87 protein-coding genes, 3 tRNA genes, 2 rRNA genes, 1 pseudogene and 1 riboswitch (1 of these 94 cut by a window edge) are annotated in these 85,000 nt (G+C 64.1%); of the genes and pseudogenes, 55 read left to right on the top strand and 38 right to left on the bottom strand.

All coding sequences use genetic code 11. The features are described 5' to 3' along the window. Positions 1–146: 146 nt before the first annotated feature. The 4 genes from IVA74_RS03250 (at position 147) to IVA74_RS03265 (ending at position 4,190) form a co-directional block, all read left to right on the top strand. Complete coding sequence (locus IVA74_RS03250; RefSeq protein ID WP_247339820.1) at positions 147–686, top strand: hypothetical protein; 540 nt, start codon at positions 147–149, stop codon at positions 684–686. 30 nt (positions 687–716) lie between these two features. Then, the gene (locus IVA74_RS03255) at positions 717–2,117 is read left to right on the top strand and encodes an aspartate ammonia-lyase (RefSeq protein WP_247339821.1); all 1,401 of its coding nucleotides are present in this window, start codon (positions 717–719) and stop codon (positions 2,115–2,117) included. A gap of 149 nt (positions 2,118–2,266) precedes the next feature. Next, the gene (locus tag IVA74_RS03260; protein ID WP_247339822.1) at positions 2,267–3,235 is read left to right on the top strand and encodes a nitronate monooxygenase family protein; all 969 of its coding nucleotides are present in this window, start codon (positions 2,267–2,269) and stop codon (positions 3,233–3,235) included. Between the two features lie 181 nt (positions 3,236–3,416). Next, complete coding sequence (locus IVA74_RS03265; RefSeq protein WP_247339823.1) at positions 3,417–4,190, top strand: thioesterase family protein; 774 nt, start codon at positions 3,417–3,419, stop codon at positions 4,188–4,190. A 366-nt stretch (positions 4,191–4,556) separates the two neighbouring features. On the opposite strand, the gene IVA74_RS03270 is transcribed toward IVA74_RS03265, so the two are convergent. Beyond that, the gene (locus tag IVA74_RS03270; protein ID WP_247339824.1) at positions 4,557–6,119 is read right to left on the bottom strand and encodes an AMP-binding protein; all 1,563 of its coding nucleotides are present in this window, start codon (positions 6,117–6,119) and stop codon (positions 4,557–4,559) included. Between the two features lie 122 nt (positions 6,120–6,241). Between IVA74_RS03270 and IVA74_RS03275 the strand changes: the two genes are divergently transcribed. The 7 genes from IVA74_RS03275 (at position 6,242) to IVA74_RS03305 (ending at position 11,749) form a co-directional block, all read left to right on the top strand. After that, positions 6,242–7,201, top strand: a complete 960-nt coding sequence (locus IVA74_RS03275; protein WP_247339985.1) for a nitronate monooxygenase — start codon at positions 6,242–6,244, stop codon at positions 7,199–7,201. A gap of 157 nt (positions 7,202–7,358) precedes the next feature. After that, complete coding sequence (locus IVA74_RS03280) at positions 7,359–7,607, top strand: hypothetical protein (RefSeq protein ID WP_247339825.1); 249 nt, start codon at positions 7,359–7,361, stop codon at positions 7,605–7,607. A gap of 132 nt (positions 7,608–7,739) precedes the next feature. Continuing rightward, positions 7,740–8,447, top strand: a complete 708-nt coding sequence (locus IVA74_RS03285; protein WP_247339826.1) for a hypothetical protein — start codon at positions 7,740–7,742, stop codon at positions 8,445–8,447. Positions 8,448–8,531: 84 nt separating this feature from the next. Then, positions 8,532–9,245: a hypothetical protein gene (locus IVA74_RS03290; protein WP_247339827.1), complete on the top strand. Its 714-nt coding sequence runs from the start codon at positions 8,532–8,534 to the stop codon at positions 9,243–9,245. 190 nt (positions 9,246–9,435) lie between these two features. Further along, positions 9,436–9,861 (top strand): hypothetical protein, encoded by a 426-nt coding sequence (locus IVA74_RS03295; protein WP_247339828.1) that lies wholly within the window; start codon positions 9,436–9,438, stop codon positions 9,859–9,861. 2 nt (positions 9,862–9,863) lie between these two features. Beyond that, a complete protein-coding gene (locus IVA74_RS03300; protein WP_247339830.1) occupies positions 9,864–11,246 on the top strand; it encodes a hypothetical protein in 1,383 nt (460 codons plus the stop codon). Next, positions 11,177–11,749, top strand: coding sequence for a hypothetical protein (locus tag IVA74_RS03305; RefSeq protein ID WP_247339833.1), 573 nt, complete (start codon positions 11,177–11,179; stop codon positions 11,747–11,749). Before IVA74_RS03300 ends, IVA74_RS03305 begins: the two co-directional genes overlap by 70 nt. Positions 11,750–11,782: 33 nt before the next feature. Here the strand turns inward: IVA74_RS03305 and IVA74_RS03310 are convergent, their stop codons facing one another. Then, on the bottom strand, positions 11,783–12,007 hold the full coding sequence (locus IVA74_RS03310; protein WP_247339837.1) for a cysteine rich repeat-containing protein: 225 nt from the start codon (positions 12,005–12,007) through the stop codon (positions 11,783–11,785). A gap of 235 nt (positions 12,008–12,242) precedes the next feature. Here IVA74_RS03310 and IVA74_RS03315 point away from each other — a divergent pair, with 235 nt between their 5' ends. Beyond that, positions 12,243–12,524 (top strand): hypothetical protein, encoded by a 282-nt coding sequence (locus tag IVA74_RS03315; RefSeq protein ID WP_247339839.1) that lies wholly within the window; start codon positions 12,243–12,245, stop codon positions 12,522–12,524. A gap of 302 nt (positions 12,525–12,826) precedes the next feature. On the opposite strand, the pseudogene IVA74_RS03320 reads toward IVA74_RS03315, so the two are convergent. The 4 genes and pseudogenes from IVA74_RS03320 to IVA74_RS03335 form a co-directional block, all read right to left on the bottom strand. Then, positions 12,827–12,904 (bottom strand): annotated as a pseudogene (locus tag IVA74_RS03320) (DNA-binding response regulator); the annotation flags it as partial. A 122-nt stretch (positions 12,905–13,026) separates the two neighbouring features. Then, positions 13,027–15,753 carry a DUF2235 domain-containing protein gene (locus IVA74_RS03325; RefSeq protein ID WP_247339841.1) on the bottom strand — a complete coding sequence of 909 codons (2,727 nt, stop codon included), beginning with the start codon at positions 15,751–15,753 and terminating at the stop codon, positions 13,027–13,029. A 197-nt stretch (positions 15,754–15,950) separates the two neighbouring features. Then, complete coding sequence (locus IVA74_RS03330; protein ID WP_247339986.1) at positions 15,951–16,199, bottom strand: hypothetical protein; 249 nt, start codon at positions 16,197–16,199, stop codon at positions 15,951–15,953. A gap of 29 nt (positions 16,200–16,228) precedes the next feature. Continuing rightward, positions 16,229–16,471 carry a hypothetical protein gene (locus IVA74_RS03335; RefSeq protein WP_247339843.1) on the bottom strand — a complete coding sequence of 81 codons (243 nt, stop codon included), beginning with the start codon at positions 16,469–16,471 and terminating at the stop codon, positions 16,229–16,231. A 296-nt stretch (positions 16,472–16,767) separates the two neighbouring features. Between IVA74_RS03335 and IVA74_RS03340 the strand changes: the two genes are divergently transcribed. Next, positions 16,768–17,727, top strand: a complete 960-nt coding sequence (locus tag IVA74_RS03340) for a helix-turn-helix transcriptional regulator (protein ID WP_247339845.1) — start codon at positions 16,768–16,770, stop codon at positions 17,725–17,727. Between the two features lie 74 nt (positions 17,728–17,801). On the opposite strand, the gene IVA74_RS03345 is transcribed toward IVA74_RS03340, so the two are convergent. The 3 genes from IVA74_RS03345 to IVA74_RS03355 form a co-directional block, all read right to left on the bottom strand. After that, entirely contained in the window at positions 17,802–18,035 is a 234-nt protein-coding gene (locus IVA74_RS03345; RefSeq protein WP_247339847.1) for a hypothetical protein, read from the bottom strand. A 91-nt stretch (positions 18,036–18,126) separates the two neighbouring features. After that, the gene (locus IVA74_RS03350; RefSeq protein WP_247339849.1) at positions 18,127–18,429 is read right to left on the bottom strand and encodes a hypothetical protein; all 303 of its coding nucleotides are present in this window, start codon (positions 18,427–18,429) and stop codon (positions 18,127–18,129) included. A gap of 186 nt (positions 18,430–18,615) precedes the next feature. Beyond that, a tRNA-Leu gene (locus IVA74_RS03355) sits at positions 18,616–18,700 on the bottom strand. A 155-nt stretch (positions 18,701–18,855) separates the two neighbouring features. Between IVA74_RS03355 and IVA74_RS03360 the strand changes: the two genes are divergently transcribed. Then, entirely contained in the window at positions 18,856–19,395 is a 540-nt protein-coding gene (locus IVA74_RS03360; RefSeq protein WP_247339850.1) for a disulfide bond formation protein B, read from the top strand. Here the strand turns inward: IVA74_RS03360 and IVA74_RS03365 are convergent, their stop codons facing one another. Next, positions 19,396–20,481, bottom strand: a complete 1,086-nt coding sequence (locus tag IVA74_RS03365; protein WP_247339851.1) for an AbrB family transcriptional regulator — start codon at positions 20,479–20,481, stop codon at positions 19,396–19,398. Between the two features lie 99 nt (positions 20,482–20,580). Continuing rightward, complete coding sequence (locus IVA74_RS03370) at positions 20,581–20,862, bottom strand: PsiF family protein (protein ID WP_247339852.1); 282 nt, start codon at positions 20,860–20,862, stop codon at positions 20,581–20,583. 205 nt (positions 20,863–21,067) lie between these two features. Between IVA74_RS03370 and IVA74_RS03375 the strand changes: the two genes are divergently transcribed. Continuing rightward, positions 21,068–21,559, top strand: a complete 492-nt coding sequence (locus tag IVA74_RS03375) for a hypothetical protein (protein ID WP_247339854.1) — start codon at positions 21,068–21,070, stop codon at positions 21,557–21,559. Between the two features lie 47 nt (positions 21,560–21,606). Here IVA74_RS03375 and IVA74_RS03380 read toward each other — a convergent pair whose 3' ends face one another. Continuing rightward, positions 21,607–22,155, bottom strand: coding sequence for a TetR/AcrR family transcriptional regulator (locus IVA74_RS03380; protein WP_247339856.1), 549 nt, complete (start codon positions 22,153–22,155; stop codon positions 21,607–21,609). A 111-nt stretch (positions 22,156–22,266) separates the two neighbouring features. On the opposite strand from IVA74_RS03380, the gene IVA74_RS03385 reads away from it, so the two are divergent. From IVA74_RS03385 to IVA74_RS03395, 3 genes are all read left to right on the top strand, one after another. Then, the gene (locus tag IVA74_RS03385) at positions 22,267–22,695 is read left to right on the top strand and encodes an acyl-CoA thioesterase (RefSeq protein WP_247339858.1); all 429 of its coding nucleotides are present in this window, start codon (positions 22,267–22,269) and stop codon (positions 22,693–22,695) included. A 3-nt stretch (positions 22,696–22,698) separates the two neighbouring features. Further along, on the top strand, positions 22,699–23,175 hold the full coding sequence (locus IVA74_RS03390; RefSeq protein WP_247339861.1) for a PaaI family thioesterase: 477 nt from the start codon (positions 22,699–22,701) through the stop codon (positions 23,173–23,175). Between the two features lie 98 nt (positions 23,176–23,273). After that, complete coding sequence (locus tag IVA74_RS03395; protein ID WP_247339863.1) at positions 23,274–23,933, top strand: DsbA family protein; 660 nt, start codon at positions 23,274–23,276, stop codon at positions 23,931–23,933. Positions 23,934–24,010: 77 nt separating this feature from the next. On the opposite strand, the gene IVA74_RS03400 is transcribed toward IVA74_RS03395, so the two are convergent. Further along, a complete protein-coding gene (locus IVA74_RS03400) occupies positions 24,011–24,217 on the bottom strand; it encodes a hypothetical protein (protein WP_247339865.1) in 207 nt (68 codons plus the stop codon). 131 nt (positions 24,218–24,348) lie between these two features. On the opposite strand from IVA74_RS03400, the gene IVA74_RS03405 reads away from it, so the two are divergent. Both IVA74_RS03405 and IVA74_RS03410 read left to right on the top strand, forming a co-directional pair. Beyond that, on the top strand, positions 24,349–24,663 hold the full coding sequence (locus IVA74_RS03405; protein WP_247339866.1) for a hypothetical protein: 315 nt from the start codon (positions 24,349–24,351) through the stop codon (positions 24,661–24,663). Further along, a complete protein-coding gene (locus IVA74_RS03410) occupies positions 24,647–25,303 on the top strand; it encodes a nucleotidyl transferase AbiEii/AbiGii toxin family protein (RefSeq protein ID WP_247339867.1) in 657 nt (218 codons plus the stop codon). Before IVA74_RS03405 ends, IVA74_RS03410 begins: the two co-directional genes overlap by 17 nt. On the opposite strand, the gene IVA74_RS03415 is transcribed toward IVA74_RS03410, so the two are convergent. Both IVA74_RS03415 and IVA74_RS03420 read right to left on the bottom strand, forming a co-directional pair. Next, a complete protein-coding gene (locus IVA74_RS03415; protein WP_247339868.1) occupies positions 25,298–26,380 on the bottom strand; it encodes a phospholipase in 1,083 nt (360 codons plus the stop codon). The genes IVA74_RS03410 and IVA74_RS03415 overlap by 6 nt on opposite strands. A gap of 28 nt (positions 26,381–26,408) precedes the next feature. Next, entirely contained in the window at positions 26,409–27,380 is a 972-nt protein-coding gene (locus tag IVA74_RS03420; RefSeq protein WP_247339869.1) for a S1C family serine protease, read from the bottom strand. A gap of 284 nt (positions 27,381–27,664) precedes the next feature. On the opposite strand from IVA74_RS03420, the gene IVA74_RS03425 reads away from it, so the two are divergent. From IVA74_RS03425 to IVA74_RS03450, 6 genes are all read left to right on the top strand, one after another. Beyond that, entirely contained in the window at positions 27,665–29,083 is a 1,419-nt protein-coding gene (locus tag IVA74_RS03425; RefSeq protein ID WP_247339870.1) for a M20 family metallopeptidase, read from the top strand. 262 nt (positions 29,084–29,345) lie between these two features. Next, positions 29,346–31,136 (top strand): peptide ABC transporter substrate-binding protein, encoded by a 1,791-nt coding sequence (locus tag IVA74_RS03430; protein ID WP_247339871.1) that lies wholly within the window; start codon positions 29,346–29,348, stop codon positions 31,134–31,136. 30 nt (positions 31,137–31,166) lie between these two features. Further along, complete coding sequence (locus tag IVA74_RS03435) at positions 31,167–32,126, top strand: ABC transporter permease (RefSeq protein ID WP_247339878.1); 960 nt, start codon at positions 31,167–31,169, stop codon at positions 32,124–32,126. Further along, the gene (locus IVA74_RS03440; protein ID WP_247339880.1) at positions 32,092–33,009 is read left to right on the top strand and encodes an ABC transporter permease; all 918 of its coding nucleotides are present in this window, start codon (positions 32,092–32,094) and stop codon (positions 33,007–33,009) included. Before IVA74_RS03435 ends, IVA74_RS03440 begins: the two co-directional genes overlap by 35 nt. Continuing rightward, a complete protein-coding gene (locus IVA74_RS03445) occupies positions 33,009–34,004 on the top strand; it encodes an ABC transporter ATP-binding protein (protein ID WP_247339882.1) in 996 nt (331 codons plus the stop codon). The genes IVA74_RS03440 and IVA74_RS03445 overlap by 1 nt, the downstream gene beginning before the upstream one ends. Continuing rightward, positions 34,001–34,969 carry a dipeptide ABC transporter ATP-binding protein gene (locus tag IVA74_RS03450; RefSeq protein ID WP_247339884.1) on the top strand — a complete coding sequence of 323 codons (969 nt, stop codon included), beginning with the start codon at positions 34,001–34,003 and terminating at the stop codon, positions 34,967–34,969. Before IVA74_RS03445 ends, IVA74_RS03450 begins: the two co-directional genes overlap by 4 nt. 24 nt (positions 34,970–34,993) lie before the next feature. Here IVA74_RS03450 and IVA74_RS03455 read toward each other — a convergent pair whose 3' ends face one another. From IVA74_RS03455 to IVA74_RS03485, 7 genes are all read right to left on the bottom strand, one after another. Then, a complete protein-coding gene (locus IVA74_RS03455; RefSeq protein WP_247339987.1) occupies positions 34,994–35,641 on the bottom strand; it encodes an HAD family phosphatase in 648 nt (215 codons plus the stop codon). A 171-nt stretch (positions 35,642–35,812) separates the two neighbouring features. Further along, positions 35,813–36,034 (bottom strand): dodecin, encoded by a 222-nt coding sequence (locus tag IVA74_RS03460; RefSeq protein WP_247339886.1) that lies wholly within the window; start codon positions 36,032–36,034, stop codon positions 35,813–35,815. A 343-nt stretch (positions 36,035–36,377) separates the two neighbouring features. After that, positions 36,378–36,935, bottom strand: a complete 558-nt coding sequence (locus tag IVA74_RS03465) for an HNH endonuclease (RefSeq protein ID WP_247339888.1) — start codon at positions 36,933–36,935, stop codon at positions 36,378–36,380. A gap of 223 nt (positions 36,936–37,158) precedes the next feature. Further along, complete coding sequence (locus tag IVA74_RS03470) at positions 37,159–38,136, bottom strand: peptidyl-alpha-hydroxyglycine alpha-amidating lyase family protein (RefSeq protein ID WP_247339889.1); 978 nt, start codon at positions 38,134–38,136, stop codon at positions 37,159–37,161. 61 nt (positions 38,137–38,197) lie between these two features. Then, a complete protein-coding gene (locus IVA74_RS03475; RefSeq protein ID WP_247339890.1) occupies positions 38,198–39,967 on the bottom strand; it encodes an NAD(P)/FAD-dependent oxidoreductase in 1,770 nt (589 codons plus the stop codon). A gap of 76 nt (positions 39,968–40,043) precedes the next feature. Further along, positions 40,044–41,129 (bottom strand): DUF2855 family protein, encoded by a 1,086-nt coding sequence (locus IVA74_RS03480; RefSeq protein WP_247339891.1) that lies wholly within the window; start codon positions 41,127–41,129, stop codon positions 40,044–40,046. A 91-nt stretch (positions 41,130–41,220) separates the two neighbouring features. Continuing rightward, positions 41,221–41,868 (bottom strand): DNA-3-methyladenine glycosylase 2 family protein, encoded by a 648-nt coding sequence (locus IVA74_RS03485; protein ID WP_247339893.1) that lies wholly within the window; start codon positions 41,866–41,868, stop codon positions 41,221–41,223. A 112-nt stretch (positions 41,869–41,980) separates the two neighbouring features. Between IVA74_RS03485 and gluQRS the strand changes: the two genes are divergently transcribed. Next, on the top strand, positions 41,981–42,853 hold the full coding sequence (gene gluQRS / locus IVA74_RS03490; RefSeq protein ID WP_247339894.1) for a tRNA glutamyl-Q(34) synthetase GluQRS: 873 nt from the start codon (positions 41,981–41,983) through the stop codon (positions 42,851–42,853). 104 nt (positions 42,854–42,957) lie between these two features. Continuing rightward, positions 42,958–44,253: an ATP-binding protein gene (locus IVA74_RS03495; RefSeq protein ID WP_247339895.1), complete on the top strand. Its 1,296-nt coding sequence runs from the start codon at positions 42,958–42,960 to the stop codon at positions 44,251–44,253. On the opposite strand, the gene IVA74_RS03500 is transcribed toward IVA74_RS03495, so the two are convergent. Then, positions 44,180–45,073 (bottom strand): YihY/virulence factor BrkB family protein, encoded by an 894-nt coding sequence (locus IVA74_RS03500; protein ID WP_247339897.1) that lies wholly within the window; start codon positions 45,071–45,073, stop codon positions 44,180–44,182. The two genes, IVA74_RS03495 and IVA74_RS03500, sit on opposite strands and share 74 nt — an antisense overlap. Before the next feature lie 204 nt (positions 45,074–45,277). On the opposite strand from IVA74_RS03500, the gene IVA74_RS03505 reads away from it, so the two are divergent. From IVA74_RS03505 to IVA74_RS03530, 6 genes are all read left to right on the top strand, one after another. Beyond that, a complete protein-coding gene (locus IVA74_RS03505) occupies positions 45,278–45,472 on the top strand; it encodes a twin transmembrane helix small protein (protein WP_247339988.1) in 195 nt (64 codons plus the stop codon). A gap of 1 nt (position 45,473) precedes the next feature. Beyond that, positions 45,474–46,046, top strand: a complete 573-nt coding sequence (locus tag IVA74_RS03510) for a cob(I)yrinic acid a,c-diamide adenosyltransferase (protein WP_247339901.1) — start codon at positions 45,474–45,476, stop codon at positions 46,044–46,046. Positions 46,047–46,169: 123 nt separating this feature from the next. Beyond that, positions 46,170–46,919 carry an electron transfer flavoprotein subunit beta/FixA family protein gene (locus IVA74_RS03515; protein ID WP_247339903.1) on the top strand — a complete coding sequence of 250 codons (750 nt, stop codon included), beginning with the start codon at positions 46,170–46,172 and terminating at the stop codon, positions 46,917–46,919. Next, positions 46,919–47,869, top strand: coding sequence for an FAD-binding protein (locus IVA74_RS03520; RefSeq protein ID WP_247339904.1), 951 nt, complete (start codon positions 46,919–46,921; stop codon positions 47,867–47,869). The genes IVA74_RS03515 and IVA74_RS03520 overlap by 1 nt, the downstream gene beginning before the upstream one ends. A 209-nt stretch (positions 47,870–48,078) precedes the next feature. After that, positions 48,079–48,960, top strand: a complete 882-nt coding sequence (locus tag IVA74_RS03525) for a 3-hydroxybutyryl-CoA dehydrogenase (RefSeq protein ID WP_247339905.1) — start codon at positions 48,079–48,081, stop codon at positions 48,958–48,960. Positions 48,961–49,180: 220 nt separating this feature from the next. Further along, entirely contained in the window at positions 49,181–49,375 is a 195-nt protein-coding gene (locus IVA74_RS03530) for a hypothetical protein (RefSeq protein WP_247339907.1), read from the top strand. Here the strand turns inward: IVA74_RS03530 and IVA74_RS03535 are convergent. Beyond that, entirely contained in the window at positions 49,372–50,043 is a 672-nt protein-coding gene (locus IVA74_RS03535) for a TlpA disulfide reductase family protein (protein WP_247339989.1), read from the bottom strand. The two genes, IVA74_RS03530 and IVA74_RS03535, sit on opposite strands and share 4 nt — an antisense overlap. Positions 50,044–50,167: 124 nt before the next feature. Between IVA74_RS03535 and argH the strand changes: the two genes are divergently transcribed. The 3 genes from argH to lysA all read left to right on the top strand — a co-directional run bounded on the left by argH (position 50,168) and on the right by lysA (position 53,237). Then, the gene (gene argH, locus IVA74_RS03540) at positions 50,168–51,565 is read left to right on the top strand and encodes an argininosuccinate lyase (protein ID WP_247339909.1); all 1,398 of its coding nucleotides are present in this window, start codon (positions 50,168–50,170) and stop codon (positions 51,563–51,565) included. 92 nt (positions 51,566–51,657) lie between these two features. Continuing rightward, positions 51,658–51,948 (top strand): lipoprotein, encoded by a 291-nt coding sequence (locus IVA74_RS03545; RefSeq protein ID WP_247323420.1) that lies wholly within the window; start codon positions 51,658–51,660, stop codon positions 51,946–51,948. A gap of 23 nt (positions 51,949–51,971) precedes the next feature. Further along, on the top strand, positions 51,972–53,237 hold the full coding sequence (lysA, locus tag IVA74_RS03550) for a diaminopimelate decarboxylase (RefSeq protein WP_247339911.1): 1,266 nt from the start codon (positions 51,972–51,974) through the stop codon (positions 53,235–53,237). Between the two features lie 73 nt (positions 53,238–53,310). Here lysA and IVA74_RS03555 read toward each other — a convergent pair whose 3' ends face one another. Next, entirely contained in the window at positions 53,311–53,829 is a 519-nt protein-coding gene (locus IVA74_RS03555) for an SRPBCC family protein (protein ID WP_247339913.1), read from the bottom strand. A 183-nt stretch (positions 53,830–54,012) separates the two neighbouring features. Between IVA74_RS03555 and IVA74_RS03560 the strand changes: the two genes are divergently transcribed. Together IVA74_RS03560 and IVA74_RS03565 are read left to right on the top strand one after the other, a co-directional pair. Further along, positions 54,013–54,711 carry a helix-turn-helix domain-containing protein gene (locus IVA74_RS03560; RefSeq protein WP_247339915.1) on the top strand — a complete coding sequence of 233 codons (699 nt, stop codon included), beginning with the start codon at positions 54,013–54,015 and terminating at the stop codon, positions 54,709–54,711. 134 nt (positions 54,712–54,845) lie between these two features. Continuing rightward, positions 54,846–55,172, top strand: a complete 327-nt coding sequence (locus IVA74_RS03565; RefSeq protein ID WP_018453248.1) for a DUF1330 domain-containing protein — start codon at positions 54,846–54,848, stop codon at positions 55,170–55,172. Positions 55,173–55,312: 140 nt separating this feature from the next. On the opposite strand, the gene IVA74_RS03570 is transcribed toward IVA74_RS03565, so the two are convergent. Together IVA74_RS03570 and IVA74_RS03575 are read right to left on the bottom strand one after the other, a co-directional pair. Then, positions 55,313–56,212, bottom strand: a complete 900-nt coding sequence (locus tag IVA74_RS03570) for an NAD(P)-dependent oxidoreductase (RefSeq protein WP_247339917.1) — start codon at positions 56,210–56,212, stop codon at positions 55,313–55,315. A gap of 99 nt (positions 56,213–56,311) precedes the next feature. Then, on the bottom strand, positions 56,312–56,695 hold the full coding sequence (locus IVA74_RS03575) for a carboxymuconolactone decarboxylase family protein (protein WP_027514149.1): 384 nt from the start codon (positions 56,693–56,695) through the stop codon (positions 56,312–56,314). A gap of 165 nt (positions 56,696–56,860) precedes the next feature. Between IVA74_RS03575 and IVA74_RS03580 the strand changes: the two genes are divergently transcribed. Further along, positions 56,861–58,810, top strand: coding sequence for a TIGR02302 family protein (locus tag IVA74_RS03580; protein WP_247339919.1), 1,950 nt, complete (start codon positions 56,861–56,863; stop codon positions 58,808–58,810). Further along, positions 58,798–59,952: a DUF4175 family protein gene (locus IVA74_RS03585; protein WP_247339921.1), complete on the top strand. Its 1,155-nt coding sequence runs from the start codon at positions 58,798–58,800 to the stop codon at positions 59,950–59,952. The genes IVA74_RS03580 and IVA74_RS03585 overlap by 13 nt, the downstream gene beginning before the upstream one ends. A gap of 100 nt (positions 59,953–60,052) precedes the next feature. On the opposite strand, the gene IVA74_RS03590 is transcribed toward IVA74_RS03585, so the two are convergent. Together IVA74_RS03590 and IVA74_RS03595 are read right to left on the bottom strand one after the other, a co-directional pair. After that, entirely contained in the window at positions 60,053–60,427 is a 375-nt protein-coding gene (locus IVA74_RS03590) for a response regulator (protein ID WP_211381237.1), read from the bottom strand. Between the two features lie 59 nt (positions 60,428–60,486). Further along, positions 60,487–61,368 (bottom strand): MJ0042-type zinc finger domain-containing protein, encoded by an 882-nt coding sequence (locus tag IVA74_RS03595; RefSeq protein ID WP_247339922.1) that lies wholly within the window; start codon positions 61,366–61,368, stop codon positions 60,487–60,489. A gap of 191 nt (positions 61,369–61,559) precedes the next feature. Between IVA74_RS03595 and ftsE the strand changes: the two genes are divergently transcribed. The 4 genes from ftsE to IVA74_RS03615 all read left to right on the top strand — a co-directional run bounded on the left by ftsE (position 61,560) and on the right by IVA74_RS03615 (position 64,753). After that, the gene (gene ftsE / locus IVA74_RS03600) at positions 61,560–62,219 is read left to right on the top strand and encodes a cell division ATP-binding protein FtsE (protein WP_247339925.1); all 660 of its coding nucleotides are present in this window, start codon (positions 61,560–61,562) and stop codon (positions 62,217–62,219) included. Next, on the top strand, positions 62,212–63,180 hold the full coding sequence (locus IVA74_RS03605) for an ABC transporter permease (protein ID WP_247339926.1): 969 nt from the start codon (positions 62,212–62,214) through the stop codon (positions 63,178–63,180). The genes ftsE and IVA74_RS03605 overlap by 8 nt, the downstream gene beginning before the upstream one ends. 72 nt (positions 63,181–63,252) lie before the next feature. Then, entirely contained in the window at positions 63,253–63,957 is a 705-nt protein-coding gene (locus tag IVA74_RS03610; protein ID WP_247339927.1) for a YdcF family protein, read from the top strand. A 22-nt stretch (positions 63,958–63,979) separates the two neighbouring features. Next, complete coding sequence (locus IVA74_RS03615; protein ID WP_247339929.1) at positions 63,980–64,753, top strand: lysophospholipid acyltransferase family protein; 774 nt, start codon at positions 63,980–63,982, stop codon at positions 64,751–64,753. Here IVA74_RS03615 and IVA74_RS03620 read toward each other — a convergent pair. Beyond that, positions 64,750–65,361 (bottom strand): gamma-glutamylcyclotransferase, encoded by a 612-nt coding sequence (locus IVA74_RS03620; RefSeq protein ID WP_247339932.1) that lies wholly within the window; start codon positions 65,359–65,361, stop codon positions 64,750–64,752. The two genes, IVA74_RS03615 and IVA74_RS03620, sit on opposite strands and share 4 nt — an antisense overlap. A 111-nt stretch (positions 65,362–65,472) precedes the next feature. Here IVA74_RS03620 and IVA74_RS03625 point away from each other — a divergent pair, with 111 nt between their 5' ends. Next, positions 65,473–66,657, top strand: coding sequence for a DUF2125 domain-containing protein (locus IVA74_RS03625; protein ID WP_247339936.1), 1,185 nt, complete (start codon positions 65,473–65,475; stop codon positions 66,655–66,657). A gap of 106 nt (positions 66,658–66,763) precedes the next feature. Here the strand turns inward: IVA74_RS03625 and IVA74_RS03630 are convergent, their stop codons facing one another. Genes IVA74_RS03630 through IVA74_RS03640 form a run of 3 tightly spaced genes read right to left on the bottom strand, consistent with a single transcriptional unit; the run spans position 66,764 to position 69,673 of the window. Next, the gene (locus tag IVA74_RS03630; RefSeq protein ID WP_247339938.1) at positions 66,764–67,699 is read right to left on the bottom strand and encodes a prephenate/arogenate dehydrogenase family protein; all 936 of its coding nucleotides are present in this window, start codon (positions 67,697–67,699) and stop codon (positions 66,764–66,766) included. Continuing rightward, a complete protein-coding gene (hisC, locus tag IVA74_RS03635; RefSeq protein WP_247339941.1) occupies positions 67,696–68,790 on the bottom strand; it encodes a histidinol-phosphate transaminase in 1,095 nt (364 codons plus the stop codon). The genes IVA74_RS03630 and hisC overlap by 4 nt, the downstream gene beginning before the upstream one ends. 34 nt (positions 68,791–68,824) lie before the next feature. After that, entirely contained in the window at positions 68,825–69,673 is an 849-nt protein-coding gene (locus IVA74_RS03640) for a chorismate mutase (RefSeq protein WP_247339951.1), read from the bottom strand. Between the two features lie 201 nt (positions 69,674–69,874). After that, positions 69,875–69,954: riboswitch (SAM riboswitch) on the top strand. A 90-nt stretch (positions 69,955–70,044) separates the two neighbouring features. Here IVA74_RS03640 and IVA74_RS03645 point away from each other — a divergent pair. Together IVA74_RS03645 and metW are read left to right on the top strand one after the other, a co-directional pair. Next, positions 70,045–71,247, top strand: a complete 1,203-nt coding sequence (locus IVA74_RS03645; protein ID WP_247339960.1) for a homoserine O-acetyltransferase — start codon at positions 70,045–70,047, stop codon at positions 71,245–71,247. A gap of 2 nt (positions 71,248–71,249) precedes the next feature. Continuing rightward, positions 71,250–71,912, top strand: a complete 663-nt coding sequence (metW, locus tag IVA74_RS03650; RefSeq protein ID WP_247339962.1) for a methionine biosynthesis protein MetW — start codon at positions 71,250–71,252, stop codon at positions 71,910–71,912. Between the two features lie 108 nt (positions 71,913–72,020). On the opposite strand, the gene IVA74_RS03655 is transcribed toward metW, so the two are convergent. Next, positions 72,021–72,884, bottom strand: coding sequence for an alpha/beta hydrolase (locus tag IVA74_RS03655; protein ID WP_247339964.1), 864 nt, complete (start codon positions 72,882–72,884; stop codon positions 72,021–72,023). A 196-nt stretch (positions 72,885–73,080) separates the two neighbouring features. On the opposite strand from IVA74_RS03655, the gene IVA74_RS03660 reads away from it, so the two are divergent. Beyond that, positions 73,081–73,821, top strand: coding sequence for a TIGR02594 family protein (locus IVA74_RS03660; RefSeq protein ID WP_247339966.1), 741 nt, complete (start codon positions 73,081–73,083; stop codon positions 73,819–73,821). Between the two features lie 120 nt (positions 73,822–73,941). Here IVA74_RS03660 and IVA74_RS03665 read toward each other — a convergent pair whose 3' ends face one another. Further along, on the bottom strand, positions 73,942–74,727 hold the full coding sequence (locus tag IVA74_RS03665; protein WP_247339968.1) for an MOSC domain-containing protein: 786 nt from the start codon (positions 74,725–74,727) through the stop codon (positions 73,942–73,944). 256 nt (positions 74,728–74,983) lie between these two features. Between IVA74_RS03665 and clpB the strand changes: the two genes are divergently transcribed. Further along, positions 74,984–77,635: an ATP-dependent chaperone ClpB gene (gene clpB / locus IVA74_RS03670; protein ID WP_247339970.1), complete on the top strand. Its 2,652-nt coding sequence runs from the start codon at positions 74,984–74,986 to the stop codon at positions 77,633–77,635. Positions 77,636–77,719: 84 nt separating this feature from the next. Here the strand turns inward: clpB and IVA74_RS03675 are convergent, their stop codons facing one another. Then, positions 77,720–78,049, bottom strand: a complete 330-nt coding sequence (locus tag IVA74_RS03675) for a hypothetical protein (RefSeq protein WP_247339971.1) — start codon at positions 78,047–78,049, stop codon at positions 77,720–77,722. Between the two features lie 220 nt (positions 78,050–78,269). Here IVA74_RS03675 and IVA74_RS03680 point away from each other — a divergent pair, with 220 nt between their 5' ends. Continuing rightward, complete coding sequence (locus IVA74_RS03680; protein WP_247339972.1) at positions 78,270–78,680, top strand: hypothetical protein; 411 nt, start codon at positions 78,270–78,272, stop codon at positions 78,678–78,680. 49 nt (positions 78,681–78,729) lie between these two features. Here the strand turns inward: IVA74_RS03680 and IVA74_RS03685 are convergent, their stop codons facing one another. Together IVA74_RS03685 and IVA74_RS03690 are read right to left on the bottom strand one after the other, a co-directional pair. Continuing rightward, positions 78,730–79,092 (bottom strand): SPW repeat protein, encoded by a 363-nt coding sequence (locus IVA74_RS03685; protein ID WP_247339974.1) that lies wholly within the window; start codon positions 79,090–79,092, stop codon positions 78,730–78,732. A gap of 149 nt (positions 79,093–79,241) precedes the next feature. Further along, the gene (locus tag IVA74_RS03690) at positions 79,242–81,299 is read right to left on the bottom strand and encodes a M23 family metallopeptidase (protein WP_247339975.1); all 2,058 of its coding nucleotides are present in this window, start codon (positions 81,297–81,299) and stop codon (positions 79,242–79,244) included. A 979-nt stretch (positions 81,300–82,278) separates the two neighbouring features. Between IVA74_RS03690 and IVA74_RS03695 the strand changes: the two genes are divergently transcribed. The 4 genes from IVA74_RS03695 to IVA74_RS03710 all read left to right on the top strand — a co-directional run. After that, positions 82,279–83,767 (top strand): 16S ribosomal RNA (locus IVA74_RS03695). 192 nt (positions 83,768–83,959) lie between these two features. Continuing rightward, a tRNA-Ile gene (locus IVA74_RS03700) sits at positions 83,960–84,036 on the top strand. A gap of 33 nt (positions 84,037–84,069) precedes the next feature. Beyond that, a tRNA-Ala gene (locus tag IVA74_RS03705) sits at positions 84,070–84,145 on the top strand. Between the two features lie 401 nt (positions 84,146–84,546). Further along, positions 84,547–85,000: ribosomal RNA gene (locus IVA74_RS03710) — 23S ribosomal RNA — on the top strand; it runs 2,419 nt beyond the window's last position. Together the 16S and 23S rRNA genes with 2 tRNA genes alongside form the textbook arrangement of a ribosomal RNA operon.

Genomic DNA, 85,000 nt, shown 5'->3' on the forward strand with positions numbered 1-85,000 from the left:
CATCTTCGCCCATTGGGCGTCAGTCAAAACGAATCGGTCCATCCCAAGCTTGAATCACAACCAAGCCCCGATGAGAATCCTGAATCCCAACAGACCCTAGCCCGAGGCGCTTTGCGGCCGCGCCAGGTTCGGCTACGGTTGCCGTCATGATGCTTCGATCCGGCATTCCGGTCCTGCGACCGGGGACGCTGATATTTGCGGTGCTTTCGCTCCTGCTGGCTGCTGGCGGTACCGGATGGCCGCAATCCGCGCCGCCAGCGCTCGGCTTGCAGGAGCAAGGACCGCAGGCCGCGCCGCCGCCCTCGACATCAGCTCCTTCGTCACCGCCGGCGCGTGAGGACAATCCCGGGCTGATCAACGAAATGGGCAAGCTGTTCGACAAGCTGCCCTCGATCCTGCCGCCGATCAAAAGCCCGAGCGAGACCATCAACGATTTGTCGCGCCTGGCGAAGCCGTCGAGCATGGTGTCGGGACGCGTGGCCTGTCCGGCCTCGTCGAACGGCGCGCCCGACTGCAAGCTCGCCGCCGACAAACTCTGCCAGAGCAAGGGCTACACGGAAGGCAAGAGCCTGAATGCCGATTCCGCGGAGAAATGCTCGGCCAAGGTTCTGATCCCGGGCAGGCAACGCAAGCCGGACGACTGCCGCACTGATACCTTCGTCACCAGCGCGCTGTGCCGGAACTGAGGACGTCGCGCGAGCAAGCAAGGAGCGCCCATGAGCCGTACGGAGCAGGACTTCCTCGGACAGCGTGAGATCGCCGACGACATCTATTACGGCGTCCAGACCATCCGCGGGAAGGAGAACTTCCACATCACCGGCATTCCGATGAACCAGGAGCCTTACTTCGTGAAGGCGCTCGGTTACGTGAAGAAGGCTGCGGCTATGGCCAATCGCGATCTCGGCGCGGTGGACACCAAAGTCGCGGAAGCCATCATCGTGGGCTGCGACCGCGTCATCGCCGGCGACATGATGGACCAGTTCGTCACCGACTTCATCCAGGGCGGCGCCGGCACCTCCACCAACATGAACGCCAACGAGGTGATCGCCAATCTCGCGCTGGAATCGCTCGGCTTTGCCAAGGGCGACTATCAGCATGTCAGCCCCAACGATCACGTCAATTACGGCCAGTCGACCAACGACACCTATCCGACTGCCTTTCGGCTGGCGCTGATCTTGCGCCTCGAGAGCTACATGACCGCGTTACGCCAGCTCCAGGAGGCGTTCTTCGCCAAGGGCCGGGAGTTCGAGCGCGTGCTGAAGATGGGCCGCACACATTTGCAGGACGCGGTGCCGATGTCGCTCGGCGCCGAATTCCGCGGATGGGGCACCACGATGGGCGAGGAGGTCGATCGCATCTCGGAGGCGCGCGCGTTGCTGCGCGAGGTCAATCTCGGCGCCACTGCGATCGGCACCTCCGTCACCGCGGCGCATGGCTATCCAAAACTTGCGGTCCGGCACCTGAGCGCGCTCACCGGCATCGACTTCATCCTCGCCGGCGACCTCGTCGAGGCGACGTCGGATACCGGCGCCTATGTGCAGCTCTCCGGTGTGCTCAAACGCACCGCGAGCAAACTGACAAAAATCTGCAACGACATCCGCTTGCTCGCCTCGGGGCCGCGTGCGGGCTTCAACGAGATCAACCTGCCGCAGCTTCAGCCGGGCTCCTCGATCATGCCCGGCAAGGTCAATCCGGTGATCCCCGAGGTCGTCAACCAGACCAGCTTCCTCGTCATCGGGCTCGACACCACGGTGACGCTCGCAGCGTCCGCCGGCCAGCTCCAGCTCAACGTGATGGAGCCGGTGATCTCGTTCGCGCTGTTCTTCTCGATCCGTACCATGGAGCGCGCGGTCAACAGCCTGCGCGAGAATTGCGTCGTGGGCATCACTGCCAACGAAGAGCACACCCGCAACATGGTGCTCAATTCGCTCGGCATCGTCACCGTGCTGAAGCCGCTGCTCGGCTACAAGCAATGCGCCGAGATCGCGCGCGAGGGCTACAAGAGCGGCAAATCGCTGCACCAGATCGTCGTGGTCGAGCGCAAGCTGCTGACGCAGGAGACATGGGACGAGATGTTCTCATTCGAGCGGCTGATCAATCCGGATCTGATTGCGTGATGTCGTCGTCCCGCAGCGAATTCCGTAGCTTGGAATTGCGGTAACGGCGTCCGCCACGGCGTCAGAACGCAATACTTGACAGTGGAAAGATTGCCTTGTTGGTATGGCCCCCAACTTCCATTTGACCGCCAACAGAGGACCTTCTCGCAATGTCCATGCCTGCCTTGTTCAAGGGACGCCTGTCGATCCCCGTGATCGGTTCGCCGCTCTTCATCATCTCGGTGCCCGATCTTGTGATCGCGCAGTGCAAGGCGGGTGTGGTCGGATCGTTTCCGTCGCTGAACGCGCGGCCGCCGGAACTGCTCGACGAGTGGCTGGCGCGGATCACCGAAGAGCTCGCGGCCTATGACCGCGCCCATCCCGACAAGCCGTCGGCGCCGTTCGCGGTCAACCAGATCGTGCACAAATCGAACAACCGGCTCGATCACGACATGCAGCTCTGCGCCAAGTACAAGGTGCCGATGGTCATTTCGTCGCTCGGTGCTCGCGAAGAGCTCAATCAGGCCGTGCACGGCTGGGGCGGCATCGTCTTCCACGACGTGATCAACCAGAAATTCGCGCACAAGGCGATCGAGAAGGGCGCCGACGGCCTGATCCTGGTCGCGGCCGGCGCCGGCGGCCATGCCGGCACGATCTCGCCGTTGGCTTTCGTTGCCGAGACGCGAAAATGGTTCGACGGCCCGATCGCGCTGTCAGGCGCCATCGGCAACGGCAAGGCGATCCGCGCTGCGCGCATCCTGGGCGCCGACTTTGCCTATATCGGCTCGGCCTTCATTGCCACCAAGGAAGCCAATGCGGTCGAGACGTACAAGGAGATGATCGCGGGCGCGAACGCCGACGACATCGTCTATTCCAACCTCTTCACCGGCGTGCACGGCAACTATCTGAAGCCGTCGATTCTCGCCGCCGGCATGGATCCGGAAAACCTGCCGACCTCCGATCCCTCCAAGATGAACTTCGGCACCGACGCCTCCGGCGAGCGCGCCAAGCCAAAAGCCTGGAAGGAAATCTGGGGTTCGGGCCAGGGTGTCGGCAGCATCGACGGCATCGTGCCCGCCGCCGAAATGATCGCGCGATTCAAGAAGGAATACGACGAAGCGGTCGATCCGCCGTTGTGATCGCTGTGGTGTCCCGGTCCCGGTGCGGCGTCATAAGCGCGTTCACGCGCGTCTTCGACGCGCTATGGTGCCGCGCCGCAGAGCCGGGACCCATCGCCACGACAACTGGCCCCCGGATCAGCAGCGCACCGCAAGAGCGCTACGCTGCGTCCGGGGAACGCCACCCGAGATCGAGTACGACATGACCCCCATTTACCGCGTCGACGGCAACAGCGTCGTCACCAGCCCGGACGCCGCGGGCCCGTGGGACCAGCGTATGCAGCACGGTTCGGCGCCGGCCTCGCTGGTGACATGGGCGGCTGAGCGCATTCCGACGCCTGTAACGATGGACATCGCGCGCGTCACCATCGATCTGATGCGCCCCGTGCCGGTGGCGCCGCTCACGATTGCGACCGAGATCTTGCGCGAGGGCCGCAAGATCCAGCTCTGCGGGGTCAAGCTGCTCGCCGACGGCGTGCAGGTCGTCGGCGCGACCGTGCTCAAGATCAAGCGCCAGGCGCTGGCGCTCCCCGACGACGTCAAGGCGCTGCCGGTCGAATTGCCGTCGCCCGAGGACTCGCTGGTCGAGGACGGTCATGCCGCCACCAGCCCGTTCGTACGTTCGGTCTCGATGCGCGCCGCGCGCGGCCGCTTCGGCCAAGCCGGCGCGGGCGCGATCTGGTTTCGGGTCGACCATCCCCTGATCGCAGGCGAAGCGCTCTCGCAGGCGATGCGCGCCGTGGTCGCCGCCGATTTCTCCAACGGCACCGCCTCGACGCTCGACTTCCGCGCCTGGACCTACATCAACGCCGACCTCACCGTCAGCTTTTCGCGCCAGCCGATCGGCGAATGGATCCTGCTCGACGGCGACTCCTGGATCGGTCCTGACGGCGCCGGGCTTGCGATGTCGCGGCTCGCCGACCGGCAGGGCTATTTCGGCCGCGCGGTGCAAAGCCTGGTGATCGAGAAGCGGTGAGCTTGACGGCGAGCGCCGCGATCGCTCCCTTGGCCGGTTGAACGGCAGGCTTCCGCCGCCGCGGAAGGGATGCCTGGCCGCGAGCCTCCTGTTCGAAGGTCTCTTGTTCGGCGCGGCATCCTGCCTGTTCACACGCCGTAGAAGATCTTGATCTCCCACAGCACCACGATGATGGCCGTGATCAACGTGACCGCGGCCAACGCACTTTCCAGGGAAGCGACTCTCATTTCACACTCCGCTTCCCAGCCCCGCTAGCGGTCTAGTTGATTCCCTGATTCGCGCGCAATTGCGTGGGCATCGCCGGCACTCACTCCGTTGCGCGTTGTGGTGCCGGGGCCACAACGACACCGTAGAATTCCGGGGTGTCTATCCCACCATCCGGTCCCGTCCGCCCCAAAAGCTCGCGCGCAGTACTTTCTTGTCGACCTTGCCGACTCCGGTCATCGGCAGTTGCTTCACGAACTGGATCTGCTTCGGCGCATGCGCCGAGCCCTTTCGCGTCTTCACCAGATTGATCAGCTCATCGGCATCAGGTTTTGCGCCCTCGCGCAGGACGACGACGGCGGTGACGGCTTCGCCCCATTTCTCGTCGGGAATACCGACGACCGCGACCATCGCCACGTCCGCATGCTGCGACAGGACGTCCTCGACCTCGCGTGGAAAGATGTTGAAACCGCCAGAGACGATCATGTCCTTCTTGCGGTCGAGGATGAACATGTAGCCGCGATCGTCCTTGCGCGCGATGTCGCCGGTATGCACCCAGCCGTTCTTCAGCGTTTCGGCGGTGATGTCCGGCCGCTTCCAGTACTCCGCCATGACATGTGGAGCGCGCACGCAGATCTCGCCGGCTTCGCCCGTCTTCACCTCCTGGTCGTTGTCGTCGAGGATCTCGACCTCGCAAGCCGCGATCGGGAAACCGCAGGACAGGAACAGCTCCGGCGTCTTGGGATTGTGATCTGCCTTGCGCAGCACCGAGACGGGATAGCATTCGGTCTGGCCGTAGAGCTGCGAAAACACCGGCCCGATGCGCTCGATCCCTTCGATCAGCCGGCTCGGCGACATCGCGGAGGCGCCATAGAGCACAAGCTCGAGCGAGGAGAGGTCGGTCTTGCCCAGCGCGGGATGATCGAGCAGCACGTAGATCATGGTGGGCACGAACAATGTGAAATTGATCCGCTCGCGCGCGATGGTGGCCAGTACCGCCTCGGGATCAAAACCCTTCAGCATGTGGACGGTGCCGCCGCGCATCAGGGTCGGCAGCACCTTTGTGCCCGCGACATGGCTGATCGGAGCGACCGTCAGATAGCGCGCCGCCTCTGGAATTTCGAAGTCGGCGAGGATCGCACCTGCCGCCCCGCTGTTCTCGCGATGATAGCGCAGCGCGCCCTTGGATTTTCCGGTCGTCCCGCCGGTGTAGTTCAGCGTCGCGAGATCGTCGGCGCCGGCGAGGCACAGCGCGGTGGCGTGGCCTTCGATCTCGATCGCCTGCAACAGGTCGACGCCATAGTCGGCCGGTCCCATGGTGAAGACCGCCTTGAGCTGCCCCGCCTGTGTGGCGAGCTCGCCGCCGCGCTCGCGGAAGGAGGCCGCATCGACCACCAGCATCTCGGCCCCGGAATCCTCGAGCTGGAAGAGCTGGTCTCCTCGCGACCCCAGAGGATGCAGCCAGGTGATGCAGAGCCTGGACAATTGCGCGGCGACACCGGCGCACCAGGTGTCGGCGCGATTGGCGGTGAGGAGAGCGACACGCGCGCCGGGCTGCAATCCAAGGCGCATGAATACGCTCTGGATCCGTCCGATCAGGTCGATTGTGCCCTGATAGGTCAGCGATCCGCCGGGCCAGGCGAAAGCGGTGCGGCCAGGATAGCGCGACAGTGCCCGTAGCGTCTGCGCACAAGCCGGAGACGATGCGTGGAGCGGATCGGACATATGTTTCCTCATTGCTTTGTCATCGGCGTTTGACGTGCCAATGTTGCGCGCAAGGCTAGCACAGGGAATGCGGGATGGAACGACAAAGCCCGCGCAAGGAGGCAAGAGTGACAGGGAGGTTTGTGACGTCCGATCGACTGCAACGCTTTCGCGATCGTCTCAGTCTGCCTTTGATCGCGGCGCCGATGTTTCTGGTGTCGGGCGTCGAGCTCATGGTCGCGGCCTGCCGTAACGGTGTGATCGGCAGCTTCCCTACTGTGAACTGCCGTAGCGCGGAACAGCTTGAGGCGTGGCTCACCGAAATTGAGACGCGGCTGCGCCATCACGAGGATCAAACCGGCCGCAGGGCCGCGCCACTCTGCCCGAACCCGATCGTGCATCGCTCCAACGCTCGGCTGGAGCAGGATCTCACTGTGCTGCTGCGCCACAAGCCGGAGATCGTCATTACCTCCGTTGGATCGCCCGAGCCGGTGTTGAAGCCGCTGCATGAAGCTGGCGCGCTGGTGCTGGCGGACGTGGCCTCGATCCGCCACGCCCAGCGCGCGGCGGAGGCCGGCGCCGACGGGCTCGTACTGCTCGCCGCGGGCGCCGGCGGGCAGACCGGCTGGCTCAACCCGTTTGCCTTCGTCCGGGCAGTGCGCGCATTCTACGATGGCATCGTCGTTCTCGCGGGCGGCATCAGCGACGGCCGCGCGCTGCATGCGGCCGAAGTGCTCGGCTGCGATCTTGGCTACATGGGCACAAAATTCATAGCGACGCGCGAGAGCATGGCGGACGAGCGTCACAAGCGAATGCTGGTCGACGGCAGCGCGGACGACATTCTGCTGACCACCGCGTTCACGGGCCTGCAGACCAGCATGCTCAAGCCGTCGATCGTGGCAGCCGGTCTCGACCCCGACGATCTGCCGGCGCGGGGCGCGATCGACATCGGCAAGGACATCGACGTCAACGCACGCGAGAGCCGCCCAAAGCGCTGGCGCGATATCTGGAGCGGCGGGCATTCGATATCGGGCGTGACCGACGTGATGGCGGTCGACGATCTCGTCGCGCGGACGGTCGCCGAGTATCGAGAGGCGGGGTGACCGCCTCTCCCCGTAAAACTGCGGAGGCCGGCAGGGCCCGTTGTCCCCATCACAGTTAATCGAGCGCTCCTTCGAAGCCCCTCACTTAACGGCAGATTAACCAACGCCCGGCAAGAATCCCTCTCACGGCGCCAATCAGGACCGAGAGGGACAGGCGATGGACTTCGACTATCTCAACGCCAAGACGGCGGCTTCGCTGGACGAAATTCGCGTTCGCGTAGCCCATGCGCTGGCCCGCCATCCGCTGTGCCGCAGTGTGCGCTTCGACATTGTCAGTGTCCCCCGCACCCGCCGGGGCGGCAATTGGACGGTGACGTTGCAATCGGTCGAGCCGCGCGGCGTCTGGGAGGCCTCGGAGATCGTGGCCGACATCCAGGACGCTTACGATCTGGCGCTAGCTGCCTGATCTTCTTGAGTTTTTCGGGCGATGTCGCCGCAGTCTGCGCGATTGCCGCCGCAATGGCTCGGTTAAGCCTTAATTATCGCCCAGTTTCCAAGCAGTGATCACGTGGACTTGAAGTCGGACGCGGAGAGACGTTTGTCGAAAGCCATCACCATCGTCGTGCTGACCTGCTTCCTCGTCCTCGGCGCCGCCACCACTGCCATTCTTGGCCGTGACAGCGTGCCAAGCGTCAGCGCTGAGATGATCTCGCAAACGCCGCCTAAGCCGCTTGCAACCAACCGGGCTGCCAAGGCCGACCGTCTGGTTCCGACGCTGGCGCTGGCTTCGGCCGCAATCGACCCGGTTCAGGTTCCAGCCGACAAGCTCTCGCAAATGCCCGTGCTGGCCGAGCCGCTGCGCCAGGCGTTCGCTGCCGCCACGCCGTCCGATTTCCCGATGCCCAAGGCGAACGTGAACGAGGCTCCGGCCGCTTCAGAGGTTCCGGCCGTCGAAGTCCCGGCCAAGCCGAAGGTCGTGGCCAAGCCGCAGCCGCAGAAATCCTATTCGCTGCTTTCCGACGTGCAGATCTCGGGCATCCGGGACCGTCTGAAATTGTCGTCGTCGCAGGAATATTACTGGCCTTCGGTCGAGACAGCGCTGCGCAACGTTGTCCGCAAGATCTCGGCAAACAAGCTGTCCAATCCGAACGTGCAGGGCGTGCCGATCGATCCCAATTGCGACGAGGTCCAGCAGTTGAAGTCGGCCGCGATGCCGCTGCTGTTCCAGCTGCGTGACGACCAGAAAGAGGAAGTGCGCAAGCTCGCCCGCATCATCGGGCTCGAGAAGGTCGCGCAGCAAATCTGACGCATGGGTTAGGGAACCGCGCGCTCGCTTCTGGAACATCGGGCAATCCCAAGGCGTTACCCGGTCCAAAGAGGGAGTGGATCGATGCGCGCCTCGATAGCTTATTTCGTCGGTGCCGGAACGATCGTCGCCGCCATGGCGATTGGTCTCGGCGGCGGCATCGTCGCCGGCAATATCATGCACCCAATCGCGCCCAAGCAGGGGCCGGATACCGGCAAGATGGCGCAGCGTGCTGAACCAGTCGCCGCACCGACAACGACGAGTGCGCCCTCGGAGCGCGTCCAATATCTCACCGGCTCAAAAACTTTCGGCGCGATAGTCGTCGTGCCTGCGCAGGCGCAGGACGAAGCAAAGCCTGAGGTCAAATCCGAGACGCAGACTACCCAGGCAAACGCTGAATCGCCCGCGCCGCATCCCTCGCAAGCAGCCGCAGTCGAGCCGCCCAAGGAGCAATTCAAGCCGGCAGCCGCTTCGCCTCCGCAAGTCGTAAAACCCGCCGAGCAGCAGACTTCGACGGTGCCGTCCTCTTCATCTGACAACGCCAAGGACAATGCCAATGCCAAGGCCAGGGATTCTGACGTGAAGCGTGCCACGTCCGAACGGCGCCGGATGGATCGCCGCGAGCGTTGGGCCGAGCGCCGTCGTTACGACCCCCGCGAGCAACGCGGCATGCGCGATCAGACCGATTGGGACGATGTCGCGCGCAACGTTCGTGAAGATTCCAGCACTCGGGACGTCGTGATCCGTCCGGGCAGTGGCTTCCCGCAGATCAGGATGTTCGGCGCCGACGACGATTAGCGCCTGACACCGCCCTGTTCGCCGCCGCGCACGCGATCGTGAGCGGCGGTTCGTTCTGGGGAGGCGCTTGCCTCCACTTTCAACTTCCAGACGATCTCCGTTCAATGCATGATTGACGTAGCCAGCCAGAGGCCGCGTCATGGTTTCCATGTCAGTGCATCTGTTGTGGACGTCCGCCGATAGCCTCATCGTGGCCTTCGCGCTCGCATTCATCGTTCCGCGATGGCATGTGCTGCCTCTGATTCTGATGTTCGGCGTTTGTGACGCACTAGGCTCTGCGCTCGGTGTCGGTGTGCCCGCCGAAGGCGGTCTTGCCGCGGTCGCGCTGATCTCGTGTGGCGCGTTGTTGGTCCTGCGTCTTCCGATCGCACATCGCCTGATACAGGCGGCGGGCTGGGTCTACGTCCTGCCGCCCCTGCTTGCGATCGACAATATCGTGTCGCACGCGCCGGACCATGTCGGCCTTGTGGCGCTGTCGAGCGCCGCGATGGCTGGCCTCGGATTTTCGTGCGGAGCCGTGGCGTCCGGTTGGTTCAACGCGAGTCCCGAAAGCGGACGGTCGTTCGCCGGGGCCTGTCTGCTTGTCGCTGGAAGCGTTTTGGCATTCGGGGGCTAACCATGCCCACTTCCGTCACGACCCGCAGCTACGATCACGCCCGTACCGGTGCGAACAATTCGGAAACGGTGCTGACGGCGACCGCCGTCCGCACGAAGGGCATCGTCAAACTCTTCAGCCTTCGGATTCCCGACGATCCAAGGCTCGAGGCGCAGCCGCTGGCGGTCGGCGGCGTGCGCATGGCCGATGGCAAGACCCGCGATTTGATCTTCCAGGCCAGCATGGGCAACTGGGTCTATGCATTCGACGCTGTGACCGGCCACCAGATCTGGGCGACGAATCTCGGACGTCCGATCGTCGGAACGAGGGCGATCGACGGCCACATGACCAACGTCCGTTGGGGCATTCTCTCGACGCCCGTGATCGATGAAGGCGCAGGTATTCTCTATGCCTGCGTTTGGATCAGCAACGACGGCAGCGTCGCCAAGGGGCAGCACTTTCTCGCAGCGCTGCGGATTCGCGACGGCTCGAAGGTGCACGGGCTCTTGAATCTCGAGGGCGCGGTCTACACGCCGCCGAGCGGCTTGCCGGTGCAGAAATTCGTCTCGGCGCAACGCAAGCAGCGCAGCGCCTTGACGCTGACGCAGAACCACGTGTTGATTCCCTTCGGCACGATCGCGGAGACGTCGAAGACGGCGCGTGGTTGGTTGATTGCGGTGGACGTCCATGCCTGGCGGCTCGCTGCCACATGGTGCTCCACCGTCACCGGCGCCGGCGGCGGATTGTGGCAGAGCGGGGCGGGACCTGCCGTTGCTCCCGACGGTTCGATCTATGTCATCACCGGCAACGGGGCGTTCTCGCCGCAACATGGTGATTTCGGCGAGAGCATCGTGCGGCTCGCCTTGCGCACGGGACACCACGCGCATTTCGAGGTCACGTCGTGGTGGGCGCCATGGACCGACGCTAACCGGGTCGGCGCCGCCGCGGTCGCAGCGGCCGCGGACGACGATGACGAGGCGGCGTTGCCGTCCAACGTATCCCTGCCTTCCGTGATTGCGCATGCCAGGCGCATGGGAATGCCGCTCAAGCCTCTTCATGCGCGCGAGATGCCGCATGCCGCGGTCACGTCAGGTCGCAGTGCAACCGATGCGCAGATCGCGCCGATCGTGGCGCATCACATGGAGGCGATGAACGAGTCGATGTGGAGCGACCAGGATTTCGGTTCCGGCGGTCCGGTCTATGTCGCTTCCGCCCATGCCGTGCTGGCAGCGGGCAAGGATGGAGTCCTCTACCCGGCAATGCCAATGCGCTTGGCGACACGCAACCGGGCGATCTTGCGGCCGGCCATTTTGCGGCGAACTACGACAAGCTTCATATGCCGCCGATCCTGTACACGTATTTCGATCCTGGCGTGCCGCCGGCGCCGGCGTCACCGATGGAGCTGAACCTGTTTCCGGGCGGCGCGACGCGGCACCTGCATGGCACGCCGTTGTTGTTTCAGTCCGCCGTCCACGGCACGATGCATTTTGTCGGCGGCGAGAACAGCGCCTTGCGGGCGTGGTCGATCGCAGCCGACGGGACCACGGCCTATCTCGCCGGTGGCAATGAGATCGCCTCGCCGCAATCGCCGCGTCCGCCGGGCGGCATGCCCGGCTGGAGCATCACGCTTGCCGCCAACAACGGCGCTGATGGCATCATCGTGGCGATGGTGCCCTATCAGGACAGCAACATGTTGCTCAGTCCGGGCCGCTTCCTGATCTACGACGCGCAGAATTTCGCCACCAATCCCGACGGCTCCAGGCGGCTCCAGGTGATCTGGGACAGCGAGAACTGGGGACCCGAGCACGCCTTCACGCATCCCAAGTTCAATCGTCCGATCGTCTGGAAAGGCCGCATCTATCGCCCGACCTATGACGGGCGCATCGACGTCTACGGCCTGACCCAATAGCGCCGGCGAGATTTGTGCGGTGGACGCAAGTGCTCACCCGCCGTGGGAATCCACGACCTTGCGGCAGCCATCCGAAAGCTTCGACTTGTTCTCGCGCAGGCAGGCATTCATCTGCGGCGGCTTGCCGATGTGTTCGGCGCAGAATTTGCCGGCATCGCTGCGGCAGGCCATCTGCTCCTGCGGGGTCGGACCGGATTGCGCAGCGGCGGGCAGGGCGGTGGTGGCGAGCAGCAGCGCGGTAAGAATCGAAAATTTCATAAAACACCTCTTTGAGAATGTCGTTGGTCTCGCCTGGGATCAAGCGAGCCGGACCATCTCGCGAAGGCCGCGCGCTGGTCCATGCCATGTTCATGGCATCGGCCCGCCCGCCCGCACGCCGTACCCCCATTTTCATGGCATGTATCCGCGCGCTGTCTTTTGCCATTCAGGCTGCACGTTGGCTGCGAGACCCGGTGATTGCATCGGGACGCCGAACGGGAAGCAGGAGAGCAAGATGTCGGAAAGAGCGGGAGCGCTGAGCGCCGGGCTGACGATTTTGGCGCTGACAGGTGCGGCGATGGTGTCGCTGGGCACGAGCCCGGCGCAAGCCGTGGTCTATTGCAAGACGGTCGGCATACCCAAGGGCTGCGTGGTGCGGCCGACAGCAGCGGTGGTGGTTGCGCCGGCCGCCGCGGTCGTGGTGGCGACGCCGGGTGTCGGTGCGCCCGGTGTCGGCGTGCGCGCGGGCACGCCGATGAATCGCGGTGGTCCGGTCAATCGCGTCGGCGTGCGCTGAGAACGACGAAAGAGTTCGGGCGAAGGAGCCTTGCGGACGAACCCCCCGTCCTCCGCAGGCAAATTATCCGGCCCGTCCCTCTCTCCGCGCGTCCCACACGTTCGGAGGGGGGCATTTCAGCCGTTGGCAGCATCGCTGTCGGGAAAAATCTGCGGCAATTGCAGCCGCACGCGCGTGCCTGAGGAATCCGGACTGAGATTGAGTGTCGCCCCGCAGCGCGCGGCGTCCCACCTGCCAGTCGAGCGCGATCTCGTGCGAGCGCAATTGCGCGGTCGCGCGCTCGCGCCAGGAGCCGAGTGCTGGAGCTGCCAGCAAGTCGGCGCGTCGTCCTCGACGAGGAGGATGGTGATGGCTTCACCCGTCTCGCCCTGTTCGGTCATGATTATCGTCCTGCACCGCGTGTCCCCCGCGGCGAGAGCCCAAGCCTAGCCGCGGCGCGGACACCGCGACACCCATAATCATGGGGGCGCACGGCGACCACTTGGCATCCGCGACGCGGTGTCTACGGCTTCGTCGCGGCCGGTTTATCCTGCGGCATGGGCGGACTCGGCAGTCGCTGCACGACAATGCGCGCGGTGCCGGCATTGTTCTTGTAGAACTGCTCATAGGGCCCCAGGACAACGTCGAGCTTCGCCGGGCGCAATGCGGCCGGGAGCAGCGTCGGATAAATCTGGACGGCGTCGTTGACGTAGAAGAACAGATCGCCGGCATCGGGCGCGACGAATTCCGCGACCAGCCGTCCCGACAGCTTCTGTTCGTCCCAGATCGCGCGCGCGGTCGGATCATTCGGCACCGGCTCGAAGGGCCCGAGCTTGCGCACTGAGAGCTTGAACGGATCGTCGTCGGGAAGTGCCGCGAACCCTTTCGTCTTGTCGAGCTGGGTCGGATACCTGCCTTTGGTCTGATCCGCATCGTCCTCGACCGGAATGGTCGGATTCATCCGGCGCGGCAATTCGTCGGCCGGCATGACGTAGACGGCCTTCAGCGGAACGTCGCTCATTCCCTTCGTACCGACGCGCACGACGGGCTGGAACCAGGCGGCGCCGAACTGACGGAGCGTCGGCAGGGCGAGGTAGTGAGCCGTGAAATAGGTCTTGAAGCCATTTGTGCCGCTCAAGATGGTCCGGTCGAACCAGGGATCCTCGATCTCGACCCAGACGCGGTATGAGCGGCCTTTCTCGACCGAAAGGCCGCTCCACCAGCAAAACTCCTTCGTCGCGAAGCGGCCGCGCGCATGGATCGGTTCGTCGAGCACCGGCGTGCCGGCCTCTGACCCCGGAGTCGTGCAGATATTTCCGGTCGCGGTGCGGGCGGTGAAGACGCTGGTCGCCCCAATGAGCAGGGCCGAGTAGAAGATGATGAACAGAAAGATGCCGGGCAGCACGAGCTTGGTGAAGAGAAGGCGCGCCGGTCCCGCATTCAGCCGCATCCATCGGGCGAAGCGGAGCAGCAAGCCGGGCTCGTCGAGATGCCGCTGGCTTGCCATGCGGTGTGGCCTGCTCCAGGCCAGCCGCGCGCGTTCCTGGATGGTGTCGCGGAGCACCGTGTTCCTGCGCCAGATCAGGTAGGTGATGACGAGGACGATCGAGGTCGCGAACGGATAGTACAGCGTGATGTCGAGCCACGGCGCCGCATAGGATGGCAGGACATTCCTGACAAGATTGGCCAGCGGCCCCAGCACGGCGCCAACGAGCCAATCGATGGTGGCGATGGCGTGCAGCAACATTGTGCCTTGCAGACCATTGTCCTTCGACACCCCGATCAGGCTGCGGGCGATCCACGGCCAGACCGCGATTACACCGACCATGAACAGCAGCGAGAAATAGGCGACGCGCCGCCACCACACGGTGTCGCGGGTGAGCCTGGCCATTTCGGCACTGGGCGTGTTCATGCGGGTGAAGGCTTCGGCCTCCGTCTCGCGCCGCGGGTCTTGGGCCTTCGCCAGATAGGCCTGTTTCATGGCCTCGCGCGTGCCGTCCTCGACGAGGTTCAGCTTGCTGCTATCGGGCGTCAGCACCAGCGCGTCCGCCGGCAGCATGATCGGCGCGTAGTCGTCGCAGCCGAACAGCATGCGTTCGATGACGGCGAAGTGCACCACCGGCAGCCCGCCATTGACCTGACCAGCGAGGATCGGGCGCGGCCCGTAGCGGTAGAGCACGGCAGCGCCGCTGCGCGAATCGTGCTTCGGTCCGGTCGCCGATTGGTATTTCCTAAAGTGTTCGATCTCGCCGTCCTGGAAGCGGAGCCGTCCGTCGAGCTGATCGGCCATCCAGACCAGCGGCACGAAGGATAGCGTGGATTCCGGATAGCCGCCGCCGATGTCGGAATGCACGCCGGTGAACCACACCTCCTCGACCGTCTGGTCGGGCGCCAAATGGCTCTGGTCGATCCGCAGCGGATGGAAGGTGGTTCGCTCGTCGTCCAGCGCCAGCGCATGCGAGATGTGCTTCACCTTGCGCGAAGGCCGGTGATTGCGGAACGAGATCGGCCAGATCGCCCAGTCGATCGCGACCCGTAGCTCCTCGATCGGGACGCCGAAAGCCTCGACCGTGTCGAACAGCCCGAGAAATTCGATGTCGATCTCTTTGCGGCCGTTCATCGCCGAGCGGACATCGGCGTAGGAGCGGTGCCGGCAGATCGCATGATAGAGATAGAGCAGGACATCGCGGATGAAGCGCGCGATCCAGATCGTCGGCAGGCTCTTCTTCAACGGCACGGTATCGCGACGGTATTCCCGCCACGCGGCCATGGCGTTGCGCTCCATCTCCTCATGCGACACCGGCGTGCCGCCGATTTCCGCCGGCACCAGGCCCTGGCTCGCGATCAGCGATGCCAGGGTGCGCGCGGTGAAGGCGCCGCGGCTGAAGCCGAAGATGTAGATCTCGTCGCCCTCTCGCCAATTCCAGCACAGGAAGCGGTACAGCTTGCGGACGTTGCCGGGCACGCCGATGCCCGTGGCGCCGTCGAGCGCGGCGAGCGGCGCCCAGCCGGCTGTGCCGACGCCCTTGATGTAGTAGGCAATCTGGTCCGGCTGGGTGTGGTCGAGCGCTTCGTAGAGACGCCAGACGCTGGATTCCTGGGTGGTGAACGCATTGCCGGTGCCGTCGGCGAACAGCACCAGCTTGCGCTTCGGCGGGATGGCGGTGGTGGTTCCGCCGACATGCATCTCGATATGCGCGTGTTCCGGTCCGGCAGAATCGGCGTTCGGCGCACCATCATGGTGTGGCATGAGCCCCTCCGGCAATTCGACGGGGACGCGCTTCAGGCCCGAGCCGGGCAGCACTCCCCGGAGTCAATTAACGGATGCAATAATTGCGTCGTGAAAATGCAGGTGCATTCTGCACACGATCCCGCTGAGGTAGCAAGCAGGAACGCGCCGTCGCGGCAGGGGCCCCGGCGAACGGGGAGAGGCGGAGTGTTCAGCCTTTACCGGCCATTGCCACGGCACGCGCCGCCGGGGCCGATATGGTAGCCGCGCGGGCAAGCATGCGCGGCCGGGTTGGCATAGTTCCTGAGGCAGCCGCCATTGGGACCGCGGTGCCAGCCGGCGCCGCAGCCGCCGGCGACTGCGATGACGTCGCCATTCGCGCTCGCACCGAGCGGGGCGAGCGGCATGGCCTGAGCAGAGCCTGTGATCGCGCCGAGCGCGAGAGCTGCGGCAAACATTGTTCGCATCATGTCTTGTCCTCCCGAATGACGCTGCTTCAATGGCCGGCGGCGAACGCACTGCCGGCACGCACTTCGGCGATGGCCTGGTCGATCAGCCCGATCGCCTTCTCGCGATGGCCGCCCTTGTTCGGCTCGGCCTTGCCGAGCTCGACGCGCGCCGATTGCAGGATCGCGATGGCTTCGTCCATGTGCGGCTGCGCGCCCAGCGCGTAACCGATGCAGAGGCTGGTCGCGATGGCGCCGCCGAGCACGAGGCTGCGGGGTAGAGAGATTCGCATGTCGTCGTCTCCTCCAGCGGGCGTCAGGCTGGGGCCGCCCGTTTGCCCGGATGCGGTCCCTTATGTGCCGGGAAGTCGTACCCGCCGCCTGAATAGGGCCCGCTTGTGCGAGCCGTCTTGGACTGTCCGGCGCCGACGGCGGCGCGGCTTGGACTGACCGGCGCAGCTTGCTTCACGTTGGCGTGCTGATAGCCTGCGCTTACCGGTGTTTGGCAGGCGTTCATTTTAGACCTGCCAGGCTTCGGCACGCTTCCGTGCATGAGCTTTTCCCAAACGTCCTTTTGGAAGGTCTTTCGATGTCCGTCATCCGGAAGACGCTTTCGACCGACATGTTGCCGCGGGACCTGTCCGACCGGCAGCGCTTCATCCGCTTCGCCGAGTTGTTCGAGCATTTCTCCAACACCGGCGAGCTCGATCCGGCGTCCGACGTGCCGTTTCGCGCCACGATGAACTCGATTCATATCGGCACCACCATGCTCGGACGCTGCGACGGCAGCTTCGTCACGGTCCGGCGCGAAAAGCGCCAGGTGCTTGAGACCGGCGACGACCGCTTTTGCCTCGCCCGCAACACCGGCGATCGTCCTTCGCGGGTGGTCCATCGCGGCCGCGAATTCACCATGCGGCCGGGATCGATGGTGCTGCTCAAGCTGGACGAGCCGTTCTTCGCCGCCGACGGCGCGAGCCACAAGCGCTTCACCAACGTGCATCTGCCGGTCGACACGCTGCGCGCGATGGTCGCCAACGTGGACGATCTCGTCGGCTGTGAACTCGAACCCGGCGGCGCGCTGACGCTGGCGATGGACTACAGCGATCTGCTGCTTCGCTATCCCGCAGCCGTCGACGAAGCCGACATGGCGATCGCCGCCCATCTGCTCGATCTCGCCGCGATCGGTCTCGGCGCCCGCAGCGATGTCGCCGTCGCCGCGCGACGCGGGGGCCTGCGCGCCGTGCGGCTGAAAGCCGTGTTGTCGATCCTCGAGGCGCGCTTCCACGAGCCGGACTTTTCCGCGCAAAGACTCGCCGCCGCTGCCGGCCTCTCCGAACGCTACGTCAACGAGCTGCTGTTCGAGGCCGGCGCCAGCTTCACCACGCGCCTCAACGAGCTGCGCCTGCGCAACGCCGCCGATCTTCTCGCCCATCGCGAAGACCGCATCAGCGACATCGCCTTCGCCTGTGGCTTCAACGACCTGTCTTATTTCAACCGCTGCTTCCGCCGGAGGTTCGGCCTGACGCCGACGGCGGCACGGGGGAAGTGAGGTAGGCCACAGATGGGTTGACTTACGGGAGGACACCCTCGAAATCTCTCCTGAGCGTATCCCGAAAGGCATCTCTACGAAGCCTCTCCCCGCGGCGCCGGATATCGCCGGGCCAGCGCCGACAACGGCAAGTGTCGCTCGCCCTCCGGCAGCTCCAGATACGCCAGCACCAGCGGCCGCTTCCAGTCGCGGACGCCGAAATCCATCGCCATCCATTTTTGCGGCTCGGGGCCTTCGAGGCCCCGGACCCAGACGAAGAAGCGGGGGAGGTCGTCGGCGTCCGCTTCCGTCGTGCGTCTCCTGGCCATTGAAGCTGCTCGCTGCATCAGTACGCGTTGCCACACGATATAGGCACTGGCCGGACGAAGTCGAACGCCTGCGGGGAGCGGCATTTCCGCCTTACTGCCAGATCCGAGTCTCCGCCACGCGGTTGATGTCGGCGAGCCGGCGGTCGGCATCGCCCTGAAGGTCGATGCCCTCAACCAGTGTGAGCAGGCGGTGATACGCGCCATCGGCGATTTCGACCGGCAGCGGGGCCTCGTCAAAGGCCTCGACATAATTGTCGACAAGGCCGCTCAACATGCGGCACAGCCCGCGCTGGGAAGGATCGTCCCGGCCGAGCGTTTCGAGCTTTTGCTGAAAGATACGGAAGGTTCGCAGGCCGTGGTGCTGTTGCGAAAGCCACGCGTGCAGGTCGTTCATGTGAGCCTCTTCGGTCAAGTGAAGAAGCTACCGGCTTATACAGTGGGGATGTGACGATGGCTAGTGGAGGGGGAGTGACTGGACTCGTTGACCCAGTCCGCCTCCGCCAAGGCTTCGGCGGGACAGCCTTCGCTGCTTCGCATGGATAGGATTTAGCCTGGCTTGCCAAGCCGTAGCCGCGAAGGCTGGTGCCCCTGGCCGGAATCGAACCAGCACTCCTTGCGGAACTCGATTTTGAGTCGAGCGCGTCTACCAGTTCCGCCACAGGGGCCCTCGGTCAGCCCCAAACAGGGCGTCGCGAAGCCGGCGGACTATAGCCATGGACCGGACGGGGTCAACCCGCGCCAAAGTGATCCCGCCGTTCTCGACAGCCGCATGGGGCGGGGTTAGAGGCTTAAAGTCAGCGTCCATCCGAAAGAGGCTGCCGTGACGACCCAGAGTGCCGCAATATCTGCGTTCAAACCGGCGGCCACGAACCCGGCGCTGGCCGCTTCGCTCGCGATCACGCTGATTGCAGCCGCGACCATCGCGGGCGCCTGGTTCTTCCAGCTGGTGCTCGGGATCGTGCCCTGTCCGCTCTGCCTGGAGCAGCGCTACGCCTATTACCTTGCGATCCCGCTGGGCCTGCTCATCGCACTCGCGGTGCGGGGCGGTGCGCCGAGACCGCTGTTGCTTGCGGGCCTTGCGATCCTTGCGCTGGCGAGCCTCGCCAATGCCTGGCTCGGCGCCTATCATTCCGGCGTCGAATGGGGCTTCTGGAAAGGACCGACCGACTGCTCCGGTCCGGTCGTCAATCTCGGCAGCGCCACCGATCTGCTGTCGCGGCTCGACACCGTGAAGGTGGTCCGCTGCGATGAGGTGCAGTGGCGCTTCCTCGGCCTCTCGCTCGCCGGCTACAATTTGCTGATCTCGTTGTTGATGGCGGCGATCGCCGCGTGGGGATTTGTGCGGACGGCGAAGCGCTAGCTAATCATCCACATCGTCCTGCGTGCGGCCGAACAGGTGCACGATGCCCGGCGTCGCGATCGTCACGAAGACGAAACGCGAGAGGTGATGTGCGCCGACAAAGATCGGGTCGATGTGCAGCGTCAGGGCCAGCGCCAGCATGGCGTCCATCGCGCCCGGTGCGTAGGCGACCACCACGTCGGAGAATTTTACCTGTGTGGTGAGCGCCACGATGCCGACGAAGATCGCGGAGACGGCGATGGCGACAGTAAACGAACCCAGTGCCGCATTGATGTGGCCGGCGAGCGTCTTGATCCGCATCCGCGCGAAGCGGCTGCCGATCAGGGCGCCGATGCCGACCAGCGCCACGCCGCGTACCCAGTCCGGCAGACCGCCCTCGACCCAGCCGGCGCCATGCAGCACGCTTGAGCCGATCATCGCGCCGAACATCCAGCTCGCCGGAAACCTGATCAGCCGCAGCAGGAGCGCCGCGGCCAGCGAGGCCGCGACCAACTCGACGAGGTCGAGCGGCGAGGCGATCGTCGTCGTCAAGGAAGGCGCGACGGAGGGCGCGACGCCGGCGAACGCCAGCACCATCGGCAGCGCCGCGGTGAGGATGATGACGCGCATGGTCTGCACCACCGCGATGCCCGGCAAATCGGCGCCGCGCTCGACCGCCAAAATCGTGATCTGCGACAGCGCGCCGGGGCTGCCGGCGAGGAAGGCCGAGGTGCGGTCCCAGCCGTGGACGCACTGAAGATAATAGCTCGAGCCGAAGGTCGAACAGAAGGTCGCGAGCGCAAGCAGGCCGATGGTGAGCGGATAGGCACCGACCTGTTGAAGCAGATGGCGCGAGACGACTGACCCTAACGAAATGCCGAGCAGCACCAGCACGGTCTGAGTCAGGATCGGCGGCAGCGACAATTGGCGTCCGGCGATCGCAGCGATCCCGACCGCGATCATCGAGCCCGAGATCAATCCGCCGGGAAGGCCCGCGAGCAGAAACGCGAGGCCTCCCGCGGTGCCGATGACGAGCGTTTCCACTGTGCTCAAGATCTTGGCACGGCTTGGCAATTCGAACGGCAGAGAGGCGGTGATTTGCTTCACACCGCCTTATCGCAAATCAGCAAGAGGCGCACAATTGCGGCCACGTCATGCCGCAATGCGCGCGCCTCTCGCCGAGAGCCGGCAAAGACCGTGATGGGTTTACTTCTTGTCAGCGGGGGCGGCGGTCGTGCCGGCCTTGGCTTCCTTCATGCATTCGCGGCGGAATTTCTTGCGCTCCTTGCCCTTCAATGCCTTGGCATCCGCCTGCTTGGAGCATTCGAGTGACTCGGCCGAGTGCTCCTTCGGCGCCTTTTTGTCGGCGGGGGCGGCAGTGGTCTTGGTGTCGGTCTTGGCCGCCGGCGCGGCAGTCTGCGCGAAGGCGGTGCCGGTGGCGAACAGGGAGGCGAGGGCGACGACGGCGAGGCGAGAGGTGAAGGTCATGGTGTTGCACTCTTCTTTGCGAGAATTGCGAAGGGTTGGGAACGTCGGCTCGCATTGCTGAACGCAACATGAACGATCTGAACGGGAGGGACCACTATATTTTGGCGGCAGGAGCCATCGCTTCCTTGTCGCAAGCCGGCGGCACGTTAGGATAGCAATCCTCGTTTCACTTCCCTCGGGGGAAGATCAAGGAGGAGGACCACGGATGACCATTCAATCAAAAATGCTGTGTGCAGTTGCGCTGTCGGGCTTTGCCGCGCTGGTGGCGAGTGCGCCGGCGCAGGCGCTGACTTCCCAGGAGTGCAGCGCGAAATATCAGGCCGCCAAGAAGGACGGGTCGCTCGGCACCACGAAGTGGAATGACTTCCGCAAGGCTCAGTGCGGTGCCGACGCAGCGCCTGCCGCCGCTCCGACCGCGGCTGCTCCTGCCGCGCCCGGGGCTCCCGCCGAGCCGAAGCAGGCGAAGAAGGAGGCAGCCCCCGCTGCCGCCCCGACCCTGCCGGCCGGCCCTGCGATCTATCCGAACGCAGTCGATCCGAAATACGCCAAGGAGACCGCGGGCAAGGCGCGCCTCCACACCTGCGTCGACCAGTACAACGCCAACAAGGCCACCAACGGCAATGGCGGCATGAAGTGGATCGAGAAGGGCGGCGGCTATTACAGCGAATGCAACAAGAAGCTGAAGGGCGCCGCCTGAAGCTTCAAGACGATGCAGAGGCCGGAGCCAAGCTCCGGCCTCTTGCTTTAATCCAGTAGCTTCTCGGCCGATTTCGCCACGAGCTGCGATCGCTTGCGCGGGCCGCGCTCGACGAACAGCAGGCTCTGGCCGAAGATGAAGCAGTAGAACAGGAAGGCCTGCGCTTCGGCCGCCTCGGCCTCGACGCCGGTCGCGCGATAGAGTTCGGCGACGTGCTTCAGCCGCGCCGCGTCCACGCTCGCCACCGCTGCCGCTGCGCCCTCGTCCGAGCGGGCCCATTGCCGGATCGCGAGCTCGATGGCCATCCCGTCCGGATTGAGCCGCTCGGAATAGAGCTGGATCACCGCCTTCAGCCGCTCGCGGGGCTCTTGGCCACCGAGACTCGTCTGCTGCGCGATCGCCGTCGAGCGCCCCTCGCGCCAGCGTTCCAGCATGACACCGAGCAGCGCGGCACGGTCGGCGAAGCGGCGGTAGAAGCCGCCCTTGGTAACGCCCAGGTTCTTGGCGAGCACCTCGACCCGCACCCCCTCGACCCCCGATCGGGCGAGCTCGGTGAACCCCGCCTCGACCCAGACATCGCCCTTGCCGTCGCTCATGAAGGAAGCCTCACCGGTGCTTGATACGGTGCCGTATTGCTAGCGCGGGAGGAGGCTGATACGCTACCGTATCAGCAATCAAAGGCCGGAAAAGGGCAGGGAGAAATTGCGATGGAGCAGGAGGCGACCTATCGCGGCACGGTCTATCCGTGGCAGTGCGATCACGTCGGCCACATGAACATCATGTGGTATGTCGGCAAATTCGATGAGGCCAACTGGAATCTGTTCGCCCGTCTCGGGCTGACGCCGAGCTATCTGCGCGGCTCCGGCCGCGGCATGGCCGCCGTGCAGCAGAACGTCACCTACAAGCGCGAGCGGCTCGCCGGCGACATTGTCGGGATCCGCAGTCATCTGCTCGAGATCCGGGACAAATCGATCCGCTTCCGGCACGACATGGCCAATGCCGAGACCGACGAGATCGCCGCATTCTGCGAGATCACGGTCGTGCACATGGACCGTAGCCAGCGCAAATCGGGGCCGTTCACGGATGCCATCCGCGAGATCGCCATGAGGCATCTCGCCGAGCCGGCGGAGGCCTGAGCCATGGCCGCATACGAGCCGAAGAACCCGGGTTATCGCGCGGCTGCCGTCGCCATGTTCGACGGCCAGCCGGCGATGCACACGCTCGGCATCGTGATCGTCCGCCTGGCGCCGGGCGAGGTTGAGCTGGCCATGCTGCACTCGCCGGCCCTCACGCAGCAGAACGGTTTTATCCACGCCGGCATTATTACAGCTGGGCTCGATAATGCCTGCGGCGTCGCCGCCTTCACCCTGATGCCGCGCGAGGCGGACATCCTCACCGTCGAGTTTAAGACGACGCTGCTCGCACCGGCCCGGGGCGAGCGTTTCGTCTTCAAAGCAGAGGTGGTCAAGCCCGGCCGCACGCTGACCTTTTGCGAGGCCGAGGCGTTTGCCGAGCACGAGGGCAGGGTCACGATGATCGCCACAATGACCGGAACGTTGATGGCGATGGTGCCGCGCGTTGCCGCTTCGCAAGCGCCGGCCGCGATCCCCGCATAGCGTGGCGATGACATCGCGCCCGCAACGCTCTATATGACGCGTAACAATTCCCGGTCCCGAGCCGTATTTGCGGCGATGGGACCGAAACGGGGCGAGATATGGCCGGATTCAGGAATAAGAGCCTTGTGCCGACGCGGCGCGCGGCATTGACGCTGATCGGAGCCGGCGCGCTCGCGACGGGCGCGATCGCCTCGGCGTTGGCGGCCACCGACAATGACGAGGTGCTGACCGAATCCAAGGTGCTGCGCGACCCCGACGTTCCCGTCGCCGGTAATCCCGACGGCAATATCAGCATTATCGAATGGTCGGACTACAATTGCCCCTATTGCCGCAAGCTCGAGCCGGAGCTACGTCAGGTCGTCCAGGACGACGGCAAGGTCAGGCTGGTGATGAAGGACTGGCCGATTCTCGGGCCCGTTTCGGTCACGGCCGCCCGGATCGCTCTCGCGGCAAAATACCAGGACAAATACCATCCGGCCCACGACGCCATGATGGGTGTCAGCTCGCGCCTGACCGAGCCGCGCATCGACGAGCTGCTCGCGGCCGCCAGCGTCGACATGAACCGCCTGAAGCGCGACCTCACCGACCATGGCAAGGACATCGATGCCGTGCTCAAGCGCAATAACGAACAGGCTGAGGCCTTCGGCTTCCGCGGCACGCCATCCTTTATCGTCGGCAAGTACCGCGTGCCGGGCGTGCTCAGCATCAACGACTTCGAGCAGATCATCGCCGACGCCCGCAAGGCCAAGATGAACTGACGCGCGTGATATTCACCGCGCAACACAAAGGCGCCGCCGCGGACCCGCGACGGCGCCTTGTTCATGATACGGCGTTGTTACTTCGAGGAGATGCGGACCCAGTCCTTGTGCGCGCGATCGCGCAACGCGTCCCAGTCGGCCTTGGCGACATCCCAGTTTACGATGGTGCGATTGGTGGTCGCGACCTCGCCATTGGCGACCGACGACGTCTGCATGGAGTCATAGGCGTATACGCCGCAGCCGAGCAGCAGCGCGCCCAAGATCATTCCGAGAAAAGTCTGCATGGCGAACCTCCGGTGACGGGCGATAACGTGGATCGCCAAGGACGGTTCCGTCGGCAACCGGGAGGCAAGTTCGGACCGGATCGGCCGTATGGTCGTGGATTAAGGTGGCTGGAAACGCTATACTCCTACCAATGACAAGCGACACTGCACAAAGCCTGATCCGCGAGCTCGGCCGCAAATATCTCTGGTGGCGACCGGTCGACGGGGAGCCATTTGCCGAGCGGCGCATCGTTTCGCAAATCATGAACCTCGGAACGTACGACGACATTCTCCAGTTGGAGGCAGCGCTGGGGAGCGCGCATCTCGTCGATGTCATGCTGCACGCCGAGCCCGGTTGGTTCAGCGATCGTTCCTGGGAATTCTGGCGCGGGCGCCTGTCCTTTGCGACAGGTGCAGCGCTGCCGGAGCATGCGCCACGAAGGGCGTTCGATGCCGCGACGTTTTGAGCCAAAATTATCGATCCTGCCTGCCGCTCAGCGCGAAGTTTGGCCCTTACTTGCTCCGGCGCTGCGTCTGCGACTCGTCCTCTATGGCGGTACCGCCGTGGCGCTCCAACTCGGACATCGAGAGTCGCTCGATTTCGACTTCTTTTGCTCCGCTCCACTGGACAAGGGGGACGTCCGCGCGCAGTTCGGCTTCCTCAACGGCGCTGCCATCCTTCAGGATGCGCCCAATACGATGGTCATCTTGGCCGATATGCCCTCGGGCTCGGTGAAAATTTCCTTTTTCGGACATATCGGATTTGGTCGCGTCAACGACCCGATGCAGACGGCCGACGGCATGATACTCGTGGCGTCGTTGGAAGACTTGCTGGCGACCAAGCTCAAGGCCACGCTCGATCGTGCTGAGGCCAAGGACTATCGGGACATTGCTGAAATGGTTTCTGCCGGAGTGTCGCTGCCACGCGGGCTCGCAGCATTCAGGGGAATGTTTGGCGGTGAGCCAGCGCAAGTGCTGCGCGCGTTAGGCTTCTTCGAGGATGGAGATCTTCGCAGCTTGGGTGCTGCCGATCGCCGAATCCTGCGTGAGGCTCGGGATCGTGTCGGCGTGTTGCCCGATGTGTCTCTGCGGCAGGGCTTGCTATGATGGCGTCGGCCATGCGTTCAGCCACTGCACCACTTCCGCGTTCATCTCGCGCGGATAGGTGTGGCTGAGGTCGTCGATCTCGCGATAGGTGATGACGGCACCGGCGGCGGAGAGCGTTGCCTGGGTCTGCCGCGCGGTCTGCACCGGAAACATCCAGTCGAGCTTGCCGTGGGTGATGAAGATCGGCAGACGCTGCAGGCGCTTGGCGTCGGCCATCTCCGCCATCAGCGGATGAAAGGTCGCCGACACCGGCGCGAGATGTGTGAAGGGCGAGGCGGCCTCTAGCCCGGTGACGTAGCAGAAGGTGCCGCCGTCGCTCATGCCGGTGAGCAGCATGCGCGAGGCGTCGATGGTCCAGCGGTTGCGCACGGTTTCGAGAATGCGCATGAGGTTGGGCGTGTCGGAATCGTCACCCATCAGCGCCCAGGTCGGGCCCGTCGCGGTCGGCGCCACCAGGATCGCACCAAGACTGCGGGCGTCGCGCAGCCAGCTCCATAGAAAGCCGCGGCCGTTGCCGCTGCCGCCGTGCAGCGCCATCACCAGCGGCATGGCGCGGTCGGGCGTGTAATATTCGGGCACGTAGACCGAAAAGCCGCCGCGGCTGCCGGGCTCGTTGTGGTCGTGGATGATGCCGGTGTGCTCGCCCGCGCCGGCTTCCAGCCGCGACAACAGGTCCGCATTCTCGCGATTGGCGGCGTTGAGGAAGAAGCCGCTCACCGGCGGAAACTGCGCCGTCAGCGGATAAAGTGCCTCCTGCGCGCGCGGCACATGGCGTAGCGCGCGGAAGACCGCGACGAAATCGCCATTGCCGCGCTCGACCTCGCGTATTCCGGCAAAGGCGGCGAGCGTCTCGTCGCAGGCACGATCGAGCCGCTCGCGCAGTCCTGTGAACTGTTCCGGCCAGGCGTTGATCGCCGCGCGGGCTGATTGCAGCGCCTCATCCGGCGCGCCGATCGCATTCATCACGGTGGCAAAGGCCGGCGGGTGCAAATGTCGCTGGAAGAAGCCGAGTGCTTCCAGCGCGTTGAGCAGCGGCGGCAACACGGCCACGATGTCGTCAACGACGGCCTCGGTCATCGTCGCTTCCTTGCTTGAGTTCGGTTTGTCAGTGCAGCTTCGGCGCCTTCAAGAGCTTGAAGCGATCGGTCGAGGTCACCGTGACGTCGAAGGTGACGCCTTCATGATGGACAGTCAGCGGCACGTCGACGCCGGCTGCGCCGAGCCCCCACAGCTTGTTGTAGAAGCCGGTCTGGCTTGTGACCTTCTCGCCGTCCACGGCGAGGATGACGTCGCCGGTCTTGAGCTCGGCACGGGCGGCCGGGCCGTTGGCGGAGATCCCGATCACCACCACGCGGTTGTCGATCTCTGTCGAATAGAGTCCGAGCCATGGCCGTGCCGGCTTGTTGACGCGGCCGAACTTGCGCAAATCATCCAGGATCGGTTTCAACAGGTCGATCGGTACGATCATGTTGACGTGCTCGGCTTTGCCGTCGCGCTCGCGTTCGAGCTGGAGCGAGCCGATGCCGATCAGCTCGCCGCGCTCGTTGAGAAGCGCCGTGCCGCCCCAGTTCGGGTGTGCGGGAAGGGTGAAGATGGCCTCGTCCAGCAGATATTCCCAATAGCCGGCGAACTCCTGCTTGGCCACGATCTGGCTCGCAACCGAACGCGTGCGTCCGCCGGCGCCGCCGACCACGACGCGGTCGCCGAGCCGGGTCTCGGCCGAGATACCCAGCGGCAAGGGTTCGACGTCGAGCTGGCCGAGCGCCTGCACCAGGCCAAAGCCAGTGACAGCATCGAAGCCGAGCACATGTCCCTCCACCACGCGCCCGTCTCCGACATGCAGCCACACGGACTCTGCTTCGGTGATCAGATAACCGATGGTGAGCACCAGCCCGTCGTCGATCACGACGCCGTTGCCGGCGCGTTCGGTGCCCAGTGTCTCGGCGCTGAAGGCGTCCGGCGGGATGATGGCATGCAGGCCGACCACGGACGCGAGCGCGCGGTCGAGATCGAAACCATAATCGCTCGCACGCGGCTGATTGGCCAGCGGTACTCTCCATTCGGTCAGGGCGGGCATCGAGTTCTCCTGGCTGAGAGTATTGCTCCGCCGTGGCTAGCGGAACGGCGCGCGAAGCACGCATAATTTAGGCTGGAGGGGGCGGTCTTGAAAGCCTCGTTCCCCAACAATTCCGGAGAACGCCGTGTGAAATCTTTGAACGGCAATGGAACGGTTCATGCTCGGTCGGCAGGGCGGCCTCCGGCATTGGCCGCATGGCTGCTGTTCGGCGAGGTGCTAGGCGCGGTACAATGAAGCTGCTAACCATTGCCGTTTCGTTTGACGCAGGGATCACGGACCGAAGCATGGACAACCGCAGCGACATCTGGCGTGGCATCGACACGATCAAGGCGCGTTTCATCGACCTCAGCGACAAAGTCTGGGGCATGCCCGAGGTGTGCTACACCGAGGCGCGGTCAGCCGCAGAGCATCTCGCCGAGTTGCGTCATCAGGGCTTTCGCATCACCGAGAACGTCGCGGACATTCCGACCGCGGTGTTGGGCGAGTGGGGTGAGGGCGGACCGGTCATTGCCTTCATGGGGGAATATGACGCGCTGCCGGGCCTGAGCCAGGAGGCGGGCGTCGCGGAACATCGGCCAATTGAGACCGGTGGCCATGGCCATGGCTGCGGTCATAATCTGCTCGGCTCGGCGGCGCTGCTGGCCGCGACCGCGGTGAAGGACTGGCTCGCCGAGAACAAGTTGCCGGGCCGCGTGCGTTATTACGGCTGCCCGGCGGAAGAAGGCGGCGCAGCAAAAGCATTCATGGTCCGCTCCGGCGCGTTCGAGGACGCTGATGTCGCCATCACCTGGCACCCGAGCAGCTTATGGGAGGTGGCGGTGACGCCGTCCCTCGCTAACACGCGCGCCGATTTCATCTTCACCGGCCGTACCTCGCATGCGGCAGCCTCGCCGCATCTCGGCCGCTCCGCGCTCGACGCGGTGGAGCTGATGAATGTCGGCGTGAACTATATGCGCGAGCACATGCCGAGCGATGCTCGCGTCCACTACGCGGTGCTCGATACCGGCGGGATCGCGCCGAACGTGGTGCAGGCCCACGCGCGTGTGCGCTATTCGATCCGCGCCCGCGACCTGTCCGGCATGAACGAGCTGGTCGGGCGCGTGAACAAGATCGCGCAGGGCGCAGCCCTGATGACAGAGACCAAGATGGAGATGAAGGTCATTTCCGCGGTCTCCAACATCCTGCCCAATGCTCCCTTGGAGCAGGCGCTGCACCGGGTCATGGAAGAGCTCGGCCCGCCGCATTTCGACGACGCCGACAAGACCTTCGCGACCCAAATCCGCGCGACGCTGAGCGACAAGGACATCGCCGCGGTCTATTATGCGATCGGCATGGAGCCGACCGATCGGCCGCTGGCCGACTTCCTGGTGCCGCTCGATGCCAAGCGTAACCCGCAGGTCGGCTCGACCGATGTGGGTGATGTGAGCTGGGTGGTGCCGACCGTGCAGGTCCATTCACCCACGGTTGCAATCGGCACGCCTTTCCATACCTGGCAGGTGGTTGCGCAGGGCAAGAGCGCGCATGCGCACAAGGCCATGGTGCAGGCCGCCAAGGCGATGGCCGGCATCGGCATCAAGGCGTTGACGGAGCCGGAGCTGATCAAGGCCGCCAAGGCTGACCTCGAGAAGCGGACGGCCAGGACGCCTTACGTCTGTCCGCTGCCGGACCACATCGCGCCACCGCTCGACATGTCCGTGGCGTAGAATTTCGCCTCGATACTTCGTCTGATCCGGCGAACAAATTTTCTGCAGTGCAGCGCGGAATCCAGCTTGTTTTGATGCTGGATTGCCGAACGGATGGGCTGCGGAATATGGTTTTGCCCAACAGACAGTCAGAAGACCGTTTGCATACACACGCTCGCTGTTGACGCGCACCCCATTCGGTGTGCCATCTACCGCCAGCCAAGCCCGGTGGTCGCCTCGCGCGACCGCCTGCATCCATACGGGAACCAGACGGGGGACAACCATGCTGGATAAAGAACTACGTTCGATGATCGGTGACGTGAAGGACGGGCGGATGGATCGCCGCGGCTTCATTCAGCGCCTGGCTGCCGTGGGTCTCACCGCGCCGCTGGCCAACCAGATCCTCGCGCTTGGCGGTGTCGCGATGGCTGAGGGCGTCTCGACCTACAAGCCGACCAAGCGCGGCGGCGGTGGTGCGCTCAAGCTGCTGTGGTGGCAGGGGCCGACCCTGCTCAATCCGCATTTTGCCACCGGCACCAAGGACCAGGACGGCGCGCGCCTGTTCTACGAGCCGCTCGCCTGTTGGGATCCCGACGGCAACATGAAGCTGGTTCTGGCCGCCGAAATTCCCTCGATCCAGAACGGCGGCCTCGCCGCCGACGGCAAGTCGGTGACCTGGAAGCTTAAACCCGGCGTCAAATGGCATGACGGCACGCCGTTCACAGCCGACGACGTCGTGTTCAACTGGGAATATGGCAAGGATCCGGCGACCTCCGCGCTGACGATCGGGACGCTCCGCGACATCACGGTCGAGAAGGTGGACGACCTCACGGTCCGCATCGTCTTCAACAAGCCGACGCCGTTCTGGGCCGATGCCTTTGTCGGGGCTCCCAATACCCTCATCCCGAAACATCTGTTCAAGGACTATATGGGGTCCAAATCGCGGGAGGCGCCGAGCAACCTCTCGCCGGTCGGCACCGGCCCCTACAAGTTCGTCGAGTTCAAGCCGGGCGATCTTGTCCGCGGCGTGATCAATCCCGATTATCACATGGCGAACCGCCCCTATTTCGATTCGATCGAGATGAAGGGCGGCGGCGATGCCGTCTCTGCCGCGCGCGCGGTGATCCAGACCGGCGAGTATGATTTCGGCTGGAACATTCAGGTCGAGGACGACGTGCTGCTGCGCCTGGAGAAGGGCGGCAAGGGAAAGACCGTCTACGCAGTCGGCGGCGACACGGAGTTCATCGCACTGAACTTCACCGATCCCAACACCGAGGTCGATGGCGAACGCTCTTCGATGAAGACCAAGCACCCGCTGTTTTCCGATCCGGCGGTGCGCAAGGCACTCTCGTTGCTGATCGATCGCGAGTCGGTCAAGAAGGCGATCTACGGCCGCGCCGGCCGGACCTCCGCCAACTTCCTCAACGGGCCGGAAAAATTCGTCTCCAAGAACACCTCGTGGGAGTTCAGCGTGGAGAAGGCCTCGAAGATCCTCGACGATGCCGGCTGGAAGCCGGGCGTCGACGGCATCCGCGAGAAGGACGGCAAGAAGCTGAAGCTCGTCTACCAGACCTCGATCAACGGCCCGCGCCAGAAGACCCAGGCGATCGTCAAGCAGGCCTGCCAGAAGGCGGGCATCGACGTCGAGCTGAAATCGGTCGTGGCCTCCGTGTTCTTCTCCTCCGACGTCGGCAATCCCGATACCTATTCCAAGTTCTACGCCGACATGGAGATGTTCCAGATCCCGCTGAGCCAGCCCGATCCGTCGCAACACATGCGTCGCTACCTTTCGAACCTTGTCGCCACCAAGGAGAACAAGTGGCAGGGCACCAACTTCCCGCGCTGGGTCAACAAGGACTACGACGCGACCATCCAGGCCGCCGACGGCGAGATGGATCCGGTCAAGCGCGCGGCGCTCTACATCAAGGCCAATGACCTCATGTACCAGGACACCGTGTTCATCCCGGTGCAGCACCGCCTGAAGGTCGAGGCGGCCGCCACCAATCTGCGCCCGGTCATTTCCGGCTGGGCCAACGAGACCGATAATTTGTTCGACTGGTATCGCGAGGAATGATCACGCGCGCCTAGAGCGGTTCCTTCCCTCATGAGTCAGTATGTCCTGCGTCGCCTCCTGATCGCGATTCCGAGCCTGCTCGGAATTTCGCTCGTGCTCTTCGTCGTGCTCGCATTAGCGCCGGGCGATCCGTTCTCGGAACTGGCGACCAATCCGAACGTGCCGCCCGAAGTGCAGGCCGCGCTTCGGGCGAGGTTCGGCCTCGACGATCCGATCTACCTTCGTTACCTGCACTGGCTCAACGCCATGCTGCACGGCGACTGGGGTTTCTCCTTCGTCAGCCGGATGAACGTCGACACGCTCATTCTCCAGCGACTGCCTACGACGCTCTACGTGATCGGATCGGCGCAGATTCTGGCGCTCCTGATCGCGATCCCGGTCGGGGTCTATGCCGCGACGAAACCTTATTCGCTGTTCGACCAGGTTGCCAACACGCTCGCCTTTGTCGGCTTCTCGCTGCCGACCTTCTTCACCGGCATCCTGTTCATCCTGATCTTCTCGGTCACGCTGGACTGGCTGCCTTTCGTCTACACGACCGACATCAAGGGCACGGGGGTTCACTGGGTGCTGGAGATGATCCGTCAGGCGATCATGCCGGTAGCGGTGCTCGGCCTGTTCCAGGCTGCGTCGATGACGCGCTTCGTGCGCTCGGCGATGCTCGACGTCATTCGGCTGGATTACGTCACCACCGCGCGCGCCAAGGGCATCGGCCAGCGACGGGTGATCGTCAAGCACGTGATGCGCAACGCGATGATCCCGGTCGTCACGCTCATCGCGTTGCAAATCCCGGCGGTGTTCGGCGGCGCCATCGTCACCGAGCAGATTTTCCGCATCCCCGGCATCGGCTCGCTGCTGATCTCCTCCATCCTTTCAAACGACACGCCGGTGGTGATGGCCGTCACCTTCGTCTTTGCGTGCCTCGTCGTGCTGTTCAATCTCATCGCGGACGTTCTTTATGGCTGGCTTGACCCTCGCATCTCCCTCCGCTGAGCGGCGGGTCTACTCGCCCTGGCGCGAGACGTGGCGGCGCTATAGCCGCCACAAGCTTGCCGTGGTCAGTGCGTTCCTGCTCCTCATTCTGATCCTGGCGGTGGTGGCCGGCCCCTTTGTCTGGCGGGTCAAGATCGACGACATCGATATCGTGGCGGGCATGCAGGGGCCGTCGCTGGCCCATCCCTTCGGCACCGACGATCTCGGACAGGACATCCTCGCCCGCATGATCTATGGCGGGCGCATCTCGCTCGCGGTCGGACTCGCCGCGATGCTGGTCTCGGTCTTTGTCGGTGTGCTGATCGGCTCGCTTGCCGGCATGTCGCGCGGTGCGCTCGGGCATGGGCTGATGTGGCTCACCGATCTCTTTTTGTCGCTGCCGCAATTGCCCCTGCTGTTGTTGCTGATCTATCTGTTCCGCGACGGGCTGAAGGCCGCGTTCGGCCCGGAGGGCGGCATTTTCATCCTGATCGTGCTCGTGATCGGTGGCTTGCGCTGGATGCCGGTCGCCCGGCTCGTTCGCGCGCAGTTCCTGTCGATCCGTGAGAAGGAATTCGTCGAAGCCGCGCGCGCGCTCGGGGCGAGCCCGGTGCGGCAAGTGGTCCGCCACATCCTGCCCAATGCGCTCGGTCCGGTGATCATCGCCGGCACCATCGACGTCGCCGCCGCCATCATCGCGGAATCGACGCTGTCCTTCCTCGGCCTCGGCTTCCCTCCGGATACACCGACCTGGGGTCGGCTGCTCTATGACGCCAAGGACTTCCTCGACATCGGGCCGCACTGGGCTCTGTTTCCGGGCGGCGCGATCTTCATCGCGGTGGTCGCCATCAACTTCATCGGCGATGGCCTGCGTGACGCGCTCGATGCGCGGCGGGTGATCTGATGGCGCCGCTGCTCGAGATCAAGGGACTGAAGACCCACTTCTCCACCGACGACGGCATTCTCCAGGCCGTCGACGGCGTCGACATCTCCATCAACAGGGGCGAGACGCTTTGTGTCGTCGGCGAATCCGGCTGCGGCAAGACCGTCACCGCGATGTCGATCCTGAAGCTGATCGCAATGCCGCCGGGCCGCATCGCTGCGGGCGAGATCATCTTCGAGGGCCGCGATCTGGTGCCGCTGACGAGCCGTCAGCTCGACGAGATCCGCGCCAAGGAAATCGGCTTCATCTTTCAGGAGCCGATGACTTCGCTCAATCCGGTGCTCACCATCGGCGAGCAGATCGCCGAGAGCCTGCGCCGCCACGAAGCGGTGACCAGGAAGCAGGCGCTCGAGCGCACCATCGAGATGTTGAAGCTGGTGCAGATTCCCAACGCCGAAGGCCGCGTGCACAACTATCCGCACCAGTTCTCCGGCGGCATGCGCCAGCGCGTGATGATCGCGATGGCGCTCGCCTGCAAGCCGAAGCTGATCATCGCCGACGAGCCCACCACGGCCCTCGACGTCACCATCCAGGCGCAGATCCTCGACCTGCTCCAGGATATGAAGGAACGCTTCGGCATGGCGGTGATGCTGATCACCCATGCGATGGGCGTCGTCGCCGAGACCGCGCAGCGGGTCGTCGTGATGTATGCCGGCAAGGTGGTGGAGGAGGCGCCTGTCGACGACCTCTTCAGCAATCCCGGCCATCCCTATACGCAAGGACTCATCCGCTCGATCCCGCGCATCGATCTCGACAGCGAGCACAAGACGCGCCTGGAGGCGATTGGCGGCTCGGTGCCGATCCTGATCAATCCGCCGGTCGGCTGCCGCTTCGCCCCGCGCTGCCGCCACGCCATGAACGTCTGCACCGAGAAGGAGCCGCTGCTGCGCCAGATCGCGCCCGGCCACCGCATGGCCTGTCATCTCGGCGATACGCAGTTGGAAGGTGCGGCATGAGCGAACCCCTGCTGCGCGTCAGCGGCCTGAAGAAATATTTCCCCGTACACGGCGGGCTGTTGTCGCGCCAGGTCGGCAGCGTCTACGCGGTCGACGGCGTCTCGTTCTCGGTCAATCGCGGCGAGACGCTCGGCCTCGTCGGCGAATCCGGCTGCGGCAAGTCGACGACGGGACGCTGCGTGCTGCGCCTGATCGAGCCGACCGACGGCGAGGTGGTGTTCGACGGCCAGGACGTCCGCCAGCTCGGCGGCACCGATTTGCGCGCGATGCGGCGGAACATGCAGCTCGTGTTCCAGGATCCCTTCGCCTCACTCAACCCGCGCATGACGATCGGCGCGATCCTCGGCGAGGCGCTGATCATCCATAAGCTTGGCTCATCGGCCAAGGAGCGTGAGGATCGCGTCGCGAGCCTGCTGGTGAAGGTCGGGCTCAAAGCCGAGCATATGCGCCGCTATCCGCACGAATTCTCCGGCGGCCAGCGCCAGCGCATCGTGATCGCGCGTGCGCTCGCGGTCGAGCCGAAGCTGATCGTCTGCGACGAACCGGTGTCGGCGCTCGACGTGTCGATTCAGGCCCAGGTCATCAACCTGCTGGAAGATCTTCAGGCCGAGTTGAACCTCACCTATCTCTTCGTCGCGCATGATTTGTCGGTGGTCGAGCACATCTCCGACCGCGTCGCGGTGATGTATCTCGGCCGCATCGTCGAGCTTGCCAAGGCCAGCGATCTCTATCGTAACCCGCAGCATCCCTACACCAGGGCGCTGTTGTCCGCCGTGCCAGTGCCCGATCCCAGGCTCAAGCGCGAGCGCATCCGTCTCAAGGGCGACGTCCCGAGCCCGATGAAGCCGCCGTCAGGCTGCCACTTCCACACCCGCTGTCCGATCGCCCAGCCGCGCTGTTCGGAGAGCGCCCCTGAGCTGAGGGAAGGCGCAGGGGGGCATTTTGTGGCGTGCCATCTGGCGTGAGGCCGAGGAAAGCGAAGCGCGCATTCATGCATGAAGCAGGCCGTACTCCGAAAGGGCCAGCCTGAAAGTCTCCACCGAGGTGTGGTGATGCGCGAACAGACCCGCTTCGCGCGCGCCGGCGACATTGGCCACGAGATCGTCGACGAACAGAACGTTCTCCGGCCTCACGTCGAGCTCCGACAGACAGAGGCGGTAGCAGCGCGGGTCCGGCTTCGCCGTCTTGAACCGGGCCGACGTGTAGATTCGCGCGCCGAACAGCGGCGGCAATTCCGGCAGCAGCATATTGATATGGTCGGCGACCAGCGTGGTGTTGTTGGTCAGGACGGCAATGTCGACGGCTTTACATAAGCTGCCGGCAATCTCCAGCATCTCAGGATCGGCTTGCATTGAACGGCGTCGCGCCTCGATCCACTCGTCCAGTGACAGCGGATAGCCGATGCGCTCGCCGAAACCCCGCAAATAGTCCCCGGCATCGAGAGTGCCGGAATCTCCGAGCAGTTCGAAGCCGCTGTCCCAGATCGCCTTGTGGACGAATTCGCTCGTGGCCCCCGCAAGCTTCGCCAGCCATGCGACACGCTTTCCCCTGTCGTAGTCGCAGAGGACATTGTCCATGTCGAAGAGGACGAGTTTGATCCCACCAGTCACAGCAGCACGCTCGGATTGGCCGAACATCCGGCCGTGATCCTTAGTCATATCTTGCCCGAACCCAGGAGACAAATGCGAGACAGCGCCGGATTGCTGAGCGCCCAGAGTTCCGTCTTTATGGCCGCCGCGTGCGTCGCGAACGTCATCCGCAGCTGCGGCGGTCAGGACAGGGTGCACGACGCCTGGCGTTGCCGTGTATCATCCATCCAGCGTGAAGCCGACGCGCAGCGTGACCTGGTAGTGGCGCACGGCACCGTTCTCGATGTGGCCGCGCGTCTGCACCACCTCGAACCATTTCATCTCGCGAAGAGTCTTGGCGGCACGGCTGATCGCGTTCTTGATCGCATCCTCGATCGAGGTCTCCGACGATCCGACCAGTTCCAGGATTTTGTAGACGTGATCCGTCTCGCTTGTAGGCATAACCATTCTCCCCTTTTGCTGTGGCGAGGCCGTATATGTCTGTCGCGGACAGTCGGCGCTCGCAAGACATCCGGCCTCGACTCTGAACGGATGCCGGCGCTTCGGGTTCCGTCCCCCGGCGCTCGCCCCGCTAGGCCCTGTCCATGGCCGTGGCTTCTTTTTTTAAGCGCACGGAAATGTGGGTCGCGCCTGCGCACTGCGCTCCCGAATTGGCGCACGGTCGCGGGGCTGCTCTTGCCCGTTCCGATGCGAGCGAGCGGCGCGTACCGAAACTCAGTGCGGCGTTCTATCGCGACGTGGTGGCAAGGAATGCGATCGGGGTGTGAGGCGCTGCCTCTGAACCCTACGGATCCAGCTCCGTGTCCCAGTAGAGATAATCCAGCCAGCTATCATGCAGATAGTTTGGCGGAAACAGCCGGCCGTTGCGGTGGAGCTGGTGCACGGTCGGCGCGAAGGCGTGCTGGCGCGGAAACATTTTTGCCTGGACCGGCGTGAGATTGCCTTTGCGCAAATTACAAGGCGAGCAGGCCGCGACCACGTTCTCCCAAGTGGTCTGGCCGCCTTTGCTGCGCGGGATGATGTGGTCGAAGGTGAGGTCTTCGGGCGAGCCGCAATATTGGCAGTTGAAGCGATCGCGCAGGAAGACGTTGAACCGGGTGAAGGCGGGGTGGGTGGTCGGCTTGACGAAGGATTTGAGCGAGACGACGCTCGGCAGCTGCATTTGCAGCGTGGGACTATGCACCGCCTGATCGTAATGCGCGACGATGTTGACGCGGTCGAGGAACACCGCCTTGATCGCGTCCTGCCACGACCACAAAGACAGTGGATAGTAACTCAGCGGCCGGAAGTCCGCATTCAGCACCAACACCGGCCAATGACCATGCGAGACATGTGCGTTCAAGTAACGCTCCTGGCCTCCAAATGTACGCTGCGAAGCAGCATGTACTGACATACTACATGCAGCGTGACGGGATTGTGAAGCCCGTTGAGCGAGTTATTCCGGCGCAAAGCAATGCGGCCGGGGAGTGGCAAAGCGCTCAAAAACGCCGTGATTTGCGGGAATGAGGACGACGTCGGGGGAGCCGGCGTCTTCCTGACAGCGCGTCGCGGCGTTGCTGGGGCAGCTACTCCCGCACCCGCTCCAGCTTCTGCAAACATCGCGTCCCGCGCACCGCCGCCGGCATCTCCTCGTCCGGAAAGCTGGTCTTCCAGTCGGTGACGCCGACCTCGCCGACATAGATGTCGCCTCTAGAATCCAGCGCGATGCCGTGCGGGGCCAAGAACTTTCCGCTCGCAACGCCGGGGCCTTCCTCGCCGCCGAGCCGCGCGATGCGGTTGCCCTTCGCATCCACGATCGACAGCCGCGGGCCGAGATTGGGCACCTTGCGGTTGACGGCGAGGCCGGGGCCGAGTTCCCCGATGACGAAGGTCGGGGTTTTGCCGCCGCCGCAACAGCACAGCGCGCAGGGGCGGTGCAGATTGTTCCACTGCGTCTCGTACCTGCCGTTGCCGTCGAACACCTGCACGCGGTGGTTCTCACGGTCGGCGACATAGACAAAACCGTCGGAGTCGGTGGCGATGTTGTGCACGATGTTGAACTGGCCGGGATCGGTGCCGGGCTCACCCCAGCTCTTCATCAGCTTGCCATCGGGCGTGAACTTGTGCACGCGCGCATTGCCATAGCCGTCGGAGACATAGATTTCGCCCTTCGGCGACAGCGCGGTGTGGGTGCAGCGGTGGAAGGGATCGCCGCTCATGAACGGTGATGGTTTTTCGGGAATGCCGATCGTCAGGAGCACCTTGCCGTCGGTGGTGCATTTGCGCACGGTGTGGTCGCCGTCGTCGGTGCAATAGAGATTGTCGTCGGCATCGATGTGCAGGCCATGGGCGCGCGAGAACAGACCTTCGCCCCAACTGCCGAGAAAACTGCCCTCGCGGTCCAGTACGACCATCGGATGGGCCCCGCGATTGAAGACGTAGGCGCGGTCCTTGCTGTCGACCGCGACCGAAGCGACGTCGGTGAGCTGCCATCCGTCGGGAAGTTTCGCGAAGTTTTCGACGACGCGGTAGCGATGTTCGCCGGTGCCGAGAATGGCTGGCATGGGTGGTCCCTTCCTATAGCTATTTCTGTCGTGCTCGTTTGCATCCGCAATGACGAGAGGCTCAAGTTGCGCCCGCCTCACGCGCCAAAATCCCTTCCTCGATCGCCTTGATCTGGAGTGCGAGATATTTCGAGTTGATCCGGCATTGTGCGAGGCTGCCGGCGATGAACCAGAGGCCGGGCTGCCTGGTGCGCGCATACATGTTGCGCAGCTCGAGGCCGTCGCCAAAGCCCCAGACCGGGCCGACCCGGTCGGCGACGTGGTCGCCGAACAGTTTCCGCACCATATATTCCTGCGTCTTGTAACCGGTCGAGAGCACGATCAGGTCGGCCGGAAGGGTCGTGCCATCCTTCATTCGCGCGCCCTCGGTGACGAAACCCTCGATATCGGAAAACTGCCTGAGCTTGATCGCGCCTTCGGCGATCAGGTTGGAGCATCCGACGTTGAAGTAATAGCCGCCGCCGCGGGTGAGGTATTTGAACTGCCAGCCGGTGCCGGCCTCGCCGAAATCGAGCCTGAAGCCGACGCGGGAGAGTCCGTCGAGCAGCTCCTTGTCGAGCTCCTTCGACTGCTCCGTCAGCATCACATGGGTCTTCTTCGCGAGCGGCGTCGGCATCGAGGTCGCGATCAGATCATTGTCCTCGAGCGTGCCTTCGTTGTAGGTGGCATAAGCAAGTTGGGCCGACGGCTCGATATTGGTGACGAGCGTGGGTGAACGCTGCACCAGCGTCACTTCCGCGCCACTGGAGTGGAGATCCTGCGCGATGTCGTGGCCGCTGTTGCCGGTGCCGATGACGATGGCGCGCCTGCCTGTCCAGTTCTCGCCGTCCTCGTAGCGGCTCGAATGCAGCAGCGTGCCCTTGAAGTTATCGAGGGTCGGAATAACAGGCACATTTGCGATGCCGCTGACGCCGGTCGCCATCACCACATGGCGCGGATGCATGATGCGCTTGCTGCCGTTGGCGTGCCGCAGTGTGACCGTCCAGTGGCCTTTTGCATCGTCGTAGGCGCCGCCCTCGAATTCGGTGCCGGTCCAGAAGTTCAGCTCCATCGCATCGACGTAAGCTTCGAACCAGTTGGCGAGTTTGTCCTTGGGGATATAGGTCGGCCAGCTCGGCGGAAACGGCATGTAGGGCAAATGATTGACCTGCACCTGGTTATGCAGGGTCAGCGCGTGATAGCGCTTGCGCCAATTGTCCCCGATCCGCGCCTCGCGATCGACGATCAGGGTGTCGACTCCCAACTGCTTCAACCTTGCCGCAATCGCAAGGCCGGCCTGGCCGCCGCCGACCACCAGCACGACGGGATCGCGATTAGTGTAGTCGCGCGAGGCGTTGCGCAGGTCGAGCCAGTTCGGTCCACGGAAGTCGCGCGAATAGGCCTGGCCGCGCGGCCGCGAGGTGCCGATCTGTTCCTCGAACCCTTTGAGCTCGTCGAGCGCGGTGAGTAGCGTCCACGCTTTCAACGGGTCGCCGTCGGCAGCGTCGGGCATAAGCCTGACGATGCCGCTGCCGCGTCCCAGTACGGTTTCGAAATTGAAGATTGCTTCGATATTGTTGGTGCCGGCGCGCGTCACCCAGCGCGGCGGCGCACGGTTCGGTGCGATCTTGAAGCTGCCCGGCGCGACCTTTGCCGCAAGCGTTGTCAGCTCCCGCTTGATCGAGTCGCCACCTGCGATAGTTTGCAGGTTCCAGCTCAGTGCCAGCACGTCGCGCCAATAGCTTTCGACCAGGAACAGCCCATCCAGCGTGCCGGCCTCACCCAGCGTGCGCTCGAACTGATCAAGCCAGGCTTGCGCAGATGCATAAATATCCTTGGTCTTGTCGAGCATGCGCGACCTCTTGCCGTCTTCGCGGCGTTTCCTCTGAGGTCGACGCTATACTGGATAAGCCTACGCCAAAAGCGCTTTACCCGAGCAGCGAGAGCATGTGGCCCTGCTCAGGCGGAATACGGCCCTTCAGCGTGTCGAGGTAGATTTGTCGCACCGCCTCGGGGCCGTGGCTATCGACCACGGTCAGGCTTCTCTCCAGGAGCGACGCAAAGCCGGACCATGCCGTACCAAAACGTTGCTCGATGCCGCCCGGGCCCCATTCCTTGGCGCGCTTGCGGATCTGGTCGGGCGCGAAGAACCAGCGCGGTTTGGCACCGGGTAATTCGCCTTCGTCGGCGTCAGTGGCGCGATGCGTCAATCCGACGCGCACCGAGCATTTCATCCGCTCACCGAAATGTCCGTGCAGTCCGGCGCGCAACGCACTGTTGCCGGCCATGTCGACAAAGGCGACGGGAACGTCCGGCGGCAGCGACGTCACGCGGTCATAGGTGACGATCTGGTCATAGCGGCCGAGCGACGTGACAAAGTCCGTGTTCCCGGCCGAGGTCAGTCCGATCACCCTACGGCCGCGCGTGTGCAGGAGATGTGCGAGCCCGAACGCGGTCTTGCTTGAAGCGCTCGACAGCAGCACGGTCCGCGCGCCGAAATCGTCGTTCTCGGCGAGAAAATCGTCGACCAGGAACGACAGCATGAATAGCGGCCGCAGCAGCGCCTGAAGGTCGCCCTGATGGCCGGCAAAGGCAGGATCGCCCGTAACGCGGGAATAGAGATTGTAGACCGGCGACACCTGCTTGCGATGCTCGGCGCCGTCACGAAGAGCGCGCTTATTGACGTCCGCGGCCTCAATGACGAGATGCGTCGCCATCGGGAAATAGCCGAACAGCCGCTCGCCCACGGCGACGTTCGGATGCCTGGAGGCAATCACCTCGCCAAAGCCCCACACCGGAATGTTGCCAAAACCGTTCGGCGCGGGAAAGAGCTGCCAGTATTTCAACTCGTCGCCCATCACCGCATAAGTAATGTTGTTGGCGGTGAAGGCGAAGCGCTCGACCTTCACGAGCAGGGCGTCAGGCGGCAGCGCATCCGCGCCGGGAAGCTCGGTCGCGATCACCTTGCACTGGTCGAGGTCATCTTTCGCAACGACGAAGTCGATCGATGTCATGGCTTTGATCCCGGCTCTGTTCGTCGGCATCTCATCATTCACCGATGATGCTTTTGCAACAGCAACATAGTTTAAAACGCCGTTCGGCTGCTCAGGCCGTCAGCACGCCCTCGCGCTTTTTCACCGCGCGGTAGTAGCTCCACCACAGATGCGCGGCGGCGCCGCGCAGGGGACGCCAGGGTTCGGCGAGCGGCACCATCTGCTTCTCCGTCGGCCGCGCCGGCAAACCCAGCCCGATGCGGATGCCTTCCTGCACGGCGAGGTCGCCGGCCGGCCAGGCGTCGCCATGGCCGAGGCAGAACAGCAGATACACGTCTGCGGTCCAGGGGCCGATGCCGGGCAGCGAAATCAGCGTGTGATGCGCGGCGTCGGCATCTTCCTCCGCCAGCACGTCGAGGTTCACGCGCTCCGCGATGATCTCGCGCGCAAGATGTTTCAGCGTCTTGATCTTGGCGGCGGACAGACCGAGCCGCCCTAGCCGGTCGGTGCGGGCGCGGCGCACCGCCTCATGATCGAACGGATCAAACGCTGTGGACAGCCGCCCCCAGATCGCCCCGGCGCTCGCGGTCGAGAGCTGCTGCCCGCAGATGATATGCGCGATCCCGGCAAAACCCGGCTCGCGCCGCCGCAATGCCGGCATGCCGGCCGTCGCGAGCACCGGCTTGAGCCGCGGATCGCGCTTGATCAGCGCGTGGACGGCCTCTTCGAGATCGGACTGGGTTTCGAGGTGGATGGTCATTGCTTGCTCAACTCGTCATGCGCGGGCTTGACCCGCGCATCCATCTCCTATCGTAACAGAGTCTTGGAAGATGGATGATCGGGTAAGCCCGGCCATGACGAGATCTGTGCATATGTCGCCACCCGTTTTCCGATTTGCCCCCAGTCCGAACGGCTACCTGCACCTCGGCCACGCCTATTCGGCGCTGTTGAATTCCGACCGCGCGCGCGACGCCGGCGGGCGGCTGTTGCTGCGGATCGAGGATATCGATGCGACGCGCTGCCGGCCGGAGTTCGAGACGGCGATCTACGAGGACCTCGCCTGGCTCGACATTGCCTGGGAGACGCCGGTGCGGCGGCAGTCGGAGCATCTCGGCGAGTATCGCGCGGCGCTGGACAGGCTCTCGGCGCTCGGCGTGGTCTATCCCGCCTTCGAAAGCCGCGCCGAGATCGCAAGGCGGGTTGCGGCCCGCGAAGCGGATGGGCCATGGCCGCGCGATCCCGACGGCGCGCCGCTTTATCCCGGCGACGGAAAATCGCTGTCCGCCGGCGAGCGCGAGCGGCTCATCGACATCGGTGCGCCTTATGCGCTTCGGCTCGACATGGCGGCCGCCTGCCGCCGCGCCGCCGGCCTGACCTGGAACGAGCTGGGCGCGGGGCCCGATGGTGAGCGCGGCATCGTCCCGGCGCGGCCAGAAGCCTGGGGCGACGTCATTCTGGCCCGCAAGGAGACCCCGACCAGCTACCATCTGTCGGTGGTCGTCGACGACGCGCTCCAGGGCGTCAGCGAGATCGTACGGGGCCAGGACCTGTTTCACGCCACCTCGGTGCACCGCCTGCTTCAGATACTGCTCAGCCTGCCGGAGCCCGCCTACCACCATCACCGGCTGATTTGCGACGAGATGGGGCGGAAGCTGTCGAAATCGACCCGGGCGACCGGTCTGCGCGAGTTGCGCGCGGCAGACGTCACGCCGGCCGGTATCCGCCGGTTGGTGGGATTAGGTTAAGTTTCTCTGGGGGTTAGCCAAACGCCGCCGTGACTCCGGGCGTGCCGCCATGCCATGCTCGCGCGACGGCCCGGGGTTCGAAGGGGATACTTCGAAGGGGAGTTATGGCGGCGAAAACGCGCGCAGCGCGCACTACGCGGACGTCCAAGCGAGTGGCTCGGAAGCGGTCAGGGCCGGCCGCCCGGCTGCCTAAGCGCAGCACCAAGGCGGCCAAGCCGGACGTAGTCCAGGCCGCGCTTGCCGCCTTTGCCCATGAAGTCCGCACCCCCCTGACCGGTATTCTCGCGATCAGCGACCTGCTCGCGACCTCCGATCTCGGCGAGCGGGAACGGCGCTGGGCCGACACGATCAAGGCCGGTGCCGAGCATCTGGCCAGCCTTGCCACTCTGTTCGTGGATGCGGCCAGATCCAGCAAGGGGGCCGGCAAGGGGGTCGGGGGTGGAAGCACGCTGCGGCAGGATTTGTTCGACCTGCGGACGCTGGCCCGCAACGCCGGCGATTCGCTGGCCGGTCGCGCTGCGGCCAAGGGCCTCCAGGCCGAGGTCGACATCTCCGAGAAGCTGCCGGGGCTGGTGGTCGGTGATCCCGTCCGCCTTCGGGCAGCACTCGAGAATCTGATCGACAATGCCGTGAAATTCACCGAGCACGGCGGCGTGGCGCTCGCGGTCGCGCCTTGGCGTTCCGCCAAGAGCAAGGACAAGAGCAAGGGCAAAACAAAGGGCAAAGGCAGGGTCGGTGTCGCCTTCGCGGTGTCCGACAGCGGCATCGGCCTCACCATGGCCGAGATCAAGCGGCTGTTCCGCCCGTTCACCCAGGCCAATGTCACCATCGCCTCGCGCTTCGGCGGCGCGGGCTTGGGCCTGTCCTCGGTGAAGCAACTGGCGCGCGCGATGGGCGGCGACATCACCGTCGCCCCACGTCGTGGTGGCGGCGCCACCTTCACGCTGACGATGTCACTGGACGCGACGGGATCGGGCAAGCCCCGCAAATCGAAGGGCGAAGCCGAGGCGGATGCGGTCGCGGCGCTGCGCGTGCTCAGCGTCGAGGACAATCCGTTCGGCCGCGTCGTGCTCAACACCATTTTGACAGAGCTCGGCCATCATGCCGAATTCATCGGGCGCGGCGAAGACGCGGTGAACCGGCTCGCGCAGGGTGCGTTCGACGCGGTGCTGATGGATATGGTGTTGCCTGGCATCAATGGCGTCGAGGCGATCAGACGGATCCGCACCATGGCAACGCCGCTGGCTCAGATCCCCATCATCGGGGTGTCCGGTCGCGGCGAGGACGAAGTCGCCTCACGCGAGGCCGGCGCCGACGCTTTTCTGGTCAAGCCTGTGTCTCCGCGGGCTTTAGCGACTGCGCTGCTTGAAGCGACACGCCGTGAGGAAGCCGCGACTTGATGATCGCGGCGTTGAGCTCGCCGCCGAAAACGAAGATCGCGGCGATGAAGTACAGGAACACCAGCGCGATGATCACCGAGGCGAGCCCCGCATACATCGTCACGTAATTGTTGGCGAAGCGCGCCAGATATTGCCCGAACACGATGCCTGATATCAGCGACGCCACGATGGTGAACACGATGCCGGGCAGGATCTGGAGGAAGCCGCGCCGCCCCGCCGGCAGCCAGGCGTGCAGGATGAGCAGCGCCACCACCAGCGCGCCCACGGTGATGCCGTAGCGCAGCCAGGTGAGGATGCTCTCGTTGGACTCGACGAACAGCGGAATGTGGCGCCGCGCCGCCTCGATGAGGAGCGGGCCGAGCACGATCAGGAACGCCATGGCAAGTGCTGTGAAGGCGGCGACCAGCGTGTAGCCGATCGACTCCAGACGTAGCCAGTACCAGCGCCGCATCTCGACCACCGCATAGGCGCGGTTCAACGCGACCCTGAGTGCCTCGACGCCGTTCGACGCGAAGTAGACCGACAGCACTGCGCCGACGGTCAGTACGCCGGAGCGGGTCGTGGTGAGAACGTCGTGCACCTCGCCCGAGATCGAATCGGAGACTTGCTTGGGCCAGACCTGAAGCATCAGGCTTGCGGCCTGGTCCGCGAGTTCCTTGGAGCCGAAGAAGCCGGCCAGCGAGGTCAGCACGATCAGGAACGGGAACAGCGCCATCAGCGTCGACAGTGCGATGTGGCTCGCGATCGCCCAGCCATCGTCGGCCAGGAACGTGTAGAACGCGTCCATCACGACGACGTAGATGGTGCGGATCGCCTTCACGCGCCACCTACACTGCTGTTGCCACTTCTTCTTGCCGCGCGCGGGGAGCGCATTCCGGCCTCGCCCCGCAAGCGGGGATCGGCGAGGAGGATGGGCAATTCGCGCAAATCCAGATTCATCCAGCTAGCTTCTGATATTATTGGCTTAAAAGCCAGATCGGGAACGCCATGGCGGACCGGCGCGCAGGGTGTTATCTACCCTCGGATGGCATCCCTCCTGAGTACTTTCATCCTGCCGATCGCGGTCGGCGCCGTGGCGTTGGTGCTGCTGCTCGGTCTCATCAACATGATGCGCGGCGGCTCGCCCAACACCTCGCAGAAGCTGATGCGCTGGCGCGTGCTGCTTCAGTTCGTGGCGATCGTCATCGCGATGCTCGCCGTGTGGGCGATGGGGCGTTAACATGGTCGTGCTCAACCGCATCTATACGAAAACCGGTGACGACGGCACGACAGCGCTCGGCTCGGGCGAGCGCCGGCCGAAATACGATCTGCGCATCGAGGCCTATGGCACGGTCGACGAGACCAATGCTGCGATCGGCGTCGTTCGTCTGTACACAAAGGACGCGTCCGAGCTCGACGCGATGCTCGGGCGGATCCAGAACGATTTGTTCGATCTCGGCGCCGACCTTGCGGTCCCGGAGCGTGAAGGCAAAGCCGAGCGGCTGCGGGTGGTGGCGAGCCAGGTTGAGCGGCTGGAGCGCGACATCGACGCGCTCAACGACAAGCTGATGCCGCTGACTTCCTTCGTGCTGCCGGGCGGGACGCCGGTCGCCGCCTACCTACACGTCGCCCGTACGATTTGCCGCAGGGCGGAACGCGTGATGGTGGAACTGGCAGCCCGGCCCGGCGAGCCCGTCGGCGCGGCTGGCATCCAGTATATGAACCGTTTGTCCGACTTTCTGTTCGTGGCCAGCCGTGCTGCCAACCATGACGGCGCCGGCGACGTGCTCTGGGTTCCCGGGCAGAATCGCTGACCCATTGAGGGGCATACTTCTGGGGGCAAAATTAGCCCCCTTCGCGCGTTGACCGGGCCTGATCAGGCCTTTAGGTTCCGCGCCAGTTGATAACCCCCTCCTGAATTGAGTGAAAGAGGATCGATGAAGGTCTTGGTGCCGGTAAAGCGGGTGGTCGATTACAACGTCAAGGTTCGCGTCAAGAGCGATGGATCGGGCGTTGAACTCGCCAACGTCAAAATGTCGATGAACCCGTTCGACGAAATCGCAGTCGAGGAAGCGCTGCGCCTGAAGGAAGCCGGCAAGGCGACCGAAGTCGTGGTGGTCTCCATCGGACCGGCGCAGGCGTCGGAAACGATCCGCACCGGTCTCGCCATGGGCGCCGATCGCGGCATCCTGGTGAAGGCCGACGGCGCGGTCGAGCCGCTCGCGGTCGCCAAGATACTGAAGAAGATCGCAGACGAAGAGCAGCCGGGCCTGATCATTCTCGGCAAGCAGGCGATCGACGACGACAGCAACCAGACCGGCCAGATGCTGGCCGCGCTGCTCGGCTGGTCACAGGCGACCTTTGCATCGAAGCTCGAGGTCGATGGTTCTGACTTCAAGGTCACCCGCGAAGTCGACGGCGGCTTGCAGACAGTGAAGCTGAAGGGACCGGCGATCGTCACCACCGATCTCCGTCTCAACGAGCCGCGCTACGCCTCGCTGCCCAACATTATGAAGGCCAAGAAGAAGCCGATCGCGGACAAGAGCGTTGCCGACTACGGCGTCGACGTCACCGCACGCCTCGAAGTTCTCAAGACGACGGAGCCCGCGGGCCGCAAGGCCGGCGTCAAGGTCAAGGACGTCGCCGAGCTGGTGTCGAAGCTCAAGAACGAAGCCGGGGTGCTCTGATGACGACGTTGCTGATTGCCGAAAACGAACAGGAGGTCCTCAAGGACTCCACCAACAAGGCGCTGACCGCAGCTTCCCAGCTCGGCGGTGACGTCCACGTGCTGGTTGCCGGCGGCGGGCAGGGCACCAAGGCTGCGGCGGATACTGCCGCGAAGCTTGCCGGAGTCGCCAAGGTGCTCGTCGCCGAGGGCGACCTCTACGCGCACGATCTTGCCGAGCCGCTGGCCGCCCTGATCGTCTCGCTGGCCCCGTCCTATGACGCGTTCGTCGCTCCCGCGACTTCGCGCTTCAAGAACGTGATGCCGCGCGTCGCCGCGCTGCTCGACGTCATGCAGGTCTCGGAGATCACCAAGGTGGTCGCCCCCGACACCTATGAGCGCCCGATCTATGCCGGCAACGCCATCCAGACGGTGAAGTCGAAGGACGCCAAGAAGGTCATCACGGTGCGCACCTCCACCTTCGCTGCGGCGGGTGAAGGCGGCAACGCGTCGGTCGAAAGCGTCGCAGCGGCCGCCGATCCGGGCCTGTCGTCCTTCGTCGGCGAGGAAGTCGCCAAGAGCGACCGTCCGGAGCTGACCTCGGCCAAGATCATCGTTTCCGGTGGTCGTGCCATGCAGAGCCGTGAGAACTTCGCAAAGTACATCGAGCCGCTCGCCGACAAGCTCGGCGCCGGCGTCGGCGCTTCGCGGGCGGCGGTGGATGCCGGCTATGCGCCCAACGACTGGCAGGTCGGCCAGACCGGCAAGGTCGTGGCCCCCGAGCTTTATGTCGCGATCGGCATTTCAGGCGCGATCCAGCATCTGGCCGGTATGAAAGACTCCAAGGTGATCGTCGCGATCAACAAGGACGAGGACGCGCCAATCTTCCAGGTTGCCGATTACGGCCTGGTCGCTGACCTCTACCAGGCGGTTCCGGAGCTGACGGCCGAACTCGGCAAGCTCGGCAAGTAAAACGCGTAAAAACACCGGCCGGAGGTATAAACTCCGGCCGGTGTTGCTTTTTGAGGCGTTTTCTTTGGCGTGGGGCACGCCTTCGAAGCGATCCAATCTAGGTTTCGAGGCAGGATTCTGATCTAATCGAGTTTCTGATTAAATCAGACTTCCCGGCTCAGGGGATAGGCAGGCGCGGTTAGCAGCGCGCCGTTCCGGTGGATGATATTATGGCGGCAGTAATCAAGAAGGTCGGCGTGATCGGCGCTGGGCAGATGGGCAGTGGCATCGCGCATGTCGCTGCGCTGGCCGGTTTCGACGTCGTGCTCAACGACATTTCGGCCGACCGCCTCAAGTCAGGCATGGCCACGATCAACGGCAATTTGGCGCGCCAGGTCTCCAAGAAGGCCGTCAGCGAGGACGACAAAGCCACGGCGATGGCGCGTATCGTGGCCGGCGAGAAGCTGGACGATCTCGCGGACTGCGATCTCGTGATCGAGACCGCGGTCGAGAAGGAAGAGGTCAAGCGCAAGATTTTCCACGAGCTCTGTGCGGTGTTGAAGCCGGAGGCGATCGTCGCCTCCGATACCTCCTCGATCTCGATCACGCGGCTTGCCGCCGCCACCGACCGGCCCGAGCGCTTCATCGGCATTCACTTCATGAATCCGGTGCCGCTGATGGAGCTGGTGGAGCTGATCCGCGGCATCGCCACCGACGACCACACCTTCGAGGCGTCCAAGGAATTCGTCGCCAAGCTCGGCAAGCAGGTCGCGGTCTCCGAGGATTTCCCGGCCTTCATCGTCAACCGCATCCTGCTGCCGATGATCAACGAGGCGATTTACACGCTGTACGAAGGCGTGGGTAACGTCGAGGCGATCGACGCGGCGATGAAGCTCGGGGCGCATCATCCGATGGGCCCGCTGGAGCTCGCCGATTTCATCGGCCTCGATACCTGTCTGTCCATCATGCAGGTGCTGCACGAGGGTCTCGCCGACTCCAAATATCGTCCGTGCCCGCTGCTGGTGAAATACGTCGAGGCGGGCTGGCTCGGCCGCAAGACCCAGCGCGGCTTCTACGACTACCGCGGCGCTAAGCCGGTTCCGACAAGGTAGAGGGGTCTTGTGCCCTGGACGCAGCGCGAAGCGCTGCAGGCCGGGAGCCCAGAGGCCGCGTGCAGGCTGAAGCATGGATCCCGGCTCTGCGTCGCGTCATAGCATGCCGCGCCGCGTCCGGGACACGGGCACCGCCCATCCTGCCTGCATCCGCTTCGTGACAATTCATGTCGCGTTAACCGCTCGCCTCTAGGTTACGCCCAGTACGAGGGTTCGCGTAATGGACATGATGGCAATGGTCAGCAGCATGCTGGCCGCTCAGCAAGGCGCGCTGCAGTCGAATATCTCGGCGACGCTGATGAAGCAGAGCGCGGATGCAGAGAAATCCACCGTCCTGACGCTGCTCGGCGCCGGACAACCTTCGCTCGCCAATGTCGGTGCCGGCGTCGGCGGCAATCTCAATATTTCCGCCTAGAATGCCGCGGCCGCCTTGCCCGTCGCTGCCCGGATCAGCTTGAGCGCGTCCTCGCTTGCCCATTCCGCCGGTCCCGCGATCGTCGCGATCTCGCAACCTTGCGGGTCGACCAACACCGAGGTTGGCATGCCCAGCGCCCGGCCTATCGCCTTAAGATCCTGAAAAACCTTGGCTTTCTGATCGTTGAAATAGCCGAGCCGGGTCAGGCTGGCCTCCTTCAGGAAGGTCTTGGGCTTCTCGGAGTCGCGGGTGTCGATATTGATCGCCACCACCTCGAAATTGGGGCCCGAAAGCTTGCCCTGAAGCTCGTCCAGCGCCGGCATCTCCTTGCGGCAGGGCACACACCAGGTGGCCCAGAGATTTACCAGAAGCGTCTTGCCGCGGAAGTCGGACAGCTTCTTCGGCTTGCCGTCGGCGTCTTCGAAGGCGAGGTCCGGCAGTTTCAACGGCGCGCTCGCCATGGTCAGGGCCGCCAGCTCGCCATGGGCGAGGGGGGCGATCCTCGAGGCCGTCGCCACGGCCGCCCGACAGGCCGGATCGCCGGATGGAGCCCGGCTCAGGCCCAGCCCGTACAGCGCAGCAAAGCCTGCCAGGCCCCCGACCACCACGGTGGCGATGACGACGGGGATCCGGCGCGTGGCTAACCGCGCTTTCCTTGAGTCGAGCATGTCGTTGGGGTCGAGCATATCGTTTGTCATCCGGTCGCAGATATGGCTATCAGAGGCCTCTTAATACGGCTGGCAGCAGTCAGCAAACGTGCGGCGGCGACAGGCAAGGCGTGAGCAGGCGATCATGAGCAACAAGATGTGGGGCGGCCGGTTCTCGGAACGTCCCGACGAGATCATGGAAGAGATCAACGTCTCCATAGACGTCGATCGTCACCTCTTTGCCCAGGACATTGCCGCGTCCAAGGCCCACGCCGCGATGCTTGCCGCACAGGGCATCATCACGGCCTCTGATGCGAAAAATATCGGCAAGGGTCTAGACACGATTTTGTCAGAGATCGGCAAGGGCAGCTTCGAATTCAAGCGTGCGCTCGAGGACATTCACATGAATGTCGAGAGCCGCCTGTCCGAGCTGATTGGCCCGGCCGCCGGCCGTCTCCACACCGCGCGCTCGCGCAACGATCAGGTCGCGACTGATTTCCGTCTCTATGTCCGCGATGTTCTCGATGCGACCGACGCCGCGCTCGCCGCGTTCCAACAGGCGCTGGTGGAGCGCGCGCTGGAGCATGCCGGAACGGTCATGCCCGGCTTCACTCATCTGCAGACCGCGCAGCCCGTGACCTTCGGTCATCATCTGCTCGCTTATGTCGAGATGGCCGCGCGCGATCGCGGCCGTTTCCAGGATGCGCGCAAGCGGCTCAACGAATCTCCGCTCGGAGCTGCCGCGCTCGCCGGCACCTCATTCCCGATCGATCGGCACGCCACGGCGAAGGCGCTCGGTTTTGATCGTCCGATGGCGAATTCGCTCGATGCGGTTTCCGATCGCGACTTCGTGCTGGAGACGCTGTCGGCGGCCTCGATCTGCGCCGTGCACATGTCGCGCTTTGCCGAGGAGATCGTGATCTGGACCTCGCCGCTGGTGGGCATGATCCGCCTCAGCGACAAGTTCACCACCGGATCTTCGATCATGCCGCAGAAGCGGAATCCTGACGCCGCCGAGCTGGTGCGCGCCAAGACCGGCCGCGTCATCGGCGCGCTCAACGGCCTGCTGATCGTGATGAAGGGTCTGCCGCTCGCCTATCAAAAGGACATGCAGGAGGACAAGCAGGGCGCCATGGAAGGCTTCGCCGCGCTGTCGCTCGCGATCCGCGCCATGACCGGCATGGTCCGCGATCTCGTCCCCGATGAAGCGAAGATGAAGCTTGCTGCAGGCGAAGGCTACGCCACCGCGACCGACCTTGCCGACTGGCTGGTGCGGACGCTGAAGATGCCGTTCCGCGAGGCCCACCACGTCACCGGCCGCATCGTCGCGAAAGCCGCCGAGGGCGGCGTGGCGCTGCACGAACTGCCGCTGAGGGAGATGCAGGCGATCGAACCTGACATCACGAAAGACGTGCTCGGCGTGCTCTCGGTCGAATCGTCGGTGAAGAGCCGGACCAGCTTTGGCGGCACCGCGCCGAAGAACGTGGCATCGCAGGCCAAGGCCTGGCTGAAGCGGTTGGAAAAAGAGCGAAAATTGGGCTGAGGGGCAAAATTTCGCTTATGTTTCATGGTCATCCGGCTCTCGCCAGAGCGCGCCAATCTCTGTATGGTGCGCCGCATAGTGGGGATTTCGTCGTGACGTCAAAGTTTCGCCCGGCCGGCTCGGGGTGGGCCATCATTGTCTTGAGCCTGACGGCGCTCGCGCTTGCCGGCTGTGGCCGCAAGGGCCCGCTGGATCTGCCGCCGACCGCCTCCAGCGCGTCCACGGCCAACGTCGCGCCGCCGACCGACACCGAGACCGAAGCCCAGAAGACGCCGAGCGTGTTCAATCCCACCTACGGTGCGGACGCCGCGCCGGCGGCGACCAAGGGCAAAAAGAGACCGTTCATCCTCGACCCGCTCCTGGACGAAAGACCCAGCCGATAGGCTGGAGCAACCGAGCCAACGCCATGAACCATTTCGACTATCGCAACGGCGTGCTGCACGCCGAGGCGGTGAACCTGTCCGAGCTGGCTGCAACCGTCGGCACGCCGTTCTATTGCTATTCGACCGCAACGCTTGAGCGGCACTATCGCGTTTTCACCGACGCCTTCGCCGGCGAGAAGGTGCTGGTCTGCTACGCCATGAAGGCGAACTCCAACCAGTCGGTGCTGCGCACGCTGGCCAAGCTGGGGGCCGGCGCGGACGTGGTCTCCGGCGGCGAATTGAAGCGCGCGCTGGCCGCCGGCATCCCGGCAAGCAAGATCCTGTTCTCCGGCGTCGGCAAGACGGAAGACGAGCTACGAGCGGCGCTGGCCGCCGACATCCTCTGCCTCAACGTCGAATCCGAGCCCGAGCTCGAGCTGCTGTCGCGGCTCGCGACCGAGGCGGGCAAGACCGCGCGCATCTCGATCCGCGTCAATCCTGATGTCGATGCCGGCACGCACGCAAAGATTTCGACCGGCAAGTCCGAGAACAAGTTCGGCATCCCTATCGCCTATGCCCGCGAGGTCTATGCGCGCGCCGCGAAGCTGCCGGGCATCGAGGTCACAGGTACCGACGTGCATATCGGCAGCCAGATCACCGACCTCTCCAAGATGGAGATCGCGTTCCGCATCCTCTCCGAATTCGTGCAGACGCTGCGCGCCGACGGCCACAACATCTCGCATGTCGATTTCGGCGGCGGTCTCGGCATTCCCTATTACATGGATCGCGAGGCGCCGCCGGCGCCGGACGTCTATGCCGCCATGGTCAAGCGCGTCAGCCACAATCTCGGCTGCACGCTGATGTTCGAGCCGGGCCGGATGATCGTCGGCAATGCCGGCATCCTCGTCGCCAAGGTCATCTATGTGAAGCACGGTGACGGCAAGAACTTCGTCATCATCGACGCCGCCATGAACGATTTGATCCGTCCGACACTGTATGAAGCCCATCACGACATTTTGCCGGTGACACAGCCGGCGAAGGGCGCGGCCACGATCGCGGCTGACGTCGTCGGCCCGGTCTGTGAGACCGGCGACTACATCGCCCTCGATCGCACTTTGCCGACGCCGAAGCCTGGCGATCTCCTCGCCATCATGACCGCAGGCGCCTACGGCGCGGTGCAGGCCGGCACCTACAACACGCGGCCGCTGGTGCCCGAGGTGCTGGTGAAGGGCGATCAATTCGCCGTCGTGCGTCCGCGCATCGAGGTCGAGCAGCTGATCGCGATGGATACGCCGGCGCCGTGGCTGTGAGCATCACGTCGGCGCCTTGCGCCCGATGAACGCGGACACCGTCCGCGCTCATCCAGCCGGCTGGGCGTCCGGCCTACTTCTTGAACTTGTCCCTGATCGAGGCGAGGCCGGAATCGTAGACCCCGCTCAGGGCGTCGATCGCGTCCTTCTCCTTGCCGGGAACGGGCGTATAGATTCCGGTCCAGGTCACCACCGATACCGCCTCGCCCCTCGCGGTGACTTTGATGGTCGACTTGTACTGGCTCACCGGCAACGGGCTGGTCAGGAATGCGTAGGAATAGCTGTAGCTTCTGTCGTCGCGCCCGGTCTGCGCCTCGACGAACGCGGCCTTTCCGTCCTTGGTCACGAGCGTTCGGGTCGGCGGCGATTTGCCGTCCTCGATGCACATGCCGACCGGCGGCAGCCAGTCCTTGATCGCGCAGAATGGACCGATGACAGACCACACCTCGGCCGCTGCGCCGCTGACCTCAATGCTGCGCGTCAGGTTGGCTGCGGAAGCCGGCATCACGGCGGCGCTAAGGCCGATCACGCAAATCGCCGCCTTGCTTAGCGAGGCAAGGGGTCTGAACGCCGCTGAAACGTGCTTCTTCATATCAATCTCCGTTGTCTGATGGACCGCGACGGCGGCCGGTCTGGATTGCAATGCCGGTCGGATAGACGATGCCCGCCGTCCGCGGCCAGTTCAGCAAATGAACCGAGCGCAATACAGAATCTGAACTAGGAAGCCGCGCGCATCGGCACTAAGGTTCCGCTCTCGCTTGTCATGGAGGCCCGCATGACCATCGGCAGCTACAGGCAGTTCTGTCCGGTCGCGATGGCGGCCGAGATATTATGCACGCGCTGGACCGTCGTGCTGCTACGTGAACTCGTCGCCGGCTCGACCCGGTTCAACGAGTTGCGCCGCGGCGTTCCGCGCATGTCGCCTGCGCTGCTTTCGCAGCGCCTGAAGGAGCTCGAAGCCGCAGGCATCGTCATCCGCCAGCCGTCGGCTTCCGAGCGCGGCGTGATCGAGTATCAGCTGACCGCCGCCGGACGCGAACTCGGTCCCATCGTCGAGGCGTTCGGCATCTGGGGGCAGCGCCGCATCGAATCGGATCTGTCGCTTCAGCATCTCGATGTCCAGCTGCTGATGTGGGACATGCGGCGGAATCTGAACACGACTCCGATGCCGAGCCGCCGCAGCGTGCTGCAGTTCGCCTATCCGGAATTGCCCTCAACGCAGCGATTGTGGTGGCTGATTGTCGATCCCGACGACAGCGTCGACCTCTGCTCGATTGATCCCGGTTTCGACGTCGATCTTTACGTGTCGGTTGATCTGCGCACCATGACGGCGATCTGGATGGGGCTCGATACCGTGCGCGCGGCCATCGCCAGCCGGCGGATGCTGCTTACCGGCGAACGGCAGCTTGCCGCAGCCATGCAAAGCTGGCTGGGCCTCAGCCCGTTCGCCAAGGAACGCAAGCTGGCGAGCTGATGCAGGGCGGCTCGATTCAGTATTTATATCGCCCCGCTACAGTTCCCGTACTGGCGAGCCGCCGCCGTGTTCTGGCACCCAAGTCATGCCCGCCCCTATCAAGGCGGAGCTGAACTCGAGCCAGGAGACACGACATGACAGCGTATCTGATCGCGGACATTAAAGTGACTGACGGAAAGTGGGTGCCGGATTACGCGGCGTCCGTCCACGAACTGGTGCACAAGCACGGCGGCAAATATCTTTCCCGCAGCGGCAACGTGAAAACCCTCGAAGGTGCTCCCCTCGATACCTCCCTGATTGCCATCATGTCGTTTCCCACGGCGAAGGCAGCGGAATCCTTCGTGACCGATCCGGCCTATGGCCGCTTCGCCGCGGCGCGACGGGGCGGCAGCGAGAGCCGCTTCCAGCTGATCGACGACACCGATCTGGCCGGCACGATTCCCTACCTCGCCAAGGCTTGAGCCGCATCTTCGTAAGATATCGGACCCGGCCGCAGGCGCACACCGTGCCCGGCCCACACATAGGCTTCCTTCCACGCTCGATCGACCGAGCCAAGCAGCGCAGCGCAGTGCCAGTCACCAGCGCTGCGCTTGCGCCGGCGCTAGCTGCGGGCGGTTGTCTCGCCAACCACAACACCCGCCTTCTTCTCGATCGGCTTGATCGCCGCGGTGAAATCGGACTCGGCGCCTTCGGCGCTGATCACGGTCTCCCACAACCGGCCGACCGCATCCGCGACCTCCATCGACAGGCCGAGCTGCTTCATCTCCTCCAGCGCCAGCCGCACGTCCTTCACCATCAGTCCGGTGGCGAAACCGAAGTCGAACGTTCGCGGCAGCACCACGCGCGGAAATTTGTCGCGGCTCGCGGTGTTCATGCCGGACCCGGCATTGATGACGTCGATCATCACGGCGGGATCGAGCCCGGCTTTCACGCCCATCACGACGGCTTCCGACGTCGCCACCATCGCGGTTGCCGATAGGAAGTTGTTGGCGAGCTTCATGGTCTGCGCCGCGCCTGGCTTCTCGCCGATGAAGAACACCTTCCCGATGACGTCGAGCGCGGGCTTGAGCAGTTCGAAGTCTGCTTTCGGCCCCGAGACCATCACCGCCAGCGTGCCCTTCTCGGCACCACCGACGCCGCCGGAGACAGGGCAGTCGATCTGCACGATGCCATGCTTGGCGAGCAGGCCGTGAATCTTCGCCGCCATCTGCGAGCCGACGGTGGAGAGATCGATGAAGCGTTTTGCGCGGCTTCCCTCGATCACGCCGTTCGGCCCCGTCGCAACCGCGAGCGAAGCCTGCAGCGAGGGCAGGCTTGCCATGACTGTCTCGACCTGGTCGGCCACGTCTTTCGGTGATGTCGCAGCGCTGGCGCCGCGCGCCACCAGCTTGTCGAGGACCTCTTGGCGCGTGTCGAACACGATCAGCTTGTGTCCCGCCTCGATCAGCCGCCGCGCCATCGGGAAACCCATGTTTCCGAGGCCGATGAATCCGATGTCCATGGTGTTTTCCTTCCCGTCGTCATTGCGAGGAGCGAAGCGACGAAGCTTTGCTTCGCTCGCAACGACGGAGCAATAGAGTTAAGAGCGGTTTAGTCTAGCTCACGCCTTCCCGTCGATCTCCGCGAACACCTCGCGCGCGATGCGAAAACTGTCGACCGCCGCCGGCATGCCGCCATAGATTGCGACCTGCATCAGAATCTCGCGGATCTCGTCCCGGCTGACGCCGTTGGTCAGTGCGCCCTTCAGATGCGCGCGGAATTCGTGCTGGCGGTTGAGGATCGCGATCATCGCGATGTTGAGCATGCTGCGGGTCTTGCGCGGCAACTCCTCGCGGCCCCACACCGTGCCCCAGCAATATTCGTTGAGCATCTCCTGGAACGGACGGTTGAAATCATCGACGCTCTTCAGGGCGTTGTTGACATAGGCCTCGCCCAGGACCGCTTTGCGGACTTCCAGGCCCTTGTCGTGCATCTTCTTGTCCATGGCGTTTCCTTCGGTTTCCTTGGATGGCGGCGCGGAAATTAGGGGGTTGCGGCGGGGCAGTCACGTCCTCGTGTTATGCGGGAAAAGGGGTGTCTCCCGCACAGGAACGGATGCCTCAGTGCTGCCGTTGTGGTAGCTTCTCTACCGGGCAACCTGGAGAGTTGATTGAACGGCGTCATCCCCGAGCCGTCAGACCCGATCCGCGATGGCGACGCTCTGTCGCGGCTGAAGCTGGCGCAGGCCCTGAAGCGGGCCACTTATGCCATCGCGTGGGAGCGTGGCTGGCCGAATCTGGCACGGCTTCTCACCGTCGTCGGCCTGTTCCTGGTGGTGTCCTGGGCCGGCCTCTGGCTGGTGCTGCCGTTCGTTGCCCGCGCTATCGGTCTCGTCGTTTTCGCCGGAATGGCGATTGCCGTCCTGTTCCCGGTGCGTCGCTTCCGCTGGCCGAGCCGCGAGGAGGCGCTTGCCCGGCTCGACCGCGGCTCCGGCATCCGTCATCGGCCGGCCACCACCCTCACGGACACGTTGAGCTCGCGGGATCCGGTTGCGCAGGCGTTGTGGCAGGCACAGCGCGAGCGCACGCTGGCTTCGATCAGGCGCATCCGCGCCGGTCTGCCGAACCCGCGGCTCGCTCTGCATGATCCCTGGGCGCTCCGCGCGCTGGTCATGGTGATGCTGGTAGCGACCTTCTTCGCCGCCGGCGACGAGCGTGCGATGCGGCTGGGCGCAGCCTTCGACTGGAACGGCGTGCTGGCGCCGACCAACGTTCGCGTTGACGCCTGGGTCACGCCGCCGCTCTACACCGGCAAGCCGCCGGTCATCCTGTCGGCCGCCAACAAGGAGGCCGCGGCGCTGCCCGCCAGCGGCCCGCTTGCCGTTCCCGCCGGCTCGACCCTGATCGTGCGCTCCTCCGGCGGCAGCCTCGATGTCGTGATCTCCGGCGGCCTCAAGGAGGTCGCCCCCGCTGAAGCCACGCCCAAGGGCACCAACGAGAAGCATTTTGCCATCACCGGTGACGGCACCGCGCATGTCCGCGCGCCCTCCGGCCAGCCGCAATGGGCGTTTGCGGCAACGCCGGACCGCGCGCCGACGATCGCCCTTGTGAAGGATCCCGAGCGTCAGGCCCGCGGTGGGCTCCAGCTCTCCTACAAGATCGAGGACGATTACGGCGTCACCGGCGCCGCCGCGCAAATCGGCCTGCGCCCCGCCGAAGCCAAAGACGGCAGCAAGGATGCCGACACCAAGGATGCCGACACCAAGGTCGCCGCGCGGCCGCTGTTCCAGCCGCCGCAATTCCCGCTCGTACTGCCGAATGCGCGTACCCGCAACGGCGTCGGCCAGACGGTGAAGGACCTCAGCGAGGACCCCTATGCCGGCGCCGACGTCACGCTGACCCTCACCGCCAAGGACGAGGCCGGCAACGAGGCCAAAAGCGAACCCTTCAACATGCGCCTGCCCGAGCGGTTGTTCACCAACTCGCTCGCGCGCGCGCTGATCGAGCAGCGCCGCATCCTCGCGCTCGACGCCAACAAGAACTCGGATGTCTATGCCGCGCTCGACGCGCTGATGATCGCGCCCGAATTGTTCACGCCGGATGCAGGCTGCTATCTCGGCCTGCGCAGCCTGGCGCTCCAGGTGGAAGCCGCCCGCACCGACGACGCGCTGCGCGAGGTGGTGGGAAGCATGTGGGCGTTTGCGGTCACCATCGAGGACGACGGTGTCGCCGGCAGCGTCAACGCCGCGCTGCGCTCCGCGCAGGATGCGCTCAAGCGGGCGCTGGAACGCGGCGCCAGCGAGGAGGAGATCAAGGCGCTGACGCAAAAGCTGCGCGAGGCGATGGCCGGCAAGGTGCGCGATCTCGCGCGGCGCGCCGAGCAGAATCCGCTTGGACCCCGGCAGCCGTTCCCCGCAGAGGTTCAGCTCATTCTCGACAAGTCGGTCGAGCTGCGACAAAAGACCCAGCATGCCACGCCCGAGCAGCTCGAAGAGCTGGCGCAGCAGCAGGACGTCTTGCGCCAGCAGCTGCAGGCCTATCGGAAGTCGGCGGGCAGCCGGGCGAAGGGGGGCGAGGACGGGGCCAATCAGTTTACGCGGGACCGGAAATGCGGAAGCTAGCGCGCGTGCCAGCCTTGAAGGCGATGTCGATCGCCTGTCTCGCCCTCCTCCTGGGAGGCTTTCCCGCTGCGGTCTCGGCCCAGCAGGATCAGGATCCCGACGCGCTGCTCGACAGCGCGGAAAAGGCGATGCAGGAGTCCGGCGACAGTCTCAGGCAAAAGGAGTCCGGACGCAGCCTGAACAACCAATCCGATGCGATTCAGAAGCTCGAGGACTACAAGCGCGCGACGGAAAAAAGCCAATCCTCCAATCGCGATCGTTCCGTCATCACGCAACGCGACCTGGACGAGCTCTTGAAACAGATCGAGAAGGCGGCGCGCGAAGGCAATCGCGAGGCGGCCCAGCGCATGCTCGAGCAGCTCGCGCAGATCATGGAAAATCTCCAGATGGCGCAGCCCGGGCAATCCGGCGACAGCGACATGGAGCAGGCGCTCAACGAGCTTAGCGACATGATCCGCAAGCAGCAGCAATTGCGCGACAAGACTTTCAAGCAGGGCCAGGACTCCCGGCGTGAGCGCTCGCGCGGCAAGCAGCAGGGCGACCAGTCGATGTCGGACCTCCAGCAGGATCAGCAGTCGCTGCGCGACCGCCTGAAGAAGCTGCAGGACGAGCTCGCCAAGCGCGGCCTCACGCAGAAGGGGCAGAAGGGTCAGAATCAGAAAGGCCAGAAGGGTCAGCAAGGTGAGCAGGGACAGCCGGGCCAGGATGGCGATCAGGACGGCGACCAGGGTGATGACGACGGCAGTCTGGACGCTGCCGACGGGGCCATGGGCGATGCCGGCTCGCAGCTTGGCGAGGGCAATTCCGACGGCGCCGTGGACGCGCAAGGGAAAGCTCTCGACGCCTTGCGCAAGGGCGCGCAGAAGATGGCCGAGGCGATGCAGCAGGGCGATGGCGACGGGCAGGGCGATGGTCCCGGCAATCGTGCCGGCCGTCAGCAGAGCGGCGGCAATCAGACCGATCCGCTCGGCCGCCCCCTTCACGGCCGCGATCTAAGCGACGACTACACGGTCAAGATCCCCGGCGAGATCGACGCCCAGCGCGTCCGCCGCATCCTCGAAGAGCTCCGCCGCCGCTTAGGGGATAGCTCGCGCCCGCAGATCGAGCTCGACTATATCGAGCGGCTGCTGAAGGATTTTTAGAGGCTGCCGCAGCTTTCGTCGCCCGGATGCGCGCAGCGATATCCGGGGCCGCCGGTCCCGCATGTCGCCGCGCTCATGTGGGCTACAATCCTGCCCGCCGCTATGCTTTCTTCGCCGCCAGCGCATCTGCCACCGCCGTGCGGATGTCGGCGACCGAGAACGGCTTGGTCACGACGTCATGCACCAGCGCGTTGAGATTCGAGGCGCGCTCGCGCTGGTCGGCAAAGCCGGTCATCAGCAGAATGGTCAGATCGGGGAAATCGCGTGCGACGGAAAGCGCCAACGCGATGCCGTCCATCACCGGCATCTGGATGTCGGTGAGCAGCAGGTCGAATGCGCCGTCCGCGCGGGTCAGGATTTCAAGCGCCTCGGCGCCGTCCTGCGCGGTGACGATCTCATGGCCGTCCATGGCGATGGCGCGCGCCACCAGCTGGCGCATCGAATCCTCGTCGTCGGCGATCAGGATTTTGGGCATGAGACCAACCTTGAGACCAACCTCGCGACCAGCTTTTCCTGCGAGAGCTGCAAAATCGATTATACGCTGCCGCCGGTGATGTCGCGCCGGTTGAAGAAGCGAACGTCGATATTGCGGCCCTCCGGCGGCGGCGAGGCCAGGCGCGAGCGGAAGAAGGCGCGCTCGCCGGGCTGTAGCACGGTCTGCTCCAGAACCGTGTTCCAGGCGTAGATCTCAGCGCCTTGCGCGTCGCGCACCGCGAAGCGCAGCCGGGGAATGTCGAGCGGCTTCTTGCCCTGGCCCACGATCACGCCCTCGATCACCAGCACTTGCTTACCGTCCACGGTCTCGCTGGAAAGCTTGACGTCCTTGAAGGCCAGCGCGCGCAGATTAACTTCGAGGCCGACCATCTTGTAGAATGCGGCCGTCTGCGGCAGCAGCCGCACCATGTCGCCGCGCCAGATCATCAGCGCCAGCACCAGCGCGCCCATGGCGGCGCAGGCTGTCGGCAGGCCGAAATGGGATTTTCGCGGCGCCGTGACGGCGACCGGACGGCTCACCCGCGCGCCGCGCCGGCGGCCGAACAGGCCGCGGAACCAGGATTGGTGCTGTTCGCCGACGACTTCCTCCTCGGCGGACCGGGCCGCCGCCGACCATTCGTCCTCGGTGTCCCTCGCCTCCTCGTCCGGCCAGTCACTGGCGATCGAGGGGCTGTCGACAACGGGCGCATCGGCGGCGCCGTCGTCCCGGGCATAGGAGTTCCACTGCTCGGCGAGATCGGCCTGGTCGTCGGCCTGGCTGGCCGCGGCCATTGCCGGGATGGACGCCTCCTCGATGGCATTCTCGGCATGGGCAACCCAGGTCTCCTTGCAACGGGAGCAGCGGACCGTCCGTCCGTTCACCCCGAGGCTCGCAAGCTTGATGGCGTAGGATGTCGTACAATGAGGGCAGACGATATGCATGGACGAGCCTTGATGCATGGACGGGACTTGACGATGACACGGTCGCGCAGAACCGAGGGGCAGGAATGCTGCCAATTATGCTACAGGGCGACCGTTAACGAACCGGAAACCATAACGGTCGCAAAACCCGTTGATCGCGTGTGGCGGAGCACAGCCGCGTCGCCCGCGCCCTCTCTCGAACGGAGCTGAACTTGGTTCGGTTCGAAAATGTCGGACTGCGTTACGGCCTGGGGCCCGAGGTCCTGCGCGACCTCAGCTTCCATATCCCGGCGCATTCCTTTCAATTTCTCACCGGCCCGTCCGGCGCCGGCAAAACCTCGCTGCTGCGCCTGTTGTTCCTCTCGCATCGACCGACGCGCGGCCTCGTCAATCTGTTCGGCCACGACATCTCGCAGCTCGGCAAGGACGAGGTCGCGGATCTGCGCAAGCGCATCGGCATCGTGCTCCAGGATTTCCGCTTGCTCGACCACATGACGACATATGAGAACGTCGCGCTGCCGTTCCGCGTCATGGGCCGCAGCGAATCGAGCTACCGCAAGGAGGTCATCGACCTCCTGAAATGGGTCGGGCTTGGCGAGCGCATGGACGCGCTGCCGCCGATCCTGTCCGGCGGCGAGAAGCAGCGCGCGGCGATCGCGCGCGCCGTGATCTCGCGGCCGCAGCTGCTGCTGGCAGACGAGCCGACCGGCAGCGTCGATCCGACGCTCGGCCGTCGCCTGCTGCGGCTGTTCATCGAGCTCAACAAATCGGGCACCGCCGTCATCATCGCCACCCACGATATCGCCCTGATGGACCAGTACGAGGCGCGCCGCTTCGTGCTGCACCAGGGACGGCTGCACGTCTATGAGTAGGCCCGACGAGCGTGGCGTGCTGGTCGACCTCGGACAGGAGCGTCCGCAGCTGCCGGCCAAGGCGCGCAACATGTCGCCGATCGTGCCGCGCGCCTCGATCCATGGCCGCGCGCTGGTCGCCGTCGTCGCCATCATGACCTTCCTGGCGTCGATGACGACCGGCACGGTGCTGCTGGTGAGCGCCTCCGCCGCCGAATGGCAGTCGGACGTTGCGAGCGAAATCACCATCCAGGTCCGGCCGCAGACGGGACGCGATCTCGAACGCGACACCGCGGCGGTGACCGAGGCCATGCGCGCGCAAGCCGGCATCGTCGAGGTCAAGCCGTTCACCAAGGACGAGAGCGGCAAGCTGCTCGAGCCCTGGCTCGGCACCGGCCTGTCGCTGGACGATCTGCCGGTGCCGCGCATGATCATCGCGCGCGTGCAACCCGGCGCGCCGCTCGATCTCGGCGCCTTGCGCGCCCGCGTGACCCAGGTGGCGCCAAGCGCCAGCGTCGACGATCACCGCGCCTGGATCGAGCGCATGCGCTCGATGACCAACGCCACCGTGCTCGCCGGCCTCGGAATCCTCGCGCTCGTCATTATCGCCACCATCATCTCGGTGTCGTTCGCGACCCGCGGCGCCATGGCGGCGAACCGTCCGATCGTCGAGGTGCTGCACTTCGTCGGTGCCGGCGACCGTTATATCGCCAACCGCTTCCTGCGCCATTTCCTCAGGCTGGGGCTTGAGGGCGGCGTCATCGGCGGCGGCGCCGCCATGCTGGTGTTCGGCTTCTCCGAGTCGATTGCAGGCTGGTTTTCCGGCACCCCCGTCGGCGACCAGTTCGCCGCGCTGCTCGGCACCTTCTCGCTACGACCGTCGGGCTACATCGTGCTCGCGGTGCAGGCCGTGCTGATCGGCGCCATCACCGCAGTCGCCTCGCGCCAGACACTGTTCGCGACACTGAACGATGTCGATTGAGGCCGATAAACCGGACTCCACTTCGCCTCAAAACGTCCTAAAATCATCCGGGGAAGGGACCACCGACATCGCATGACCGCGCCGACCGACGATCGATCGCCGAAACTGCCGCGCGGTTGGCTGCGCGCGGCCGTGATGTCGACGATTGCGCTCGCCTTCGTCGGTGCGGCGGCGGGCTTCATCGCGTTCCTGTCGCAATTGCGCGGCGCCGAGATCGCGCCGGACCGCAAGGCGGACGGCATCGTGGTGCTGACCGGCGGCTCCTCGCGGGTCTCCGATGCGATGGAGCTGCTCGCTGCCGGCTACGGCAGGAGGCTCCTGATCTCCGGCGTGCACCCGACCTCGACGGCGAGCGACATCTCCCGGACGTTGCCGGAGAGCCAGTCCTTCATGCGTTGCTGCGTCGATCTCGACCGCAGCGCGGTCTCGACCCGCGGCAATGCCGCGGAAGCGCGGCGCTGGGCCGAGGGGCGCGGCTTCAAATCGCTGATCGTGGTCACCTCGAACTATCACATGCCCCGCGCGCTGGTGGAATTCTCGCATGCGATGCCGGAGACTACATTGATCCCGTTCGTGGTGGTCGGCGAAAAATGGCGCGAGGAGCCGTGGTGGACCTCGGCGTCCACCTTGCGGCTGCTGCTGTCCGAATATGTCAAGTACATCGCGGCCGAGCTCAGGGTGCGATTGGAGGATTTCGGGATTGACCTTTCGCCCGAGATGTCGGAGCAGCCTCCCGGGCTGCAGCCGAAGCGTCCCGCCACCGCACAGGCCAATTGATCGGCAATTGATTGGATCCTCGATGTTCTTGATTTTCCTGCGATCGCTCGTGTTCAACGTGCTGTTCTACACCGTGCTGGTGTGCCTCGCGATCGTTGCGCTGCCGACCTTCGCATTGCCGCCGCGCGCCATGCTCACGGTCGCGCAATGGTGGGCGAAGGCGACGCTGTTCCTGATGCGGGCGGTCTGCAACATCAAGGTGGAATTCCGCGGCGTCGAGAAGATCCCGACGGGGCCATTGGTGATCGTCGCGAAGCACCAGTCGTTCTGGGAGACGTTCGTCTTGCCCGGCTTCTTCGATCGCCCGATCTTCATCCTCAAGCGTCAGCTCATGCAGATCCCGGTGTTCGGCCAGTTCCTGGTCAAGACCGGGATGATCGCGATCGACCGCAACGCCGGCGTCAAGGCGCTGCTGGACATGACGCGGCGGGCGCGTGAGGCGGTGCGCAGCGGCGCGCAGCTCGTGATCTTTCCCGAAGGCACGCGCCGCGCACCGGGCGCGCCACCGGACTACAAGACCGGCTTTGCGCAGATCTATTCGTCCTGCGGCGCGCAGTGCCTGCCGATCGCGCTCAATTCAGGCCTGTTCTGGCCGCGCCGCACCTTCATGCGCTATCCCGGCACGCTGGTGGTGGAGTTCCTCGATCCGCTGCCGCCGGGCCTGCGGAAGGACGAGTTTCTCTCCCGCGTGCAAACGGCGATCGAAGACGCGACCGGCCGCCTCGTCGAAGCGGGCCGCAAGGAGCAGGAGCAGTTGATGGGCAATTCGCCGAGCTACGCGCCGTCGGAGAATTAGCGGCTCTCTCGATCTTCTGTGGGAGCCGGCGCGTGCGGGGAATGCGCATCACCATGCAGCATGGTCGCGAGCTGATGCAGCTGCGTGTCGCGAAAGCCTTCGGCCTCAATTGCTTTCACCGTCGCGGTCACGTAGTCGCGGTTGGCGCCGGACTGGCCGTGGCCCTGGAGCACGTGGCGATGCTGGTCGGTGAGCGACAGCCGACCGGCATATTGCACGTGGCCGCGGTCGACGACATAGGCGAGCGCGGAGACGCGCTGCCGCGCGTCGTTCTCCAGCCACACCGAGCGCATGACTTCGCGATAGACCGACGTGACCTGCTCGCGCGCGCGCAAATAGGCGACCACATCGACGCGGCTCTTCTCGGCAACACGGAAGGCGATGCCGCGGCAGGCGCCGCCGCGGTCGAGCCCAAGCACCAGACCCGGCTTTTCGGGCGTACCACGGTGCACGAAGGAATAGACGCAGAGCGCGCGATGCTCGCCGACCAGCCGCGCCGGGACGCGTTCCTCGAATTCGAAGCCCGGCCGCCATATTAGCGAGCCGTAGCCGAACACCCAGAGGTCGCCTTTGGCTGCGGTGACGGAGGGAAGGGTGGTTTCCGACATTTCGGGCACGGCTACCAGAACCGCGCTCGCAAGCGAAGCGAATTCTCCGTCTTTCGTCGTGGCTGTACCTCGCTTACATTTGACAAAATCAGGGGTCAAAGGGATCGCCGCATGTCCGATATGACCGTTGCCGCAGGCCGGCGCTCCCGTTGGGGCCTTTTCATTGCCCCCATTATCCTCCTGATCCTCGCCGTCGCGTGGAGCGGCTTCTGGTTCTATGCCGCGTCGCAGGCCGAAATCGCCGCCGACGCCTGGCGCGCGCAGGAGGCCAAATCCGGCCGCATCTATGATTGCGCGAAGCGCTCGATCGCAGGCTTCCCGTTCCGCTTCGAGGTCCAATGTTCCGGCGCCAGCGTCGCTCTGGTATCGCAGAACGCCAGCAAGACGCCGTTCACGGCGAAGCTCGACAACATCCTGGTCGTCGCCCAGGTCTACGATCCCAAGCGCATCATCGCCGAGTTCTCTGCGCCGGCAACGCTCACCGACGGCGTCACGCAAAGCACTTTCGTGGTGAACTGGAGCAAGGGTCGCAGCAGCGTGGTCGGCCTGCCCGCCGTGCCCGAGCGCGCCTCCGTCGTATTCGACGATCCCACCGTCAACCGGCTCGACGGCACGGTGCAGGTGCCGCTCGCGCGCGCAAAACAGGTCGAGCTGCATGGACGCCTCGCGGACGGATCGCCGTCCGATCATCCCGTGATCGAGACCGTGGTTCAGATCGCGCAGGGCAGCATCCAGGGCGTTCATCCGCTGCTCGCCGAGCCGTTCGAGGCCGACACGCGGGCGAAGATCACCGGTCTGTCCGACCTCACGCCAAAGCCGTGGCCGCAGCGCTTCCGCGAGATCCAGGCCGCCGGCGGCCATATCGAGATCGTGCAGTCGCGGATCCAGCAGGGCGAGATGATCGCGGTCGCGGCCGGCACGCTTGGGCTCTCGGCCAATGGCCGACTCGACGGTGAATTGCAGATGACGGTGACGGGCCTCGAGCGCGTGATCCCCGCGCTCGGCATCGAGAAGATGCTGGAGGAGGGTGTGCCGCAGGCCACTCTCGATCGCGTCGCCCCCGGCGTGAAGTCGCAGGACCTCAACAATCTGTTCGGTGCACTCGACCGTGCCGTTCCCGGGCTCGGCAAGGTCATCAAGCAGAATGCCAATGCCGGCGTTGCCGCCGGCATCAATTCGATCGGCACCGAGAGCACGCTGGAAGGCAAGAAGGCCCGCAGCTTCCCGCTGAAATTCGTCGACGGCGCTGTGCTGCTCGGCCCGATCAAGGTCGGCCAGATCCCGCCGCTGTATTGATTCCTCCGTCATTGCGAGCGAAGCGAAGCAATCCAGACTTTCTCCTCGGAAACAGTCTGGATTGCTTCGTCGCTGCGCTCCTCGCAATAAGGAGGTGAGAGGGTGGCTACGGCTTTTTCAGCGCCGCATGCGGCCGGCCGAAGTCGGGCGCGGCCGAATCCTGGCCGATTTCGACGATGCCGCGGCGGATGGCGCGGGTGCGGGTGAAATGGTCGAACAGCGCCTCGCCGTCGCCGCGGCGGATTGCACGCGTCAGCTTGGCGAGGTCCTCGGTGAAGGTGCCGAGCATCTCCAGCACGGCTTCCTTGTTGGCGAGGAACACGTCGCGCCACATCGTCGGATCGGACGCGGCGATGCGGGTGAAATCGCGAAAGCCGCCGGCGGAGAACTTGATGACCTCGGACTCCGTCACCTGCTGGAGCTCGTCGGCGGTGCCGACGATGGTGTAGGCGATCAGATGCGGCAAATGGCTGGTGATCGCGAGCACCAGATCATGATGATCCGGCGTCATGACCTCGACCTTGGCGCCCATCGCCGCCCAGAACCCGCGCAGACGATCGGTGGCAGCCGCATCAACGCCTTCCGGCGGCGTCAGGATGCACCAGCGGTTGATGAAGAGCTCGGCGAAGCCTGAATCGGGGCCCGAATGCTCGGTGCCTGCGACGGGATGCGCCGGCACGAAATGGATGCCTTTCGGCAAATGCGGCGCCATGTCCCTGACAATAGCGCCCTTGACCGAGCCGACGTCGGAGATGATCGCGCCGGGCTTGAGATGCGCGGCGATCTCCTGCGCCACCGGCCCGCAGGCGCCGACGGGAATGCAAAGGATGACCAGATCGGCGTCCTTCACCGCCTCTGCATTGGTCGCGACGACCTGGTCGACGATGCCGAGCTCCATCACGCGTGCGCGCGTCTTCTCCGAGCGCGCGGTGGTGACGATTTCGCCGGCCAGGCCCTGGAGCTTCGCAGCACGGGCGATCGAGCCGCCGATCAGGCCGAAGCCGATCAGCGCGACGCGCTGGAAGTGCGGGGTCGCGCTCATCTGCCGGCCATGAAGTCGCGCAGGCCCTCGACGACGAGACGATTGGCCTCCTCGGTGCCGATGGTCATGCGCAGCGAATACGGCAGGCCGTAGTTCTTTAACCCGCGCAGCACCAGCCCGCGCTTGGTGAGGAAGGCGTCGGCCGCGTCCGAGGTCTTGCCCTCGGTCGGGAAGTGGATCAGCACGAAATTGGCGACGCTCGGCGTCACCTTCAGCCCGAGCTTGCCGATCTCCTCGGTTAGCCAGTTGCGCCAGGTCTCGGTGAATTGCTTCGACATGGCTTGGTGGCCGGTGTCCTCGATCGCGGCAACGGCAGCGTACATCGCCGGCGTCGACACGTTGAAGGGTCCGCGGATGCGGTTGACCGCGTCGATGATGTGCTCGGGGCCGAACATCCAGCCGATGCGCAGCGCCGCAAGACCATGGATCTTGGAGAAGGTGTGCGTCACGACCGTGTTCTCGGTGGTGGCGACGAGCTCGATCCCCATCTCGTAATCATTGCGCGAGACGTAGTCGCAATAGGCTGCGTCCAGCACCAGCAGCACGTGCGAGGGCAGGCCGGCGCGCAGGCGCTTGACCTCGTCGAACGGGAGATAGGTGCCGGTCGGGTTGTTGGGGTTGGCGAGCCAGACCAGTTTTGTCCGCGGCGTCACGGCCTTGAGAATGGCGTCGACGTCGGAGGTGAGGTTCTTCTCCGCTGCAACGACGTTCCTGGCGCCGACCGCCATGGTCGCGATCGGGTAGACCAGGAAGCCGTGCGTGGTGGAGATCGCCTCGTCGCCTTGGCTGAGATAGGTGTGGGCGAGCAGATTGAGGATCTCGTCCGAGCCGGCGCCGCAGATGATGCGATTGGGATCGAGCCCGAAGGTGCGCCCGATCGCTTCGCGCAGCACGCGCGAGGTTCCTTCCGGATAGTCTTCCAGATGATCCGCAACGTTCTTGAACGCCTCGATCGCCTTCGGCGACGGCCCGAACGGCGTCTCGTTGGCCGAGAGCTTGAAGACCTTGCGGCCCGGCTCTGCCACCGGGCTCTTGCCGGGCGTGTAGGGCGCAATATCGAGAATGCCGGGATTCGGCACGGGGCGGGACATCTTCAACTCCGGAGTGGCTTAGGCGGTTCGCGACTTACGATTTCGACCCGGTCGGGGGCACCGTATAGCGCGTTGCATGGCTGCCGACGAGGGCCGTGGAGCGCACCGAGGCCCCCGCCTCGATCAGGGCAGTCTTGATTTTGTCGAGGCTGCTCGTCGCGGTGACCGAGACCAGCAGCGCGGCGCCGTCGAAGGCGGTATCGGGCACGGCCACGATCTCGGCGAGCGGCGACAGGGCGCGCGCGACCTCGGCGTTCCACCCCGACACGCGCACGCTGAAGGTCTCGACCTCCGTCACCAGGGCGCTGTCGGCGACGCGCGAGACCGCAAACACGGGCAACGCCGCCGGATGGTCCGCGCGCTCGACGAAGGGCAGCCGCGCGATGATCTTTGGCGCACCGGCTTCTTCCAGCGACAGCCACCATGGCGTGCGGCTCGAGGTCGCCGAGACCAGTCCCAGATCGCCCTTGGACTTCGCGACGGCCTCGACCGCCGCCTGCGCGCTGAAATGCGCGACGTAAGGCACGGTGAAGCCGAAATGGAATCGCGCGGAATCGCGCATGGCCGGCTCGCTTGCCGAGATGTCGGCGTGCACCGAGAACGGCGCCTGGACATAGGTAAAGGTCGCGATGATGACGCGCCAGATGCTCTCGACCGTGTCGAGCGGCAGGATGCCGCGATGACGCTGGACGAGGTCACGCATCATGGAAGCCTCGCGCGCCGGACGGAACGCCGAGCCGACCTCCTGGGTCTGCTTCACCTGGATCAGGCGATCGATGATGTCGCCGCGCTGCATCAACAGACGGTGCATGCCCTCGTCGATCGCGTCGATCTCCTTGCGCAATTCCTGGAGAGATGGTGGCGCGGGCGGACGTTGGGACATGTCTGACAGGCGTTGTTGAGGGCGTTCCAATGCGGATCAGTCGAGCCGACACCGCTGCTATCTGTCCTGATTAGGCAGTCAGGGCCGCGAAAGCAAAGAGAAATGCAAAGGGAAATGGGACCCGTTCCGCCGATGGCGCGACAGGCGAATTTGGTTGATCCGGGCCGCGACTTGACGAAAACCGTCCAAGACGGTAGCTTTTACGCGTTCCGTGGTCATTTGAGCCGGCCGGCTTGCAGCCACGTTAAAAAACTCGCTAAACAGGCCGGGGACCCTTTCGATCCCGGCCGAACCTATCGTTCAGGCCGGGTTTTTTATGGCCTGATGTCAATGCGGTCACCACTACGATCGCAAACGAGGTCGATGGTCAGATGGTTGGCGTCCAGTCAATTCCGAGTCCCGCGATCACTGCCGACGAGCGGTCGCACGAGGTGGATCATCCGAGCTCGCAGGTCGCGCAGTTCGGCACGGAGCAGCCGCTGCGGCTCGATTGCGGTGTCGATCTCAGCCCATTCCAGATCGCCTATCAAACCTATGGCGTGCTCAATGCCGATCGCTCCAACGCTGTTCTGCTCTGCCATGCGCTGACCGGCGACCAGCATGTTGCCAACGTGCATCCCGTCACCGGCAAACCCGGCTGGTGGGACACCTTGGTCGGCCCCGGCCGACCGATCGATCCTCAACACTACTTCATCATCTGCTCCAACGTGATCGGCGGCTGCATGGGCTCGACCGGTCCGGCTTCGATCAATCCCGCGACCGGCAAGGTCTGGGGCCTCGATTTTCCTGTCATCACCATCCCCGACATGGTGCGCGCGCAGGCCATGCTGATTGACCGGCTCGGCATCGACACGTTGTTCGCGGTGGTCGGCGGCTCGATGGGTGGCATGCAAGTGCTGCAATGGACCGCGGCATATCCGAGCCGCGTGTTCTCCGCGCTGGCGATTGCCTGCTCGACGCGGCACTCGGCGCAGAACATCGCGTTCCACGAGCTTGGCCGGCAGGCCGTGATGGCCGATCCCGATTGGCACAGTGGCGGCTATGCCGAGCACGGCCTCCATCCGCATCGCGGCCTCGCTGTGGCGCGGATGGCGGCGCACATCACCTATCTCTCGGACGCCGCGCTGCATCGCAAATTCGGTCGGCGCATGCAGGACCGCGAACTGCCGACCTTCTCGTTCGATGCCGACTTCCAGGTCGAGTCCTATCTGCGTTACCAGGGCTCGTCCTTCGTCGAGCGCTTCGACGCCAATTCCTATCTTTATCTGACGCGGGCGATGGATTATTTCGACATCGCCGGCGACCATGGCGGCGTGCTGGCGAAGGCGTTCGCGGCAATCCAGACTCGCTTCTGCGTGGTCTCCTTCACCAGCGACTGGCTGTTCCCGACCTCGGAATCGCGCGCGCTGGTACATGCGCTGAACGCATCGAGCGCGCGGGTGTCGTTCGCCGAGATCGAGACCGATCGCGGCCACGACGCCTTCTTGCTCGACGTGCCCGAATTCCTTGATATCTCCCGCGCCTTCCTGCAATCGGCAGGCAAGGCCCGCGGACTCACCCTCAGGGACGGATAGCCATGTCTGTACAGGAAGCGTTGCCGCTGGGGGGCCTTGCCACCGGGCAATCCGGTCAGTTTCGCGCCGACCATCTGCTGGTCGCGGAGATGGTCAAGCCGGGCTCGAAGGTGCTCGACGTCGGTTGCGGCGAGGGTGACCTGCTGCAACTGCTGGAGACCCGCGGCATCGACGGCCGCGGCATCGAGCTGTCGCGCGAGGGCGTCAACCGCTGCGTCGCCAAGGGGCTCGCGGTGGTGCAGGGCGATGCCGACACCGACCTCATCAATTATCCCGACGACGCCTTCGACTACGTGATCCTGTCGCAGACGCTGCAGGCGACGCGGCAGCCCAAGGTCGTGCTGGAGAACCTCCTGCGCATCGGCCGCCGCGCCATCGTGTCGTTCCCGAATTTCGGCTTCTGGAAGATGCGGCTCCAGCTCCTGATTGGAGGCCACATGCCGCGCACGGAAAATCTGCCCGCAAGCTGGTATGACACCGCCAACATTCATTTCTGCACCATCAAGGATTTCGTCGAGCTCTGCGACGCGATCGACGTCAAGATGGAACGTGCCGAGGCGCTCGACCTCTACGGCCGCCCACTGCGGCTGCGGATGCCGTGGTGGGTGTGGAATCTGTTCGGCGAGCAGGGCGTGTTTCTGCTGACGCGGGGCGGCAGGAAGTAGTTTTCGTCATTGCGAGCGTAGCGAAGCAATCCAGGGTCTTCCCGCGGAGGGATTCTGGATTGCTTCGCCTGCGCTCGCAATGACGGAGCGTGTGGTGACGCCCTTGCTCTAATGCGCGGCCAACGACCTCGGATCGCGCGCCGGCCATCTTCCGGTTTCCACCAGCGTGAGGAACCGTTCCACCGTTTCGTTGAACAGCGCCGGCTCTTCGAGATTGAGCACGTGGCCGGACTTCGGAAACATCGCGAGCCCTGCCGCAGGCAGATGCTTCTTCAGGAACAGGCTCGGCGCGATGCATGGATCGTCCTCGTCGCCGCAGATGATGAGTGCCGGAGTCGCGGCGCCTCTGATCGCGTCCGTCATCGCAAAGATCGAGGGGCGGCCGCCCTGGAAGCCGCGCATCGTGCGCGCCGATCCCTTGGCGTCGTGGCGTGCCAGTGCGGCGTAGAAATCGGCGTGGCCGCGCGGGTCCTTCACCAGGAAGGGAATCCGGCTCGGCGCTTCGCGCGTGACTTTTGCGACTTCCGCGGAGCCGAGCGTCTCGAATTGCTCCGCGTTGGCGCGGCACTGCTTGCGCCAGGCGTCGAGGTTCTCGACCTCCGAGCCGGAGCCGACGCCGGCGAGCGTCATCGATAGCGCGCGCTGCGGTGCGTTCAGCCCGATCTGGAGCGACGAATAGGCGCCCATCGACAGTCCCACGAGGTGCGCGCGTTCGATCTTGAGATGATCGAGCACCGCGAGCGCATCGGTGTAGAAATGCATGTAGCTGTAGACTTCGCCATCAGGTACGTCCGATGGCGTGTAGCCTCGCGCCGAATAGGTGATGCAGCGATGGCCGCGCGAGAAGTAGCGCATCTGCGGCTCCCAATTGGTGTAGTCGGCCGCGAATTCGTGCAGAAAAATAATCGGCGTGCCCGCGCCTGCTTCTTCGAAATAGAGACGGTGGTTGTCCTTCGTGAGGGCGTACGGCATCCGGTTTCTCCCTGAGGTGGCTGCGGCATTGGAATGCCGCTCTGCGGTCAGCGCATGCACCCTAACACTCGTTAATCATCGTCCAAAATCTTCGCGACCCCGTCTTGTTCTCGCCACATCGGGATACTGATACAGCCGGCGGATGTCGGCCACCGCACAGGCCGATTGGGAAGTGGGGGTGTCAAAAGGATGAAGAATGTTCGAGTTGTTTGCGTCTCGCCTGTCGCGTTGTGTCGTCGCGCTGGCTGTTTTCTTCGCGGCGGTCGCCGCGTTCTCCTCTCCGGCGTCAGCACGGTCTCATCGTCATAGCGCAGAGCGGCACGCTTACGCGCATCACGCCAGCAGACATCATCATTATCGGCATCATGCACGCAGTTCGCGCTTCGAGCGCGGCGCGGCGCAATTGCAGGCGAGCGGCTTCGGCAACGCCTTCGCCAGCTATGATCCGAACGCCAACAGCGGCGGCATTGCCATGAGCGGTGGCGGTGGAACGACCCCGCGCGTTAGCCGTCGGATGGCCATGAGCCGTAGCGGTGGAGTGGCCGCGAGCGGCGAAGGCGTGGCGATGAGCAGCGGCGGCTTCAGCGGCGGGTCGGGCCTCGTGTCCGAGGCACGCCGCTATGTCGGCGGCAATCCGACCGGCCGCGGCAGCCTGTGGTGCGCGCGTTTCATGAACATGGTGCTCGAGCATACTGGCCATCGCGGCACGGGCTCCGACATGGCGAGTTCGTTTGCGCGCTATGGCACGCGCGTCTCGGGCCCGCAGGTCGGCGCCATCGCGGTCATGTCGCGCGGTCGCGGCGGCGGCCATGTCGGCATCATCACCGGCGTCGATGCGCAGGGAAATCCGATCATGATCTCCGGCAACAACGGCAACCGCGTCCGCGAAGCGCCGATCTCGCGCGGCCGGATCTATGCCTATGTGATGCCGAACTGAGGTTCTGCCCCGTCATTGCGAGGAGCAAAGCGACGAAGCAATCCAGACTGCCTCAACAGATAGATATTTGGATTGCTTCGCTGCGCTCGCAATGACGGAGTACGTGGAGCCGGCGCCGCGTCACACCAGCTTCGGCTCTTCCACCGCGATCTGATCGCCGACGCCGATCTCGCCGTCGGCGATCACCTCGGCATAGATGCCGCAGTCCATGTGGCCGAGATTGCTTGAGAGCGTGGCCGGGATTTCGAGATCGCGCCTTGCGGTATCAGGGTCGACATTGGTGGCCGGGCAGCGCTTGATGCGCTTGACCACTTCCAGCCGGGCCCGCCCGATCGCGAGCGTCTGGCCGACGAGGTCGAGCTCGGACCAGGCCGGCCAGCCCTTCGCGTAGAGATTGGCGCGGAAACGCAGAGGGTGGACCGCGGCGCCGAGCATAGTCTCGAGCGCGCGGACGCTGTCGAGATTGATGATGGACACGACCTTGCGAGCGACGTCGGAAAAGCTGTGGTCGCGGCCGGACAGGACCTTGGGCGGGCCCTTCAACTCCGGTTGAAAGTTCTCGCTGAAATAGCCCTCGATGGCGGCGCGCCCGGCCGCGGTCTCGAGATCGCCGCTGGCGACGATTTGGCCGTCCTTGCGGATAGTCAGGCGGTTGGTCGCGTCCTCGAAACGGCTGTCGAGGGAAGCCAGCCGCTCATTGCGCGCCAGCATCAGGAACTGGATTTTCGGCTTCCATTGGGGCGCATCAGGGTCGAACCCGCTCGGGCCGTTCTCGATGGCGTAGCGGCGGTCGGCGGGCAGGGTCTGGCCGGATCGCAGTGAGATCCGGGGCAGGGACTCCGGCGTCAGGCCTTTAATCGGATAACGGTAGAGGCCGGTGATCTCGGCGATCTGGTTGGCTGTCATTGCGCTAGCTGTCATGCCGCTACTTAGGGGATTCGACCCACCGGTGCCAAGCTGGCAGATCCGCGCACGAAATTGTGAACTCGCCTCTTCCGGTCCAAGGGCACGCTTCCCACATCTGGGTCAGGCCGGCGCCAGCGCCGGCTGATAACGACCGTTACCGGTTGAGAAACGTCAATGCGGTCATCGGAAACCCAATGAAGATGCCGTTTGGAGTGCCTTAGAGGGCTCCTGGGGCAGGCCGAGGGAAAGAAGATAAATGAACATCGACAAATATACCGAACGCTCCAGGGGCTTCGTCCAGTCCGCGCAATCGCTTGCGGTGCGCGAAGGGCACCAGCAGTTTTCGACCCTGCACCTGCTGAAGGTGCTGCTGGACGACAATGAAGGCCTCGCTGCCGGCCTGATCGACCGTGCCGGCGGCAATTCCCGCGCAATTCTGAGGGCGACCGAGGACGCTCTTAACAAGGTGCCGAAGGTCTCTGGCGGCGGCGCCGGCCAGATCTATCTGGCGCCCGAGCTCGCCCGCACCTTCGACGCCGCCGAAAAGGCCGGCGAGAAGGCCGGCGACAGCTTTGTCACCGTCGAGCGGCTGCTGCTTGGCCTCGCGCTGGAGAAGACCAGCGAGGCCGGCGCGATCCTCGCCAAGGGCGGCGTCACTCCGCAAAACCTCAATGCGGCGATCGAGGCGCTGCGCAAGGGCCGGACCGCGGATTCCGCGACCGCCGAGAACGCCTATGACGCGCTGAAGAAATATGCGCGCGACCTGACCCAGGCGGCGCGCGACGGCAAGCTCGATCCGGTCATCGGCCGCGACGAGGAGATCCGCCGTACGATCCAGGTGCTGTCGCGCCGGACCAAGAACAATCCCGTTCTGATCGGCGAGCCCGGCGTCGGCAAAACCGCCATCGCCGAGGGCCTGGCGCTGCGCATTGTCAATGGCGATGTGCCGGAGAGCCTGAAGGACAAGAAGCTGCTGTCGCTGGACCTCGGTTCGCTGATCGCCGGCGCGAAATATCGCGGCGAGTTCGAGGAGCGGTTGAAGGCCGTGCTTCAGGAGGTGACCGCGAGCGACGGCAATTTCGTCCTGTTCATTGACGAGATGCACACGCTGATTGGCGCGGGCAAGGGCGATGGCGCGATGGACGCATCGAACCTGCTCAAGCCCGCGCTTGCGCGCGGCGAGCTGCATTGCATCGGCGCGACCACGCTTGACGAGTATCGCAAGCATGTCGAGAAGGATGCGGCACTGGCGCGGCGCTTCCAGCCGATCTTCGTCAGCGAGCCCACGGTCGAGGATACGATCTCGATCCTGCGCGGGCTGAAGGACAAATACGAGCAGCACCATGGCGTGCGGATCGCCGATTCCGCACTCGTGGCGGCGACGACGCTGTCCAACCGCTACATCACCGACCGCTTCCTCCCGGACAAGGCCATCGACCTCATGGACGAGGCGGCCGCGCGGCTGAAGATGCAGGTCGATTCCAAGCCGGAAGAGCTGGACTCGCTCGACCGCGAGATCATCCGGCTCAAGATCGAGCAGGAGGCGCTCAAGAAGGAAAGCGACCTCGGCTCCAAGTCCCGTCTCGAGACGCTCCAGAAGGAGCTGGCCGAGCTTGAGGAGAAATCTGCGTCGCTGACCGCACGCTGGAGCGCGGAGAAGAACAAGCTCTCCAACGCCCAGAAGCTGAAGGCTGAACTCGACAGCTTGCGTGTCGATCTCGCCGGCGCCCAGCGGCGCGGCGAATTCCAGCGCGCCGGCGAGCTGGCCTATGGCCGGATTCCGGAGCTCGAGAGGCAGCTTGCGGATATCGAGGCCAAGGAAAATACAACGCAGAGCTCCGGCGACATGATGGAGGAGGCTGTTACCGCCAATCATATCGCGCAGGTGGTCTCGCGCTGGACCGGCGTGCCCGTCGACAAGATGCTGGAAGGCGAAAAAGAAAAGCTCCTGAGGATGGAGGCGCAGCTCGGACAACGCGTCGTCGGGCAGGCTGAGGCCGTGCGTGCGGTCGCGACCGCCGTGCGCCGCTCGCGCGCAGGCCTTCAGGATCCGAACCGGCCGATGGGCTCGTTCATGTTCTTGGGTCCGACCGGCGTCGGCAAGACCGAGCTGACCAAGGCGCTCGCGGAGTATCTCTTCAACGACGAGACCGCGATGGTCCGCCTCGACATGTCCGAATACATGGAGAAGCATTCGGTGTCGCGGCTGATCGGCGCGCCGCCGGGCTATGTCGGCTACGACGAGGGCGGCGCACTCACCGAAGCGGTGCGGCGCCGGCCTTACCAGGTGGTGCTGTTCGACGAAGTCGAGAAGGCGCATCCGGATGTGTTCAACGTCCTGTTGCAGGTGCTCGACGACGGCCGCCTGACCGACGGCCAGGGCCGTACCGTCGATTTCCGCAACACGCTGATCGTCATGACCTCGAACCTCGGTTCGGAGTTTCTGGTGAATCAACCGGAGGGCGAGGATACCTCCGCCGTGCGTGAGCACGTGATGGCGACGGTGCGCGGACATTTCCGCCCCGAATTCCTCAACCGCGTCGACGAAATCATCCTGTTCCATCGTTTGCAGAAGAGCGAGATGGGCCGGATCGTCGAGATCCAGTTCGCGCGGCTCCAGAACCTGTTGACCGATCGCAAGATCGTGTTGACGCTGGATGGCAAGGCGCGCGATTGGCTCGCGGAAAAGGGCTGGGATCCCGCCTATGGCGCCAGGCCGCTGAAGCGGGTGATCCAGCGCTACGTCCAGGATCCGCTCGCCGAGATGATCCTCGGCGGCGACGTCAGGGACGGCGATGCGGTTGCGATTTCATCGGCAGGCAACGTGCTGACCTTCAACGGCAAGGCGGCGCAGACTGCGGAAATCGCCCAGTTCGACGTGCCCGTGTCGAAGCGCAAGCTCAACTGAACCTAGCGCTCACCGCAAAATGAAAAACGTCCCGGAAGGCGATGCCTCTCCGGGGCGAAATGTTTGGTCAACTCGGTCGGCTTGCTAACTGACTGCGGGCGCAGAGCCGGGATCGGCCGGACCTTCCTCGTCGCCTTCTTGTTCAAGCTCCGAAAGGATATCCACGAGCTCGCGCACCCGGCCCTGCGCCAGTGGACGGAGGTCGTTGATCATGGGCTCGTCGTTGGCGAGCCATGCCTGGGCCTCGGCAAGCTCCTCGACTGTCGCGCCGGTTCCGATTATCTGTGCAATTGTGACGTCGTCAGCTCCGCTGACGGCCTTGATCACGTCGTCACGTGAGAGGCGCTGCATGGATTGTCCTCCTCTTGACTGAACAGGCAGGAAACCGCCACCAAAACCAATCGTGGCGACCATTGGTTGGTTCCGCTAACAGAAGCATCTCGCCCGCTCTGGCTCGAGTTGGGGATATTTAATGAAACTGCTGCGACCGGGCCAGGTTGCCCCACATGGATCCGTCGGTTGGACGCACCAATCCGGCGTCGGAGTTGACCGACGTCGCGTCCGATAGTTCTTGTCGGCTGCTAAGGCACTTGCCATGGGTTCCCGGCGAATCCCGCAAATGTGGGGTATCGCCATGAACAAGGATCTTGTCTCTCGCAACCGACCGGCCTTCGACGAGCTTCATCCAAAGATCTATGGTGCCGCGGTCGTCCTTGTCGCCTGGTTCGCGCTGATGGCCTGGGTACTGTTCGATCGCAGCAGTGATGTCAGCCTGTTGCTTGCGTTTGTCAGCCTGTTGTTCCTGGTCGCGGCGGGCATTCCGTGGATATTGTCGCGGGTCTGGAGGCACCACGTGTCCGATGAGCCGCATCCACAGCAGCCCTCATTGCATGATTGGGAAGCCGGCGACTTCAAGGTTTGGGGTGCAACGCTTCACGGCACCGATGCCGCGATCGATGTCCTGCTGCCACTCATGGCCGTCTCGTTTGGTCTTACGGCGATCGGGATCGTCTTCGTGATCGTGCGCGCAACTGCGTTGCCGTAGCGCCGCTCCAATCGTGGCCCCGCCCGTGCGTGGGGCGGGGCGCAGTCTACTAGCGGCCTGCGGTCAGCCGCGGCGGGTTTTGTGACATGATCCAGAGCTCGATGGCGGCAAGCACGGCGACTGCGATGCCGACCACGACGTGGATCGTCATCGCCGTCTTGGTCCCCTCGAATCCGAGGACCCAAGGCGCAATGAGAGCCCACAGGCCGACGATCAGGTTCAGCCATTCTTCCCATACTGCGAAGGCGGCAAGCGCCGCGATGGCCAAAATTGCGATCACGATGCCCGCGATATGTGCGTTCTGGGAGGGCCTTCCGGCGTCGAAGCCGAAGATCCACGGCGAGAAGAACAGGAATGCACCGAGGATCAGGTTGGCGACGTCGCACAGCTTTGCGTTCGTCCAATTGTCCATAACATCCTCCATTCAGCCCCTGCCTAGTGGGAAACCAACCGGTTCGCGCCCCGGCCGGTTCCAACCAAATCGGATGCAGAACGGAAGGTTCTGGAGCCGACGCCCGACGGGCGCCGGTGGGTTCTCTGACGATTGGCGACGACCGTGGGCTATCGGTTGGTGACCTGCAACGGCCCGCCCGTCGCGTCCGACATCCTCGCGATGGCGCCGGCGCGGCCGCTCATCATGCCGTCGAGCCGGTCGCGCTCCTTCTCGAAGCCGGCCAGCATCGGGCCTTCCAGCGAACGGCCGCGCGGCAACTTTACGCGCAGCGGATCGACGAAGCGGCCGTTGACGAGGATTTCGTAGTGGACGTGAGGGCCTGTCGACGCGCCGGTCGAACCGACGAAGCCGATCACCTGGCCCTGCCGCACCTTCTTGCCGGGCTCCATGCCCTTGGCGAAGGCCGACATGTGGCCGTAGGCGGTCTCGTAGCCGTTGTTATGCTTGATCCGGATGTACTTGCCGTAACCGCCCTCGGGGCCGGCCTTCTCGATCACGCCGTTGCCGGAGGCGAAGATCGGGGTTCCGTAAGAGGTGGCCCAGTCGACGCCGGTGTGCATCTTCACATAGCCGAGGATCGGGTGGCGGCGGCCGCCGAAGCCGGAGCGCATGATGGCGTTGTTGACGGGCTTGCGCACCAGGAATTTCTTCGCGCTCTTGCCGGTCTCGTCGTAGTAGTCGACGACGCCGTCGTCAGGGCTCTGGTAGCGGTAGTATTTCTTGGTCTCGCCACCGAGCGTGAGCGAAGCGAACAGCACGTCGTTCTTTTCGCTCGCGGTCACGCCCTCGTCTTCGCCGGCGTAGAACACGTCGAATGAATCGCCTGGCGCCACCTTGCGCTGGAAATCGACGTCGTAGGAGTAGATCTTGATCATGTCTTCGATGACGGGCATCGGCACTTTGTTGCGCATCGCGGTCTCGTAGATGCTCTGGTAGAGCCGCACGCCAGTGCCGTCATCGTCGTCATCGTCGTCGCTGTTGGCGTTGGCCCCAGCGTCGGCGACGGTGTTCATGCTGGAGACGTCGACCGCGACGTATTTGCCGAGATCGGACAGCGCCGCGATCGCCTCGACCATGGTCTCGTTGGCGATGACCACGCGGTAGGGTTGCAGACGGGCGCCAGGGCTTGCAGGCGCCATCAGGATGCGCAGCTTCTCGCCTTCCTTCAGGCCGCCGTCGCGGCCGCGGGGCCCGAGCGTCGCGGCAATCGCCTTGATCTCGTCGGCCGTGGCGCCGAGATCGCGCAGCACGCCAGCGACGCTGTCGCCCTTCTTGACCATGTGGACGCGTTCGCCGTTGGGATTGCCCCCGGTGATCTGCTCCTTGGTCTTCGGCAGCAGCGTGACGTTTTCCGGCACCACGCGCGTCTCGAAGCCGGCATAGGGATCGGACGGCGACACTTCGGTGGCGTAGGCGCTTCTGATGTCGGACGGGCCGGTCGCGCCGGAGACGTCGGCGGTGGCGAGCGTGGCGTAGCGCACCCCGCCATTGCCGCGCCAGTTGGCGGCATCGCGCACCCGCATCAGGATGTCGTCGAGCGCCACCACTGCGGAAATCTTGGCCTTCGGCAGCACCGGCGACAGGTCCTTGGTGACGAAGGAGACCTCGGCGTCGGGTTCGACCGCTTCCGGATTGTTGGGATCGTCGGATGCGGTCTTCGGATCGGAGCCGACATCGGTGAGAAGGCGCTGGGCGTTGAACGGCGGGATCTTCGCCGACAGGTCGCTCGTCGTCATCGACAGATTGCCGGCAATCCGGATGAAGGGGCGCACCCGCATCACGTCGCGGCTGCCGACGCGGGCGACGGTCGAGACGCGCACGATGTTGCGCGAGGCCGTGGATTCGTTGGGCGGTGGCAGGCGGTCGCTCTTGTGCAGCGTGGCGGCGCGGTCAGCCGCACCGAATGCGCCGCGCAGCGCGCCTTCGACCCGCTCCGGCACCTTGGCGAAGGTCATTTCGCCGTCGAGCGATGCGAAAACGGCGCCGCCGATCAGGGCTGCGCCGCAGAGTCCGGTCAAGATCGTCCCGCTGAACCATTGCACCGAGACACGGCGGCGATCGATGACCGCGGCTTCCGAACCATCAACGGACAGCGGCGGCTCGTGGCCGAGATCGATGATCCCGGTCTCACGCCCGTAAGCGCCGCGTGACGTCCTTTGGTTCAACCCAAATCCCCCAATCAACGACCCAAGAGCCGGTTTCGAGCCCCTTCTTACGCCGCCCTCTTCAGGGGCACCGCTCGAAAAGGGCAAGCCGCATAGGCGTCCGCGGTCAGAAGGCCCTGATGACGGGCCGGCCGAAACTACGAACAGCTAAGCGGAAAAAAGATCTCTCGATGTCTCGCGAACGTCTGAAGAAGGCCGCTTCATCCTATGATCGCCTTCCTCTGACCCCAAGCAAACCGCCGGCAGCCCCCACTGGCATTCCTGCGATTCAAGCTCTGTCTGTACCAGAACGCCGCGGGAATGTGGCTCAAGTACGGCGCCTAATATGGAAAAGTTTCCTGAACGACCCGGCGCGAGGGACCTGTCTGGAGGGGCGCTGCAGGCAGCCTCCAGAAGCCCCCGCAGGCCAAACTTTTTTTGGGTTTTTTCGCCGCGCCGATCCAAACCGTCCGCTCCACGCTTCTCTAACCGCATGGAATCACGCAGTTTTTTAGAACAATCCACCGTGCGACGATTTTCTGACAATGGTCGTTGACAACTCCGATGGGTGGGGCCTATAACCCGACCACTGAGCGCGGCGCCGCCGGGTCACTGACCAAGGCGAGCGAACGCGCCACTGATGCTCCTCACCTTGTTGAGTGACACAACAGTCGACGTAAGTCGATTGGAGTTCATTCATCGTCGGTAAGGGTGTCGGAACCCTTCCTCTCTGGAAGGTTGGGGCCACATCGGTCCCGGGCTGTTTGACAAGTGAAGATGAAGAAAGAGAAACGTGGACGGCGGAGTCCTTGCGGGTCTCGCATTTAAAGAGCTTCGGCTTTTTGGATCGGGACCGGACGAAAGACTTCGGCGGTACACGTTTTAAGGTTACACCATCGTTGCCAGCGATGTGAATCGCGGGCAGCTCATCGACTTCGGTCGATGAAAAATGGTGGGACCTCGTCAAAACGTTGTGATCAGCCGGTTCAAAGTTCAAGTCCAACTTGAGAGTTTGATCCTGGCTCAGAGCGAACGCTGGCGGCAGGCTTAACACATGCAAGTCGAGCGGGCGTAGCAATACGTCAGCGGCAGACGGGTGAGTAACGCGTGGGAACATACCTTTTGGTTCGGAACAACACAGGGAAACTTGTGCTAATACCGGATAAGCCCTTACGGGGAAAGATTTATCGCCGAAAGATTGGCCCGCGTCTGATTAGCTAGTTGGTGAGGTAATGGCTCACCAAGGCGACGATCAGTAGCTGGTCTGAGAGGATGATCAGCCACATTGGGACTGAGACACGGCCCAAACTCCTACGGGAGGCAGCAGTGGGGAATATTGGACAATGGGGGCAACCCTGATCCAGCCATGCCGCGTGAGTGATGAAGGCCCTAGGGTTGTAAAGCTCTTTTGTGCGGGAAGATAATGACGGTACCGCAAGAATAAGCCCCGGCTAACTTCGTGCCAGCAGCCGCGGTAATACGAAGGGGGCTAGCGTTGCTCGGAATCACTGGGCGTAAAGGGTGCGTAGGCGGGTCTTTAAGTCAGGGGTGAAATCCTGGAGCTCAACTCCAGAACTGCCTTTGATACTGAGGATCTTGAGTTCGGGAGAGGTGAGTGGAACTGCGAGTGTAGAGGTGAAATTCGTAGATATTCGCAAGAACACCAGTGGCGAAGGCGGCTCACTGGCCCGATACTGACGCTGAGGCACGAAAGCGTGGGGAGCAAACAGGATTAGATACCCTGGTAGTCCACGCCGTAAACGATGAATGCCAGCCGTTAGTGGGTTTACTCACTAGTGGCGCAGCTAACGCTTTAAGCATTCCGCCTGGGGAGTACGGTCGCAAGATTAAAACTCAAAGGAATTGACGGGGGCCCGCACAAGCGGTGGAGCATGTGGTTTAATTCGACGCAACGCGCAGAACCTTACCAGCCCTTGACATGTCCAGGACCGGTCGCAGAGATGTGACCTTCTCTTCGGAGCCTGGAACACAGGTGCTGCATGGCTGTCGTCAGCTCGTGTCGTGAGATGTTGGGTTAAGTCCCGCAACGAGCGCAACCCCCGTCCTTAGTTGCTACCATTTAGTTGAGCACTCTAGGGAGACTGCCGGTGATAAGCCGCGAGGAAGGTGGGGATGACGTCAAGTCCTCATGGCCCTTACGGGCTGGGCTACACACGTGCTACAATGGCGGTGACAATGGGACGCTAAGGGGCAACCCTTCGCAAATCTCAAAAAGCCGTCTCAGTTCGGATTGGGCTCTGCAACTCGAGCCCATGAAGTTGGAATCGCTAGTAATCGTGGATCAGCACGCCACGGTGAATACGTTCCCGGGCCTTGTACACACCGCCCGTCACACCATGGGAGTTGGTTTTACCTGAAGACGGTGCGCTAACCAGCAATGGAGGCAGCCGGCCACGGTAGGGTCAGCGACTGGGGTGAAGTCGTAACAAGGTAGCCGTAGGGGAACCTGCGGCTGGATCACCTCCTTTCTAAGGATGATCCTTCAGCTTAGCTTCGGCTAACTATCGGATCGTTTTAGAAACATCAGTGGCCAACGGTCGTCAGGATCGTTGAGCTGCATTGGCGGGATTTCGCCGTCTTCGTTTCTCTTTCTTCGCGGACGAACACGCGCTGGGCCTGCATGGTTGCAGGATCCCGGTCCTTAACTGGATATGCGTTAGGGGCTTGTAGCTCAGTTGGTTAGAGCGCGCGCTTGATAAGCGTGAGGTCGGAAGTTCAAGTCTTCCCAGGCCCACCACACTCATCGAGTGAGCATTCGTCTTCTGGTTACGGGGCCATAGCTCAGCTGGGAGAGCGCGTGCTTTGCAAGCATGAGGTCGTCGGTTCGATCCCGTCTGGCTCCACCAGATGGTTTGATCACCGACAACTCAACCGTCGTCCGCGAAACATCACTTCGCACCCACTAGTCCGGATGGACAGTGACGTGCGTGATTTCTGACATCGTAAAGAGGAGATCGATCCGAGTTGGATCGTGCAGAAGATTTCTGCGCGGTACTCCATTATCTCCGGATCATTTCGGCGCTCGTGCGTCTTCCAGGGTAGCTCACAAGGCTGCATTGAAAGACAAGCGAGTTGTAAATGATCCTTTTAGCGAAGCTTGACCGCCTCGCTATCGGAACGATCTTACGAAGCAAGCTGGTCTTTCTAATCATTGTCCGGCTGTACGTAGCGTTCATCGAGGGCGCGCGCCGCAAGGCAATCGTACAGACAACATTCTGCCGAGTGTGTGGACATTGATAATGAGAGCAATCAAGTGCCTTAAGGGTGTTCGGTGGATGCCTTGGCGCTGAGAGGCGATGAAGGACGTGCTACGCTGCGATAAGCCGTGGGGAGCTGCGAAGAAGCTTTGATCCATGGATTTCCGAATGGGGAAACCCACCTTCGATAGCCGGAACTCCAAGACCTTTGTCGAAAGACATCGGTGTGGGGTTCGAACAGAAATGTGAGATGCCTAGACCTTTAGATTTCGATCGAAGAGGTTTTGGATTTCCGGTTATCAAGAGAAGGTATGAGACTTCTGAATACATAGGAGGTTTCAAGCAAACCCAGGGAACTGAAACATCTAAGTACCTGGAGGAAAGGACATCAACAGAGACTCCGTTAGTAGTGGCGAGCGAACGCGGACCAGGCCAGTGATACATCAAAGACAATCGGAACCAGTCAGGAAAGCTGGGCCTCAGAGGGTGATAGCCCCGTACGAG

Source organism: Bradyrhizobium sp. 132, from assembly GCF_023074185.1.
Taxonomy (GTDB): domain Bacteria; phylum Pseudomonadota; class Alphaproteobacteria; order Rhizobiales; family Xanthobacteraceae; genus Bradyrhizobium.

Bases quoted from the DNA above. Each gene is read 5' to 3' on its own strand.
- IVA74_RS03250 (WP_247339820.1), top strand. From the start codon at position 147: ATGATGCTTCGATCCGGCATTCCGGTCCTGCGACCGGGGACGCTGATA.
- IVA74_RS03255 (WP_247339821.1), top strand. From the start codon at position 717: ATGAGCCGTACGGAGCAGGACTTCCTCGGACAGCGTGAGATCGCCGAC.
- IVA74_RS03260 (WP_247339822.1), top strand. From the start codon at position 2,267: ATGTCCATGCCTGCCTTGTTCAAGGGACGCCTGTCGATCCCCGTGATC.
- IVA74_RS03265 (WP_247339823.1), top strand. From the start codon at position 3,417: ATGACCCCCATTTACCGCGTCGACGGCAACAGCGTCGTCACCAGCCCG.
- IVA74_RS03270 (WP_247339824.1), bottom strand. From the start codon at position 6,119: ATGTCCGATCCGCTCCACGCATCGTCTCCGGCTTGTGCGCAGACGCTA.
- IVA74_RS03280 (WP_247339825.1), top strand. From the start codon at position 7,359: ATGGACTTCGACTATCTCAACGCCAAGACGGCGGCTTCGCTGGACGAA.
- IVA74_RS03290 (WP_247339827.1), top strand. From the start codon at position 8,532: ATGCGCGCCTCGATAGCTTATTTCGTCGGTGCCGGAACGATCGTCGCC.
- IVA74_RS03300 (WP_247339830.1), top strand. From the start codon at position 9,864: ATGCCCACTTCCGTCACGACCCGCAGCTACGATCACGCCCGTACCGGT.
- IVA74_RS03305 (WP_247339833.1), top strand. From the start codon at position 11,177: ATGCCGCCGATCCTGTACACGTATTTCGATCCTGGCGTGCCGCCGGCG.
- IVA74_RS03310 (WP_247339837.1), bottom strand. From the start codon at position 12,007: ATGAAATTTTCGATTCTTACCGCGCTGCTGCTCGCCACCACCGCCCTG.
- IVA74_RS03315 (WP_247339839.1), top strand. From the start codon at position 12,243: ATGTCGGAAAGAGCGGGAGCGCTGAGCGCCGGGCTGACGATTTTGGCG.
- IVA74_RS03325 (WP_247339841.1), bottom strand. From the start codon at position 15,753: ATGCCACACCATGATGGTGCGCCGAACGCCGATTCTGCCGGACCGGAA.
- IVA74_RS03330 (WP_247339986.1), bottom strand. From the start codon at position 16,199: ATGCGAACAATGTTTGCCGCAGCTCTCGCGCTCGGCGCGATCACAGGC.
- IVA74_RS03335 (WP_247339843.1), bottom strand. From the start codon at position 16,471: ATGCGAATCTCTCTACCCCGCAGCCTCGTGCTCGGCGGCGCCATCGCG.
- IVA74_RS03340 (WP_247339845.1), top strand. From the start codon at position 16,768: ATGTCCGTCATCCGGAAGACGCTTTCGACCGACATGTTGCCGCGGGAC.
- IVA74_RS03345 (WP_247339847.1), bottom strand. From the start codon at position 18,035: ATGGCCAGGAGACGCACGACGGAAGCGGACGCCGACGACCTCCCCCGC.
- IVA74_RS03350 (WP_247339849.1), bottom strand. From the start codon at position 18,429: ATGAACGACCTGCACGCGTGGCTTTCGCAACAGCACCACGGCCTGCGA.
- IVA74_RS03370 (WP_247339852.1), bottom strand. From the start codon at position 20,862: ATGACCTTCACCTCTCGCCTCGCCGTCGTCGCCCTCGCCTCCCTGTTC.
- IVA74_RS03375 (WP_247339854.1), top strand. From the start codon at position 21,068: ATGACCATTCAATCAAAAATGCTGTGTGCAGTTGCGCTGTCGGGCTTT.
- IVA74_RS03380 (WP_247339856.1), bottom strand. From the start codon at position 22,155: ATGAGCGACGGCAAGGGCGATGTCTGGGTCGAGGCGGGGTTCACCGAG.
- IVA74_RS03385 (WP_247339858.1), top strand. From the start codon at position 22,267: ATGGAGCAGGAGGCGACCTATCGCGGCACGGTCTATCCGTGGCAGTGC.
- IVA74_RS03390 (WP_247339861.1), top strand. From the start codon at position 22,699: ATGGCCGCATACGAGCCGAAGAACCCGGGTTATCGCGCGGCTGCCGTC.
- IVA74_RS03395 (WP_247339863.1), top strand. From the start codon at position 23,274: ATGGCCGGATTCAGGAATAAGAGCCTTGTGCCGACGCGGCGCGCGGCA.
- IVA74_RS03400 (WP_247339865.1), bottom strand. From the start codon at position 24,217: ATGCAGACTTTTCTCGGAATGATCTTGGGCGCGCTGCTGCTCGGCTGC.
- IVA74_RS03405 (WP_247339866.1), top strand. From the start codon at position 24,349: ATGACAAGCGACACTGCACAAAGCCTGATCCGCGAGCTCGGCCGCAAA.
- IVA74_RS03410 (WP_247339867.1), top strand. From the start codon at position 24,647: ATGCCGCGACGTTTTGAGCCAAAATTATCGATCCTGCCTGCCGCTCAG.
- IVA74_RS03415 (WP_247339868.1), bottom strand. From the start codon at position 26,380: ATGACCGAGGCCGTCGTTGACGACATCGTGGCCGTGTTGCCGCCGCTG.
- IVA74_RS03420 (WP_247339869.1), bottom strand. From the start codon at position 27,380: ATGCCCGCCCTGACCGAATGGAGAGTACCGCTGGCCAATCAGCCGCGT.
- IVA74_RS03425 (WP_247339870.1), top strand. From the start codon at position 27,665: ATGGACAACCGCAGCGACATCTGGCGTGGCATCGACACGATCAAGGCG.
- IVA74_RS03430 (WP_247339871.1), top strand. From the start codon at position 29,346: ATGCTGGATAAAGAACTACGTTCGATGATCGGTGACGTGAAGGACGGG.
- IVA74_RS03435 (WP_247339878.1), top strand. From the start codon at position 31,167: ATGAGTCAGTATGTCCTGCGTCGCCTCCTGATCGCGATTCCGAGCCTG.
- IVA74_RS03440 (WP_247339880.1), top strand. From the start codon at position 32,092: ATGGCTGGCTTGACCCTCGCATCTCCCTCCGCTGAGCGGCGGGTCTAC.
- IVA74_RS03445 (WP_247339882.1), top strand. From the start codon at position 33,009: ATGGCGCCGCTGCTCGAGATCAAGGGACTGAAGACCCACTTCTCCACC.
- IVA74_RS03450 (WP_247339884.1), top strand. From the start codon at position 34,001: ATGAGCGAACCCCTGCTGCGCGTCAGCGGCCTGAAGAAATATTTCCCC.
- IVA74_RS03455 (WP_247339987.1), bottom strand. From the start codon at position 35,641: ATGTTCGGCCAATCCGAGCGTGCTGCTGTGACTGGTGGGATCAAACTC.
- IVA74_RS03460 (WP_247339886.1), bottom strand. From the start codon at position 36,034: ATGCCTACAAGCGAGACGGATCACGTCTACAAAATCCTGGAACTGGTC.
- IVA74_RS03470 (WP_247339889.1), bottom strand. From the start codon at position 38,136: ATGCCAGCCATTCTCGGCACCGGCGAACATCGCTACCGCGTCGTCGAA.
- IVA74_RS03475 (WP_247339890.1), bottom strand. From the start codon at position 39,967: ATGCTCGACAAGACCAAGGATATTTATGCATCTGCGCAAGCCTGGCTT.
- IVA74_RS03480 (WP_247339891.1), bottom strand. From the start codon at position 41,129: ATGACATCGATCGACTTCGTCGTTGCGAAAGATGACCTCGACCAGTGC.
- IVA74_RS03485 (WP_247339893.1), bottom strand. From the start codon at position 41,868: ATGACCATCCACCTCGAAACCCAGTCCGATCTCGAAGAGGCCGTCCAC.
- gluQRS (WP_247339894.1), top strand. From the start codon at position 41,981: ATGTCGCCACCCGTTTTCCGATTTGCCCCCAGTCCGAACGGCTACCTG.
- IVA74_RS03495 (WP_247339895.1), top strand. From the start codon at position 42,958: ATGGCGGCGAAAACGCGCGCAGCGCGCACTACGCGGACGTCCAAGCGA.
- IVA74_RS03505 (WP_247339988.1), top strand. From the start codon at position 45,278: ATGGCATCCCTCCTGAGTACTTTCATCCTGCCGATCGCGGTCGGCGCC.
- IVA74_RS03510 (WP_247339901.1), top strand. From the start codon at position 45,474: ATGGTCGTGCTCAACCGCATCTATACGAAAACCGGTGACGACGGCACG.
- IVA74_RS03515 (WP_247339903.1), top strand. From the start codon at position 46,170: ATGAAGGTCTTGGTGCCGGTAAAGCGGGTGGTCGATTACAACGTCAAG.
- IVA74_RS03520 (WP_247339904.1), top strand. From the start codon at position 46,919: ATGACGACGTTGCTGATTGCCGAAAACGAACAGGAGGTCCTCAAGGAC.
- IVA74_RS03525 (WP_247339905.1), top strand. From the start codon at position 48,079: ATGGCGGCAGTAATCAAGAAGGTCGGCGTGATCGGCGCTGGGCAGATG.
- IVA74_RS03530 (WP_247339907.1), top strand. From the start codon at position 49,181: ATGGACATGATGGCAATGGTCAGCAGCATGCTGGCCGCTCAGCAAGGC.
- IVA74_RS03535 (WP_247339989.1), bottom strand. From the start codon at position 50,043: ATGCTCGACTCAAGGAAAGCGCGGTTAGCCACGCGCCGGATCCCCGTC.
- argH (WP_247339909.1), top strand. From the start codon at position 50,168: ATGAGCAACAAGATGTGGGGCGGCCGGTTCTCGGAACGTCCCGACGAG.
- lysA (WP_247339911.1), top strand. From the start codon at position 51,972: ATGAACCATTTCGACTATCGCAACGGCGTGCTGCACGCCGAGGCGGTG.
- IVA74_RS03555 (WP_247339913.1), bottom strand. From the start codon at position 53,829: ATGAAGAAGCACGTTTCAGCGGCGTTCAGACCCCTTGCCTCGCTAAGC.
- IVA74_RS03560 (WP_247339915.1), top strand. From the start codon at position 54,013: ATGACCATCGGCAGCTACAGGCAGTTCTGTCCGGTCGCGATGGCGGCC.
- IVA74_RS03565 (WP_018453248.1), top strand. From the start codon at position 54,846: ATGACAGCGTATCTGATCGCGGACATTAAAGTGACTGACGGAAAGTGG.
- IVA74_RS03570 (WP_247339917.1), bottom strand. From the start codon at position 56,212: ATGGACATCGGATTCATCGGCCTCGGAAACATGGGTTTCCCGATGGCG.
- IVA74_RS03575 (WP_027514149.1), bottom strand. From the start codon at position 56,695: ATGGACAAGAAGATGCACGACAAGGGCCTGGAAGTCCGCAAAGCGGTC.
- IVA74_RS03585 (WP_247339921.1), top strand. From the start codon at position 58,798: ATGCGGAAGCTAGCGCGCGTGCCAGCCTTGAAGGCGATGTCGATCGCC.
- IVA74_RS03590 (WP_211381237.1), bottom strand. From the start codon at position 60,427: ATGCCCAAAATCCTGATCGCCGACGACGAGGATTCGATGCGCCAGCTG.
- IVA74_RS03595 (WP_247339922.1), bottom strand. From the start codon at position 61,368: ATGCATATCGTCTGCCCTCATTGTACGACATCCTACGCCATCAAGCTT.
- IVA74_RS03605 (WP_247339926.1), top strand. From the start codon at position 62,212: ATGAGTAGGCCCGACGAGCGTGGCGTGCTGGTCGACCTCGGACAGGAG.
- IVA74_RS03610 (WP_247339927.1), top strand. From the start codon at position 63,253: ATGACCGCGCCGACCGACGATCGATCGCCGAAACTGCCGCGCGGTTGG.
- IVA74_RS03615 (WP_247339929.1), top strand. From the start codon at position 63,980: ATGTTCTTGATTTTCCTGCGATCGCTCGTGTTCAACGTGCTGTTCTAC.
- IVA74_RS03620 (WP_247339932.1), bottom strand. From the start codon at position 65,361: ATGTCGGAAACCACCCTTCCCTCCGTCACCGCAGCCAAAGGCGACCTC.
- IVA74_RS03625 (WP_247339936.1), top strand. From the start codon at position 65,473: ATGTCCGATATGACCGTTGCCGCAGGCCGGCGCTCCCGTTGGGGCCTT.
- IVA74_RS03630 (WP_247339938.1), bottom strand. From the start codon at position 67,699: ATGAGCGCGACCCCGCACTTCCAGCGCGTCGCGCTGATCGGCTTCGGC.
- hisC (WP_247339941.1), bottom strand. From the start codon at position 68,790: ATGTCCCGCCCCGTGCCGAATCCCGGCATTCTCGATATTGCGCCCTAC.
- IVA74_RS03640 (WP_247339951.1), bottom strand. From the start codon at position 69,673: ATGTCCCAACGTCCGCCCGCGCCACCATCTCTCCAGGAATTGCGCAAG.
- IVA74_RS03645 (WP_247339960.1), top strand. From the start codon at position 70,045: ATGGTTGGCGTCCAGTCAATTCCGAGTCCCGCGATCACTGCCGACGAG.
- metW (WP_247339962.1), top strand. From the start codon at position 71,250: ATGTCTGTACAGGAAGCGTTGCCGCTGGGGGGCCTTGCCACCGGGCAA.
- IVA74_RS03655 (WP_247339964.1), bottom strand. From the start codon at position 72,884: ATGCCGTACGCCCTCACGAAGGACAACCACCGTCTCTATTTCGAAGAA.
- IVA74_RS03660 (WP_247339966.1), top strand. From the start codon at position 73,081: ATGTTCGAGTTGTTTGCGTCTCGCCTGTCGCGTTGTGTCGTCGCGCTG.
- IVA74_RS03665 (WP_247339968.1), bottom strand. From the start codon at position 74,727: ATGACAGCCAACCAGATCGCCGAGATCACCGGCCTCTACCGTTATCCG.
- clpB (WP_247339970.1), top strand. From the start codon at position 74,984: ATGAACATCGACAAATATACCGAACGCTCCAGGGGCTTCGTCCAGTCC.
- IVA74_RS03675 (WP_247339971.1), bottom strand. From the start codon at position 78,049: ATGGTCGCCACGATTGGTTTTGGTGGCGGTTTCCTGCCTGTTCAGTCA.
- IVA74_RS03680 (WP_247339972.1), top strand. From the start codon at position 78,270: ATGAACAAGGATCTTGTCTCTCGCAACCGACCGGCCTTCGACGAGCTT.
- IVA74_RS03685 (WP_247339974.1), bottom strand. From the start codon at position 79,092: ATGGACAATTGGACGAACGCAAAGCTGTGCGACGTCGCCAACCTGATC.